Here is a 114,025-nt window from a genome sequence, read left to right as displayed (position 1 = left end):
CAGGGCGGCGTTGATCCGCATCTCCGCGGCCGGGTCGACGGCACTGGTGGCCTCGTCCAGGACGAGCAGGTCGGGGTCGGCGAGCTGGGCCCGCAGCAGTGCGACGAACTGCCGTTCGCCCGCCGACAGGCTCTCGCCGCGCTGGCCGACCCGGGTGGCGGTGCCGGCCGGCAGGCCACGCAGCCAGTCGGCCAGACCGAGCGAGTCGGCGGCGGCGAGCAGGTCGTCCTCGGTGGCGTCGAGGTCGCCGTAGCGCAGGTTGGCGGCGACGGTGTCGTCGAAGAGGAACCCCTCCTGCGGCACCAGCACGACGCTGCGACGCAGGCTCGCGGCACTGATCCGGCGCAGGTCGGTGCCGTCGAGCAGGACGGTGCCGCTGGTCGGGTCGACCAGTCGGGTGAGCAGCTTGGCCAGGGTGGACTTGCCCGAGCCCGTCTCCCCCACCACCGCGAACCGGCGCCCCGCACCGAGCTCGAGGCTCAGGTCGTGCAGCACCGGCGCCCCACCCGGATAGGCGAAGGTGACGTCGCGGAACTCGACCGAGATCGGCCCGCGCGGAAGCCGGACTCCGTCGGGGCCGGGGTCGACCAGGTCGGCCGGGGTGTCGAGCACGCCGATCACGCGCCGCCAGCTGGCGATCGCGTTCTGCGCGTCGGTGAGGATCTGGGTGCCCATCTGGACCGGGTTGACGAACAGGCTGACCAGGAACGCGAAGGCCAGCACCGTGCCGGTGCTCATCGAGCCGCCGCCGAAGCCGGGCAGGTCGGCGTGGTCGGCCAGCCAGATGCCGCCCAGGACGACACCGGCGTTGGCCAGGCCGCCGCTGATCCCGCCGAGGCTGAAGCTGAACACGGTGAACCCCTGGGCGGCCGTCTGTGCCGACATGGTGGCGTCCACGGCGGTGTCGATCCGCTCCTGGGTGCGGTCCTCGACGGCGTACGCCTTGACCACGGCGGCACCGACGACGGGCTCGCTGACCGCCGACAGCATGGTGGCGACCATCTGGCGCACGTGCGTGTAGGCGTCGGACAGTTTGCGCTGGAACCAGCGGATCGAGATGAACAGCGGCGCGAAGCAGACCCAGACGAGGATCGCCAGCGGCCAGGAGTACCAGGCCATCACGATGGTGGCGACCAGCATCTGGCCGATGCTGATGATGAAGAGCAGGCCGCCGAAGACGAGGAACTGGCTGACCTGGTCGACATCGCTGGTCACCCGGGAGACCAGGGCGCCGCGACGCTCGGTGTTCTGGGTGAGCAGCGGCAGGTCGTGGATGTGGCGGAACGCCTTGGTCCGCAGGGTCGCCAGGCCGTGCTCGGAGGCAGTGAAGAGGCGCCGCGTCATCAGGAAGGACGCCACCGCGGTGGCGATGATCGCTACCGCGCTGATCCCGGCCGCGGCCAGGGTGAAGCCGAGGTCAGGGCCGCCGTCGGCGTTGATCCCCTTGTCCAACGTCTGCTGTACGGCGATCGGCACGACGACCTGGCCGAGGCTGGCCAGCACCGCCAGCACGATCGTGACCCCGAGGCCGCGGGTGAGCTCGGGGCTGTGCCGCAGGCCGCGGCGGATGGTCTCCAGGGCCCCCAAGTCGGCGCCTGCGCCGACCGTGTTGCTGTCGGCGCCTGCGCTGACGGTGTTGCTCATGCCTGGGCCTCGTCTCGGTCGTAGGCGTTGACCAGCGCCGCGTAGTCGGCCGAGCGCTCGACGAGCTCAGCGTGGGTGCCGCGGTCGGCGATCCTGCCGCCGTCGAGGTGGACCACCTCGTCGGCCAGGGCGATCGTGGCCTTGCGGTAGGCGACCACGACGACGGTGGCGTCGTAGTCGCGGATCGCGGCCAGGATGCGCTGCTCGACCTCGGGGTCGACGGCGCTGGTGGCGTCGTCGAGGATCAGCAGCCGGGGCCGGCGGACCAGGGCGCGGGCCAGCGAGAGCCGCTGGCGTTGGCCGCCCGAGAGACTGGTGCCGCGCTCGCCGAGGCGGGTGTCGAGGCCGTGCGGCAGCGCGGAGACGAAGCCGTCGGCCTGGGCGGTGCGCAAGGCGGCCCAGACGTCGGCGTCACTCAGGTCGGACCCGAGGGTGACGTTGCCGCGCACGGTGTCGTCGAAGAGGAAGGCCGCCTGCGGTACGACGGCCACCGCGCTGGCCAGCTCGCCGTGGGCGAAGGCGCGCAGGTCGATCCCGTCGACGGTGATCGAGCCCGCGTCGGGGTCGACCAGCCGGGTGAGCAGGGTGGTCAGGGTGCTCTTGCCCGAGGCGGTGGCACCGACGACGGCGGTGGTGTGACCGGGCTCGACGTCGAAGGTGACCCCGGTCAGCACGGCCGAGGCGGGCACGTCGGCGTCGGGCTCGTAGCCGAAGGCCACGTCGTTCACGGCGAGGCGGACGCCGGTGGCCGGGTGGGGCATGGTGGTGTCGCCGTACGTCGTCGAGCCGGTGGCGTCCAGCACCGCGGTGACCCGTCGCCAGCCCACGACGCTGCGCGGGAACTCGCCCAACAGCCAGCCGATCGAGCGGATCGGGAAGCTGACGATGGTGAGCAGGTAGGCGATCGTGACGACGTCACCGGGGGCGGTGGCGCCGCTGCGCACCCGCAGGACGCCGACGACCAGGACGATCAGGACGCCGAGGTTGGGCAGGGCCGCCAGCGCCGGGTCGAAGGCTGCGCGGATCCGGCCCGAGGCGATGTTGACCTCACGCAGCTCGGCGGCCTTGACCCCGAACCGCTCGGTCTCCTCGGCCTCGCGGCCCAGGGTCTTGACCACCAGGGCGCCGTCGAAGGACTCGTGGGCGACCTCGGAGAGCTCAGCACGGAGCTGCTGGGCGCGGGTGATCAGGGGGCTGGAGAGCCGCTGGTAGATCAGGTTCGCCACGATCACGGCTGGGAAGACCAGCAGCCCGACCAGGGCCAAGACCAGGTCGGCGACGAACATCTGGGCGACGGCGATCACCATCATCACGATGGTGCCGACCGCCATCGGGAACGGCGCGATCGGCGCCCAGGCCGCCTCGACGTCGGAGTTGGCGTTGGACAGCAGCTGGCCGGTGGGGTGCTGGTGGTGCCAGGCCAGCGGCAGCTCCAGGTAGCGCCGGGTGACGGCACGCCGGCTGTGCGCCTGCATCCGGTACTGCATGATCCCCGCGCCGAGCCGGCGCGCCACGATCCCGACGGCCCGCAGCAGCGCGACCCCGAGGAAGAGGCCGAGGACCGCCCAGACCAGGCCGGGGCCGATCCCCTCCCCGTCGAAGTACGGCACCAGGACGTGGTCGGTGGACCAGCCGAGCACCCAGGCGTCGGCGACCGTCAGCGCACCGAAGAGCGCACTACCCAGGGTGGAGAGGGTGAAGATCCACGGCTCACGCTTGACCGCGACCCCGAGGACCCGGAGTCCGTCGAGCGTCGTCGCCCCTCTGTTCCGCACACGCTCAGCCCTACTCGCACCCTGTGACACAAGGGGCAAGCCTACGGTGGTGGGAGGGAGGCTCACGCCAGGTCGATCAGACCCCGAGGATGCCCTCCCGATGCGCGTCGATCACCCGCCTCCTCGACGTAGCGGCAGGCGGACACCACACTCACGCGCTCGGCCAACGTCATGATCGGCCGCCGCTTGTAGGCCGCTGATGTCTCATCCCCCACCATGTCGACATACACCCGGTTGGCCCCAGTGCCCGGGGCTACGACGTCCATGACGCCATGATTCCCCAGACTCGAAACTCCCCTGACAAAGTTTCTAACGGCGAGATCCTGCCCACCGAAAATGTCGGCGGCTTCCCATACTGTGATGAGTATGAAGCCGAAGGGCGGAGCGGGAGTGACCAGCAGTGCTGAGGCGCTGTTGGAGGGCTGGCGTGTGGACCAGGTCAAGGCTCGTCGTCGTGAGGTGAAGGCCTTGGACAAGGCAATCCGCTGGCTGAGTCTGGTGGCCGACACGGAGCCTGTGGAGCAGCGGTACGGCCTGGAGATGCCCGTCGGTGGCGATGGTTGTCCACGCATCGGGGAGGAAGCAGTCGCGGAGTTCGCTGCCTTCGCTCAGATGAGTCCCCGCGCTGCACTGTCGTATCTCGCTGATGCGTGGGACCTGGCCTGGCGGTTCCCCGAAACGCTGGCTGCCGTCCGAGAAGGTCGGGTTGAGGTGTGGCGGGCCCGTCAGGTCGCCGCGACACTCCGCAGTGTTCCGGCCGAGGGTGCGCGGTACGTCGACGAGGTGATCGCCCCGATCGCGCACCGGGTCGGGATGGCCCGCCTCCGACGCATGGTCGTCTTCGCCGAGATCCTGAGTGACCCCGACGCAGCTGTGGCCCGAGCAAGGGCAGCAGCCGAGGGCCGGGCGATCAGTGTCTCCGGGACCGGGCAGCCCGACGGCCTGGCGGACGTGTTCGGACGCCTCGACGCCGCTGACGCGGCCGACTTCGAGGCAGCGATCCAAGACGTCGCCGCCCACCTCGCCGAACTCGACGCAACCGCCCCGGACTCTGAGCCCGAGTCTCTGGACGTCCGCCGTGCGAAGGCAGTCGGGGTGATCGCACGCCGCCAGTTGGCTGGATCAGCCGAGGAGACTCCCGATGCCGTGACGCGGGTGGTGCACACCTACGTCCACCTCACCCCCGACTCACCCGTCGCCCACGTCGAATCAGGGAACACCCTGGCCCCGGTCGAACGAGTCGCAGAGTGGTGCCGCACCGCCGGGACCAAGGTCATCATCCGCCCCGTCCTCGACCTCGCCACCCAGCACACGCGTGATGGGTATGTCCCGTCCGAGACCATGCGGGAACAAGCGATCTTGGTCAACCGGACCTGCGTCCACCCCTGGTGCGAGCGCCCAGCCCGGGCTTGCGACCTCGACCACATCACCCCCTACAACCCCAGCGGACCACCCGGCCAGACCACCAGCACCAACCTCGCACCCCTGTGCCGCCACCACCACCGCCTCAAGACCCACAGCGGATGGCAATACCAACACCTCGAACCCGGCCTCTACCTCTGGACCAGCCCCTCCGGCAGGACCTACCTCCGCACGCCCACCGGCACGATCTCACTGCCCGTCTCACCACGGTCAGCGCCGCCGACGTGCTCCCACGCCAGCAGGGCCAGCAACGCCGCCTGATCGGACAGCACCGCGTCGTCAAAGCGGACCTGCGGCGAATGCGCATAGGCACCACCCGGGGCGACGTCGTGCGGGCGGGCACCCAGGATGACGTAGCAGCCGGGCACCTGGTCGAGCACGAAGGCGAAGTCCTCCGACCCCATGAACGGCTCGGGCAGCTCCTCGTAGCGCTCGGCCCCGAACGCCTTGACGACCACGCCCGCGACCCGGGCACTGGCCTCGGCGTCGTTGACGGTGACCGGGTAGTCCCGGGTGAGCTCGAACTCCGCACTCAGTCCGTGCGCCGACGCGATCCCGTGGGCCAGGCGAGCGAGCTCGGTCTCGATCAGATCCAGGGTGGCCGTCGAGAAGGTGCGCAGGGTGCCGCGCAGGCTGGCCTTCTCCGGGATCACGTTCTCGGTCTCCCCCGCGCTCAGCATGGTCACCGACAGCACGGCCGGGTCGTAGGCACCGACCCGACGGGTCATCATCGACTGCATCGCCAGCACCAGCTCGGCCAGCGCCGGCACCGGGTCGAGCGCATTCGCCGGGCTGCTGCCGTGACCGCCCCGCCCGGTCAGCGTCACCCGCACCCGGTTGGAGCTGGCCATCACCGCGCCGGGCCGGGTGCTGAACAGGCCCTGATCCCGGGTGCCGACATGGACGGCGTACGCCGCCACGGGCCGCTCCCCGGCAACGTCGAGGACCCCCTCCTCCAGCATTCGGCTCGCCCCGTTCCAGCCCTCCTCCCCGGGCTGGAACATCAGCACCACGGTCCCGGCGATCTGGTCCCGGTGGGCGGCCAGCAGCCGGGCGGCACCGATCAGTCCGGCGGTGTGCAGGTCGTGACCGCAGGCGTGCATCGCCCCGTTCGTGGAGCGCCACTCCTCCGCGGTGTCCTCGACCACCGGGAGTCCGTCCATGTCGCCCCGGAGCAGCACCGTCGGCCCCGGCGCGGCGCCGCGCAGCACCGCGACCACGGAGGTGAGCGAGGTACCGGTGGTGATCTCCAGGTCCAGTCCGTCCAGGGCGTCGAGGACGGCCCGCTGGGTGCGGGGCAGGTCGAGCCCGACCTCGGGGTGCTGGTGCAGCGTGCGACGCAGCGCCCTCAGCGGAGCGAGCAGGTCCTGCGCCTCGGCGCGGAAATCGGGCGTGGGGGCTGTCGAAGACATGGGCGGTCCTGTTCGTCGTACGAGATCTGCCCCTGAATCCTGGAAGACAGCCTCCCAGAGTGGCTATCGTCGCGACACAGGCGCAGGATTCCTTCACCGATCAGCAGGACACGAGAGGATCTGCCCATGACGGCTCCCCTGGACCACCAGCTGATCGCCGCCTTGCAGCTCCATCCACGGATCTCGTGGACCCGGCTGGGCGAGGTGCTGGCCAGCGACCCGACCACCCTGTCACGGCGCTGGCAGACCCTCGTCGAGGCAGGCCTGGTCTGGTCGACCTGCTTCGAGATGGCACCCACGCCGCGGGACAACCCGGTCCGCGCCGGACTGGTCGAGGTCGGCTGCGTGCCCGGGCGGCGCGAGCAGGTGATCGACGCGCTCTCCCGGGAACGCCTCGTCTACGACATCACCTGCACCACCGGGGACCGCGACCTCGCCGTCCTCGTCTCCGGCCCCAGCCTCGGCGCCGTCGACGACCTGGTCCAGCGCCGGGTCGCCAGCCAGGACGGCGTCACCCGCACCCGGACCTCGCTGCTGCACACCATCTTCCGCGACGGCCCCGGCTGGCGACTGGCAGCGCTGAGCCCCGCCCAGATCGCCGCGATCACCGCCGCGCTCCCCGTCCGCGAGCCGGTCCCCACCCCGACCGCTCTGCACCGCGACCTGATCGCCGCCCTCAACCCCGACCCGCGGATCACCGTCAGCGACCTCGCCGCCCGACTGGGGAGCTCGACCTCGACCGTCTCGCGCGGGCTGGAGGTGCTGCTCACCGCACCCTGGGCACGGTTCCGCACGGACCTGGCCCACACCCGGCTCGGCTGGGAGGCCGAGGTCACCCTCTGGCTGCGCACCGAGAGCGGCACCCTGCCCGAGGTGGTGACCTCGCTGCGCGCGATGGACCACCTCCGGATGTGCGCCTCGATCAGCGGTCCGGCCAACCTGACGGCGGTGTTCTGGCTCCGCCACCTGCACGACCTCGACGCCCTGGAGCATCGGCTGCTGCGCGCCCACCCGTCGGTCCGGATCCTCGACCGCTGGGTCACCACCCGGGTCGCCAAGCGTCTGGGCCACGTCCTCGACGCCGACGGGCTGCACCGCGACTGGGTGCCGATCGGGGTGCCCGCCGGTCCGCTCGTCTGAGAGACGGCAAAGAAACGTCGCTTCTCGATCTACCTGTGAACCCATTCGGCCACGCGGGTGCAGGGCGTCGAGAGATAGTAGGGGCGTGACAACGCGAGCATGGGACCGCGCCGGGGAAGAGGAGCCGCTGGCGCGGTTCGTCGACCTCCTACAGATGGCAGCGGGGGTGGTGGACGCGGGGGGCGCTGTCCACTACGCCAATTCGATCTGGACCACGGTGACCGGGGGCCCCTCCCCCGATCTGCCGTCGCTGGTCGCCCAGCCCGACCGCCCGATGGTGATGCGCCTGGTCGCCCGGCTCAGCGACACCGACCGGCTGCCGCCGGTGGAGGTACGCCTGGCCAACGGCCGCTGGGCCCAGCTCCAGCTCCAGACCCTGGCCGGGGTGCGCGAGGACTGGTGGCTGTGCACTGCCGCCGACATCCACGAGCTGCGCTCCCACCACGACGTCCTGGTGGAGAGCAGCGGGCTCCAGGCGAGCCTGCTCGACGCCTCCCAGGACTGCATCAAGCTGCTCGACCCGAGCGGGCGGATCACCTACATGAACGAGGCCGGCTGCGACGCCCTGGACGTCGACGTGCAGACCGGGTTCGGTCAGTTCTGGGTGGACCTGATGCCGACCGCCGTACAGCCGCTGGCCGAGGCGGCCATCGCTCGGGCCCGCGCCGGTGAGGTGGCCCGCTTCTCCGGACACCTGCCCTCGGCGCACGGGCCAGTGGAGTGGGACAACCTGCTCACCCCCTCACGCGACCACGACGGCAACGTCACCTCCATCCTGTGCGTGGCGCGCAACGTCACCGAGGAGCGCGCCGCACGCAAGGCCCTGGTCGAGAGCCAGGAGCGGCTGGCGATGGCGAGCCTGGTCGGCGGCCTGGGGATCTGGGACTTCGACCTCACCACCGAGGGGCTCTTCTGCGACGCCACCTGGCACGCGATCATGGGGCTGGTGCCGGGCACGGTGACCTCGATGGACCAGTTCCGGCCGCGGATCCACCCCGAGGACCTGGCCCACGCCACCGAGGTGGAGCACACCGCCTCCCACCTGATCCAGACCGGCGAGGACTACACCAACTCCTTCAGGATCGTCAGGCCCACCGGCGAGATCCGATGGGTGAAGTCGGCGGCCTGCCTCATCCTCAACGATGCGGAGGAGGCGGTACGCGCGATCGGGTTCATCCTCGACATCACCGACAGCCTCCGCGGCCAGCGAGCCCTGGAGGAGGAGAACCGGGCCCTGCACGAGGAGCGCGAGATGCTCTCCCAGCAGTCCTCACAGGACGACCTCACCGGGCTGGCCAACCGCCGGATGCTGACCGCCGAGCTGGCCGAGATCGCCGCCGGCCGTGCGACCAGCACGACCACCGCCTGCCTGGTGATGATCGACATCGACCACTTCAAGGCCTACAACGACGTCGACGGCCACCTCGAGGGCGACGCCGCCCTGATCCGGTTCGGCGACTGCCTGCGTCAGGTGATCGGTCCCGGCGACATCGCGGCCCGCTACGGCGGCGACGAGTTCGTGGTGGTGCTGCCCGACACCGAGGACCCCGAGCCGCTGCTGACCGAGCTGTTCACCCTGCTCGCCGCCGCCCAGATCCCGAGCACCACCTCGCGCCTGGGACGGCTCACGGTCAGCTGCGGGTGCGCCGTCTTCGCACCGGGCATCGCCACCGACGCCGAGACCATGCTGCGTGCCGCCGACCAGGCGATGTACGTCGCCAAGGCCCGGGGCCGCAACCGCTTCGTGATCGACTGGGATCCGCTCACCCTCGACACGGCAGCGCCCGGGGAGGCACTCGGCTAGGCACAGCCGACTCCTCCCCGGGCGCCGCTCGGACGAGCGCCTCAGCGCCCGATCAGCTGAGCCTCCTCCAGGGTCTGCCGGGCCAGGGCCGGCATCGGGTCGGTGCTCTGCGGCACCGCGGAGCGCTGCTGGGCCGCGGTCGGGACCGTCGCCGTGGGCGGCGGCACCGGGTCACACTTCTGATCGGCCCGGTTGCCGGCCTTGCGTGCCGGCAGCTTGCCGGTGTCGAGGTACGTCGCCACCGTGTCGTCGGTGCACGCCACCCCCGACAGGGAACCGGCGTGCGTGGTGCCACCGACGCCCTCGATCAGGTACGAGGACTTGAACGCCTTTCGGGTGGCCAGCGCCCCCGAGAACGGCGTCGCGGCGTCGCTGGACTCGCTGATCAGCAGGATCCGGCCCAGGCCGTGGGTGCCGTGTGCCTTGACCGCCTTGCCCGAGGCCGCCGGCCAGGTCAGGCAGGGGGCGTTGAACCAGGTGTTACCCCAGGTCAGGAACGGGTGCTGGGCGTGGAGCCGCCACGAGTCACGTTCGGTCTTCTTCCAGCCCGGCCACGGCGCGTCGGTGCACTGCACGCCGGCGTAGATCGCGAAGCCGTTGTCGTCACCGGGGCCGCTGTAGAGGTCGAGCAGTCCGGTGCCGTCGCCCGTCTTGATGAAGTCGGCGTAGATGTGACCGATGGTGTCCCAGTCGTAGACGTAGTACGCCGCGGACTGGAGGGCGTCGGCGAGCTCGTCAGGGCCGATCTTGCCGCCCGCGGTCGGGTTCTGCTTGAGCCGGGCCAGCGCCTGGTAGTAGCCGGCGCGGATCGCCTTGCCGTCGGTGCCCAGACCGTAGGCGTCGTTGTGCGCAGCGAGCCAGTTGAAGTAGAGGTCGATGTTCTTGTCGAACCAGACGTCCTGGTCGAGGTTGGACTGGTAGAACGCCCGCTTGGCGTCCACCACGCCGTCCCAGACCATCCGGCCGACGTGCTTGGGGTAGTTCGTGGCGTAGACCTGGCCGAGGTAGGTGCCGTAGGAGAAGCCGTAGTAGTTGAGCTTCTTCTGGCCGACGGCGACGCGGAGGGTGTCGAGGTCGGCGGCGACCTGCTCGGTGCGCAGGTACGGGAGCAGCTTCTTGGCGCTGGAGTGGGCGCAGTCCACGGTGTACTGCTTGGCGGTGCGCAGCCACCAGGCCTTGTCGGCGGGGTTGGTCGGCACGTAGTCGGGGCGGTTCCAGCCGCTGCCCGGGTAGTCGGGGTTGCAGCTCAGCGCGGGCTCGCTGCGGCCGACGCCGCGCGGGTCGAAGCCGTACCAGTCGAACTTCGCGCCGACGCCGTTGGGCACCGCGCGGCCGAGGGTGGCCAGGCCCAGACCGGAGCCACCGGGACCGCCGGGGTTGACCGCGATCATGCCCTTGTAGTCGGCATTGGTGTGCAGGATCCGGCTGACCGCGATCTTGATCGTCGGCCCCTTCGGCCGGGCGTGATCGAGCGGGACGGTGAGCATCGCGCACTGCGCTCCGGCTGCCTTGAGGCGCGTGGTGGGGCACGTACCCCAGGTCAGCGGCGGCGGGACGTACTGACCCGTGGCCTTGTGGTGCCCCTGGGTGGCGCGATGGTGCGCCGTTGACGACGTCGCCGCGTCCGCCGCGCTGATGGCACCTGGGGCCAGCAACACCGTGGGAACGACGACTGACGTCAGAATCGTCAGTGCTTTCTTCACGTCGAGATTCCTTCCGAGAATGACCGCAGGGGAACACCCACGGTCACCTCGACCCTCTCTCTCCGACGTCGGCCCCGTCTACCCCCTCGGTTCGGGATTCGCCCCCTGCCTCACTCCGGGGAGTCGAGGAACTCCCGCGTCTTCGCGATCGCGAACCCCCACCCCTGGCTGAGGGTCGGGCGCGGCGGCACGGCGATCTCCTCGGGGTCGGTCACCATGTCGAGCAGCACCGGACCCGGGTGGGCGAACGCCACCCTGACGGCCTCGTCCACCTCGTGCGGATCGGTGACGCGGACGGCGTACAGGCCGATCGCCTCGGCGACGCGGGCGAAGTCGGGGTTGTGCAGCACGGTGCCGTACTCCGGCAGGCCGACCTGCTCCATCTCGAGCTTGACCATGCCCAGGCGGCCGTTGTCGAAGACCACGAACCGGACCGGCAGCTGATGGGTGACGGCGGTGATCAGGTCGCCCAGCAGCATGCTCAGCCCGCCGTCGCCGCAGAACGCGACCACCTCCCGCTCGCGGTCGAGCAGCTGCGCTCCGAGCGCCTGCGGCATCGCGTTCGCCATCGAGCCGAGGTTGTAGGAGCCGATCAGGCGCCGCCCGCCGGTCATCCTGACGAACCGGGAGAGCCAGACCGTCGACATCCCGGTGTCGGAGGTGAAGACGGCGTCGGCCGCGGCGTGCCGGTGGACGGCGTCGGCGACCAGCTCGGGCCGGATCCGCTTCTCCGGGTTGTCCAGCAGCCGGCGCAGCAGGCCGGCCGGCTTGTGGTCGTAGTCGGGGTCGGTCAGGTGCGCCTGCCACTCCTGCCAACGGTGGTAGGTGTGCAGGGCGGCGTCCAGGTGCCCGTCGTCGTCGCGCTGGTCGACCAGCGGCAGCAGTGCCTCCAGGGTGAGGCGGGCGTCACCGGCCAGCCCGTGCGCGACGCGGGTACGCCGACCCAGGTGCCCGGCCTCACGGTCGATCTGGATCACCGTCTTCCCGGTCGGGTAGAAGTTGCGGTACGGGAAGTCGGTGCCGATCATGACGAGCACGTCGCAGGCCTCGAACGCCTTCGCCGTGGCGGGGTTGCCGATCAGACCGGACTGGCCGATCTCGTAGTCGCCGACCTCGTCGAACCCCTCCTTGGCCTTGAGGGTAAGCACCATCGGGGCCCGCAGCCGCTCGGCCAGGGCGACCACCTGCTCGCGGGCACCGCGAGCGCCCTGCCCGACCAGCAGCGTCACCGAGCCGGCCGTGTTGATCGCGGTGGCGGCCGCGGCGATCGCCGCCGGGTCCGCGGCGGCACCGGGGGCGGCGGCGTAGAACCGGGGCGGCTCGGTCCTCTTCGGCAGGTCGAGGGCGCCGACGTCGCCGGGGATGGAGAGCACCGCGACGCCGCGCTGTGCCAGTGCCGCGTTGACCGCGGCCTCGAGCAGCATCGGCAGCTGGGCGGTGTCCATCACGGTCTCGTTGAAGACCGCGACGTCGGCGAAGACGGCGTTGTTGTCGACCTCCTGGAAGAAGTCGCTGCCGATGTCCTCACGCGGCACCTGACCGCAGATCGCGAGCACCGGGGCGTGCGACTTCTTGGCGTCGTAGAGGCCGTTGAGCAGGTGGATCGCGCCGGGCCCGACGGTGCCCATGCAGACCGCGAGGTCGCCGGTCAGCTGGGCCTGGGCGCTGGCGGCGAACGCCCCCGCCTCCTCGTGCCTGACCCCGATCCACTCCACCCGGTCCTCGCGGCGGATGGCGTCGGTCACCGGGTTGAGGGCGTCACCCACGACGCCCCACACGCTGCGTACGCCGTGATCGGCCAGGGCGCTGACGATGAGCTCTGCGACGGTCGTCATGTCGTGCTCCTTCTCAGGGGATGAAACGGTCGGGGTCGGCCAGTGCCCAGTCCGTGGCCCAGTGGCCCTCGGGCGGGGAGGCCAGCAGCTCTCCGGGCTCGAGGTGGTGGAACATCTCGGCGTAGCTACGGATCTCGGTCTGGCTGATCCGGCGACGCAGCATGTGCGGACGCAGCTGCTCGGGGCCACTGACGCCCATCGAGGCCATCACCTGCATCGCTTGGGCGACACAGTCGCGCTGGTAGCGGAAGACCCGCTCGGACTTGTCCGGGACGTCGAGAGCCCGCATCCTGCGGTGGTCCTGGGTGGCGACCCCGACCGGGCAGGTGTTGGTGTGGCACAGCTGGGCCTGGATGCAGCCCACCGCCATCATCATCGAGCGTGCCGAGTTGGTGTAGTCGGCGCCCTGGACCAGGCGCTTGACCACGTCGATCCCGGTCGCGATCTTGCCGCTGGCCGCGACCTTGACCTGATCGCGCAGACCGGCGCCGACCAGGGCGTTGTGCACGATCATCAGCCCCTCGGTCAGCGGGGTGCCGATGTGGTCCTCGTACTCCATCGGCGCTGCACCGGTGCCACCTTCGCCACCGTCGACGACGATGAAGTCCGGGGTGACCTGCTCGGCGACCATCGCCTTGCAGATCGCCAGGAAGTCGACCCGCGAGCCCAGGCAGAGCTTGAAGCCGGTCGGCTTGCCGCCGGCGAGCTCCCTCATCTGGGCGAGGAACAGGACCAGCTCACGCGGAGTGGAGAAGACCCGGTGCCCCGACGGGGAGACGCACTTCTCGCCCACCGGCACGCCCCGGGCCTCGGCGATCTCCTGGGTCACCTTGGCGCCGGGCAGGACCCCGCCGATGCCGGGCTTGGCGCCCTGGCTGAGCTTGAGCGAGACCAGCTTCACCTGGTCGTCGGCGGCGGTGTCACGGAACCGGTTGGGATCGAAGTCGCCGTCCTTGGTCCGTGCCCCGAAGTAGCCGGTGCCGATCTCCCAGATCAGGTCGCCGCCGTTGCGGTGGTAGCGGCTCAGCCCGCCCTCACCGGTGTCGTGGGCGAAGCCGCCGCGGGCGGCACCGCGGTTCAGCGCCTGGATCGCGTTGGCGCTCAACGCCCCGAAGCTCATCGCCGAGACGTTCATCAACGCCATCTCGTAAGGCTGGGAGCAGTCCCGGCCCCCGATCCGCACCCGCGGCGGCGTCGGAGCCACCGGCAGCGGCCGGGTGGAGTGCACCAGGTACTCATAACCCGGCTCGTCGACGTCACGCTCGGTGCCGAAGGCCTGCTCCTGCTTGGTGCCCTTGGCGCGCTCGTAGATCGAGGCCCGGGTGTCGCGGTCGTAGGGCCGCCCGTCCCAGTTGCGCTCGATGAAGTACTGCTGCAGCTCGGGGCGGATGTCCTCGAGCAGGAACCGCAGGTGACCCAGCAGCGGGTAGTTCCGCAGGATCGAGTGCTTGCGTTGCACCAGGTCGTAGATCGCGACCCCGATCAGCACCACGATCAGGGCGGCGAGCACCCACCAGCCGGCGCTGCCGAGCGCGGCAGCGACCACCACGAGAGCACCGAGAACGAGCAGCGACCCCACTACGTAGAAGCGCACCATGACCTCGGTCTACCACCGGGCCGGCGTCACCAAACGGATCGAGGCCCTAAGAATCTCCCGAGATTCGCTGTGCCTGGGTCAGATACGGCTTCGCCGCCTGTACGACGGCCTCGAAGACGCCCCGGGGCACTGCGGCCCCCTCACGGCGGACCTGAGCCGGATCCACCGCGACGATCCGGTTGAGCCGGACCTCCGAGGGACGCCCCTCGCGGTCCCACGAGCCGGTCCCGATGTCCATCCAGAACCGACCCGCGCGGGCCTCCTGGGCAGCGTCGCGGTCGTGGTCCTTCGAGGTCAGGTACAGCCCCCACAGGCCCGACGTCGTCCCGTCGTGCCAGCGCCCGACCAGGAGCACCGGCCGGTCCTTGCCCTGGGTCGGGTCGTCCTCGTAGGGCACCCACGTCCACACCACCTCACCCGGATCGGGGCGACCGTCCGGGTTCGGGGCGTACGCGACGTCGAGCATGGGTCGTGACTCAGCGGACCGGGTGGCCCGCCGCTGCCAGAGCTGCCTTAGCTTCACTGATCCGTACCTTCCCGAAGTGGAAGATGGTCGCTGCCAGCACCGCGTCAGCGCCCGCCTCGACCGCGGGCGCGAAGTGCTCGGCCGTGCCCGCGCCGCCCGAGGCGATCACCGGGAGGGAGACCTCGCGCCGGACCGCCCGGATCAGGCCCAGGTCGAAGCCGTCCTCGGTGCCGTCGGCATCCATCGCGTTGAGCAGGATCTCCCCCGCACCGAGCTCGGCGGCCTTGACCGCCCACTCGACGGCGTCGATCCCCGCCGACTGGCGGCCGCCGTGGGTGGTGACCTCGAACCCCGAGGCGGTGCCCGGCGCACGGCGAGCGTCCACCGAGAGCACCAGCACCTGGTTGCCGAACCGGTCGGCGACCTCGGCGATCAGCTCGGGACGACGGATCGCGGCGGTGTTCATCGCGACCTTGTCGGCCCCGGCCCGCAGCAGCCGGTCGACGTCGGCGACCGAGGAGACGCCGCCACCGACGGTGAGCGGGATGAAGACCTGCTCGGCGGTGCGCGAGACGATCTCCATCGTGGTGGCACGGCCCTCGTGGGAGGCGGAGATGTCGAGGAAGGTCAGCTCGTCGGCGCCCTCGGCGTCGTAGACCTTCGCCAGCTCGACCGGGTCGCCAGCGTCACGCAGGTCCTGGAAGTTGATCCCCTTCACCACCCGACCGCCGTCGACGTCGAGGCACGGGATCACCCGGACAGCCAGGCTCATGCTTGCTCCCCCCGGGTCACGGCCAGCGCCTCGGTCAGCGAGAGCGAGCCGGTGTAGAGCGCGGTGCCAGCGATGGCACCCTCGACGCCCTCGGGCACCAAGGTCATCAGCGCGCGGATGTCGTCGATCGTGGTGATCCCGCCCGAGGCGATCACCGGACGATCCGTCGCCGCACAGACCTGGGAGAGGAGCTCGAGGTTGGGGCCGGCGAGCATCCCGTCCTTGTTCACGTCGGTGACGACGTACCGGGCGCAGCCCTCGGCGTCGAGGCGGGCCAGGGTCTCCCACAGGTCGCCGCCGTCCTTGGTCCAGCCCCGACCCGACAGGGTGGTGCCGCGGACGTCGAGGGCGATCGCGATCCGGTCGCCGTACTCGGCGATGGCGCGGGCGCACCACTCGGGGTTCTCGATCGCGGCGGTGCCGATGTTGACCCGGTGCACGCCGGCGTCCATCGCCGCCGTGAGCGAGGCGTCGTCGCGGATGCCGCCGGTGCGCTCGACCTTGATGTCGACCTCGCGCACGATCTGGGCGATCAGGTCGGTGTTGGCGCCGTGCCCGAAGGCGGCGTCGAGGTCGACCAGGTGCAGCCACTCCGCACCCGCGTCGGCCCAGCGCTGAGCGGCCTCGACCGGGTGCCCGAAGACCTGCTCGGAGCCGTCGACGCCCTGGACGAGCTGGACGGCGTTGCCGTTCTTGATGTCCACGGCGGGGAGCATCTGGAGGTAGGACATCAGAGGGTTCCGATCCAGTTCTTCAGCAGCTGAGCACCGGCGTCGCCGGACTTCTCGGGGTGGAATTGGGTGGCCCACAGCGGACCGTTCTCGACGGCCGCGACAAAGCGGTCGCTCTGCTCAGCCGTGCCGACCTCAGCCCAGGTGACCAGGGGCGCGCGGGTGCGGTCGTTGGTGACCAGCGTCCAGTCGCGAACGCCGTAGGAGTGCACGAAGTAGAACCGCTCGTCCTCGGCCCCGGCGAAGAGCTCGGTGCCCACGGGAGCCTCGACGGTGTTCCAGCCCATGTGTGGGACGACGGGGGCCTGGAGCCGCTCGACGACGCCGGGCCACTCGCCGCAGCCCTCGGCATCCACACCGTGCTCGATGCCGTGCTCGAACAGGATCTGCATGCCCACGCAGATGCCCAGCACCGGACGCCCGCCGGAGAGACGACGGGCGATGATCCGCTCGCCGCGGATCTTGCGCAGCCCCTCCATGCAGGCGGCGAAGGCACCGACGCCAGGCACCAGCAGGCCGTCGGCGTTCATCGCTGCGTCCAGGTCACCGGTCAGCTCGACGGAGGCACCGGCGCGCTCCAGGGCGCGCACGACCGAGCGGACGTTGCCCGAACCGTAGTCCAGGACAACGACCTCGGGTGCGCTCACAGGGCACCCTTCGTGGACGGGATGCCGGACTCGCGCGGGTCGGGCTCGATCGCCTGGCGCAGGGCCCGGGCGAACGCCTTGAACTGGGTCTCGACGATGTGGTGCGGCTCGCGGCCGTCCAGCACCCGCACGTGCAGGGTGAGGTAGGCGTGGTGCGCGATCGACTCGAAGACGTGGCGCGTCAGCGACCCGAGGTAGGGCACGCCGGTGCCGCCGAGCAGCACGTAGGCCTGGCCCTCGGGCTCGCCGGAGTGGACCAGGTACGGGCGACCCGACACGTCGACCACGGCGTGCACCAGGGCGTCGTCCAGGGGCACGGTGGCGTCGCCGTACCGGCGGATGCCCTTCTTGTCCCCCAGTGCCTCGCGGATGGCCTGGCCTAGCACGATCGCGGTGTCCTCGACGGTGTGGTGGGCGTCGATGTGGACGTCGCCGGTGGTGTGCACCGTGAGGTCCATCAGCGAGTGCCGCGCGAGCGCGGTCAGCATGTGGTCGTAGAAGCCGACGCCGGTGGAGATGTCGTGCTTCCCGGAGCCGTCGAGGTTCACCTCGACGAGGACCTTCGACTCCGAGGTGGTGCGCTCGATGCGGGCGGTACGGGCGGTGCTCATGACGTCGTGACCTCAATCAGTGCGGTGCGGAAAGCGTTCATCTCTGCTGGCGTGCCGACCGAGACCCGGAGCCAACCGTCGGGGCCAGTCTCCCGGATCAGGACGCCGTGATCCAACAGCCCCTGCCAGACCGCGTGCCGGTCGGCGAAGGAGCCGAAGAAGACGTAGTTGGCGTCGGAGTCGGCGACGGTGAAGCCCTGCTCCCGGAGCCAGACCACCAGGGCGTCGCGCTCGGTGCGCAGCTCGTCGACCTTGCCGAGCAGCTCCGGGGCGTGCCGCAGCGCGGCCAGCGCGGTGGCCTGGGTGACGGCCGAGAGGTGGTAGGGCAGCCGGACGACGCGGATCGCGTCGGTGATCGCCGGGTGCGCTGCCAGGTAGCCCAGCCGCAGGCCGGCACCGGCGAACGCCTTGCTCATCGTGCGGCTGACCACCAGGTTGGGGTGCTCAGGCAGCTTCTCCAGGGCGCTGGGCACCCCGGTGCGCCGGAACTCGCCGTAGGCCTCGTCGACCACGACGATGCCGCTGTCGCCGACCGCCTCGCACAGCAGGCTGACCGCCTCGGGCGGCAGCGCCGTCCCGGTCGGGTTGTTCGGGCTGGGCAGCAGCACGACCGACGGCTTGATCTCCTCGATCAGGGCGCGGGCGCGCTCCAGGTCCAGGGAGAAGTCGTCCTCGCGCTGACCCGCCACCCAGGTGGTCATGGTGTCGCGGGCGTACTCCGGATACATCGAGTACGTCGGGGCGAAGCTCAGCGCCGTGCGGCCCGGGCCACCGAAGGCCTGCAGCAGCTGGAGCATCACCTCGTTGGAGCCGTTGGCCGCCCACACCATCTCCGGCGTGATCGGGCTCGGGCCGGAGTCACGGGTCAGGTACGCCGCCAGCTGCTCGCGCAGCTCGGTGAACTCCCGGTCCGGGTAGCGGTTCAGGGTCTGGGCCGCCACCGCGACGCTGGTCGCGATGTCGGCGATGCAGGCGGCACTGGGGCCGTAGGGGTTCTCGTTGACATTCAATTGAACCGGGACGTCGAGCTGGGGCGCGCCGTACGGCTCGATCCCCGCCAGCTCCGGCCGGATCGGTGGGACGTACGTCGTCACTGGTCGACCACGTCCGCTGCGAATCGGACCGAGACGGCAGCACCGTGACCGGGCAGGTCCTCGGCGTTGGCCAGACGCACCACGTGGTCGGCGACGCCGGCCAGACCCTCACGGCTGTAGTCGATGACGTGGATCGACTTGGTGAACGCCCGCACCGACAGACCCGAGCTGTGGCAGGCGCAGCCACCGGTGGGCAGCACGTGGTTGGAGCCCGCGCAGTAGTCGCCCAGGCTGACCGGGGCGAAGCCACCGACGAAGATCGCCCCGGCGTTGCTGATCCGCCCGGCCACCGCAGCGGCGTCGCGGGTGTGGATCTCGAGGTGCTCGGCGGCGTACGCGTCGACCACGGCGATGCCCTGCTCCACGTCGGTGACCAGCACGATGCCCGACTGCGAGCCCGACAGGCTGGTGCGGATCCGCTCGACGTGCTTCGTGGCGGCGACCTGCTTGTCCAGCTCGGCCTCGACCTCGTCGGCCAGGGTGAGGGAGTCGGTGACCAGCACCGCGGCGGCCAGCGGGTCGTGCTCGGCCTGGGAGATCAGGTCGGCGGCGACGAACGCCGGGTCGGCGGTCTCGTCGGCCAGGATCGCGATCTCGGTCGGGCCGGCCTCGGAGTCGATCCCGACCTTGCCCTTGACCAGGCGCTTCGCGGTGACGACGTAGATGTTGCCCGGACCGGTGATCAGGTCGACCGGGGCGACCACACCGGGAACGCCGTAGGCGAACATCGCGATCGCCTGGGCGCCGCCGACGGCGTAGACCTCCTCGACGCCGAGGAGGGCGCACGCAGCCATGATGGTGGGGTGCGGCAGGCCGCCGAACTCCTTCTGCGCCGGGCTCGCCAGGGCGATCGAGCGCACCCCGGCCACCTGGGCCGGGACGGCGTTCATCAGCACCGAGGAGACCAGCGGCGCGAGGCCACCGGGGACGTAGAGGCCCACCCGGCCGACCGGGACCTTGCGGTGGGTCACCCGGGCACCCGGCGCGAGGTCGGTGACGGCGTCGGCCTCGAGCTCGTTGCGGCACGTCGTCCGCAGGCGGGAGATGGACTCCTCCAGGCCCGCCCGGATCTCGGGATCGAGGTCGGCCAGGGCGGCGGCGAGGGTCTCGACGGGCACCCGGATCTCGGTGCGCTCGACGCCGTCGAAGCGCTGGTTGAACTCGAGGATGGCCTCCAGGCCACGCTCACGGACGGCGTCGAGGATCGGCTGCACCACGTGCGTGGCATGGTCGATGTCGAACTCCGCCCGCGGCACGGCCGCGCGATAGTCGGTCGACGCAACAGCGTCACGGAGGTCGATTCGGCGGATCATGACTCAATTCTAGGTAGGTTGGTCTGCGATGAGCGATCCGGTTAGCGGTTATGGACGTCAGACGCCCACGACCCGCCTCCCCATGTTCCCGCTGAACGCCGTCCTCTTCCCCGGAGTGCGGCTCTCCCTGCGCGTCTTCGAGGACCGCTACCGGGCCCTGGTGCAGCACCTGCTGAGCATCGAGGAGCCCTCCGAGCGGCTCTTCGGCACCGTCGCGATCCGGGAGGGCTACGAGGTCGGCGAGCACGGCGCCCAGTCGCTGTACCGGGTCGGGATGCGCCTCCAGCTGACCGAGGTCGAGGCCCACCCCGACGGCACGTACGACGTCGCGGTGCTCGGCCGCGACCGGATCCGGCTGGACCGGCTCGACACCTCCGGGGAGTTCCCGGTGGCGACCGTCACCGAGCGCCCCACCCTGCCGGTCGAGGTCGACGACCTCGCCCTGCTCCAGGCACGGGCCATCTTCACGGCGTACCGCGCCGCCGTCAGCCACCTGCGCGGCGATCCGATGACCGGGGCGCTCCCCCGCGACGCCGAGTACCTCTCCTGGAGCCTGGCCGCTGCCGCACCGCTGCCGATGGCCGAGCGCCAGACGCTGCTGGAGGCCGACGACACCGGCGAACGGATCGCGCTCGTGACCGACTACCTGCGCAGCGAGGTGGAGGCGATGAACGTGATCCCCTCGCTGCCGGCCACCGAGGTCGCCCGCACGCAGTGGTCCCCGAACTGAGACGGCCTACTTCACCGTGATCAGCAGGCGGCCGCGCGAGATCGAGCCGTCGAGCCAGCTGCTCAGCCCGGCCGACTGCAGGTGATCGGTGTCGGCCGAGTCGGAGGACGAGCTCGACTCACTCGAGCTGCCGTCGCTGGAGGCCGAGCCCTCGAAGTCGGAGGAACTGGAGAAGAACTGCTGCAGGCCGTGGTGGGAGAGGTACAGCACCCGGCCGGCCTTGTCGGCCTCGGGCACCGCCTGGGTGAAGTCCTTGTCCTTGCCCAGTCCACCGCCACCCTGGGCGACCTGCTGCGTGAACGCAGCGCTGAGGCCGACGGTGACCGAGTCCTTGCCCTGGACCGGCGTCAGCACGTCGTCCAGACCCATCATCGAGAGCATCTCGGCACCGAGCTGCTTCTTCAGCGTCGCCGTCAGCTTCTGCGCGATCGGCATCAGCGTGGCCGGGTCGCCCTTGACCCGCAGCGCGAGCGGCACGCCGTCGGAGGAGTCACCGCCGCCGAACATCGTGTCGAACCTGAAGCCCGAGCCCAGGACGAGCTGGGCCGACTGGCTGGTCAGGGCCTCCAGGTCGGCGGGAGCGTTCAGGCCGGTGGCCCGGGAGATCGACTCGTAGAGCTTGGTCTTCTGCTCCGGGCAGCTCGCGGTGAGGCTATCCATCACCGAGGTCAGGAAGGACTTGCCCATCCCCAGACCGACGGCGAGATCGACCTTGGCCGGCAGGTCGCTGACGCCGGCTGACGGCGTGCCGGCGTCGGCACCGCCCGGGGCGCCGGCCATGACCAGCTCCATGCCACTGCCACCGAACCGCACCGTCGCGGCGGCACCCTTGAAGTCCTTGTAGGCCCCTGAGGCGAGAGCGTCGGCCTGGTCCTTGAGGTCCGTGGTGCTCTGCCCCGGGCACATGCTCGGGACGACCTCGGTGGGGGGCAGGGCGCCGTCGGCGGTGCCGAGGGAGTAGCCGGCCAGGCCCTTGGCCATCGTGCCGATGTAGTTCGCCAGCGCCTCCGGCGCGGCGGGAGCGGCGTACGCCGTCAGGATGCCGGGATCGCCTGTCTCCGAGGTCCACTTCTTGAAGTCGGCGTCGTCGGCCAGCGAGTGCTTGGCCGCCTCGTCCATCACCTGGTGGACGGTGTCGTCGTTCTCGGCGAAGACCATCCAGGAGCCGGAGACCGCGAACGCCACCTGGTCGTGGGCCTTCGAGACACAGTCGGCGAGTGCCTGACCCTCGCTGCTCGCCTTCGCCGCCTCCTTGACCTCCAGGGCCACGACCGGCTTCGGGTCGGTCTTGTCGACCACGGCCAGTGCCACCGTCGAACCGATCCAGGGCTCGACGTCCTTGGCGTAGTCGAGGGAGCAGCTGGTGCCCTTGGTCAGCTCCTCGACCACCTTGCGACGGACGTCGTCGGTGGAGTTCAGACCAAGCTCCTTGCGCAGGCTCGGGAACTTGTTGGCCAGCTTGAGGGCGGCGATCTTCTGCTTGCCGCTCGGGTTGAGGTCGAGGGAGACGTAGGCGACGGTGCTGGCCGGCAGCGCCTCCCCGGCGTCAGGCCCCGAGCTGAAGAACGAGACAGCCGCCCAGGTCGCAGCTCCGGCCCCGACCGCCACCACGGCAGCGCTCGATCCGATGATCCATCCCTTGGCCGACATCTCGGCTCCCTTCGAGGCTGTGCCGGGCCTGTGTGCCGACACTGCCGCGCAGCCTACGTGTTCGGGCGCGTGAAGAGGAGATAGATGAAGCCCAGACACCCCAGAGCCGCCGCCGGGGCCACCGCCAGGGCGGCAATCCCGGGATGGGCCAGGGTGCCGAGGAGGACGGTGCCGTCGGCAGCCTTCTTCGCTGCCGCGGTCGGGTCCGCCGGGGCGGCGTGCACGCCGTAGGCCAGCATCACCGCGGAGAACACGCAGGTGCCGATCAGGACCGCCACCATCGTGGTGATCTCCCGGCCCCGGCCCGCGATGCCCGCCACGATCCCGGTGAACAGACCCAGCGGCAGCGCGATCAGCACGAACCAGCCGGTCGCCTTGAACGCGGCACGGTTGCCCTCGTCCCACGGGCTCGGATACCAGACGTGACTGACCACCTGGCCGGTCGGCGCGTGCCAGCGGGTCATCCAGATCCGGCCCGCGACGTAACCCGCCACCGCGCACCACACCACGATGCCGACGGCCCAGCCGACCGAGCGCGAGAGCGCCGCACGAGAGAGCACCGAGGTCCCCCGCGCGGTCGTGCTCAGCTCAGACATCCCGGCCCGAGCAGCTGCTTGAGGTCGGCGAAGAGTGCCGGGCTCGGGGTCACCCGCAGCCGGTCGTCGAGACGCATCACCCTCGTAGTCTGACGGCTCATCAGACGCAGCCGCACCTCGGTCATGCCGGGATGGGTGCCCAGGACGTCCTTGAGCTGGGCCACCACCGGTGGCGTGCACCGCGTCGAGGGCATGCTGATCACGACCGGACCGCCGACCGCGCCCTCGTTGAGGTCGGGCACGGTCACCTCCATGCCGCGCAGCTGGACCGTCTCCCGCTCCTTGTCGACACCGGCCTTGACCCTGATGATCGCGTCCTGGGCCAGGGCGGAGCTGACCTGGACGTAGACGCTCGGCCACAGCAGCACCTCGACGGCACCTTCGAGGTCCTCCAGGGTGATCGTCGCCCAGGGGTCGCCCTTCTTGGTGATCCGGCGGTTGACGTTGGTGATCAGGCCGGCCACGGTGACGTGGTGGCCGTGGGCCACCGACTCGTCGGTGAGCAGCCGACCGATCGTCATGTCGGTGCCGCTGGCCAGCACGTGCTCCAGGCCGAGCAGCGGGTGGTCGGAGACGTACAGGCCGAGCATGTCGCGCTCGTGGGCGAGCAGCGACATCTTCTCCCACTCGTCGACGTCGGGGATCGTCACCGAGATCCCGAAGCCACCACCCATCGACTCGTCGAGCCCGCCGAAGAGGGAGTCCTGGCCGATCGCCTCGTTCTTCTTGATGTCGACGTACTGGTCGACGGCGGTCTCGTGCACCGAGATCAGCGCACGGCGCTTGTGCTTGAGGTCGTCGAAGGCACCGGCCTTGATCAGGGACTCGATCACCCGCTTGTTGCAGACCACCGCCGGGACCTTGTCCAGGAAGTCGTTGAAGTCGGTGTAGCGCCCCTTCTCCCCCCGGGCCGCGACGATCCCCTCGACCACGTTGAGACCGACGTTGCGCACCGCGGTCAGACCGAAGCGGATGTCGTTGCCGACGGCGGCGAAGTCGACGAGCGACTCGTTGACGTCGGGCGGCAGCACGTTGATCTTCATCCGGCGACACTCGTTGAGGTAGATCGCCATCTTGTCCTTGTCGTTCTTGACCGAGGTCAAGAGCGCAGCCATGTACTCCGTGGGGTAGTTGGCCTTGAGGTACGCGGTCCAGTAGGTGACCACGCCGTACGCCGCCGAGTGCGACTTGTTGAAGGCGTAGTCGGCGAAGGGGACGAGGATCTCCCACAGCGTCTTGACGGCGTCCTTGGAGTAGCCGCGCTCGAGCATGCCGCCCTCGAAGCCGGCGTACTGCTTGTCGAGCTCCTCCTTCTTCTTCTTACCCATCGCGCGCCGCATGTTGTCTGCGGCGCCGAGGGAGAAGCCGGCGAGCACCTGGGCGATCGCCATGACCTGCTCTTGGTAGACGATCAGACCGTAGGTCTCACCCAGCACCGGTTCGAGTGCCTCAGCCAGCTCGGGGTGGATCGGCTCGATCGGCTGGCGGCCGTTCTTGCGGTGGGCGTACTTGTTGTGCGAGTCCGCACCCATCGGCCCCGGCCGGTAGAGCGCGGAGACGGCGGTGATGTCGGCGAACTTGTCGGGGAGCATCGAGCGCAGCAGCGCCCGCATACCGCCACCATCGAGCTGGAAGACGCCCAGCGTGTCACCGCGGCCCATCAGCTCGTAGGTGGCCTGGTCGTCGAACGGGACGTCCTCCAGGACGAGGTCGACGCCCTTGTTGGACTTGATGTTGGCCACCGCGTCGTCGAGCGTGTGGAGGTTGGACAGACCCAGGAAGTCCATCTTGACCAGGCCGAGCGCCTCGCACTTCGGGTACTCGAACTGCGTGATGGTCTGGCCATCCTGCTTCGGGTCCATCAGCGGCACGATGTCGATCAGCGGCTCGCTCGACATGATCACGCCGGCGGCGTGCACACCGGTCTGCCGGATCTGGCCCTCCAGACCGACGGCGGTGTCGTAGATCCGCCGGACCTCGGGGTCGGACTCGTGCATCGAGCGGAACTCGGCGCCCTCGGCGTACCGCTTGGAGGACGGGTCGAAGAGCTCCTTGAGCTTGACGCCCTTGCCCATCACGTCGGGCGGCAGCGCCTTGGTGATCCGGTCGCCGATGGCGAAGCCGTGGTCGAGGATGCGGGCCGCGTCCTTGATCGCAGCCTTGGCCTTGATCCGGCCGAAGGTGGCGATCTGGGCGACCCGCTCGGCACCGTACTTCTCGGTGACGTACTGGATGACCTCACCGCGACGGTGGTCGTCGAAGTCGATGTCGAAGTCAGGCATCGAGGGTCGCTCAGGGTTGAGGAACCGCTCGAAGAAGAGGCCGTGCTCCAGCGGGCACAGGTCGGTGATCTTGAGTGCGTACGCCGCGATCGAGCCGGCACCCGAGCCACGGCCCGGTCCAACCCGGATGCCGTTGTTCTTGGACCACTGGATGAAGTCGGCGACCACCAGGAAGTAGCCCGGGTAGCCCTTCTGCACGACGATGTCGAGCTCGAAGTTGACCCGGTCCTTGACCTCCTGGGTGAGCTTGTCACCGGGATAGCGCATCTCGATCCCGCGCCAGACCTCCTTGCGGAACCAGGACTCCTCGGTCTCGCCGGCGGGGATCTCGGCGCGTGCCATGTAGCCGCCGGTGGACTCGACGAACTCGACGTTGCACCGCTCGGCGATGGCGAGGGTGTTGTCGCAGGCCTCGATCAGGTCCTGACGACCCCAGAGCTCGCGCATCTCCTGGGCGGACTTGATGTAGTAGCCCGAGCCCTCGAAGGCGAACCGCTTGCCGCCCTGGCTGTACGGCGGCTCCGCCATCCGCGAGCCCGACTGCACACACAGCAGGGCCTCGTGGGCCCCGGCGTCCTCGGGGTTGTTGTAGTGCGAGTCGTTGGTCGCGATCGGCTTGATGCCCATCGTCTTGCCGAGCTTGAGCAGGTCGTCGCGGACCCGCTTCTCGATGCTGATGCCGTGGTCCATCAGCTCCAGGAAGACCGACTCACGCCCGAAGATGTCCTGGAGTTCGCCGGCCTCGCGCAGCGCCTCGTCCCACTGCCCTAGCCGGAGCCGGGTCTGGATCGCTCCGGACGGGCAGCCGGTGGAGACGATGATCCCCTTGCTGTGCTCGGACAGGATCTCCTTGTCCATCCGGGGCTTGTAGAAGTAGCCCTCCAGGCTGGCACGTGAGGAGAGCCGGAAGAGGTTGTGCATCCCCTCGGTGGTCTCGGCCCACATCGTCATGTGGGTGTAGGCGCCACCACCGGAGACGTCGTCGCCGCCCTCCTGGGCCGCGTCGCCACGGCCCCACCGGACCCGCTTTCGCTCGCCGCGCGGGGTGCCGGGGGTGATGTAGGCCTCGACCCCGATGATCGGCTTGACGCCGTACTTCTGAGCCTTGGAGTAGAAGTCGTAGGCCCCATGCATGTTGCCGTGGTCGCTCATCGCGATGCTGGACATGCCCAGCTCACTCACACGCGAGAAGAGCCCGTCCAGCAGGCTGGCCCCATCGAGCATCGAGTACTCGGTGTGGACGTGGAGATGCGCGAAGTCCGCGGAAGCACCCGGGGACGACGTCATTTCTGCCCTCCTCAAGGGGAAAAGTCACCGGCGCACGCAGCGCCATGAACAGATCGCGCGGTCACCTGGGGAAGGAACCCCAGACTACGCGACCTCGGAAGCACGTCACATCTTTGACGCGACCACCGACATTTCTGGTACGACCCACGCGGCTCAGGGCCGCGACATCGTCTCCCACGCATTCTCGACCACGGTGACGTCGAGGCCGCACTCGGCCGCGATCCGGTGGGTCAGCGCGTGATGAAACGCATAGTCGACCGTCGGCCAGTCGGCCACCGCGATCTCGTCGAGCACCAGCAGGCCGTTGACAGCCGCCGCGATCGCCGGGGTCAGCATCACCGCACGGCCCGCACCGCGCAGGTCGGCCGCAGCCAGGAAGCGGGTGAAGGACGCCGGTCCCCAGCCGTGCAGGTGGCCCTCGTTGACCAGCCGGTAGTACGCCGCCACGGGCCCCTCCACGTCGAGCACCTCGACGGTCGCGGCGAGCCGCTCGGCGACCTCGGGCAGCGTGGTGATCCGCGCCGTGCGCCACGAGCCGTACGACGACCGCCCGTAGCCCCAGGCAGCGGAGACCGCCACCAGCTCGGCCCAGCGCCCGTCGGCCCGTGCCCGTGCCGCCGCCTCGTCGAGGTCGGCGCGACCCACGCCGAGCCGTTCACGCAGGTGGGCGGGCAGGGAGGCCACCTCGGCCCAGGACGGATGCAGCGCGACCTCGGTCGCCACCTCGCCGCGCCCGGAGCGGCCCAGGTCGTCCAGCGCCCTGGCGTCGAGCGCGCTCGATCGTGCCGCCTCGATCGCGGCACGAACCTCCCGTCCCATCCTGGTGTCGATCACGTCCTGCCTCCCTGCGAGGGAGGGTAGCCGGGGCGGGACGAGGCCACCAGAGCCGAACGGCCGGTGTCCTCGCCCCGGTGCGGCCTCAGACCAGGTCGCGTACGACGTTCAAGGCGCGGTCGAGATCGTCGGGGTAGGGCGAGCTGAACTCGACGTACTCCCCCGTCTCGGGATGGGTGATGCCCAGCCGCACCGCATGCAGCCACTGCCGCTCCAGGCCGACCTTGCGGGCCAGGGTCGGATCAGCGCCGTAGGTCAGGTCCCCCACGCACGGGTGGTGGGTCGCGCTCATGTGCACCCGGATCTGGTGCGTCCGGCCGGTCTCGAGGTGGACCTCGAGCAGGCTGGCGTAGCGGTGCGCCTCCAGCGTCGCGTAGTGCGTGATGGAGTGCCGACCGTCGGCCATCACGGCCATCTTGTAGTCAGCCTTGGGGTGGCGCCCGATCGGAGCGTCGATGGTGCCCTCGTGCGGGTCGGGGTGCCCCTGGACCAGCGCGTGGTAGACCTTCGTCGGCGTACGGTCGCGGAAGGCCTGCTTGAGCACGCTGTAGGCGTGCTCGGACTTCGCGATCACCATCACCCCGGAGGTGCCCACGTCGAGCCGGGAGACGATCCCCTCGCGCTCCTTGGCGCCCGAGGTCGAGATCCGCACGCCGGCGGCCCGGAGGTGGCCCACGACCGTCGGACCGGTCCAGCCGGGACTCGGGTGGACCGCGACCCCGACGGGCTTGTCGATCACCACGATGGCGTCGTCCTCGTAGATGATCCGGATCCCCTCGACGATCTCCTCGTGGATCTCCAGCGGATCGGCCAGGACCGGGATCGTGACGTCGAGCATGGCGCCCGCGCTGACCCGGTCGGACTTGCCGGCCGGACGGCCGTCCAGCAGGACCAGGCCGTCGGCGGCCAGCTCGGCACTACGGGTGCGGGAGAGCCCGAAGAGGCGGGCGATGGCCGAGTCGACCCGCTCCCCCTCCAGACCGTCGGGAACGAAGAGGGTGCGCTGCTCGCTCGCGCTCACCGCGCGACCTCGCGGGTGCCGTCCAGCTTCATCCCGCGGGCCGCCTGCACCACGATCAGCACCGCGGCGACCGTGATGAAGCAGTCGGCGACGTTGAAGATCGGCCAGTGCGGCAGCTCGAGGAAGTCGACCACGTGCCCGTTGAGCGGCGAGGGCTCGCGCACGAGCCGGTCCACGACGTTGCCGAGGATGCCCGCCTCCAGGAAGCCCAGCGCCAGCGCCCAGAGCCAGTCACGCGTCTTGGCGACCACGACCCACGCCACCACCACACCGGCGACGATCGCGATGCACGAGATCACCGCCGTCATGCTGGTGCCCGTGCTGAACGCCGCACCCGGGTTGCGGGTGAGATTCAGCTGGAGCAGCGACCCGATCAGGTGGTGCTGCTCGCCGGGGGTCAGGTGAGCCACCGCCAGCGACTTCGTGACCTGGTCGAGTGCCAGGCCGAGGAGTGCCGCTGCGGCTGCGATCAGCCAGACGCGTGCCTTGCTCAGCGTCGTTCTTCCCGTTGCTTGCATGCCATGCACAGGGTCGCACGCGGGAACGCCATCAGGCGCATCTTGCCGATCGGCTCGCCGTTGGCCTCGCAGATGCCGTAGGTCTCGTCGGCGATCCGGGTCAGGGCGCGCTCGATCTGAGCGAGCTTGTCCTTCTCGGAGTTGACGACGCTGAGCTCCTGGTCACGCTCGAAGCTGGTCGCCCCCATGTCGGCCTGGTCCTGGCCGGCACCGTCGCCGCTGTCCTTCATCAGGCCGGAGAGCTCGGCCTCCTGAGCCTCGAGCAGCGCGAGCGAGTGGGCGCGCTGGTCGTTGAGCTCTGCGATGATCTCGTCGAGTTCTGCCTGGGTCCAGGGCTCCTCGCCTTCCTTGACCACCAGGTTTTCAGGGGCTGGATTGACAGCTGCCTTCTTTGCCACGGGAGAAGTGTGCCCTGTCCGTCGCCGAGACGTGGTGCCGGGGGTCGCCTTGGTGGCGGTGGCCCGCTTCGTCGGGGCCTTCTTCGCCGCGGTGGCGGCGCTGGCACTCTGGGTTGCCGCAGGGGTCCGAGCCATGTCATGCCTCCTAGTAGGCGCCTGGCGAGGGCGCCCGACCGCACCAGGCGGCTCGCGGGCACCATCACAGCGTGCGGGGAGGCTAGCCCAGCCCTGTCCGCCACTCAATGGGGCGCTCCGCACACAGAGGGCAAAAAACTCCCGAAATGCACGATGGCCGGCCCGAGGGCCGGCCATCGCATCGTCAGGAGACGATCAGTTCTCGTCCTCGCCGAGGATGGAACGCAGACGCTTGGGCGCCGACGGAGCGTCGTCGCCCGGGCCCAGAGCCGGCTCGGCGGCCATCGTGCCGAGAGCCTCGAGCTGCTGGGTGAAGTAGCCCTTGAGACGGGAGCGGTACTCGCGCTCGAACGAGCGCAGGTTCGCGACGTCGGTGTCGAGCTTCTCCTTCTCGCGCTCCAGGTCACCGAAGAGCTGCGTACGCCGCTCGGCGGTCTCCTGGTCGAGCATCTGGGCGCGCTGGCGGGCGTCGGCCTCCAGCCGGTCGGCCTTGGCCTTCGACTCGCTCTCCAGGCGCTCGGCCTTCGTGCGGGCCTCGCCGACGATCTTGTCAGCCTCGTCCTTGGCACCGTCGACGAGCTCGTCGGCGTTGCGGGTCGCGATCTCGAGGAGACGCGCTGCGGCGTTGGACGCCTGCGGCACGGTCTCGACCCGAAGGGTCTCCACAGCGGCAGGCGCGGCGGCCGGAGCCGACGCGGCCACGACGGGCTCGGGCTCGGGCTTCTTCTCGACGACCGGCTCAGGCGTGGGAGCGGGGGCGGCGACGGGCGCCGGTGCCTGCTCGCCCGACTGCGCGGATGCGAGCTTGGCCCGAAGGTCGTCGTTCTCCTTGGTCAGGCGAGCAAGCTCGGCCTCGACCTCGTCGAGGAACTGGTCGACCTCGCCCATGTCGTAGCCCTCGCGGAGACGGACGGGCGTGAACCTCTTGTTGCTCACGTCCTCTGGCGTCAACGGCATGACCCCACCTATTCGTTCGTTGCGTGCACTGATTGGGAAGATCAGCCTGTCAGGAGACCTGCCAGGCTGAGGTGTTGCTGTTGGTAATCCTGTGACGACACCATAGCGCGTGTCGAGATGACGGCACCTGAACGCCGGTTCTGCTACAGCAGCCGACCGGCCAGGCTGAGCGCGATGTAGGCCGCCAGCAGCACGATCAGGAAGCTCAGGTCGAGGGCGATCGGACCCAGTCGCAGCGGCGGGATCACCCGGCGCAGCGCCTTGATCGGCGGATCGGTGATCGAGTACACCACCTCGAGCAGGACCAGCAGGATGCCCTTGGGCGTCCAGTGCCGGGCGAAGACCTGCACCCAGTCGACGATGAACCGCACCCAGAGCAGCCCGATGAAGGCCCAGAGGAGGAGCACGATGACGGCCCCGACGCTATGCATGGGCGAAACCTTAGCGGCCTCGCCCCAGCCTGCGCCGTTCGCCCGCCCACCGGCACCGCAGCGGACTCAGGACTGGTTGAAGAACCCGCCCTGAGCGATCCGCGCCTTGGCCTCGGCCGCGACCGTGACGTTGGGCGGGGAGAGCAGGAAGACCTTGCTCGTCACCCGCTCGATGTCCCCACGGGTGGCGAAGATCAGACCGGCGGCGAAGTCGACCAGGCGCTTGGCGTCGGCGTCGACCATCTCGTTGAGGTTCATGATCACCGGGACACCGTCACGGTAGTTCTCGCCGATGGTGCGGGCGTCGTTGTACGTCTTGGGCTGCACCGTGACGATCTTGGACAGCTCGACATCGGGGACCGCCTGCGGACGGCGCCGCTCGGTGATGTCGGCAACCGGTGCCGGACGCACGCGCGGAGGCTGGCGCGAGGGAGCGGGCTCCGTCGGCGGAGCCTGTCGCTTGTCCCACTCGCCGGCGTCGTAGGCCGGGACCTCGTCGGTGTAGTCGTCGTAACGACCGGTGTCCTCGACCAGGCCGAGGTACTCCCCGATCCTGCGCATCGCGCCGCTCATGACATCTGACCTTCCGGTTGTTCTGCTTGGTTTGACATTAAAGGACTCCCGGTCGCGAACCGAGGACCGCCGAGCCGACACGCACATGTGTCGCACCCACGGCGATCGCCTCCTCGAGATCGCCACTCATCCCGGCCGACAACGTCGTCGCCTCCGGGAAGCTCTGCATGAACCGCTGGCGGATCTGCGCCAGCCGTTCGAAGGCGCGCGCCGGCTCCTCGCCGAGCGGCGCGACGGCCATCAGCCCACGCAGTCGCAGCGACTCGGTCGCGCTGACCGCCTCGGCCAGGGCACCGAGGTCGGCCTCGGTGGCGCCGCTGCGCTCGCCGGTGTGGTCCGGCGGATCCAGGCTCACCTGGAGCAGTACGTCGACCCGCCTGCCCTCCTCGGCGGCGCCGCGTGCCAGGGGTGCCACCAACCGCGCCCGGTCGACGGACTCGACCACGTCGGCGTACCGTGCCACGGCGGCGGCCTTGTTGGACTGCAGGCCGCCGATGAAGTGCCAGGCGAGGTCGAGGTCGGCGCAGTCGGCGGCCTTGGCAGCCGCCTCCTGGTGCCGGTTCTCCCCCACGTCGGTGACGCCGAGACCGGCCAGCAGCCGGACGTCGGAGGCGGGGAAGAACTTGGTCACCACGACCAGGCTCACCTCGCCTGGGGCGCGGTCGGCTGCCCGCTCGGCGGCGGCGATCCGCGCCTGGACGCGGGCCAGGTTGGCGGCGAGCTCGTCACGGCGTGCACCGCCGTCGGGGCCACTCACGCGGCACCTCCTGAGAGTCGGATGACGCCGGCCAGGCGCCCGGAGCCCTCGCCGTCGCGTCGATAGGAGAAGAGGGAGGCGTCCTCGCGGGTGCAGCCGGCGCCGTCGAGGTGCACGGTGACACCCTCGCGCTCGAGCTGGGCCCTGACGCCGGCGGCGATGTCGAGAGCCGGGGTGCCCCACGACGTGGTCGCAGCCGTGGCGGGCTCGATCGCGGCCACCTCGGCCTGCATCGCCTCGGGCACCTCGTAGCACCGCCCGCAGATCGAGGGACCGATCCAGGCGTCGATCTGGCCGGCACCGAGGTCACGCATCGCGGCCACGGTGGCCGGGGCGACGCCGGAGACCATCCCGAGTCGGCCGGCGTGGGCGGCTCCGATCACCCGGCCACCACGGTCGGCCAGGAGCACCGGCACACAGTCGGCCGCACGGACCAGCAGCACCACGTCGGCCCGGTCGGTGACCAGAGCGTCGGCCTCGGGGCGCACCCCGGGCTCGGCGACCACGACGCGGGCGCTGTGCACCTGGTAGAGGTCGGCCAGCTCGGCCTGCGGGGCGAAGTCGGCCATCAGGAGCCGGTGGTTCTCGACCTTGGCCGCCTCGTCGTCGGGCCCGGAGACCGCGAGGTTGAGGGAGTCCCACGGCGCGCCACTGACCCCGCCCGACCTGTCCGTGAAGGCCAGGTCGACAGGGCCAGCAGCGCCGCGGAAGAAGTACACCGTGCTCCTCTGCGTGCTCGACCTACTTGAGGAAGTCGGGCACGTCCAGGTCGTCGTCGGAGAAGGTCACCGACGGCGCCGGGGCGGCCGGGGCCTGGGGGGCGACAGGAGCGGCCGGAGCAGCCGGGGCGGCGGCCTGGGCCGGAGCCTCCTGGCGGGCCGAGACGGCGGCCGCGACAGCGGCGCGGGTCTCCTCCTGCGACTGGGTCGGGCGACCGCTCAGCGTGGTGGTGCGGGCCAGCTTCTTCGGCTCGCCACCGTCGAACCCGGCGGCGATGACGGTCACGCGGACCTCGTCACCGAGGGCGTCGTCGATGGTCGCGCCGAAGATGATGTTGGCGTCGGGGTGGACCGCCTCGGCGACCAGGGCCGCGGCCTCGTTGATCTCGAAGAGACCGAGGTCGGAGCCACCGGAGATCGAGAGCAGGACGCCGTGGGCGCCGTCGATACTCTCCTCCAGCAGGGGCGAGGAGACGGCGGCCTGGGCGGCGACCACCGTGCGGTCGTCACCGCGCGCCGAGCCGATGCCCATGATCGCCGAGCCGGCGTTGGACATCACGGACTTCACGTCGGCGAAGTCGAGGTTGATCAGGCCCGGGGTGGTGATCAGGTCGGTAATGCCGGCAACACCCTGAAGGAGCACCTGGTCTGCCTGGCGGAAGGCATCCATCACCGAGACGTTGCGGTCCGAGATCGACAGCAGGCGGTCGTTCGGGATCACGATCAGGGTGTCGACCTCGGCACGCAGAGACGCGATGCCGTCCTCGGCCGAGCCCTGGCGACGCTTGCCCTCGAAGGAGAACGGGCGCGTCACGACACCGATGGTCAGGGCGCCGAGCGAGCGGGCCAGCTTGGCCACGACGGGAGCGCCGCCGGTGCCGGTGCCGCCACCCTCACCCGCGGTGACGAAGACCATGTCGGCCCCCTTGAGGACCTCCTCGATCTCCTCCGCGTGGTCCTCGGCGGCCTGCTTGCCGACCTCGGGGTTCGCGCCGGCACCGAGGCCGCGCGTCAGCTCACGCCCGATGTCGAGCTTGACGTCGGCGTCGCTCATCAGCAGCGCCTGGGCGTCGGTGTTGATGGCGATGAACTCCACGCCCTTCAACCCGACCTCGATCATGCGGTTGACGGCGTTCACGCCGCCTCCACCGATGCCGACGACCTTGATGATCGCCAGGTAGTTCTGTGCTGCTCCCACGGATCCGCCCCGTTCCTGGATTACCTTCAACTATGACCCTCATCCTGAGGGTTATAGTTATGTCAACCTGCTGTTGGTGAAAACATTAGGCAAGGAGAGGGTCTCCCTGCCGCCGACACGCAGGGCGTGTCGGCGATTCGCGTGAGTATTTCCGCGACGCCTCAGCGCGTCGTGGGCTGACCCGGCACCGAGACGTCGTACACCTTGGCGTCGTGGGTCAGCAGGGCGTCGAGGACCTGCGCCTTCTGCGCCGAGTCGGCCGAGCTCCCCCACTGCACCGTGCGGCCCTTGGTCAGCGCCAGCGAGATCTCGTCGATCGTCTTGACCTCGACGTGATCGGTGATCTTGGCCAGGTTCGTCGGCAGCGACGCGACCACCTGTGCCGCCTCACGCAGCGCCTTGGCGTCGGTGCCGGCCGGGGTCACCACGGTCGGCATCCCGGCGGGCGCCTTCTTGTAGGTCTCGAAGACCACGCCGTCCTTGTCCAGGCCGCGCAACTTGCCACCGATGTCGATCACGGCGATCGGGGTGCGCTCGGTGACGGCGATCACGATCTGGTCGGGCCAGCGCCGCGAGACCTTCACCGACTCCACCGGCGCCAGCGCCCCGACCCGGTCGCGCACCTTGCCGGTGTCGACCTTGACCAGGGGCGTGTCCAGGGTGATCGCCGCGGCCGAACGGACCTGCTTCTGGCTCAGCGAGGAGGTCCCGGTGACGACCACCGAGGAGACCGCCAGCACCGAGGAGAACCAGACCAGCCAGATCCCGGTCACCACGACGGCGAGCACCACCACGGTGGCGAGGATCGGCTTGGCCTGCAGCCACCGGCGGCGCCACTGCCGCCGGGCGAAGCGTCGCCGGGTACGCCGGGTGTCGGCGTCGATCGCACCGAGGGAGGCGCTCGTCTCCGTGCCGGCCGACGTCGACTCATCGGCGCTGCTCGCAGCCGTGCGCCGCCGCAGACGCCCCGCCAGGCCCGGCTTCCGCGGGGCGTCGGACGCCTCGGCCGGGTCGGTGTCGCGCGGCCGCTCAGCCACCCAGGCCTCGCAACTGCGCGAGCACCAGCGGACCGACCTGCGTGATCGTGCCGGCGCCGAGGGTGAGGACGAGGTCACCGGGCCGTGCCCGGCGTACCAGCTCCGACGCGGCGGCCTCCAGGCCGACCACCTCGGTGACCTGCTCGCCTGGCAGCGGGACCGCCGACGTGATCAGGGCCGGGGTGACGGCGGGATCGGGCTCCTCGCGAGCCAGGTAGATGTCGAGCACGACGACCTCGTCGGCAGCGCGCAGGGCGGCGCCCATCTCGGCGCCGAAGATCCGGGTGCGCGAGACCATGTGCGGCTGGAAGGCGACCACGACACGGCCCTCGCCGGCCAGCGACCGAGCGGCCTCCAGGTCCCCGGTGATCTCCGAGGGGTGGTGGGCATAGGAGTCGTAGACCCGCACGCCACCGGCCTCGCCCTTGAGCTCCATCCGGCGACGGGTGCCGCCGAAGGACTCCAGGCCGCGCGCCAGCCCGTCGAAGTCGTAGCCCAGCCGCAGGCCGAGGGTCAGCGCCGCCAGGGCGTCCATCACGTAGTGCCGGCCCGGGATCCGCAGCGTGATCCGGCCCAGCTCACGACCACCGTCGATCACCGTGAACGCGGAGGTGGACCCCTCCAGGACGATGTCGACGGCCCTGACCTCGGCCAGCTCGGAGGTGCCGACACCGACGTAGGTGCGGCCCAGGCTCGCAGCCACCGAGCGCAGCGCCGCCGCTCCGTCGTCGTTGACGCAGGCGACCAGGAAGCCGCCCTGGGAGCCCGGGTCGATCCGCTCGACGAACTCGGCGAACGCCTCCCGGTAGGCCGCCTCGGTCCCCCACGAGTCCAGGTGGTCGGCCTCGACGTTGGTCACGATCGCGGCGTGCGGACGGTAGACCAGGAAGGCGCCGTCGGACTCGTCGGCCTCGGCGACGAAGAGGTCTCCGGTGCCGTCGGCGGCGTTGGTGCCCGACGCGGTGAGCTCGCCTCCGATGGCGTACGTCGGGTCCGCGCCGGCGGCCTGCAGGGCGACGGTCAGCATCGAGGTCGTGGTGGTCTTGCCGTGCGTGCCGGCCACGGCCAGCACGCGCTGCCCGTCCATGATCGAGGCCAGACCGGCGCTGCGCGGCCAGACCCGCAGGCCGCGGCGCTGGGCCTCGACCACCTCCGGGTTGTCCTCGCGCACGGCGGTGGAGACGATCAGGGTGTCGGCCTGGGCGACGTGGGCGGCGTCGTGGCCCACGTGCACCGTCGCACCGAGCTCGGCCAGGGTGGCCAGCATCGGCGAGTCGATCCCGTCGGAGCCGGAGACGGTGATCCCCCGCGCCAGCATGATCCGGGCGATCGCCGACAGGCCGGAGCCGCCGATCCCGACGAAGTGCACCCGACCGAGCTGGTCGGCCGGGAGGATGACCTCCGGCACCGGAACGCGCATCAGGCGCCCGCTTCCAGGATGATCCGGGCCAGTCGCTCGTCGGCGTCGCGCGGCACCAGCGCCGAGGCCGCCGCACCCATCTGGGCCAGGCCGGCAGGGTCGCTGACCAGCATCGGGACGGTGCTGGCGATCCACTCCGGGGTCAGCTCGGCGTCGGCGACCAGGAGCGCTCCCCCGGCCTCGACGACCGGGCGGGCGTTGAACTCCTGCTCACCGTTGCCGTGCGGCAGCGGCACGAAGATCGCCGGAACCCCCGACGCGGCCGCCTCGACCACCGAGGAGGCGCCCGAGCGGCAGATCATCAGGTCGGCCGCCGCCAGGGCGAGGTCCATCCGGTCGACGTAGGAGCGCACCACGTACCCGGCACCGGGCGAGGTCAGCTCGTTCTTCGGGCCGATCACGTGCAGCACCTGGATGCCGGCGGCGTCCAGGGTCGGCCAGGCACCGAGGACCGACTCGTTGAGCCGGCGTGCGCCCTGGGAGCCGCCGGTGATGACCAGGGTCGGCTTGGCCGGGTCGAGACCGAACTCGGCCAGGGCCTGCTCCCGCAGCGCGGCGCGGTCGAGGGTGGAGATCATCCGACGGATCGGCAGACCGACGTACTCGGCACCGGGCAGCGGGGTGCTGGGGAAGGAGACCGCGACGTGACCACGCTTGCCGGCCAGCCGGGCGCCGACCTTGTTGGCCAGACCGGGCACGGCGTTCTGCTCGTGGATCACGATCGGCAGCGTGCGCCGGCGGGCGGCGACGTACGCCGGCATCGAGACGTAGCCGCCGTAGCCGACGACCACGTCGGGGGCGAAGGAGTCCATCACCGCACCGGCGGCCTTGACCGCCTTGCGCAGGTTGGACGGGACCCGGAAGAGCTCACCGGAGATCCGGCGCGGCAGCGGCACCGGAGGGATCAGCTCGAGCCGGTAGCCGGCCTCGGGGACCACCCGCGTCTCCAGGCCGCGGGCGGTGCCCAGGCAGGTGACGTCGGTGTCGGGAGCGAGGCGGCGCAGGGCGTCGGCCGTGGCGAGCAGAGGAGAGGTGTGCCCGGCGGTGCCACCGCCGGCGAGAAGAACCTTCATGGTGGGAACGACTTTATCGAGAGACCGAGAGCCCGGCCGAACGCCGCCGCTTGCGTGCCTCCAGGGCACGCGCCGCGTCGGGCTCGCGCCGTGCGAAACCGAGGACGAGACCGAGGGCGACCAGCGACGGCACCAGCGCGGAGCCACCGTAGGAGACCAGCGGCAACGGGATGCCGATGACGGGGAAGACCGCGAGCACCATGCCGATGTTGATGATCATCTGCCCCAGCAGCCACACCATCACGCCGAACGTGAAGTAGCGGACGAACGGGTCGGAGGTCTGACTCGCGATCCGGTACGTCGCGAACGCGATCGCCAGGAAGAGCGCGACGATCAGCAACGTGCCGATCAGGCCCAACTCCTCGCCCAGGACGGCGAAGATGAAGTCGGTGTGCGGCTCGGGCAGCGTGCCCCACTTCTGCTGGGAGGCGCCGATGCCCTCACCGAAGATGTGGCCCGAGCTGAGCGCGTAGAGGCCGTGACCGGCCTGCCAGCCGGCGCCGTGGAAGTCCTTGAACGGGTCGGTGAAGTTGGTCAGTCGGGTGAGCCGGTGGGGAGAGACCACGGCGAGCGCCGCGACGCCGGCCAGCCCGATGCCGGCCAGGACACCGAAGACCCGCATCGGCAGCCCCACCACCCAGAGCAGACCGAAGGTGATCGCCATGAAGACCAGGCCGGTACCGAGGTCGCCCCCGCTGAGCACCAGCAGGAACGCCAGGCCCATCCCGGGCAGGAACGGCACCAGCATGTGGTGCAGCGAGTCGAGCCGGCGCTCCTTGTTGGCGAAGATGTTGGCGGCCCAGATGATCAGGCCGAGCTTGGCGATCTCCGAGGGCTGGATCTGGAACGGCCCGAGCACGAGCCAGTTCTGGTTTCCGTTGACCGAGCGTCCCATGAACACCGTGGCGACCAGGAGCATCAGCGAGACCGCGAACGCCGGGTAGGCCAGGCCGCGGATGACGCGTTGCGGGAGCCGGCAGGCCAGCCAGGCGGTCGGCAGGCCGATCGCCACCCACATCAGCTGGCGCTCCACCACGGCGTAGGAGTTGCCGTAGTTGCGCAGGCTGTAGACGCTCGAGGCACTGAGCACCATGATCAGGCCGATCACCAGCAGCAGCGCGGTGGCGACCAGCAGCAGGTAGTAGTTGGCCAGCGGGCGCTCCAGCGCCTCACCGGCGGCACGCACCCAGGGCAGTCGCTGGAACCAGGCGCCGGGCTTGGAGAGCTTCAGCGCTGGCCGGATCGAGGTCTCGTCTCCGCTGACGGTGGTCACCGATCACTCCTGCCTTCGACCCTGCGAGCTGTCGGCCGGGCCGACGGCAACGGGACCCCTACCCCGCTGCAACGCCCCACCAGTCTCACTGGTCCCACGGGCCAGGACGTGGACCTTCGCCCCGCGTGTCGCGCCGACCCGCGGTGACCGGCTCAGACGTCGTCGCTGAAGTGGTTGATCAGGCCCGTCCGGACCGCGTGCTGCGGTACGCCGACGGAGCGGGCCAGGGCCGCAGCGGCGAGGGCACAGCCCAGCTCGAACGGTGTCGGGTCGTTGAGATCGGCCAGGGTGCAGATCTCCGCGGCGCTGGTGGAGCGTTCCGGGATGAAGGCACGGTCGACCAGGATGTCCTCGACCATGCCGACCATCCCGACGCTCGGCATCCCGAGGGTGAACCCGATCCCCCGCGCACCCTCGGCGACCTCGGCCCGCTCGACCAGCTCGCGCTGGACGGGCTCCTCGACGTTGTAGATGCAGGCGTTGCTGACCCGCTCGTAGGCGCTGCCCTGGTCCAGCACCATCGGGTCCTCGGTGCCGACCCGCGGCGGGAGGAAGACGATCGCGGTGGACTCGGGCGCCATCGAGTGGGTGAAGTGCAGGTCACGGGCGTGCGCGTCGACGATGACCAGGTCGTGCATCGACGGATCCATGATCGTCTCCACCGCCGAGCGCGGCCCCTCGCCGATCACGGCGGCGTAGAGCCCGACGGTGTTCATGATCGAGATCACCAGGTCGACCACGGTGGTGCGGCCGTCCTCGCCGGCGATCACCAGCCACGGGGCGTAGCGCCCCTGGGCACCGGCCTCACGCAGCCGCCAGGCCAGCTCCAGCTCGCTCCACACCGGGATCCCCCGGGCCTCGGCCTGGGCGATCAGCCCCTCGTGCTCGCGCCACTGCGGTCCGGCGACGAGCACGTCGCAGACCTCGGGCAGTTCGGCGGTCGAGCCCGGGCCCAGGGTGATCTTCGCGCCCAGCTCGGTGAGCAGGGTTGCGCGCTCGGCGTCGTAGCCGTGCACCGGCGTCTCCGAGAGCACCGTCACCCGGGCACCGATGAAGAGCAGGTTGTCAGCGGCCGCCGCACCGTGCAGGCCGAAGCCGGCCACCACCGCGTGCACGCCACTCCAGTCGTCGTGGCGACGCAGGGCGTCCAACGGCAGGCCGGTCAATTGCCTGCCACCCACTCGGCGTAGAAGACCCCCACGCCGACGGCCACGCACAGACCGGTGATGATCCAGAAGCGGATCACCACGGTGACCTGCTCCCAGCCGAGCATCTCGAAGTGATGATGGATCGGTGCCATCTTGAAGATCCGCTTGCCCTTGCTGACCTTGAAGAAGCCGACCTGGAGCATCACCGAGAGGGTCTCGATCACGAACAGGCCGCCGAGCAGGATCAGCAGGATCTCGGTGCGCGAGAGCACCGCGAAGCCGGCCAGGGCGGCGCCGAGCGCCAGCGAGCCGGTGTCACCCATGAAGATCTTCGCCGGGGAGGCGTTCCACCACAGGAAGCCGATGCAGGCACCGGTGATGCAGGCAGCGACCACCGCCAGGTCCAGCGGGTCGCGCACCAGGTAGCACTTGGCGTTGATCGTCCGGCCACACGACTGGTTCGACTGCCAGATGCTGATGATCGTGTACGCCGCGAAGACCAGCGCACACGCGCCGGTGGCGAGCCCATCGAGACCGTCAGTGAGGTTCACCGCGTTGCTGAACCCGGTCACCAGGAACCAGATCACCACGATCACGAGGATCGTGGGCAGCGTCGGACCCCAGTCGCGCAGGAACGAGATCTGGTGGCTGGCCGCCTGACGACCGCGGTCGTCGGCGAGTTTGTGCCACAGCGCCAGCACACCGAAGACGACCGCGACGATCGTCTGGCCGATGAACTTCGCCCGCGAGCGCAGACCCAGGTTGCGCTGCCTGAAGATCTTGATGAAGTCGTCGAGGAATCCGACCAGCGCCGTACCGACGAAGAGGAAGAGCAGCAGCAGCGCGCTGGTGCTCGGCTGGATGCCGGTGATCAGCCGGGCCGCGAAGTACGCGATCACCGTCGCCAGCACGATCACCACACCCCCCATCGTGGGCGTGCCGCGCTTGGACAGGTGAGTGGTCGGGCCGTCCTCCCGGATCTCCTGGCCGTAACCCAGCTTGGTGAACTGGGAGATGGCAACACGAGTCCCGAGCAGGGAGATGAGCAGGGCCAAGCCGCCGCCGAGAAGGATCGCTCTCATAGGGAACCCATCTTGTCAGGAACCTGTGGATGTCTCTGGATTCGCCGTGCCGAGTCGCGCACGCAATGCGTCGCGCGCCACAGAACGGTCGTCGAACGGGTGGATCTCACCGTGGATCTCCTGGCCCGTCTCGTGGCCCTTGCCTGCGATCAGCACGATGTCGCCGGCCTGGGCCTGGGCGATCGCGGTGCTGATCGCCTCGTGCCGGTCGCCGATCTCGGTGACCTCGGCCTTGCCCTGCCGGGCCCCGGCCAGCACCTCGGCCCGGATCGTGGCCGGCTCCTCGGTGCGCGGGTTGTCGTCGGTGACGATCACGACGTCGGCCAGCCGGCCGGCGATCTCGCCCATGATCGGGCGCTTGCCCTGGTCCCGGTCCCCGCCGGCGCCGAGCACCACGATCACCCGGGAGTCGGTCAGCGGGCGCAGCGTGCGGATCGCCGCCTCGACCGCGTCGGGCTTGTGCGCGTAGTCCACCACGACGGTGAACTCCTGGCCGGCGTCGACCCGCTCCAGGCGGCCGGGCACCCCGGCGGAGTCGCCGATCCCGTTGGCCACCCGCTGCGGGTCGAAGCCCGCCTCGGCGGCCGCCGCGATCGCAGCGAGGGTGTTGGCCACGTTGAAGTCGCCCGGCAGCGGGCAGCGGGCCTCGATCCGGCGCCCGTCGGGGGCGAAGACGGTGAACGTCGAGCCGTCGGGGCCGAGCACGATCTCGCGGGCCTCCCAGTCGGCGTCACCGTGGGTGGACAGCGTCAGGATCGGGATCGGCGCCTGGGCGGCGAGGCGACGGCCGTGCTCGTCGTCGATGTTGACCAGGCCCTTGCGTGCCCGCCCGGGGGTGAAGAGCGAGGCCTTGGCCAGGTAGTACTCCTCCACGCTGTGGTGGAAGTCGAGGTGGTCGCGGCCGAGGTTGAGGAAGACCGCGACGTCGAAGACGATCCCGTCGACCCGACCCAGCACCAGGGCGTGGCTGGAGACCTCCATCGCGCACGCCGCGACCCGCTTCTCCTTCATCTGGGCGAAGAGGGCGTGCAGGTCGGGTGCCTCGGGGGTGGTCAGACTGGTCTTGACGTCACGACCCGCGATCCGGGTGCCGACGGTGCCGACCACCCCGGCCACGATCCCCGAGCGCTGCAGCCCGGCCTCGAGCAGCCGGGTGGTGGTGGTCTTGCCCTGGGTGCCGGTCACGCCGATGGTGGCGAACGCGCTCGCGGGCTCGCCGTACACCTGGGCGCTGAGCACACCGAGCAGCGAGCGCGGGTCGTCGGCGACGATCACCGGGACACCGGCCAGCATCGGCGAGCCCGGGTTCATCCGGGCGGCGCCGACCTCGTCGGTGAGGACGGCGACGGCACCGGCCTCGACGGCGTCCAGGACGAAGTCGATGCCGTGCACCCGAGCACCGGCCAGGGCGGCGTACAGGTCGCCGGGAAGCAGCCGCTGCGAGCTGAGCGAGACGCCGCTGACCAGCACGTCGCCGTCACCGACGAGCCGCATCCCGGGCGCGAGCAGGGAGCTCAGCGGCGTCCGCGGGGGGCGCTGAGGACGGGTCGCAGCGACCGCCGCACGATCTACAGGAGGCACCGAGGCAGATTATCTGGAATCAGTACTGCAGCGCGCCCTTGCCCCACTGCACCGGCAGGTGCGAGGGCTTGGTGCCGGTGGGCGCGACGCCGTAACGACGGAGGAGGAAGCTCATGATCCGGGAGAAGACCGGGCCGGCGTTGGAGCCACCGCCCTTGTTCGTCTTCGGGTTCTGGATCATCACGTAGACGGTGAAGCGCGGGTTGTCGGCCGGGGCGAAGCCCGCGAAGGAGACGGTGAGGCTGCCGTCGTAGCGGCCGTTGACGGCACGCTGGGCGGTGCCGGTCTTGCCGGCCACCCGGTAGCCGGCGACCTGCGCCTTCGGCGCGGTACCGGTCTTGGGGTCCACGACCCGCTCCATCATCTGCATCATCTGGGTGGCCGCCTCCTGGCTCACCACCCGCTCGGTCGTGGTGTGGTCGGTGCCGACGGTCTGGCCCGAGTCGTTGGTCGCCGTGCCCTTGATCAGGCTCGGGGTGACCTTGACGCCGCCGTTGGCCACCGCGTTGACAGCGGTGGTCATCTGCAGCGCGTTGACCGAGAGCGACTGACCGAAGGAGATCCGGTCCTGCAGCTGGTGGTTCCAGGCCGAGGCGCTGGCCAGGATGCCGGGGGTCTCACCCGAGAGCCCGATGCCGGTCTTCTGGCCCAGGCCGAACTTGACCAGGTAGTCGCGCAGCTGACCGGTGTCGAAGTTGTCCGAGGCGAGCACGGTGCCGATGTTCGAGGACTGCGCCACGACCCCGGCCAGCGTCCACTTCATCGTGGGGTGGTTGAACCAGTCGTGGATCACGCGGTCCTGCCGGGCCAGTGTGTTGGGCACCGTCAGCCGGGTGCGGTCGGTGACCTTGCCGGCATCGATCAGTGCCGAGAGGGTCAGCACCTTCTCCACCGAGCCGGGCTCGTAGGGCTCGGAGAGGGACCGGGTGCCGAGGTCGGCCTTCTTCGACGCCGACGGGTTGTTGGCGTCGTACGTCGGCCAGTCCGACAGCGCCAGGATCTCGCCGGTGCGGGTGTCCATCGCGACGGCGACAGCGGACTCGGCGCCGGAGTTCGAGGCGGCCTCGGCGAGCACCTTGTCGGTGTACCACTGGGCGTCGCGGTCGATCGTGGTGGTGATGTTCTGGCCGTTGACCGGCTCCACCGTCGAGCTCTCCCCCAGCGGGACCCGGGTGCCGCCCGCGGTCACGTAGGTCTCCTCGCCGTCCTTGCCGGCCAGGGTCTTGTCGAAGGAGCGCTCGATCCCGCCGAGCGACTCGTCGGTGCCGACGAAGCCGACGATGTTGGCCGCCAGGTCACCGCCCGGGTAGTCACGGATCGGGTCGCGCTCGGTGGTGAGCCCCTTGTAGCCGAGCTCCTCGGCGGCCTTGACCGCCTCGGTCGCCTGCGTGGCCGGGATCCGGCGAGCGACGTACTCGAAGCGGGAGCCGGCCTTCTTGCCGCGCAGCGCCTTGAGGGTGGTGAAGTAGTCGATGTCGAGCTTGTTCGACAGGAACTTGGCCAGCTGCGGCGCCGTCGCCTTGGTCAGCGACGGGTCGGCGATGATCATCAGGCCGTCGACGGAGTCGGCCAGCGGCTCGCCGTTGCGGTCCAGGATGTTGCCGCGCGTGGCGGGCAGCACCACGCTGGTCAGGTCGGCCTTGCGGGCCGCGTCGGCGTAAGCGTGCGGGTCGATCGCCTGCAGCTGGATCAGCCGCGCTCCGAAGAAGGAGAGGATCACCGCGACCAGGAGGAACCCCGCCCGCAGTCGAAGCTGCGGTGCCCCACGTCCCCTCATCGCCACTGCCTCAGTCTCCTTGACCTGTTCGATGGTTCATCGTTCTGCGACCGCGTGTCGCGCGAACGTCGACTTTCGTAGCGTCGTCTCAGTTGAACGAGGGCTTGCGGACCTTGATCCACAGCGGCGGGGTGTAGCTGCCGTCGGCCGGAGCGGCGTCACCGAGCACCTTGCCGGTGTCGAGCTTGAGCATCGCGACGTTCGCCGGGATGACCATGCCCTGCTTCTCCGCGGCCTGGGCGACGTTCTGCGGGCTGCGCAGCGTCTCGAGCTGCATCTCCAGGGACTGCTGCTGCGCGGCCAGTGTGGTGGCCTGCTTCTGCAGCCGGGTCTGGGTGAAGGAGGCGGCCTGCATCGAGGTGTTGAACATCAGCAGCGCGACCACACCCCCGACGAGCAGGGCCGAGACCAGCAGCACGAACGGCAGCTCGCTGGTGGCGACCCGGCGACGCGGGACCACCCGGAGGCGGGCACGCTCGATCGTTCCCGGCTCGAGCCAGGGAAGGCGGCGGGGAGAGACGGCGGCGTTCGGCATCAGGCACCTCGAGACGGGGAAGAGGAAGTGGAGCGAATTCGTTCGATGGCGCGCAGCCGGACCGAGGCAGCGCGCGGGTTGTGGGCGTTCTCGGCGTCGTCGGCCTGCTCCGCGCCACGGGTGATCAGTCGGAAGGCCGGCTCCATCCCCTCGGGGATGAACGGCATGTCGGGCGGCACGTCCAGACGGGTCGCCTTGGTGAAGACCTGCTTGACCAGCCGGTCCTCCAAGGAGTGGTAGGACTCGACCACCACGCGGCCCCCGACGCCGATCACGTCGAGGGAGGCGGGCATCGCCCGGCGCAGCACGCCGAGCTCGTCGTTGACCTCCATCCGCAGGGCCTGGAAGGTCCGCTTGCCCGGGTGTCCGCCGGTACGACGAGCCGGTGCAGGGATGACGTCGTAGAGCAGCTCCACCAGGGCACCACTGCGGGTCCACGGCTCCCGCTCCCGGCGCTCGATGATCGCCCGGGCGATCTTGGAGGCGAACTTCTCCTCGCCGTACTCGCGCAGGATCCGGGTCAGCTCGGCATGGCTGTAGCTGTTCAGGATGTCGGCCGCGGTCGGGCCGGTGGTGTCGTCCATCCGCATGTCGAGCGGAGCGTCGGCGGCGTACATGAAGCCGCGCTCGCGCACGTCGAGCTGCATCGAGGAGACGCCGAGGTCGAAGAGGACGGCGTCGGCCAGGCCGGCGCGGCCGTGCTCGGCGACGACCTCGGGCAGCTCGTCATAGACGGCGTGGACGCCGACGAAGCGGTCACCGAAGGGCGCCAGCCGGGCGCTGGCCATCGCCAGGGCGGTCGGGTCGCGGTCGATCCCGATCACCCGGGCGGTGGGGATGCGCTGCAGCACCGCCTCGGTGTGGCCGCCCAGGCCGAGGGTGCAGTCGACCATCACCGAGCCGTCGGCGCGCAGGGCCGGCTCGAGCAGCTCGACGCAGCGGTCGAGCAGCACCGGGACGTGACGCGGATCGCCCGCCGTCTCGTCCGGACCCTGCGTAGTGCTCATCTCGACCCTTACCTCGTGCCGGCCTGGTGCCGGTGTGACTGCTGTTACTGGTATTGCTGAAGTTGCTGATGGTGTTACGGAAAATGCAGAGCGGCTCCGTAAATCGGGGACTCATGCCCGCTCCCGGGGAAGTGCCGTCTGGAACCGGGGAAGTGATCCCAGCTGGCGTGGGAGCGGGACTGAGACCTCGCTCTACGGAGCCGTTCTTCAATTGGTGCTGGTTAGGAGGCAGGGTCCTCGTCGAGCTCGGCGAACTTGGCCTGAGCGCCGGAGCTGTACTCAGCCCACCGCTCGGGATCCCAGATCTCGATCCGGTCCATCACGCCGATCACGACGACGTCCTTGTCCAGGCCGGCGTAACTCCGCAACAGCGGCGAGATGCCGATCCGGCCCTGCTTGTCGGGCGTCCCCTGCTCGGCACCGCCGAACAGGACACGGGCATAGTCACGCGCCCCCCGATTGGTCATCGGGGTCTGCTGCGCACGCTGTGCCTCGGCCATGAAGACGTCCTCGGGCCACACGACCAAGCAGTTCTCCTGGCCTTGCGTCACGACGACCCCCTCACTCAGCCGTTCCCTGAACTTCGCCGGGAGGAAGAGGCGTCCCTTGTCGTCGAGCTTCGGGGTGTAGGTGCCCATGAAGAACATCTGCGGGCACCTCCCCTCGGCTCCACCTCAGTGGCCTCGTCCTCCACTTTGCCCCACGCTACCCCACTTTCCTCCACGATCAACCACCACACTCCCCTTTTGCTCCCCTTTTTCCCCCGCCGTCTTTGTCTCCCGATGGGGCGCGCGGCCCGGTAGCGTTCAGGGGGTGACCCAGATCGCAGAACTGACCGATGTCGCCGTCGTCTCCCAGCGGCTGCGGGAGAACATCAGCCGGGTGATCGAGGGCAAGCCCGATGTCGTCGAGGTGGCGCTGATCGTGCTGCTGGCCGAGGGCCACCTGCTGATCGAGGACGTGCCGGGCGTCGGCAAGACCCAGCTGGCCAAGGCACTGGCGCGCTCGATCGACGGCACGGTGCGGCGCATCCAGTTCACCCCGGACCTGCTCCCCTCCGACGTCACCGGGGTCTCGGTCTTCAACCAGGAGACCCGTGAGTTCGAGTTCCGCCCCGGCGGCGTCTTCGCCAACGTGGTGATCGGCGACGAGATCAACCGCGCCTCCCCCAAGACCCAGTCGGCCCTGCTGGAGTGCCTGGAGGAGCGTCAGGTCACCGTCGACGCGTCGACGTACCACCTGGACTCGCCGTTCCTGGTGATCGCGACCCAGAACCCGGTCGAGATGGAGGGCACCTACCCGCTGCCCGAGGCACAGCGCGACCGCTTCATGGCGAAGGTCTCGATCGGCTACCCGACCGAGGCCGCCGAGCTGGCGATGCTGACCCGGCACGCGGCCAGCAACCCGCTGGACTCGCTCAGCCCCGTGACCGACGTCGAGGAGGTACGCCGACTGGTGAGCGCCGTCGCCGACGTGCACGCCTCGGAGGCGGTGCAGCGGTACGTCGTCACGCTCGTGTCGGCGACCCGCTCGCACCCCGACCTCACCCTGGGCGCCTCACCGCGCGCCACCCTCCACCTGCTCCGTGCCGCCAAGGCAGCCGCCGCCCTGGCCGGACGCGACTACGTGCTGCCCGACGACGTCACCGCACTGGCACCCACCGTGCTCACCCACCGCCTGATCTCCACCGCCCAGGCCGCGATGGCCGGACGCACCACCGAGCAGGCCCTGGCCCGGATCCTCGAGCACACCCCCGTCCCGCAGGCCTGACCATGCGACGGCTCCGCGACGCGCTCACCCTGCTCACCCTCCGCGGCTGCGCACTCCTGGCCGCCGGGATCGTGCTGGTGATCGCGGCGATGCTGATCGACCAGCCGCTGCTGCTCAGCGCCGGGGTGCTCGCGGTCGTACTGGTCGTTGTCGCCGCGTCCTCCGCGCGCGTCGCCCCCGGTCAGGTCCGCGTCACCCGACTGGTCCCCTCCCCCGTCGTACCGCTGGGAGCCTCGCTGGCCGTCACCGTCCACCTCCAGGTGGAGGCCAAGGCCGACCTGCGCTGGACCGAGACCCTCAGCCCGTCCCTCGGACCGGCTCCCGAGCTGCTCACCGCCGTGGACGGCTACCACCGGCTCGACTACACCGTCGAGCCGGTGCGCCGGGGACGGATCGACCTCGGCCCGATGGAGGTCCGCCGCAGCGACCCGTTCGGTCTGGCCGAGAAGCACTGGGTGGTCAGCGGCGCAACGCCCGTGATCGTCACCCCCGCCACCGTCCCGCTGGCCACGATCGGGTGGGGCGGATCGAGCTCCACCTCCGGTGACCAGCAGAGCCGGCTCTTCGCCACCGGCAGCGCCGAGGACACCACCGTGCGCGAGTACCGCCGCGGCGACGACCTGCGCCGGGTGCACTGGCGCAGCACCGCGCGCGCCGGAGAGCTGATGGTGCGCGGCGAGGAGCAGCCCTGGCAGGCCCAGGCCACCGTGATGATCGACCACCGCGCCACCGCCCACCGCGGCGAGGGTGCGGGCTCGTCGTTCGAGACCGCCGTCAGTGCTGCCGCCTCGGTCTGCGTGCACCTGCTGGCGCGCGGCTTCAGCGTCAGACTGGTGACGGCCACACTCGCCCTGACCCCGCCACTCACCGTGCCCGGGCCCCTGCTGGAGGCGCTGGCCGACATCGAGCCGACCGACACCGCCGTGGCCGACCCGCACGTGCTGGCCGACACCAGCGCGCTCACCATCGTCGTGCTCGGCGGGGCGGCGCCGCTGCCGACCGAGGCGCTGCGGCGGGCCCGGGTCGGCTCGGGCAGCACCCTCGCACTCGTGGTGGACTCCGAGCGCTGGACCGGCGCCGAGCCGCCGAGCGCCCACCATCACCCCAGTGCCGGCACCGCCGAGGCGGTGCACCGGCTCCGTGACGCGGGCTGGCGGGCCAGCTCGGTGCTGCGCCAGGAGCACGCCGTCTCCCGGGCCTGGATGGGTCTGAGGAGTGCTCGTGGCTAGGCGGACCGCGCTCGCGCTGATGGTCGCGGCCACCCTGCTGGCCGCTCTGACCTCGTGGACCGCCACCGTGTCGTGGCGGGTGCTCACCCTCGACCCGGGCACCTGGCTCGGGCCGTCGGTGGTGCTGGCCGCCGTCGTGGTGGGGATCGGCCTCGTGGGTCGCGCCGTCCGCCTTCCGGTGGCTGTGGTCGCCCTGGGCCAGGCCGTGATCGGGAGCGCCGTCGTCTCCTGGCAGCTGGTCGGCTCACCGGTCCCGGTGGGGACGCGGTGGACGGACCTGAGTGACCAGGTCGTCCACGCCGTACGGCTCTCGAGCCATGTCCGTCCCCCGGCTCCGGTCGAGGGCGGGGTGCTGCCGCTGCTGCTGCTCGGCACCGTGCTCTCGGTGCTCGCCGTCGACCTCGTCGCCGTCGGCCTGCGCCGCGCGATCCTGGTCGGGCCGCTGCTGGTGGCGATCTGGTCGGTGACGTTCTGGAACGGCCCGGTGCGGCTGCCGTGGTGGAGCATCGCCGCACCGTCGGCGGGCTTCTGCGCCCTGCTCCTCCTCGCCCAGGTGCTCGCCCGCTGGGAGGCCACCACCGCGCCCGGCTCGACGGTGCGCGCCGACGCCCGGGCCAGCGTCGCCGTCCTCACCCGAGCCACCGGGATCGCCGCGACCGCGATCGCCGCCGCGATCGTGATCCCGCACGTGGTGTCCACGTCGCGCTTCGACCTGATGCCCAGCGGCGGCAACGGCAGCGACCACGAGCAGCTCCAGGTGACCAACCCGATGGTCTCGCTGCACCACGACCTCGTGCAGGGGCCCGACTACGACCTGCTCACCGTCGTCACCGACGACCCGTCGCCGTCGTACATGCGGATGTCGGTGCTGACCACGTTCCGCGGCAACCAGTGGAGCGCCGGCGAACGGTACGTCCCCTCGGCCAACCGGGTCGGTGGCGACCTGCCGCTGCCGACCGGCATGGACGCCTCGATGGAGGGGGCGAAGCACCACTACGCGGTGACCGCCTCGGACCGGTTCGCCTCGAAGTGGCTGCCCACCCAGGCGCCGCTGACCTCGCTCTTCGTCCGCGGCGACTGGCGCTACGACTCCGGCACCCTCGACGTGATGGCCGCCGACAAGGACCTGACCACCGCCGGGGCGCGCTGGACGATGAACGGGTTCACCCCGAGCTACGACGCCTCCTACCTGCTCGGGCTGAGCTCGACCTCACTGTCGGGTCAGCTCTACACCGATCTGCCCCGCGACTTCCCCGACAGCGTCAGGGCGCTGGCCCGGGAGGTGACCTCGCACGTCACCTCGCCGTTCGCGCAGGCGGTCGCGCTGCAGGACTGGTTCCGCACCGACGGCGGCTTCACCTACGACACCTCCACCGACCTGGGCGACGGCACCGACGACCTGGTCACCTTCCTCGGCACCGGCCCCGACAGCCGGCGCGGCTACTGCCAGCAGTTCGCTGCCGCGATGGCGGTGATGGCCCGCGCCCTGCACATCCCGGCCCGGGTCGCGGTCGGCTTCCTCCAGCCGACCGAGACCGCACCGAACACCTGGGTCTACTCAGCGCACGACCTGCACGCCTGGCCCGAGCTCTACTTCGCGGGCGCCGGCTGGGTGCGCTTCGAGCCGACCCCGTCGATCCGGGCGGCCACCACGCCGACGTACACCGACACCAGCGGCGTCACCGGGCCGACCCAGTCCCCGACCACGGTGCCGACCCGACGGCCCAGCAGCGCGCCGAGCGTCGCCCCGACCCGCAAGCCCTCCACCCAGGCACCCGACACCAGCGCGAGCACCTCCGGCTCGGGTCCCTCGCGCAGCACCGTCACCGCCCTGGTGGCCGGTGCGGCGTTGGTGGTGGTGCTGGTCGCCCTGGCCGCGCCGGCCCTGCTGCGCCGACGCCGCCGCTTGGCCCGGCTGCACCGTGCGACGCCGGAGGACCTGTGGGCCGAGCTGCGCGACACCGCCGTCGACCTCGGGGCCGTCTGGCCCGACCACGCCTCGGTCCGGCGTCAGGCAGCGACGCTGCGCGTCGACGGCGCCCCGGCCGATGCCCTGGCCCGGTTGCGCACCGGCGTCGAGGAGAGCCGGTACGCCGCGGCCGGCACCGCGACCGCCACCGCGCAGGCCCAGCGCGGTGACCTCCGGGAGGTCACCACGGCGCTGCGCGACGCGGCGGGGCCACGGGCGAAGCGACGGGCGCGGGTGCTGCCGGCCTCGCTCTTCCGCCGCAGGACGCCGTGACGTCGGTGCAGCGGGACGGGACGGGCCGCGTCAGAAGTCGCGGCGGCGCTTCTCCCAGCGCATCTCGACACGCTGCATGAACGTGCCGGACTTGCGCGGCTTCGAGCCACGCGTGCGGCCCGAGCGGGAGGAACGACCGCCGTCGAAGACGGTGAACCCGCTGGCGGGGTGGGCGGTCGGCTCGGCCAACGGCTGGCGCACACGCAGTGCCGCCACCCCGAAGGTGACAGCGCCGACCATGACGACGAAGCCGAGCACGCTGATCAGCGGCAGCTGCGTGATGACACCTGTCATCAGGAGCGCCAGTCCGACGACCAGCGCGACACCCGCGAGGATGGCGCGCCGTTGCGCCGCACGTCGGAGGTTCGTGCCACGAAGCGCCGAGGCGAACTTCGGGTCCTCCTCCACGAGGGCGCGCTCCATCTGCTCAAGCAGACGAAGCTCCTCTTCCGAGAGTGGCACCGTTTCCTCCCCACGGTCGCTGCGGATAACACCCCCAGTCTAGGCAGCCGCTCCGAAACCCGGTAGCCGCGGCGACAAATTCTTAGCCGAGCCGTGACCGTCCCCGGACCTCGGTCCCGGATGCGGACGCCGACGGGGGCGGTGTCAGGCCAGGTTCGGGCTGGGGTCGGGTCTCAGTCGCGGGTCGCGAGCACGTGCAGCTGGGCGGCCAGCGGCAGGAAGTCGGGACGGGCCGCGACGGCACGCTCCAGGTCGGCCAGGGCGGCACTCGACCCGGCGTCGGCGTCGAGGATCGAGCCGGGGATCAGGTCGGTGAAGACCCGGTTGCCGTGCACGCTGGCGACGGTGAAGCCGGCCTCGGCGGCCAGGTCGGAGACCTCGGCCACGGTGAAGCGACGACCGGTGCGGCCGGTGGTCTCGGTGGAGTCGAGCAGCGCCAGGGCGTCGGCGAAGTTGCCGGCCATCGCGCGGGCGACGACGGCGGCGTTGCGCTGGGCGACCACCAGGCTGAGGGTGCCGCCGGGGCGCAGCACCTCGTGCAGGGAGCGCAGGGCGGCGGCCGGGTCGGCCACCATCTCGAGCACGCCGTGGCACAGCACCAGGTCGACGCTGCCGGGCGCCACGTCGAGGGCGGTCAGGTCGCCCTGCTGTGAGGCCACCTCGACGCCCACCTCGCGGGCGCGACGGTCCAGGGCGGCCAGCGCATCGGGGCTCGGGTCGATCACGGTGACCCGGTGGCCCTGGGAGGCGACCCGGACGGCGAAGCCCCCGGTGCCACCGCCGATGTCGAGAACATCGAGCGGGTCCTGGCCCAGCAGAGGCTCCAGGGCCTCCCAGACAACGACGGAGCGGGCAGTGCCACGGCTGGCTGACATGTGCCTCAGCCTATCGGCGGCCTCAGCCGGCGTTGCGAATCCGGCCCGTCACCGGCGCGTGCGAGGTGACCCCGAGGGACTCCTCGACCACGCCCAGGAAGCGGTCGGCGGCCTCCAGCAGGGTGTCGGCCTCGGCCGCGGTGACCGCCGAGGCCGACCCGGCCTCGGCCGCCGCACGCTTGCCGGCACCGGCGGAGAAGTAGGTCGCCCAGTCGGCCATCTCGTCGGACGAGGCGGCCAGCAGCACCCAGGCGTTACGGCTGCGGCGCTTGCCCGCGGCGGGCTTGGTGCGCGCGGCCAGCCAGGCTGCAGCGGCCCGCAGCGCGGCGACGTGGGCGTTGGCGAAGCGGACGGCGGGGTCGCTCGAGGCGAGCGCCTCGTCGAGCGACTCGGCCGCACGCACCAGGTAGACGTGCGTCGTGGCCGGCAGGAAGGTCGGCCCGGCGCTGAACGAGGCGAGCTGTCGGTCGTCGGTGGTCATGTGGTGCAGTCAACCCGGCACCACCGACAAAACCGTGCGGCGGCGCTCAGGCCTGACGCTGGCCGGCGTACCGCGGATGCAGGTAGGCGGTCGTCGCGGGGTGCCACAGCGGCACCATCAGCGCCACGAAGAGGACCAGCAGGATCACCGAGAAGACCGAGAACAGGGTCGGCTGGCCCACCCGGAAGCCGGCGATCGCGGCCACCCCGGTGAAGAACAGCAGCACCGTGATCGAGATCCGCGCCCACTCGAAGCCGTTGCGCAGGAACGCCGCCAGGACACCGACCAGACCGGCCAGGACGATGTACTCGGTGATCGCGACCGGGATGAACCGCGGCGGCGTCACCGACCCCTCCTTGACCGCCTCGAGGCCGTGGCTGGCGAGCAGCTCCTTGGCGGCCGGGTTGCCCTTGGCCCAGACGGTGATCAGGTCGTCCTGACGCCAGATCACGAGCAGGACGGTGACCGCACCGACGACGATCATCGCGACGATCAGGCGCAGCGCGAGGGTCAGCGACCACGGTCGCGGGTCGAGGTCGTCGGCGGGGGCGGAGAGGTCGATCTGATTCAGCATGGCGAGAACAGCCTAGTCGGGACACAATCACGACATGCAGGCGCTCGCGCTGACCTTCTCCACCGGCTGGGCCAGTGGCATCAACGCCTACCTGGTCGTGCTGGTCCTCGGGCTCGCCGACCGGGTCGGCTCGTTCAGCCAGATCCCCGACGTGCTCGGCACCTGGCCGGTGCTCGCTGCGGCGGGCGCGTTCTACGCCCTGGAGTTCGTCACCGACAAGATCCCGTACGTCGACTCCACCTGGGACGCGATCTCGACCGTCATCCGACCCACGATCGGTGCCGTGATCGGCGTCCTGATCGCCGGGCAGGCCGACTCCCTCAGCGAGGCCGTCGGTGGCGTCACCGGCGGCACCACCGCCCTGCTGGCGCACCTGTCCAAGGCCAGCAGCCGGCTGGCGATCAACACCTCCCCCGAGCCACTGAGCAACATCACCGCCAGCCTGACCGAGGACGTCGCCGTGCTCGGCGTGGCGACGCTGGCGCTGCACCACCCCCGGATCGCCGCCTCGATCGCCGCGGTGCTGCTGATCGTCGGCCTGGTGGCGGCCTACCTGCTGGCCCGGGTGGTGCGTGCCGGGTGGCGACGGTGGAAGGCCAAGCCGGGTGCGCAGCCCCTCTTCGCCTGGCAGCGTCCGCCCTCCTCCCCGACCCCGTAGAGTCAGCGCCCGTGACACGGGTAGCAGTGGTCGGTGGCGGCTTCGCAGGACTCGCCTCAGCGCTCCGACTGGCCAAGCTCGGCCATCAGGTCACCCTCGTCTCCCCCGACCTGGGCGGTGCGCTGACGCCGTACGAGGCCGACGGCTTCTCCTGGGACCTCGCCTCCCACACCCTGCTCCCGGCCGTCACCCGCGACCTGTTCCGCAAGTCCGGGCGTCCGCTGGAGCGCGAGCTCGACCTCGAGCCGGTCGACGTGATCCGGGAGCACCGCTGGCGCGACGGCACCGTGCTCCGGCTCACCGGTGGATCGCGGGCCTCCCAGCTGGCTGAGCTCGGCCAGGCGTGGGTGGACCACGTGGCGCCGTACGGGGAGATCTGGGAGGCGACCCGCCAGCACCTGTTCGAGAACCGCTCCGCGATGCTCCCCCGCGACCTGGAGCGGACCCTGAACGCCCGCACGTCGCTGCACCGTCGGATCCGGCACGACCTGCGCGACAAGCACCTGCGCGAGGTGGCGCGCTACCCGTTCGAGCTGGCCGGGCACACCCTGCGCGACGTGCCAGCGTGGGCAGGGCTGAGCGCCTACCTGGAGCAGCGCTTCGGCGCCTGGCGACCGGTCGGCGGGATGGGCGCGCTGCGCGAGGCCCTGGTCGGCCGGCTGGCGACCCGGAAGGTCGAGGTGGTCGCCGGCTCGGTCGAGGACGTGGTGGTGCACGACGGGCGCGCCGTCGGCGTCACCGTGGGCGGCGAGAGGATCGAGGCCGACGCCGTCGTGGTCACGATCGACCCGCGCGCGCTGCCGACCCTGGCGCCCCTGGCCCGCGAGACGATGCCATCGATCCCGCCCACGGTGGTCTATCTCGGGCTGAGCGCCGACGTGCCCGAGCTGACCCACGACGTGGTGCTGCACGGCGATCCGCTGGTGACGGTGCGCCCCGGCGGCCGTGCACCCGACGGGGCGGTGGCCTGGACCCTGCTGGTGCGGGGCGCGATCGCCGAGGAGATCGACCTGGTGCTGTGGCGCCACGGGATCAAGATCAAGCCCGAGCAGATCCTCACCCAGCACACCGTCTCCCCGGCCGAGGTCGTCGCCCGGTTCCACGGCTCCCCGCTCGGGGTGACCTGGCGTGGTCGAGCGACGCTGGGCGACCGGGTCGGCCCGCTGACGCCGTACCAGGGTCTGTACGCCGCCGGCGCAGCGAGCATCTCCGGTGACGGGCTGCCCTTCGCCGGGATGTCGGCTGCGCTCGTGGCCGCAGCCATCGGTCAGCCCTGATCGACTTCCGGGTTCACCACCGCCGAGATCCGGGTTTCCCACCGTTGCTGGGGGCGAACCCGGATCTCGGTGTCAGACGGTCAGGTTCAGCTTCGCGAAGATCTCCAGCGTCGCCTTGGACCGGTTCAGCGTGTAGAAGTGCAGGCCCGGGGCGCCGCCCTCGAGGAGCTCCTCACACAGCTCCGCCGCGATCGCGATGCCCTCGGCACGGACCGCCTCGGCGTCGGGCAGCCGGGACTCGATCCGGGCGACGATCTCGGCCGGCACCGAGGTGCCGATCAGCTCGCCCTGACGACGGATCGCGTTCAGGTTCAGGATCGGCATGATGCCGGGCAGGATCGGGATGTCGACCCCGCGGGCGCGGACGCGCTCGACCAGACCGAAGTAGTCGGCGGCCCTGAAGAACATCTGGGTGACGGCGAAGGTCGCACCGGCACGAGCCTTGGCGACCAGCACGTCGGCGTCGGTGTCGAGCGAGGAGGCCGTCGGGTGACCCTCGGGGAAGGCCGCGATCCCGATGTCGAAGCCACCGTGCCCACGGACCAGTTCGACCAGCTCCGAGGCGTAGGTGAAGCCGCCCGGGGTGGTCGTCCACTCCGCTCGCGGCCCGTCGGTCGGGTCGCCACGCAGCGCCATGATGTTGGCGACCCCGGCGGCCTTGTACTCAGCCAGGATCGAGTCGATCTCGGCGGCGGTGTGCCCCACACAGGTCAGGTGCGCCATCGGCACCATCGAGGTCTCCCGGGCGATCCGCTCGGTCACCCTCACGGTCGTGCCGCGGGTCGTGCCGCCGGCGCCGTACGTCACCGACACGAACGAGGGGCGGTAGGGCTCCAGCGCCTCGATGGCCTCCCACAGCCGGGCTTCGCCGGCCTCGTCCTTCGGCGGGAAGAACTCGAACGAGAACGACCGACCGCCCTGACGGATCACTTCGCTGATGGGGGTCGTGCTCGTGCCTGGCATGGCCCCATCCTAGGGTGACCGGGTGACCCAGTGGGATGAGGCGACGTTCCGTGGACAGGTCCAGGACGAGCTGGACGGCTTCCTCGACCGACAGGCCGAGGTGCTGGCCCCGTTGGGCTCCGACGCTCAGCGTCTGCTCGCCCAGGCCCGGGCGAGCGTGGCCGGCGGCAAGCGCTTCCGGGCGGCGTTCTGCTACTGGGGCTACCGTGCCTTCGCCGAGCCCGGCGACGCTTGGACGGCGACCGCCCTGATCCGCGCCTGTGCCGCCCTGGAGCTGCTGCAGGCCTCGGCCCTGATCCACGACGACTACATGGACGGCTCCGACAGCCGCCGCGGACGCCCCGCCACCCACCGCCACTTCGAGGCCCAGCATGCCGAGTTCGGCTGGACCGGCCCGTCGACGACGTACGGCGCCGCCGGGGCGATCCTGCTGGGCGACCTGCTGCTGGCGTGGGCCGACGAGCTGCTGCGGCGTACGGGCTTCGGGTGGGACGTGCTGGGCCCCGCCCTGGAGATCTTCGACCTGTGCAAGACCGAGGTGATCGCGGGCCAGTTCCTCGACGTCTCGGTGCAGGCTCGCGCCGAGGCCGACGTCGCTACCGCGATGACGGTGCTGCGCTACAAGTCGGCGAAGTACTCGATCGAGCGACCGATCCACATCGGGGCGGCCCTGGCCGGGGCCACCCCCGACCAGATCGCCGCGCTCTCCGGCTTCGGCCTCCCGATCGGTGAGGCGTTCCAGCTGCGCGACGACATCCTCGGCGTCTTCGGCGATCCCGCAGCGACCGGAAAGCCCGCCGGCGACGACCTGGTCGAGGGCAAGCGCACCGTCCTGGTCGCCCACGCCCTGGCCGGTGCTCCCGACGCCGACGCCGCTCTGCTGGACCGGTCGCTGGCCACCGCGCTCAGCGACGCCGAGGTCGACCGGCTCCGCGCGATCATCACCGACTCCGGCGCGCTGGACGCGGTGGAGGAGACGATCACGGCCCTGACGGCCACGGCCGACGCAGCGTTGGCCGGGCTGGCGATCGCCGAGCCCGCCCGGGCGGCACTCGCGGCGCTGGGCGACGCCGCGACGCAGCGCAGCGTCTGAGCGACCCCGCCGACGGGGGAAACCCGGAAGTCGGCCGTGGTGAACCCGGAAGTCGACGGTGGTGAACCCGGAAGTCGACGGTGGCGAACCCGGAAGTCGGCGTCAGGGCAGCAGCGGCACGTCGACTGCGGGCCCCTGCCCCACCAGCACGACGCTCAGCGCCGCCTCCTCGGAGCGGTCGGCGAACAGGCCGACCAGGACGGTGAAGGCCCGCGGGTCGGCCAAGGCCAGGTCGGCCCAGCCGCTCCACACCAGCACCGCCGGGTCGTCGAGGTCGCGCAGCACGTCGTAGAGCGCATCGAGGTTGTGGCCGAACTCGTCGCCCGCCCCGAGCACCCGTCCGGCGGTGGTGAGGAAGGCCGACGTGGTGCGGTCCCCGGTCGAGTCGAGGATCAGGGCGGCGGCGCCCTCGGCCTCGGCGCGGGCCAGCACCTCGGCACCCGACACGTCGAGGGCTCGGCTCACCCCGGGCCTCATCGCTTGATCCTGGAGAAGTGGTCGTAGTGGTCCGCGGTCCAGTACAGCTCCCCCGCCGATCCGGCCACGATCCGGCGGGCGCCACGGTTCGAGGCGCCCGGGGTCGGCACGGTGTACTCGTGGTAGTAGCCACGCGACCTCGTCGGCAGCACGCCCTCGAAGTTCCCGAACGTCGACCCGTCCTTGCCCGGGTAGGCGAACGGTCCACCGGCGTCGATGGCACTGAGCACCTCGCGGGCCTGGGTCGGCAGCGAGGACGCCGCGATCCAGGGCAGGCCGCTGACCGGGTCGGTGCCCGACGCCTTCGACGAGCCTGAACCGGCCGACGAGCCTGAGCCGGCCGACGAGGACGAGCCCGTGTGCGTGGCTCCGCCCGTGGCCGACGTACTGGCGGAGGCTGAGGACCTGGCCGAGGTCGACGACCTCGCGGTGTCGCCCGAGGAGTCCGAGCCGTTCTGGGTGAGCAGCCACGCCACCCCGACCACGACGATCAGGGCGAGCGACCCGAGAGTGCGCCAGGTGGCGCGGGACAGCCCGAGCATCCGGGTCAGAAGGCCATCGCCTGGGCGCGACGCTTGGCCTCCGAGCCGCGGTTCTCGCGCAGGGCGTCGATCGGGCGGCCGGGCAGGTCGGCGTCGAGGAAGAGCCAGGCGATCGCCTCACGGTCGTCGTAGCCGCCGTCGTGCAGCACGGTCAGGATGCCGGGCAGGCCCTTGACGATCTCGTGGCCGTCGAGGAAGAGCGCCGGGATCTTCAGCCCCGAGCGCTTGCCGCCGAACTCGGGCACGGCGTGGGCAAGCTCGTGGTCACGCACCATCGTGCGGACCTTGCCCACCGAGACGCCGAGCAGCGCGGCGACCTCGCTCCAGTCCATCCACTCCTCCACGAGGGCGGCGAGATCCTGGTCGGCGAGCGGAAGGTCGTTACTCATGGGGTGAATCCTAGGCGTGCAAGCCTGGGCGCGTCGCACCCGCGACCCTGGGTGGGCTCCGTACGATGGAGCGGTTCCGGTCGACGGTTCTGCCGAGTCGTCCCCTCTTCCCCCCGGTCCACGCTGTTCAGGAGGTCCCCATGCGCGAGCGCCGTGCTGCCCGCGGTGGCGACGCTGCCAGCGACCCGCTGCTCGGCCGGATCCTCGACGGCCGCTATCTGCTGACCGCGCGGATCGCGCGCGGCGGGATGGCCACGGTGTACGAGGCCCATGACCGCCGCCTGGACCGGATCGTCGCGGTCAAGGTGATGCACGCCGGGATGGGCGACGACAAGGCGTACGCCGCCCGGTTCGTGCGCGAGGCCCGGGCCGCCGCACGCCTCGACCATCCCAACGTGGTGCAGGTCTTCGACCAGGGTGACGACGACGGCACCCTGTTCCTGGTGATGGAGCTGGTCCGCGGCACCACCCTGCGCGACCAGATGTCCCACGGCGCCCCGCTGTCCCCGACCCGCGCCCTGGCCCTGACGGTGCCGGTCCTGTCCGCGCTCGCCGCAGCCCACCGCGCCGGCCTGATCCACCGCGACATCAAGCCCGAGAACGTCCTGATCGCCGACGACGGCCGGATCAAGGTCGCCGACTTCGGCCTGGCCCGCGCGGTCACCGCCGAGACCCAGCACACCTCGACCGGGGTGCTGATCGGCACCGTGTCCTACATCGCACCCGAGATCGTCTCGAACGGTCGCGCCGACCAGCGCAGCGACGTCTACTCCGTCGGCGTGATGCTCTACGAGCTCCTCACCGGACGCAAGCCGCACGAGGGCGACTCCCCCATCCAGGTGGCCTACAAGCACGTCCACGAGGACGTGCCGGCCCCGTCCGCCCTGGTCCCCGACATCCCGCCGTACGTCGACGCGCTGGTCGCCCGGGCCACGGCCCGCGACCCCGACCTGCGGCCCGCTGACGCGGCGGTGATGCTGCGCCAGAGCCAGCGTGTCGCCCAGGCCCTGGCCAGCGGGGTGAGCGAGGACATCGAGCTCACCACCGACCTGGCCCTGCCGACCCGGCCCGCGGCCGAGCACACCATCGTCGAGCACCTCGGGGCCGTCGATGCCGAGAACACCGCCGTGCGGCGGCGTACGGCCGAGGTCTCACGACCTGTCCCCGTTCCCGCACCGGCGCCGGAGCCCGCCGCCCGGCGTCGCCGCCGTCGCGGACCCGTCACGGTGCTGCTGGCCGTGCTGCTGGTGGCGGCGGTCGGCGTGGGTGCCTGGTGGTTCGGCTTCGGCCGCTACACCACCGCACCGGGTGTCCTCGGCCTGTCCCAGGCGGCGGCGACCAGCAAGCTCCAGGCAGCCGGCCTCGACGTCACCGTGGGTGACCCCGACTGGTCCGACACCACCGACAAGGGCCTGGTGATGCGGGCCGACCCCGCTGGCGGCAACCGGGTGCTCAACGGCGGCACCGTGACCCTGACCCTGTCCAAGGGGCCGGAGGTCTACGCGCTGCCGAACCTGGTCGGCACCACCGTCGACGCCGCCACCTCCACCCTGGAGGGGATCAAGCTGACCGTCGGCCAGAACCAGCCGACCTGGTCCGAGACCGTGCCCACGGGCCAGATCATCCGTACCGACCCCGTCGCCGGCACCCAGCTGCGCCCCGGCGCCAGCGTCGACCTGTGGGTCTCCAAGGGCCGCCAGCCGATCAAGCTCACCAGCTGGGTCGGCAAGAAGGGCGACGCCGCCCAGAAGGCGCTGACCCAGGCGGGCCTCAAGGTCACCACCACCCAGTCCTTCAGCGACACCGTCGCCAAGGGCGTCGTGATCTCGCAGAACCCGACCAGCGGCACCAAGTACAAGGGCGATGGGGTCGCGCTGGAGGTCTCGAAGGGCCCCGAGCTGATCGCGGTGCCCGGTGGCCTCAAGGCCAGCGGCGTGGCCGCGGCGACCGCGAAGCTCGAGGCGCTCGGCTTCAAGGTCCGCACCGAGCACGCCTCGATCTATCTGGGGCTGGGCTACGTCTACTCCAGCAACCCCGGCAGTGGCACCAAGGTGCCGAAGGGCTCGACGATCACCCTGATCATCGTCTGAGGGCGATCGCGGGATCCCAGACCCACTGCCGGATCTCCTCGCCGTCCTGCAGATGGCTCAGGTTCTCGATGTCGACGAACCCACGACCGGCGAAGAGCCGCTCGGCACGCCGGTTGTCGGTGCGGATCCAGACCGAGAGCCGCGGCCAGCGCGACTGGACCTCCCGGAGCAGCCGGGCGCCCACCCCCGAGCCCCAGACCGCCGGGTCGACGGCGATCATCGAGACGTGCCCGGTGTCAGGGCGTACGTCGCCCACGGGCCCGTCGGCTCCGGCCTCGTTGAACACCTCGGCCAGCACCATCCCCGCGGGCCGCGCCCCGTAGTGCGCGAGCAGCACGACCTCGCCGTCCCCGACCCGCTCCCGGATCCGCTCCAGTCGCTCCGGGCCGGCCGGGCGGGGTCGGGTCCGGTTGGCGGCGGCCCAGATCAGCATCGCCAGATCGAGCTCGGCGGGCGAGCCGACCGAGGTGATCGTGATCCGGGGCATGGGCGTCACCTTAGCGGCGATCCACCGGTGCTCCGCGTCGCGAGCGGCATCCCACAGGGGTCAGGTGCCCACTCACGCCGCCAGGTGCGGGACCTCGACCTCGGGATGACGTCGCGGCCCGAGCTCGGCCAGCAGCATCGCCACCAGCACGATCACGCAGCCCACCGCCATCCGTCCGGTGAAGTGGTCGCCACCGAACGCGACCCCGAAGGTCGCGGCGAAGACCGGCTCCATCGTCATGATGATCGCGGCCCGGGTGGCGGGCAGATGCCCCTGGGCCCAGGTCTGGCCCAGCATGCCGAGCAGACCCGCCACCACCGTCAGGTAGGCGAACGCCGCCCAGTCCACCGGTCGGTCGGGGAACGTGATCCCGTTCGGGGCCGCGCAGACCAGGCAGACCACTCCGATGGAGAGCAGCTGCAGCGTCGAGACGCCGACGGCGTGCTCGGGCCGGGTCCAGAAGCCGAGCGCGACGATGTGGAGCGCGTAGAGCACGGCCGAGGCCACGGTCAGACCTTCGCCGTAGCCGATCGAGAAGCCGTTGAGGGAGAGCACCGCGAGGCCGACGGCGGCCAGGGCGACGGCGACCCAGGTGGAGCGGCCGATCCACTGGCGCAGCAGCAGCCAGGCCAGGACCGGGGTGAGGACGACGTACAGCCCGGTGAGGAACCCCGAGACCGTCGAGGAGGTGTGCGCCAGCCCGAGCGTCTGCAGCATCTGGGCCAGCGCGTAGATCACGCCGACGATCACCGAGCGCACCGCCAGATCGCGCGGGAGACGACGTACGGCGGCGGGGGCGATCAGGATGAGGAGGATCCCGGCCAGGGTGAACCGCAGACCGAGGTAGTCCAGCACCGGCACCCGCGTGATCAGGTCCTTGGTGAGCGGGAAGGTCGATCCCCAGCTCGCGGTGACGATCAGCAAGACGAGGGTGGGGGCGAGGGCGGCGCGCTTCATCCGCGCAGCTGCTTGAGCAGCGCGATGTCAGGGTTGTCGGCGTCGCGCGATCCGGGGGTCTCCAGGATGAACGGCACGCCGGCGGTGGCCGGGTGGGCGAAGAGCTCGGAGAACGCGCCGGTGCCGATGTAGCCCTGGCCGATCTGCTGGTGGCGGTCCTTGAACGCACCGCGGACGTCCATCGAGTCGTTGGCGTGGATCAGCCGGAGCCGGCCCTCGCCGCCGATCTCGACGATCCGGTCGACGGTGGCGCTCGTCCCGCCCTCGTCGTCGAGCGGGGCGCCGGCGGCGAAGACGTGGCAGGTGTCGAGGCAGATCCCCGCCTTGGGGTGCAGGTCCAGGGCGCCCAGGTAGGCGCTCAGGTCCTCGACCCCGGCGCACAGCGACCGGCCCTGGCCCGCGGTGGGCTCCAGCAGCAGCCACGGGGCGTCGTCGCCGTCGAGGGTGTCCAGCACGGGCAGCAGCGCCTCGCGTACCTGGCGCAGCGCGGCGGCGAACCGCTCCTCAGCCTCGGCGTCGTCGGCGGCGGGCGCGACGAAGGAGCCGGTATGGACGACCACGCCCTCGGCCCCGATCTCGGCGGCACGCTTGAGATTGTGGGCGACGACCGCTGCGCTCTTCTCGTACGTCGCCGGGGTCGGCGACCCGAGGTTGACCAGGTACGGCGCGTGGATGAAGGCGCGCATCCCGCGCCGCTCGATCTCGGCGCGGAAGGCCTTGTCCTCGGCGGGCTTGCCGGCGCTCAGGGCCCAGCCACGCGGGTTACCGACGAAGATCTGGATGGTCTCGCAGCCCAGCGCGTCAGCGTTCGCGAGCGCCCCGGCAACGAGCCCCTTGCCGACCTGGACGTGGGTCCCCACAGGTCGGGACTGGGCGTAATCGATGTCGAGCGTCTGTGCCGGGTTCTGCATGATCACACCAGCCTAGGGGTGGGTCTATCCCCCGCCGAATTCCGGTTTCACCACCGCCGAATTCCGGGTTCACCACGGTCGAATTCCGGGTTCACCACGGTCGGGATCCGGGTTCACCACGGTCGAATTCCGGGTTCACCACGGTCGAGATCCGGGTTCACCACGGTCGCACCGGCGTACGGCTACAGCACCGCCAGGATCGACGCCGCCCGGGTGGCGTCCGCTGCCGAGACGTCGAGATGGGTCACCAGCCGCACGGTCTCGGGCCCGACGGCACTGATCAGGACCCCGGCCTCCTTGGCCCGGGCGACGAACCCCGGCGCATCAGGGCGGGAGAAAACCACGATGTTGGTGGCGACGGTCGCGGGGTCGAGACCGACCGCATCGGCCAGCAGCCGGGCGTGCTCGTGGTCGTCGGCAAGACGGTCGATGTGGTGATCGAGGGCGTGCAGTCCGGCCGCGGCCAGGATCCCCACCTGACGCATCCCGCCGCCCATCCGCTTGCGCCATACGCGGGTCTCGGCCATCGCCTCGCGAGACCCGACGACGAGGGACCCGATCGGGGCGCCCAGCCCCTTGGACAGGCAGACCGCCGCAACGTCGGCCACGGCGCCGTACGACGTCAGGGGCACGCCCGTCGCGACGTGGGCGTTCCAGATCCTGGCGCCATCGAGGTGTACGCCGACACCGACCGAGTCCGCCCAGGCTCGCAGTGCCTGGAGGTCCTCGATGGAGGTCACCGCTCCCCCGGCGAAGTTGTGCGTGTTCTCCACCGAGACCGCCGCGGTGGGCACGAAGAACGGACCCATGTCGGGGGCGTAGAGGCGCTGGATCTGCTGCAGGTCGACGCCGCCGGTGGGTGAGGTCCAGGTCCGCATGGTGAGTCCGGTGAAGGCAGCGTGGGCGCCGAGCTCGGCCCGCGCGATGTGGGCCAGGGACTCGCACAGCACCTCCTGACCTACCCCGACGAGGGTCCGCACCGCGAGCACGTTCGCCATCGACCCGGTCGGGGTGAAGACGGCGTCCTCGTGCCCGAACAGCTCTGCGACACGCTCCTCGAGACGGCGTACGGTCGGGTCCTCTCCGTACACGTCGTCGCCCACCTCGGCCGACGCCATCGCCGCCCGCATCGCGTCGGTGGGTCGGGTGACGGTGTCAGAGCGCAGGTCGATCACAACTCGATTGAATCACCGGCGCCGCTGATCGCCGCCGACGGGCCTCGCCGAACGGTGAGTAACCCGGATCTCGGCAGTGAGTAACCCGGAAGTCGACCGTGGCGAATGCGGATCTCGGCGGTGAGTAACCCGGATCTCGGCGCAACGGATGCCACCATGAGGCGATGGACACCAACGATGTCACTCGGGTGGCGCGACGGGCCGGCAACCACGACGCCCTCACCGGTGCCGCCCGGGTCGGGTTCGTGGTCAACGGGCTGCTCCATCTCCTGATCGGCTGGATCGCGCTCCAGGTAGCCTTCGGCGGCCACCGCAGCGGCAACGGCAAGGCCGATCAGTCCGGCGCCCTGTCGACGCTGGCCGACAACACCCTCGGCCACGTGCTGCTCTGGGTCGCGGTAGCCGGCTTCCTCGGGCTGGCGCTGTGGCAGCTGACCGAGACGATCACCGGCGCCGAGCTCGGCGACAAGATCAAGGCCGGCGCGAAGACGGTGGTCTACCTCGCGGTGGGCTGGACCGCGCTGACCTTCGCCCGCGGCGGATCGAGCTCGAGCGGGCGGCAGTCACGGACCTTCACCGCCCGCCTCCTCGACGCACCGATGGGGGTCGTCCTGGTGGTCGTGATCGGGCTGGCGGTCGTGGCCGTCGGCGCCTATCACGTCTACAAGGGCGTCACGACGGGGTTCCTCGACGAGCTGACCGAGCACCCGGGGCTGACCGTCGTACGGCTCGGTCAAGTCGGGTACGTCGCCAAGGGGGTCGCCCTCGCGGTGGTCGGCTGCCTCTTCGTCGGCGCGGCCCTGCGCCATGACCCGCACGAGGCCTCGGGGCTCGACGGTGCGCTGCGAACCCTGCGCGAGGCACCGGCCGGGCAGGCACTGTTGGCGGTGGTGGCGGTGGGGCTGATGGCCTACGGGCTGTTCTCCTTCGCCCGGGCCCGCTACGCCAGGCTCTGACACCCTGCATTCACTCCGTGGCGACCGAGCCACATCTCACCGGTGGCGAACCCGGAACTCGGCGGTGAGTAACCCGGATCTCGGCGGATGCAGAACGCCCGGCCGGACTCCGAGGAGTCCGACCGGGCGCTGTGGATCAGGCTCAGGCCTTGCGCAGCATGTCGGCGACGAGGAACGCCATCTCCAGGGACTGCACCCGGTTCAGGCGCGGGTCGCAGACCGACTCGTACCGGGTGGCCAGGTCGTCGGCACCGAGCTGCTCGCCACCGCCGACGCACTCGGTGACGTTGTCACCGGTGAGCTCGACGTGGAGACCGCCGGGCCAGGTGCCCAGCGAGCGGTGGACGTCGAAGAAGCCCTGGACCTCGTCGAGCACGTCGTCGAAGTTGCGGGTCTTGTAGCCCGAGGTGGCCTCGAACGTGTTGCCGTGCATCGGGTCGGTGATCCAGGCGACCTGGAGGCCCTCCGACTTCACCTTCTCGATGATCGGCGGCAGACCCTCGCGGATCTTGCCGGCACCGAAGCGGGTGATGAAGGTGAGGCGACCGGCCTCGTTGCCCGGGTTGAGCTTCGCGGCCAGCGCGATCGCGTCGTCGGGCGTCGTGGTCGGGCCGAGCTTCACACCGATCGGGTTCTTGATCTTGCTGAGCAGCTCCACGTGGGCGCCGTCGAGCTGGCGGGTGCGCTCGCCGATCCAGACGAAGTGGCCCGAGACGTCGTACGGCTGCTCGGTGCGCGAGTCGATCCGGGTCAGAGCGTGCTCGTACTCCAGCACGAGGGCCTCGTGCGAGGAGTGGAAGTCGGCCCGGTGGAACTCGTCGGCGTCGGCCACACCGATGGCCTGCATGAAGGCCATCGCGCGGTCGATCTCGCCGGCCAGGGCCTCGTAGCGTGAGGCGAACGGCGAGTCCTTGATGAAGTCCTGGTTCCAGGTGTGGACCTGGCGCAGGTCGGCGTACCCACCGGTGACGAAGGCGCGGGCGAGGTTCAGGGTCGACGCGGACGCGTGGTAGACGTCGAGCAGTCGCTGCGGGTTCGGGATCCGGGCCTCGGGGGTGAAGTCGAAGCCGTTGACGGCGTCGCCGCGGTACGCCGGCAGGGTGACGTCCCCGCGGGTCTCGGTGTCCTTCGAGCGCGGCTTGGCGTACTGGCCGGCCAGGCGGCCGATCTTCACCACGGGCACGGAGGAGGCGTAGGTCAGGACGACAGCCATCTGCAGCAGGACGCGCAGCTTGGCGCGGACGTTGTCGGCGGTGGCGCCGGCCAGCGTCTCGGCGCAGTCGCCGCCCTGCAGGATAAAGGCCTCGCCCCGCGTGACGGCAGCGATCTTCTCGCTGAGCTCGTCACACTCGCCCGCAAACACCAACGGCGGGGCCGTACGGAGCTTGTCGACCACGGACGCGAGGGCGGCCTGGTCGGGGTAGGTCGGCTGCTGAGCAGCGCCGAGGGCGTGGAGGTCCTCAAGGGACGGGATGGTGCTCACCGGATCAGGATACGGGTAAGGCGCGCCTTAGTTCGCGGGGACGGGGAATCATGGACACTCCGACGGATGTTGGGACCCACATGAGCCGTACTACGACCGCCGTCCGCGTCCACGAACTCGGTGGCCCCGAGGTGCTCCAGCTGGAGTCCGTGGAGCTGCCGGACCCGGCCTCCGGCGAGGTCCAGATCGACGTACGCGCGATCGGAGTCAACCCCGTCGACCTCAAGATGCGCGAGGGCTTCCCGTGGTCGGACGCCGCCGAGCTGCCGTTCAAGCCGGGCAACGAGGTCGCCGGCGTGGTAGCCGCCGTCGGCCCCGGGGTGGATTCGTTCGCGGTGGGTGACGAGGTCGTCGCGTTCCGCATCTCCGGTGGGTACGCCGAGGCCGTCAACGTCCCGGTCGGCGACGTCTTCGCCAAGCCCGCCTCGCTGACCTGGGAGGAGGCCGCGGGCCTGCTGCTGGTCGGGGTGACCGCCGTCCACGCTCTGACGAAGGTCGGCGTCGGCGAGGGTGACCGGGTGCTGGTCCACGGCGCCTCGGGCTCGGTCGGCCAGCTCCTGATCCAGCTCGCGCTGCTGCGCGGGGCGAGCGTCGTCGGCACCGCAGGGCCGCGCAACCACGACCTGCTGCACAAGCTCGGCGCGACCCCGATCGCCTACGGCGAGGGTCTGCTCGAGCGGGCCACGGCCGCCGGCCCGTACGACGCCGCGATCGACCTGGTCGGCACCCCGGAGGCGTTCGACGTCTCGCTCGCGCTGGTCGAGGACCGCAGCCGGATCACCACGATCATCGGCGGACCGCACGCGGTCGAGGCGGGTGTGCAGAAGATCGGTGGCGGTCCTGGCTCCGAGCTCGGTCTGGAGCTGCGTGCCGCGGCTCGCCCCGAGGTGCTGGCGCTGGCCGGCGCGGGCAAGCTCCACGTCCGGGTGGTGACGACGTTCCCGCTGGCCGAGGTCGCCGAGTCGCACCGCTACGTCGCCGAGGGGCACGCCGCCGGCAAGGTGATCCTGCTCCCCTGACTCGTTTTCGGGTGGGTAACCCGGATCTGGACGGTGGGTAACCCGGATCTCGGTCTAGGGTCGGGGCGTGAGTGTTCTCGCCATCGACGCCGGCACGACCGGGATGACCGCGCTCGTGGTCGCCCCGAACGGGCGGATCGTCGCCCGCGGCTACCAGGAGTTCCCCCAGCACTTCCCCCAGCCCGGCTGGGTGGAGCACTCCCCCGAGGAGATCTGGGCCTCGACGCTGGCCTGCGTCGGTGCCGCGCTGCAGGCGTACGACGCCACCACCCACGGACCGCTGAGCGCGATCGGGATCACCAACCAGCGCGAGACGATCGTGCTGTGGGACCGCGAGACCCTCGGCTCACCGCGACGCGCGATCGTGTGGCAGGACCGGCGTACCACCGCCATCTGCGACAGGCTCAAGGCCGGCGGCCACGAGGAGCGGGTCCGTGAGCTCACCGGGCTGCGCCTGGACCCGTACTTCTCGGCGACCAAGCTGACCTGGATCGCCGAGAACGAGCCGCACACCTGGGCGCTGGTGCAGGCCGGGCGCTACGCGATCGGCACCGTCGACTCGTACCTGATCGCCCGGATGACGCGCGGGCTGCACCACGTCACCGACGTCTCGAACGCCTCGCGCACCCTGCTGTTCGACCTCGACGCCGGGGACTGGTCCGACGAGCTCTGCGCGCTCTTCGGGGTGCCGCGCGATGCTCTGCCCGACCTGATCCCCAACTGGGGCGCCTCGATCACCACCGACGCCCGCACCTTCCTCGGGCTGGCACTGCCCATCACCGGTCTGGCCGGCGACCAGCAGGCAGCACTGTTCGGGCAGACCTGCTTCGAGCCCGGTGAGTCGAAGTGCACCTACGGCACCGGCTCGTTCATCCTGACCAACACCGGCACCGAGATCGTGCGCTCCGACGCCGGGCTGCTCTCGACGGCGGCGTGGCGCTCCCCCGACGGCGAGATGACCTACGCCCTCGAAGGCGCCATCTTCGTCACCGGCGCGGCGATCCAGTGGCTGCGCGACGGCCTCCAGATCATCGGCTCGGCCGCCGAGACCGCCGCCATCGCGGCCTCGGTCCCCGACACCGGCGACGTGATGTTCGTGCCCGCCCTGACCGGGCTCGGGGCGCCGTACTGGGATCCGAACGCCCGCGGCACGATCGTCGGGATCACCCGGGGCACCACCAAGGCCCACCTGGTCCGCGCCACCCTGGAGGCCATCGCCTTCGAGGTCCGCGACGTGGTCGAGACGATGCCCGACGTGGCCTCGCTGCGCGTGGACGGCGGCGCGGCCGCCAACGACCTGCTGTGCCAGATGCAGGCCGACCAGCTCGGTGTCCCGGTCTCGCGGCCGACCCAGGTGGAGACCACCGGACTGGGTGCCGCGTTCCTGGCCGGACTCGGCTCGGGAGTGTGGGGCTCCTTCGAGGAGATCAAGGCCACCTGGGCCCAGGAGGCCACCTTCGGGCCGCACACCTCCCGGGAGGCCGCCGACACGGCGTACGCCCGCTGGCGCAACGCGGTGGAGCGCTCCCGCGACTGGGCCTACTGACGAGTCACCAGATTAGGACCCGAGCGAGCTACCGACGGTGCCGCCAGCCGCCTGCCCCAGACCTTCGATCTTCCCGCACCGTCCGGACAGCTCACGGATGTTCTGCCAGACAACCGCCCGCGGCGCGTCGATCTTCAACGCGCGGACGCAGTCGTCGAGGCGGTGTGGGCGCTCACGGAGGTAGGAGACTGCGCTCGCCAGACTCTGTCCCACCGTCTTGCCGTACGCATCGACTGCCTTGCGAGCACCAGCCTGCAGGGCGATGGCGTCAGGCTTCATCATCGCCAGGTCGATGATGTCGCGACTGAACACCGACGTGTCAGCCCAGCGATCGTCGTTGGCGAGCAGTTTGCTGGCAACCTGGTCAGTTCGTGCCAGGGTGCGCACGCCGCAGATCTCATCCGCCTCGGACGGGGAGTCGAGTTCAATACGGGCCTCGTGGATGATCTCGAACTTGATCGGCACGCCTGCGACAAGCACCGAGGCTCGGATTCCGTAGCCGTCCACGGAGGGGCCCCGCCCGACCTCCAGCTCGCCCCGAGTCAGTGCCTGAAGCCCACCGCCCCTCACCATCTGACGCAGTTGCCGGAAGGCCCCCTGGTCAGAGACCAGGAAGTCGATGTCGACGGACTCGCGGAACTCACCGTTGGCGAGGACGATCGCCGTACCCCCTCCGAACCAGCAGTGGTGTTCAGCCAGGAGCGAGGCGTCCAACTCCAGCAGCACCTCCGCTACCCGTTGGTGGTGGAGCCGCCTAAACAAGGAGTCTCCCGTTGCTATAGGTGTCCGCGAGGTGCTGAATGAACGCCTTCTCGCGATCAGTCAGAGTCTCCTGTTCAAGGTGTCGCCATCCCCGTTCGTAGAGGTTGAGCGCCTCCGTCTCGGTCACAGTGGTGCCAGCGTCGGTTTGCCAAGCAAGCGACCGCAGGCCGGGGTAGTCGCCGACCGTGATCATCGTCGAGGCTGCCCCCGGTACGTCGAGGACCGGGACGCCGAGGTGGAGACCGAGTGCGGCTGCCACGTTGCTGTAGGCACCGATCGTGACCGAAGGGTTTCCCGCCTCGATCCTGTGCAACGTCACGCGCGATACGCCAGCAGCTTCGGCGCAGGCAACGGCCGAGACGCCGAGAGCCTTGCGCCGCTCGCGCAGGCGACCGCCCAGGCGTTCGAGGTCCGCCTGTTGCTCCGGGCTCGTGGAGGGACTCGCTGCTGGCATGTTTCTCATTTTAGACATTTGGAACCAAGTGTCAACAATGAGAAACGTCTCCCTGCGGTTAGAGCCGAGCCAGGGTCTCCCGGACCAGCGCCGCCACCGGCTCGGACTCGACCAGGAAGCCGTCGTGCCCGGCCCCGGAGTCGATCGCGACGAAGTGCGCGCCCGGGATCGCCTCGGCGATGTGGCGCTGCTGCGCGATCGGGTAGAGCCGGTCGGTGGTGATCCCACCGACACCGACGGGGACCGCGATCGTCCCCAGCGCCGCCCGTACGCCGCCACGGCCACGCCCGACGTCGTGACCGTTCATCGCCTCGGTCAAGGCGACGTAGGAGCCGGCGTCGAACCGGCCGACGAGCTTGTCGGCGTGGTGGTCGAGGTACGACACCACCGAGTAGGTCTCACCGTCGGCCTCGCGGGTGCGCCCGAAGCGGTGCTCCAGCTCGTCGGCGCACCGGTAGGTCAGGTGCGCGATCCGACGGGCGATGCCCAGACCGGCGACCGGGCCGGCCCCGCCGTCGACATCGTGGTAGTCGCCGCCGCGCCAGGCGGGGTCGGCGGTGATCGCGGTGATCTGGGTGGACTGGGTGCCGATCTGGTCGGCGCTGGCCTCGGCGCCGACGGCCAGCACTACCCCCGAGGAGACCCGTGCAGGAAGGCCGACCAGCCACTCCAGGGCGCGCATGCCGCCCATCGACCCGCCGACCACGGCGGCGAAGGTGTCGATCCCCAGCGCACTGGCCCAGGCCGCCTCGACGGCGACCTGGTCACGCACCGTGATCGCGGGGAAGCGTGAGCCCCACGGCCGACCGTCACCAGCGACCGAACCCGGGCCGGTGGTGCCCCGGCACCCACCCAGGACGTTGGGGGCCACCACCCACCACCGGGACGTGTCCAGGGCCTTGCCCGGACCGACCAGGTCGCCCCACCAGCCCGGGGTGGGGTGGGCCGGGCCCGCCTCACCGGCGACATGGGAGTCGCCGGTGAGGGCGTGCAGCACCAGGATCGCGTTGACCACCCGGCCGTCCTCGGTCCGGGGCTCGCCCCAGGACTCGTAGGCCACCGTCACCGGCAGTGCGGCACCGGACTCGAGGATCACCTCACCCAGGTCGACGTAGCGACGCTGGTCCTCGGCGTGCGAGCGGGCGGCGGGGTCGTGCGGGGTGGTCAACGGCAACGCTCAGGCTCCTGCGGCGGCGAAGCCCAGCTCGAGGTCGGCCAGGATGTCGGTCAGGTTCTCCAGACCGACGGCGAGACGGACCAGGCCGGGCGTCACACCCGAGGCCAGCTGCTCCTGGGGCGTCAGCTGCGAGTGCGTGGTCGAGGCCGGGTGGATCACCAGCGAGCGGACGTCGCCGATGTTGGCGACGTGGCTGTGCAGCACCAGCGCCTCGACGAACTTCCGGCCGGCCTCGGCCCCACCGGCGATCTCGAAGGCGAGCACGCCGCCCGAGCCCAGCGGCGCGTAGCGCTGCTGGCGGTCGTGCCACGGGCTGGACTCCAGGCCCGCGTAGTTCACCGACTCCACCTGGGCGTGCTTCTCCAGCCACGACGCGACGGCGAGCGCGTTGGCGCTGTGCCGCTCCACGCGCAGGCTCAGCGTCTCGATGCCCTGGGCGAGCAGGAACGCGTTGAACGGGCTGATCGCGGTGCCGAGGTCACGCAGCAGCTGCACCCGGGCCTTGAGGATGTAGGAGAGGTTCGCGCCACCGAAGTTGCCGGCGAACGCCGAGCCGACGCCGAGGTCGGGGGCGTAGCGCAGGCCGTGGTAGCTGGCGTCGGGCTCGTTGAAGTTCGGGTAGCGCGCCGGGTCGACCCCGTAGTCGAACCGACCGCCGTCGACGATGACACCACCGATGGAGGTGCCGTGACCGCCGAGGTACTTCGTCGCGGAGTGCACCACGATGTCGGCGCCGTGCTCGAGCGGGCGCAGCAGGTACGGCGTCGCGATGGTGTTGTCCACCACCAGCGGGACCCCGGCGGCGTGGGCGACCTCGGCGACACCGGCGATGTCGAGCACGTCGATCTTCGGATTCGAGATGGTCTCGGCGAAGAAGGCCTTCGTGTTCGGGCGCACCGCGGCACGCCACTGCTCCAGGTCGTCGGGGTCGGCCACGAAGGTGACCTCGATGCCGAGCTTGGCGAACGTGTGGTGGAGGAGGTTGTAGGTGCCGCCGTACAGCCGCGAGGAGGCGACCAGGTGGGAGCCCGCCTCGGCGAGGTTGAGCAGCGCGAGGGTCGCCGCCGCCTGGCCCGAGGAGACCAGCAGCGCGCCGACACCACCCTCCAGGGAGGCGATCCGGTCCTCGACCGCGGCCTGGGTCGGGTTCTGGATCCGGGTGTAGATGTTCCCGAACTCCTTGAGCGCGAACAGGTCCGCAGCGTGCTCGGCGCTGTCGAACGTGTACGACGTGGTCTGGTAGATCGGCAGCGCCCGCGCGTGCGTGGTCGGGTCGACGCTCTGGCCGGCGTGGATCTGTCGGGTCTCGAAGGACCAGTCGTTGCTCATCGGATACTCCTGGAGAGAGGGGTGGGTAACGACCCGAGAGTGGACGACAAAGTCGTCCGATTCAATAGTCTTTGCGGTTGTCTCGCCTGCTGGGCGCGACGGGGGCCGACTACGCGGCGTTCTTGCCGCGCTTCTTCGCATCCGAGGCGTAGATGTCGACGTACTCCTGCTCGGAGAGCTTGAGGATCTCGTACATGATCTCGTCGGTGATCGCGCGCAGGATGTAGCGGTCGTTCTCCATGCCCTCGTAGCGGGAGAAGTCCAGCGGCTTGCCGAAGCGGACCACCGGGTGCGCGATCTTGCCGAACGCCTTGCCCGGCGGCGCGACGATGTCGGTGCCGATCACGGCGACCGGGATCACCGGGACCTTGGTCTCCAGGGCGAGTCGGGCCACGCCGGTGCGACCGCGGTAGAGCTTGCCGTCGTGGGAGCGGGTGCCCTCGGGGTAGATGCCGAAGAGCTCACCCTCGGCCAGCACCTTCTTGGCAGCCAGCAGGGCGCCCTCGGCCGCCGACGCGCCGGAGCGGTCGATCGGGACGTTGCCGGTGCCGGCGAAGAACGTCTTCTTGAACCAGCCCTTCACCCCCGGCTCGGTGAAGTACTCCGCCTTGGCGACGAAGCGCACCATCCGCGGCAGACCCAGCGGCATGAAGAGCCAGTCGGAGTACGACAGGTGGTTGGAGGCCAGGATCGCAGGACCCTCGGTGGGGATGTTCTCGACGCCCTCCCACTTCGGTCGGAAGACCAGACGCAGCCAGGGACCGATCCCGATCCACTTCAGCGTTCCGTAGAAGAGTCGCTCGAACACACCCTGATCCTTGCAGAATGGTCCTATGTCCTCCACCCCGGCCACCTCCGCCGCCTCGACGACCTCCCCCGTCCGCCCGACCGCTGTCCCGCTGTCCCTGCCCGCCCGACCGGACCAGACCGGCGGCCTCAAGGTCGGCGTGCTCCTCTCCCACGGCTTCACCGGCTCCCCGGGCTCGATGCGGCCCTGGGGTGAGGCGATGGCCGCTCACGGGTACGCCGTCGAGGTGCCGCGCCTGCCCGGGCACGGCACCACCTGGCAGGAGATGAACACCACCACCTGGGACCAGTGGCTGGCCGAGATCACCGCCACCTTCCGCAGGCTCCGCGCCGAGAACGACCACGTCGTGGTCTGCGGCCTGTCGATGGGCGGGGCGCTGGTGCTGCGCGTGGCCGAGCTCTTCCCCGACGAGGTCGACGGGGTCGTGTTGGTCAACCCCGGCGTCGCCACCACCCGCTGGGACGTGAAGCTGCTGCCGGTGCTCAAGCACATCGTCCCGGCCCTCAAGGGCGTCGGCTCCGACATCAAGAAGCAGGGCGTCGTCGAGGACGCCTACCCGCACACCCCGCTCAAGGCGGCCCACTCGATGTTCCGCGGCTGGCGCACCGTGGCCGCCGACCTGGAGCGGGTGACGGCACCGCTGCTCTACTTCCGCTCCACCATCGACCACGTCGTCGACGAGGCCTCCGAGCCGCTGATCCGCGGCCGGGTCTCCTCCACCGACGTCACCTTCACGCCGCTGCGCGACAGCTACCACGTGGCCACGGTCGACAACGACGCCCCGCAGATCTTCGCCGAGTCCGCCGACTTCGTCGCACGGGTCTGCGGCCTGCCCACCTCCGCGTAGGCTGAGCCCGTGCCTTCCCCCGATCCCGACCAGCCCGACGACCGCCACGCCGACGACGACGCGGCCTGGGCGGAGATCGTCGCCAATTACGGCCCGCAGCCGGTGCTGGCCGAGGAGATCGCACCCGAGGTGGAGGTCGCCCACGTCTTCGACGACGACGTGGACGAGGAGCCGGACTGGGGCGACGACGACGACCTGGTGCTGCCCGGCGACTTCGTGCCGCCCGAGCCCGAGGCCCTGGGCTGGCACGGGTGGCGGTCGGTGGCCTGGATCGGCGTACTCGGCTCGCCGGCGCTCGCCCTGATCTGGACGTTCCTGTCCCAGTGGCGCGGCTGGAGCGCACCGACCTTCCTGGCGTACCTGCTGATCGGCGCGTTCCTCGGCGGCTTCGCCTACCTGGTGCTCACCATGCCGAAGGACCGCGACGACCCGTGGGACGACGGCGCGCGGGTCTGACCCGACCGGTCGCCTCCGGAGCCTCCGTCGGCTCCAGGGGTGCCAGGAAGCGGCGCAGCCGCTCACGACGCCGGGCGCGCTTGACCAGCTCGCCACGGCGACGCCTGAAGATCGGGCGCACCGCCTCGGTGCGGGCCATGTCGGCCGCCCCGATCACGCCGGCGTCGTTGAGGAACCGGGCCTTGATCACGTCCGGCACGTCGCGGTGCCCGGCACCCACCAGCGAGTTCGTGAACGCCTCGCGGGCCGGGTCCAGGAGCAGGTCCCCGGCCGCGCTGACGCCGCCACCGACGACCAGCAGCTCGGGGTCGAAGGCGGCCGTCAGGTTGGCCAGGCCGACGCCCAGCCAGCGGCCGATCTCGCCGAAGGCGGCCAGGGCGAGATCGTCGCCGCGCTGGGCGGCCTCGGTGATCATCGGGCCCTTGAGCCGCTCGCCGTCGTGGCCGGCGAGCTCACGCAGCAGCCCGGCCCGCTCGTCCCAGTGGTTCCTGACGTAGCGCACCAGGGCGTTGCCGGAGCAGTACTGCTCCCAGCACCCCGTCCTGCCGCACTCGCACTGCTGCCCGCCGGGCACCACCTGCATGTGGCCGAACTCGCCGGCCATGCCGTTGTGACCACGCATCAGGGTGCCGCCGAGGATGATCCCGCCGCCGATGCCGGTGCCGAGGTTCACCATCACGACGTCGGTGTGGCCGCGGGCGGCGCCGTAGGAGAACTCCGCACGGGCCGCGCAGTTGGCGTCGTTGTCCAACGCCACCGGGACGCCCCAGCGGTTCTCCAGGCGCTCCCGGGCCGGGTCGAGCCGCCAAGGCAGGTGCGGAGCGAACATGACCCGCTCCCCGGCCGCGTCGACGAACCCGGCCGCGGCCAGGCCGACGGCGTCGATCCGTCGGATCCCCGCCACCTCCTGGACCGCCTCGGTCAGGGCGTCCTCGACGACCGTGACCGGCACCGAGCGCCCGGGCGTGGAGCGCCGGGCGACCTTCCCGACGGTCCCGTCCGGCAGCACCTCGGCCGCCAGGACCTTGGTGCCGCCGATGTCGACTCCGATGGTGACCGCCACGATCCGTCCCCCTCTTGTCAGTCGCTCGTGTGTGTCGCTGGGCTCAGCGGTGCCGGGCCAGGTCGGCGGCGCCGATCAGGCCGGCACGGTTGCCGAGTCGGGCCAGCCGCAGCTCGGCCTCGGGCCGGTGCCCGCGACCGCTGAGCTGGGCACGGAAGGCCACCTGGGCCGGGTCGAAGAGCAGCGAGCCGGCCTCGGAGACGCCGCCGCCGATCACGACCACGGCCGGGTCGAGGACGTCGACCAGCGACGCGATCCCCTCCCCGAGCCACTGGCCCAGCTCGGCGAAGACGGCACAGGCGACCGGGTCGCCGTCCTGGGCCGCCTCGGTGACCAGCGGGCCGTTGATCGCCGCGACGTCGCCGCCGGCGCGGGCCAGCAGGTCGGCCGCGTTGCCGGCCACCGCCGCCTCGCGGGCGTAGCGGACCAGGGCGGTGCCCGAGGCGTAGACCTCGAAGCAGCCCTGGTTGCCGCAGCCGCAGAGCAGGCCGCGGGGCTGGACCCGGAGGTGGCCGATCTCGGCGGCGACGCCGAACGCACCACGCTGCAGGGCGCCGTCCAGGACGATGCCGCCGCCGATGCCGGTGCCGACGGTGACCATCAGGGAGCTGTCCACCTCGGCGGCGGCACCGTGGACGAACTCGCCCCAGGCCGCGGCGTTGGCGTCGTTCTCGATCACGGTCGGCAGGCCGGTGGTGGACTCGATCGCGGTCCGCAGGTCGACGTCGCGCCAGGCGATGTTCGGCGCGAACATCACGGTGCTGCGCTCACGGTTGACGTAGCCCGCGGCACCGACGCCGACAGCCTCGATCTCGTGCCGGGTCGCCAACTCGGAGACCAGCCCGACGATCGCCCCGACGATCGCGTCGACGTCAGCCGCGGGTGAGGTCACCCGCACTTCGTCGCGGATCTCGCCGGACTCGTCGAGAACGCCGGCCAGGATCTTCGTCCCGCCGACGTCGACTCCCACTGTGAGACTCATACGTCAGGCCACTCCACTTCGGTGTCGGAATCAGGATGCAACGAGATGTGATCGACGTCGGCCGTACGCCGACGGGTGCCGGAGTCACGGCCTGCGGCCGCTCCGGCTGCGCCGATCAGGCCGGTGAGGGCCTGGATCAGCGAGGCCCCGGCGGCGACCAGGTGGTCGCGGACCTCGGGGCTGACCTCCCGCACGGCGTGCACGGTGCGACAGATCGGGCACACGGTGCACTCGGCCGACCCGGTCGCCAGGTGCTCGTTGGCGGTGCCGACCTGCTCGGACGCCCAGCCCGCGAGCGCACCGACGAGACGGAGTGCCTCCTCGGCAGCGGAGCCGACCGGATCACCGTGCGAGTGATGCGAGTCCGCGTTCACCGCTCCCCTTCCGTGCTGTCAGTGCTGGCCTGCTCCACGAAGAGCACCTGGAGCTCTCCCTGGTGGGCACCGGGCTCGACCCGAGCCCCGGCGACCCGCAACCGGGCCAGCCCGGTCGGCAATGTCAGGAGACGACGATACGAGCCCACCGTGACGACCAGGTCATCGCCGTTGCGGGCCAGGTCGACAGCGCCCGCGTCGACCCCGGGCAGTGCCAGGTGTGCGACGGCCCCGGTCGCCGTACGGGTGACCCGGAACGGGCCCTCGGCGGTGGGGGCGGCGAACGGGTCCGAGCCGGCGAAGACGTCGGTAGCGAGGTCGACCAGCGCCGGTACGCCGACCGGCTCCGCCCTCCGGTAGACCGAGCGCCACACCGGCAGCCCGGCGAAGGAGGCCTCGACCTCGTCGAGCACCGCGTTCTGGGCGGCCACCCAGCCGGCCCGCCACGGGTCAGCGCCGTCGGCGGGGAAGATCCGGTTGGCGATCACACCGTCGACCCGGTAGCCGTAGAGCGAGAGCATCGTCCACGACCGGCGTGCCTCGGCGACGACCACCGACTCCGGGGTGAGCACGATCCGCACGCTGGCGCCGGGGCCGGTGAGCAGGTCACGCACCTCCAGCAGCTCGTCGTGCAGCCGCTGCATCGCGTCGAAGACGCTCTGGCCCGGCATCGGCACCCCGGCGGCACGGCTCAGCACCGGGTTGAGCGCCTTCACCACCCGGCGCTGCATCGGGAAGATCCGCGACATGTACCAGCCCAGCGCCTCCGGCATCGCCAGCAGCCGCAGGGTCTCGGCGGTCGGGGCGCAGTCGATCACGATCACGTCCCACTCCCCCGAGGCGGCCCGCTGGCGCAGCTCCAGCAGGGCCAGCACCTCCTCGGCACCGGGCAGGACCGTCAGCTCCTCGGCGGCGACGGGGTCCATCCCGGCCACGTCGAGCACCGACAGCAGGTAGTGCTGGACGTCGGCCCAGGACTCCTCGAAGCGTCGTTGGGCGTCGATCTGTTCGACGTACAGGCGCGGCGCGACCTCGGTCGGCTCCGAGCCGATCTCGACACCGACGTCGCCGAAGGCGTCGGCCAGCGAGTGCGCGGCGTCGGTGGAGAGCACCAGGGTGCGCTGTCCCTGGGCGGCGGCGAGCGCCGCGGTGGAGGCAGCGAGGGTGGACTTGCCGACCCCACCCTTGCCGGTCAGAAGAATGGTCCGCATGGCGTCACACGCTCACGCGAGCGACTCCACCCGGGTCTTGAGCCCCTTCAGGGCTGTCTCGATCAGCACCTTCTCGCCCTTGCGCTTGAGCATGCCGATGATCGGGATGGAGAGGTCCAGGGTGAGGTCGTAGGTGACCTCGGTCGACCCGTTGCCCAGGTCGCGCAGCCGGTAGGCACCGTCGAGGGAGCGCAGCAGCGTCGCCTCGACCAGGGTCCAGGTGACCTCGAGGTCGCTGTGCCAGACGTAGGCCAGGGTGTAGCTGTCCTTGATCGGCGGTACGTCGAGGGTGAAGCGCGCCTGCTCGGCGCGACCGTCGGCACCGGGGACGACGACCGAGGCCGACTTCATCCCCTTGATCCACGACGGGTAGTGCTCGAAGTCGGCGATCACCGCCATCACTGCGGCCGGCGCAGCGGCAACGACGATGGAGGAGCTGGTCTGGTCGGCCACCTGCGCGACACTACCCGATCGGCCCGACGCCGGAGTGACATGCCGACGCCGAAACCTGAGAGATAGTGTGTTTTCGTTCAGGGTCCGACGATTCGGGCCGTTCGACCTCACTTCACCGCCTAGGGGGGCTTCCGTGCGCGAGTTCTCGTCGCCGCTGACCATCGATCTGCCGGTCTCCGGCAACCTGACGGACGACATCGTGCGCAACGCCGCCGAGGCTCCCTCCGCCGTCGTCTTCTCCCGCCGCGGCGCCGACCGCAGCTGGGGCGACGTCACCTCGGCGGAGTTCCTGGCCGAGGTGATCGCCGTGGCCAAGGGCCTGATCGCGGCCGGCGTCGAGGCCGGCGACCGGGTCAGCCTGTTCTCCAAGACCCGCTACGAGTGGACCCTGATGGACTACGCCATCTGGTTCGCCGGTGCGATCACGGTGCCGATCTACGAGACCTCCTCGGCCGAGCAGGTGCAGTGGATCCTCTCCGACTCGGGCACGAAGGCCGTGATGGCCGAGGGCCCCGACCACCTCGCCCGGATCGCCGAGGTCCGCGACTCGCTGCCCGACCTGGCCCAGGTCTGGTCCTTCGCCGACAACGGCGTCGACGTCCTGGTCGCCCTCGGTGCCGACATCAGCGACGAGGAGGTCGAGAAGCGCCGTGCCGCGGCGACCCCCGACACCATCGCGACCCTGATCTACACCTCGGGCACCACCGGCCGCCCCAAGGGCTGCGAGCTCACCCACGGCAACTTCATGTTCGAGATCCGCGGCGCCCTGGCCGACCTCGAGGACATCTTCCGCAACCCCGACTGCAGTACGCTGCTCTTCCTGCCGCTGGCCCACGTCTTCGCCCGGATCATCCAGATCGGTGCCATCCGGGCCCGCGCCCGGCTCGGCCACGCCCCCGACATCAAGAACCTGGTCAGCGACCTGGGCGAGTTCAAGCCGACCTTCATCCTCGCCGTCCCGCGGGTCTTCGAGAAGGTGTTCAACACTGCCTCGCAGAACGCCCACGCCGACGGCAAGGGCGCCATCTTCGACAAGGCCGTGGAGGTCGCGATCGCGCACAGCCGTGCGATCGACACCCCGCAGAGCCTGCTCGCCGGCCTCAAGACCAAGAGCCTGCACGCGATCTTCGACAAGCTGGTCTACCGCAAGCTCCGTGCCGCCCTGGGCGGCGATTGCACCTACGCGATCTCCGGCGGCGCGCCGCTGGGCGAGCGCCTGGGCCACTTCTACCGGGGCATCGGCCTGATCGTGCTGGAGGGCTACGGCCTGACCGAGACCACCGCCGCCCTGGCGGTGAACAAGCCCGACGCCACCAAGATCGGCACCGTCGGCCAGCCGCTCAACGGCACCGCGGTGCGCGTGGCCGACGACGGCGAGCTGCTGTTCAAGGGCGGCCAGGTCTTCGCCGCCTACTGGAACAACCCGCAGGCCTCGGCCGAGGCGATGGACGGCGAGTGGTTCCGCTCCGGCGACGTCGGCGAGATCGACGACGAGGGCTTCATCAGGATCACCGGGCGCAAGAAGGAGATCATCGTCACCGCCGGCGGCAAGAACGTCGCCCCGGCCGTGCTCGAGGACCGTCTGCGTGCCCACGCGCTGGTCGACCAGTGCATCATCGTGGGCGACGGCGAGCCGTTCATCGCCGCCCTGATCACCCTGGACACCGAGGCGCTGCCGGCCTGGGCGGCCGCGCATGACAAGACCCTCGACCTCGCCACCCTGGTCGAGGACCCCGACGTGATCGCCGAGGTGCAGAAGGCGGTCGACGACGCCAACAAGGCGGTCTCCAAGGCCGAGTCGATCCGCAAGTTCCGCATCCTCCCCGACGCCTGGACCGAGGAGGGTGGCCAGCTCACCGCCTCGATGAAGCTCAAGCGCAACGTCGTACTCAAGGAGTTCCGCGACCAGGTCGAGGCGCTCTACCACTCCTGATCCACCCCGCTGCGTCCACATCCTGGACGGGGTCGGGTGCGACGATCGGACCGACCTGACCCCCCAGGGTGACTACCCGGATGACCCGTTCGGGGGATCCCCCCGGTGGGACAGCCGTGCTGCCGTTCGGCGCCAGTGGGCAAAATCCACAGAACCTCAACGACAGAGCCACATTCGACACCCGTAACCCCATCGCCATCCCTACAGTTCTGGGTGGAGAGCGCATGCTCTCCGACCGTCCGGGCAGCTCGGGGCCCGGCGCAGCTTTGAGGTGAAAGGGTGTCGATGGAGCGACGCAGAATCCTGGTGACCGCCGCAGCACTGGTGGCAGTTCTCGGTGCAGCGCTGGTCTTCCTCTACGTCAGAGGAGCCGATCACCGGGCCGAGAATCGGTACCAGACCACCACGGTGCTGGTCGCGTCCAGCACGATCAACCCGGGCGAGACCGTCGCCGAGGCCACCGCTGCCGGCAAGATCGTCGCCCAACCGGTCACCAACGACTCGCTACTGACGGGTTACCAGCGCGACGAGTCGGGACTGGGCACGATGGTCGCCCTGACCACGATCTACCCCGGCGAGCAGATCATCGCCTCGAAGTTCGGCACCACCAGCGCACCGAGCTCCTCCCTCCAGATCCCCAAGGACAAGGTCGCGGTCTCGGTCAACCTCACCGACCCCGCGCGCGTGGCCGGCTTCGTCAACCCCGGCTCGCAGGTCGGCATCTACATGACCGGGACCAACCCGAAGACGGCCAACGCCTTCGCCCAGATCCTGCTCACCGACGTCACCGTGATCGGCGTCGGCTCCACCACCCCGGTGTCCACCACGACCACCGACCAGTCCACCGGCAACCAGACCACCGAACAGCTGCCGCGCACGCTGCTGACCCTGGCGCTGTCACCGAGCGACGCCCAGAAGGTGCTCTTCGCGCAGACCAACGGCGAGCTCTCGTTCGCGCTGCTCCCCGCCGACGGCAGCACCACCGTCAAGCAGGGCAGTGCCACCACGTTCGACAACGTCTTCAAGTGAGGCCTTCCCATGCCTGTTCTCGTCGAGCCTGACCACGACGCGGTCAACGTCCTGCTCCGTGCCCTCCCTGCCGGGGCCCAGGGTGTCGCCACGATGGACCGTGCCCGAGCCTGGCTCGAGCAGCACCGCGACGAGTACGTCGTCGTGCTCGGCCCCAACGTCGACGGCGCCGAGGCCCTCGCCCTGTGCGACCTGCTGCGCAGCACCCGCCCCACCGTCAGCGTCGTCCTGATCCGCGACGAGCTGACCACCGAGGTGCTCACCGCCGCGATGCAGGCCGGTGCCCGCGACGTCATCCCGAGCGGGTCGCTGGAGGCGGTCAGCGCCGCTGTGGGCCGGGCCAGCCAGCTCAACACCGCGCTGCGCGGTCCCGGCGGCAGCAACCACACCGGCAAGATCATCACGGTCTGGTCGCCCAAGGGCGGCGTCGGCAAGACCACGATGTCGGTCAACCTCGCCCTGGCCCTGACCGAGGGCGGTGCCCGCAAGGTCTGCCTGGTCGACCTCGACCTCGCCTTCGGCGACGTGGCGATCACGATGCAGCTCTTCCCGTCGCACTCGATCGAGCACGCGATCGGCTCCGAGGGCAGCATCGACGCCGAGCTGCTCAACGGCCTGCTCACCCGGCACCAGGACTCGCTGATGATCCTGGCCGCGCCCTCGCACCCCGACGTCCGCGACCGGGTCTCCCCCACCCTGGTCTCCCAGATCATCAGGTCGCTGGCCCAGACCTACGACTACGTCGTGATCGACACCGCCCCGGCCTTCGACGAGCAGACCCTGACCGCCCTGGATGAGACCGACGAGATCGTGATCGTGGCGACCCTGGACGTGCCGACCCTGAAGAACGTCAAGGTCGCCCTGGAGACGCTCGACATGCTCAACATCGCCCCCGACCACCGGCACCTGCTGCTCAACCGCGCCGACGACGAGGTCGGGATCAACCCCGACCGGGTCGAGGGCATCCTCGGGCTGCGTCCGGCCGCCCAGGTGACCACCTCGATCGAGGTCGCCGCCTCCACCAACGCCGGCAACCCGATCGTGGTGAAGAACCCCTACCACCCCTCCAGCACCGCGATCCTGCAGATGGCCTCGCTGCTATCGGGTGAGGAGATCGCCGCGCCGACCTACACCGTCGAGACGGTGCCCGCCGAGCCGTCACGGCTCTTCGGGCGTCGCCGGAAGCGCAGGTAGCCATGTCGCTCGCAGATCGGATCGCCGCCGCCCGGACCGGGGAGGCGGCCGCGCCTGCGCCCACGGTCGCGACCCCATCGTCGGCTCCGGTCGCTGCCGTCGCACCGGGCACGGCGACCTCGGGGACGCCGGGGACGCCGGGGACGCTGGAGCACGGCGCCCCGGCAGTGCCCACCAGCCACACCACCCATGCCGCCCACGCCGCAGCCGCCGGGGTGGAGACACCGCTCGGCCCCGACGAGGTCACCGGCAAGCGCCGCGCCGACGTCACCCCGCCGCCGTACGCCGCCACCGTGAGCACCCCGGCGAGCGCACCGTCGACGCTGGGCCAGGTCCCCGGCACCACCGCGACCGCGGGCCCCGGGGCGAGCCCCGCCCCGGCCGACGCGGCCCTGCGGCGTACCCTCGGCGGACAGCAGTCCGAGAGGCTCGAGGCGATCAAGGCCAGCGTGCACGAGCAGCTCCTGCGCCAGCTCGGCCCGCAGCTCTACGACGCCGACCTGGACGCCCGCGAGCTCGACCAGAAGGTCAGGGCGGTGCTCCAGGAGGTGCTCGCCACCCAGGAGCGGCCGCTGTCCAACGCCGACCGGCAGCGGGTCACCCAGGAGATCAGCGACGACATCCTCGGCCTGGGGCCGATCGAGCCGTACCTGCGCGACCCCGAGGTCTCCGAGGTGATGGTCAACGGGGCCAATGACATCTGGCTGGAGCGCCACGGCCGACTGATCCACGCCGAGGGACGCTTCGCCGACGAGGCCCACCTGCGCCGCACGATCGACAAGATCGTCTCCCGGATCGGTCGCCGGGTCGACGAGTCCAGCCCGATGGTCGACGCCCGGCTGCCCGACGGCTCCCGGGTCAACGCCGTCGTGCCGCCGCTGGCGATGGACGGCTCCGCGCTGACCATCCGGAAGTTCTCCGCCGACGCCCTCACCGCCGAGGACCTGGAGCGCTACGGCTCCTTCTCCCCCGCCGGTCGGCGCCTGCTGGAGGCCTGCGTGCGGGGACGCCTCAACGTGATCGTCTCCGGCGGCACCGGCGCGGGCAAGACCACCACCCTCAACGTGCTCTCCTCCTTCATCCCCGCCGACGAGCGGATCGTCACGATCGATGACGCCGCCGAGCTCCAGCTCAAGCAGGAGCACGTCGTGCGCCTGGAGGCGCGCCCGGCCAACATCGAGGGCCGCGGTGCGATCACGATCCGCGACCTGGTCCGCAACGCGCTGCGGATGCGGCCCGACCGGATCATCGTCGGCGAGGTCCGTGACGCCTCGGCGCTGGACATGCTGCAGGCGATGAACACCGGCCACGACGGCTCGATCTGCACCCTGCACAGCAACGGACCGCGCGACACGCTGGCCCGCCTGGAGACGATGGTGCTGATGGCGGGCATGGACCTGCCGGTGCGCGCGATCCGTGAGCAGGTCGCCTCCGCCGTCGACCTGATCGTGCACCAGACCCGGCTCAAGGACGGCACCCGCCGGATCACGCACATCACCGAGGTCGAGCGGATGGAGGGCGACGTGATCACCCTCCAGGACATCTTCGTCTTCGACAACACCGCCGGCTTCGACGCCGACGGCCGCGCCCTGGGCCGGCTGCGTCCGACCGGGCTGCGCCCGAAGTTCCTCGACAAGCTCGCCGAGAGCAACGTCGTCGTCGACCCGCTGCTCTTCCTGGATCGGTGAGGCCATGCCGTCGTGGAGCATCTACGTCGCGATCGCGGCACTGGCGCTGGGGCTGTTCGGCCTCGTCCTCGCCCTGCTGCCCGGTCCGCGCAAGCCGGTCTCGGTCGCTGACCGCGTCGCCGACTACACCGCCGCCACCCGTCGTACGACGGCCCAGGCGAAGGCCTCACGGGGCGGCGTGGAGAACAGCGAGGTGGCCCTGGCCGCCAAGGACATGGCGACCGATCTGCTCCGGCACAACCAGGGTCTGGAGCAGCGGATCGCCGCCCGTCTCGACGCCGCCGGGAGCGAGCTCAAGGCCGCCGAATGGCTGCTGATCCACGTCGCGATCGTGGTCGCGGCGACCGTCCTCGGCCTGCTCCTGGGGCAGGGCAACGTCGTCCTGGCCCTGCTCGGGCTGCTGATCGGCGTGATCGCGCCCTGGGTCTACCTCGGCAACCGCGCCACCCGGCGCCGCCGGTCCTTCCACCGGGCGCTGCCCGACACCCTCCAGCTGATCTCGGCCTCGCTGTCGGCAGGTCTGTCGCTGCAGCAGTCGCTGGACACCGTGGTCAACGACGGCGCCGACCCGATCGCCGGGGAGTTCCGCCGGATCCTGGTGGAGACCCGGCTCGGCGTCCCGGTCGAGGACGCGATGGAGGGCGTCGCCCGCCGCTACGAGAGCCAGGACTTCGCCTGGGTGGTGATGGCGATCCGGATCCAGCGCCAGGTCGGCGGCAACCTGGCCGAGCTGCTGGACACGGTCGCGGCGACGATGCGCGAGCGCGAGTACCTGCGTCGTCAGGTCTCCTCGCTCTCGGCCGAGGGCCGGCTCTCCGCGGTCGTGCTGGGCGCGCTGCCGCCGCTGTTCCTGCTCTACCTGTGCCTGACCAACTGGGACTACGTGAGCCCGCTGTTCACCGACGTGCGCGGCCTGATCATGCTGATCGGCGGTGCCGCGTGGCTCGGGGTCGGGGTCTTCTGGATGAGCCGCCTGGTGCGGGTGGAGGTCTGAGATGGTCGTCCTCTTCGTGCTCGGTCTGATCCTGGTGGGCAGCGCGATCGCCCTGCTCGCGATCGCGCTGCGGCCCGCCTCGGAGCCGACCTCGGTGAACCGGTCCCTGGCCGTCCTGGAGGCGATGACCAACGCCCCGGCCGAGCTGACCAAGGAGGTCGACCGCTCCTTCGCCGACCGGGTGCTGGCACCGCTCCAGCAGCGGGCGCTGGGCCTGGGCCGCCGGATCAGTGGGGCCGACTCCGCCGAGCGGATCCGCGCCAGGCTCGACCTGGCCGGCAACCCGGCCGGGTGGAGCGTGGACCGGGTGACGGCGGGCCGGGTGCTGTGCGCCGGCCTCGGCCTGGTGATCGGCCTGGCCGTCGCGATGGTGCTCTCCGACGCCTTCACCACCCGGCTGATCCTCACCGTCGCCGGGATCGTGCTTGGCTTCTTCGGCCCCTCGCTCTACCTCTACCAGCTGGGCTACGACCGCTCCCAGCGTCTCCAGCGGGAGCTGCCCGACGCCCTGGACCTGATGACGATCAGCGTCGAGTCCGGGCTCGGCTTCGACGCCGCGGTGCAGCAGGTCTCGCTGCACACCGACGGCCCCCTGGCCGACGAGTTCGCCCGGATGCTGCGCGAGATGCAGCTCGGCATGGGACGCAGCGAGGCCTTGCGCTCCCTGGGCGATCGGACCAATGTGGACGACATCCGCTCCTTCGTCTCGGCGATGGTGCAGGCCGACGCCTTCGGCATCCCTGTCGCCCAGGTGCTGCGTGTGCAGACCTCCGAGATGCGCACCAAACGACGCCAGCGGGCCGAGGAGAAGGCCCAGCAGGTGCCCGTCAAGATCACCATCCCGCTGATCTTCTGCATCCTGCCCGCGCTCTTTGTCGCTGTGATGGGTCCGGCTGTGATCAACGTTCTCGACTCGATGTTCTGATGGCCGCCGATGTCCGTCGACGTCTCTGACCGTCTCCCGTCCCGGATCGCCCTGCTGGGGCGACTGATCGCCCTGCTCGCCCTCGGCGCTCCGGTGCTGTGGGCGCGCGACATGGCGGGGATTTTCACCCTGATCGCGACCTTCGCCGTCTGGGTCGTGATCACGGGCCTGGAGATCCGCGGACGGCTCCCGCTGCTGGCCACGATGTGCATCGACGCCGTCCTGATCGCCCTGATCGCCGGGGTCATCCTCAACACCGCGCCGATCGCGCTCGGGGCGCTGGCCGTGCCACCGTTCACCACCGCGCTGCGCCGCGGGGCGTGGGGCGTCACCGTGGTGCTGGCCTGCGAGGTGGTCACGCTCAGCCTGACGATCGCGCTGTTCACCAGCGACTTCACCGCCCAGGAGGGCTACACCACGTTCAGCTGCCTGGTGGTCGGGCTCGGCCTGGGCATGATCGGCTCCTTCATCCATGCCGTGCTGCATGAGCACCAGACCGAGCTGGCGCCCTACCTCTACGCCCAGGACCTGCTGCACGAGCTGATCGACATCTCCGACGGTCTGGACAGCGGCCTCAACCCGGTAGCGCTGGGCGGGCAGCTGCTGTGGGCGTTGCGCGAGAAGCTTCCCTGTACGGCGACGGCGCTGTTCGTCCACCGCGGCGACGGCCTCACCCCGCTGGTGGCGAAGTCGATGGAGAACGACCTCAGTGACCTCGAGGCCGTCGCGGTGACGGCGTACGAGCGCCGGGCGGTGGTGCGGCGCTTCCCCCGGATCGCGCTGCCGCTGGAGTCCGGCAGCGGGGTGACGGCGATCCTCGCCGCCGAGCTCACCCCGGGGGCCGAGGGTGCCGCCCTCACCACCAACCACCGGCTCGAGGCGCTGCTGCGCGAGCACCGGCCCGCGATCGTGCACCTGGACACCGCGCTGCTGTTCGCCTCCTTCCGTGACCGCGCCAGTGCCGAGGAACGCCGTCGCCTGGCCCGCGAGATGCACGACGGCGTCGCCCAGGACATCGCCTCCCTGGGCTACCTGGTCGACGCCATCGGGGTGGACGCGACTGGTGAGAAGCAGGCCGAGCGGATCGCGATCCTGCGCGACCGGATCAGCGGCATCGTGGCGGAGATCCGGCGCTCGCTGGTCAACCTGCGCACCGACATCGGCGAGTCCGAGAGCCTGGGCGCCGCCATCGCCAGCATCGCGCGCAGCCAGGCCGACGCCTCCGGTGTCGCGATCCACGTCACCACCGACGAGACCACCGGCCGGCTCCGACCCGACGTCGAGGCCGAGCTCTTCCGGATCGTGCAGGAGTCGCTCAACAACGCGCTCAAGCACGCCGGAGCCACCACGATCTCGGTGCACTGCCAGGTGCGGGCACCGGAGGCGACGATCACCGTCACCGACGACGGCCGCGGGATGGGAACACCTCGGGCGGACTCCCACGGCCTCAAGATCATGCGCGAGCGTGCCGCGCTGATCAACGCCACCCTCGACTTCTCCACGACACCGTCCGGTGGCGTGGAGGTCTCGGTGACGATCCGCGATCCAGAGAATCGACCGTCCGAGGTGACCGTGATCGGCTCACCGTTCCACACAGATACGAGAGTCGGGGCATGAACACCGAAGCACCAGTCAACCGCGTCCTCCTGGTCGACGACCACGAGCTGATCCGCGACGGCCTCGCAGGCGTGATCGACCAGCAGCCCGACCTCACGGTGGTGGGCCAGGCCGGCACCGTGGCCGAGGCGCTGACGGCGTACGCCGCCCTCGCACCGACCGTGGTGATCACCGACCTCCAGCTGCCTGACGGCACCGGCCTCGACCTGGTCCGGGCGATCCGCAAGAGCAGCGACGCCACCGGGGTGGTGGTGCTGACCATGCACTCGGGCGACGACCAGATCTTCGCCGCCCTGGAGGCCGGCGCCTCCGGTTTCGTCGGCAAGGACGCCCCCTCGGGTGAGGTGGTGCGGGCCGCACGGCACTCCGCGGTCTCGCCGCGCTCCTTCGTCTGCGCCGGCCTGGCCCAGGCGATGATGCGCCGAGCCACCTCGGACTCGACCCGGCTCTCCGACCGCGAGCACGAGGTCCTGCTGCTGCTGGCCGACGGGCTGGGCGCCAAGGAGATCGGCGAGAAGCTCTATCTGAGCGAGTCGACGGCCAAGTCGCACATCGCGAAGATCTACCAGAAGCTCGGCGCCACCAACCGCGCCCAGGCGCTGGTGACGGCGATGCGGATCGGCCTGCTCTCCAGTCTGCAGCGCCCCTGATCCAGGTCGGTAGGTCACCCTCACCGAGGTGACGTTCTCCCTAGTCACAAATGACTACCCGACTCCGATCACTCTCCCGATTCGCGGACCAAGGGCCCGACGGAAGGATGAACGTATGGGGCATGGGGCTCCGATTCCGGCGGGGCTCAGGCCCTCGGACATCCGACGAATCAGGGAGATTCATCATGGTTGACTACCTCCGCATTCTGCTCAACGCTCGCCTGTCGAAGATGGAGGAGCGGGGTGCCTCGGCCGTGGAGTACGGCCTGCTGATCGCCGGGATCGCTGCTGTGGTGGTCGTGGCCGTGGTGGCGCTGGGTCCGGTGGTTCGCGATGCGTTCAACAAGACGTGCACCGAGATCACCAAGAGCGGCAGCGTCGCCGGCACCTGCTCGAAGTAGACGCCCACTGTGGGGGCGTCGGGCACGCGCCTGACGCCCCCACAGTGTTCCCGGCCCCAGGAGCTCGCCGATATGTCACACGCAAGGCCCTGCTCGTCCGAGCGCGGCGCCTCCGCCGTGGAGTACGGCCTCCTCGCCACCGGGATCGCCGCCGTCGTCGCAGCGGCCGTCTACGCCCTGGGCCAGGTCAGCGGCCACCAGACCTCACAGGCCTGCCACGAGATCACCGGTCAGATCACCACGGCGCTGACCAACGCCGGCAGCACCGGCACCGCCCCCGACTGCGGTCCCTGAGCCCCGCGGGCGGGCACGGCGGCTACCGAGCCCCCGGCAGGGCCTCGAGCCGGGCCCGCCACCGCTGCGTGAGCGTCGCGACGCCGTAGCCCACCTCGCGGCGCAGCGCCGTGTCCAGGCCGGTCCCGGCCCCGACGTCGTCGTAGAGCCGCACCAGGGCCTTCTCCCCCGCGTCGGCGACGATCTGCTCGCAGACCTGCCAAGCCGCCTCGTACTCGGCGCCGAAGTGCTGCGAGGAGGCGTCGAAGTCACTCGCGTCGGGCAGGGCCTTCGGTGCGCCCTCGGAACGCACCAGGGCAGCGATCTGGCCCGCGCTCGTCTTCAGCGGTACGTCGACGTCGCGCAGCGCCACGTAGTCGGCGAACCCCTCGCTCAGCCAGATCGGCCGCGCGGCGGTGAGCACGGCACCGGTGGCGGCATGGGTGGCCTCGTGGCTGATCACGATCTGGGCACTGCGCTCGTCGAGCGCGCCGACCACGGCGGGGTTGACCAAGACGTGCACGGGAGCGTCGGCGCGGGCGCTGCCGTCCATCGCGGCGGTGATCGCGGCGACGTGGGTGTAGGTGCCGGTGGTCGCCCCGAGGGCGTTGTCCAGCTGGGCGGTGGTGGCCGGCACCTCCACGACCAGGGGTCCGTGCCAGGCCGGGACGACCCGGCGTACGACGGTGACGGCCCGCTCCGCCCAGCGCGCGTAGGCGGCGTGGTCGACGCCGGCCCCGGTCGCCACCAGGGTGGTGGCGGTGCGGGTGACGCTCAGCGGCCCGGTCGTCCACAGCGGCACCCGTCCGGGCTGGCTGAGCCCGGTGACGGTGACGGTACCGTCGTGGTCACTGTGCAGGTCGACGGTGACCTCGCTGGTGGCAGCGCTGGCGTCGACCCCGGCGTAGGCCCAGGTCAGCGAGGCCTTGGCCCGCCAGTCGCCGTCGGACTGCATGGCACCGGTCTGGGCGATCACCCGCGAGGAGAGGTCGGCCAGGCGCAGCTGCGCGTTCGAGCCGTCGGTGGCCTTGGCGCTGAGCCACTGCTGGAGTGCGGTGGCGGCCAGGTCGGTGCGGGCCTGCGGGAGGTCCTCGGTGCGGTCCGGAGCGACGTAGGTCCGGGGTCGGGCCAGCAGCGCGACGACGAGGGCCGCCACCACGACGGCGGCTCCGATCCACCAGGAGCGGCGGATCCGCCCAGTTCGCACGGCCGGGCCCGGGTGCTACTGGCTCAGCCGGGACGGACGGCGCCGGAGTACGGCATCGAGTGCAGGGCCGAGATCTTGACGCCCTCGCCCGGGTTGGCCGCGTGCAGGACCATGCCGTTGCCGATGTAGATGCCGACGTGGCTGATCGGTGAGTAGTAGAAGACCAGGTCGCCGGGCTGGAGGTCGCTCTCGGCGACGTGCGGGCCCGAGCTGTACTGAGCGCGCGAGGAGTGCGGCAGCGAGACGCCGGCGGCGGCCCAGGCCATCATGGTCAGGCCGGAGCAGTCGAAGGCGTTGGGGCCGGCGGCGCCCCAGACGTAGGCGTCACCGAGCTGGGCCTTGGCGTAGGCGATCACCGCGGCAGCGCGGCCCGAGGCCGGGATGTCGGTCGGCATCCGCAGGTCGCCACGCGAGAGGATCGCGTCGCGCTCCTTCTGCTGGAGGTCGGCCAGCAGGCTCTTGGCGGTGGTGAGCTTGGCCTCGATGGCCTTCTTGTCATCGGCCAGCTTGGACTTGGTCGCGGCCACCTCGGCGGCGCGGGCCTCGGTCGCCGTGCGGCGCAGGTCGAGGGCCTTGGCAGCCGTCGTGTAGTCGTCGTAGAGGCCGGTCTGGAGGTTGTCGAAGGACGACATCGTGCTCAGCTCGCCGAGGAAGCCCTGCGGGTCGCTGGACAGGACGACCTGGCCGACGGCGGACAGGTTGGAGCCCTCGAGCTGCTGGAGCATCGAGTCGCGGAGCTGGTCCTTGATCGCGCCGAGGGCGGCGTCCTGCCGGTTCTGGTCGGCCTGAAGGCTGCCCAGCTCGGTCTGGAGGCTGGCAAGGCGGAGCTTGGCCTCGTTGTAGTTCTCGGTGGCCTGATCGGCCTGCGCGTAGAGCGCGTCGACCCGGGCCTGCACGTCCTTGACGGTCGGCTTCGCCTCGGCGGGGGCCAGAGAGACTGCACCGAGCGAGGTGGCGAGCGTCAGCCCCGCCACCGCTGCTAGTGCGCGACAGCGAACCTTTGCAACAACCACCCGGGCACCATACCCACCGGCGGTGACGCATCCAAACGCCGACCGGCGCGTGTTGATGCACCATCTGTCACAACTGTCACACAGGTCACACCTGTCCCGTGAGGTACGTCTCGTCAGGCCGATTCGACGGTCGGGCCGCTCTCGGGCCGCACCATCCGCAGCGGTGGCACCAGCCCACCGGCCGCCAGGACGTCGAGCGCACGCCGCTCGTCGTCGTCGAAGGCGAGCTCGGGCGGAGGCCCGAGCAGCACCGTCACCACGCAGTCGTCGCACGACAGCGCCCGCATCACGCAGGAGTCACAGTCGATTCGTGTCGTCATGTCGCTCACCCTGGCAGGGACCACCGACAGTTTCGGAGCGTCCTCACACCGGAGCGAACGCGAGGCTCGTCAGGGTGACGTCCAGCGACCGCCCCGGTGCCGCCTGGAGGACGATCCGGTGCGTGCCCGTCGCGAGCCCCGGCAGGGTGATCGTGCCGTCGGCCGGGACCGGCATCGCACGGCCGTCGACCTGCATCCCGGCCAGCGAGCGACCTGCGACGTCGAGCCTCACGACCACCCGCCCCGGCTGCTCCAGGGCGAAGGCGAGCACCGCGGTGGCACTGCGGGCCCGCAGCTCCAGCCCCCAGCCCTGGGCGAGGAACCCCATCACCTCGGTCTCCGTACGGCCCACCCCGGCCTGGAGCGTCGCCGTGGGCACGGTGCAGGTCTCCAGGGAGCTCAGCACCCAGCGGCGCCACGCGTGGCGCCGTACGACGGCGGCCTGCGGCTCGCAGTTGGTCGGCCTCCGGTCGCCCGAGACCAGGGCCAGGAAGGTCCTCGCCCCCGGCTCGGTGGCACCGCTCGTGTAGGGATGGAGCAGCCCCGAGCGATCGGTCCGGCAGTCGGCGTTGGCGGCCAGGGTGGCGTACGGCAGCGCCCGGCCCTCGGCATCGGTCAGCGGGTTGCAGACCACCAGTGCACGGGCCGGCAGCAGCCCGGCCAGGTCGCGCTTGCTCGCCTGATAGAAGTCACCCGGCGCGATGCTCTGCCAGCCCAGCGCACCGACCAGCGGGTTGGCGTAGGCGTAGGTGAACGGGAACAGGGACGCGGCGTCGATCGTCGGCACCACCACCGCGGCCGTCGCCAGCGCAGCGGCGATCCGGTGACGACGACGCGCGCCGCCCAGCCGTCCGAGCGTCCAGGCGATCCCGACGGCGGCCAGCACCGCGGCCGCCGGGATGATGAAGAGCAGCTGCCGCAGATCGGTGTAGAGGCCCGTGCGGCGCACCATCGAGGCGATCGGCAGCGCGACCAGCTGGACGCCGACGATCGCCAGCCGCACCGTGGACGCATCGGCACGCAGCCGGGCTCGGACCAGGCGCGCCACCGCGACCACCGTGCCGCAGGTCAGTGCGGCGAGCAGGAGCAACGGCATCAGGAGCAGCATCCGCACCGGCACGAAGAGCCGGCTGCCGGCGAAGCCGAGGAAGTTGGCCGACCCCTCGGCCGAGTGCCGCAGCATCGCCGCCGGATGGGTGAAGACCTCCGGATAGAGCAGCGCCAGCCCCACCCAGGCCAGCACCAGCGCCCCACCCAGGTCGAGCCAGCGCGGCGTGTGCTCCCCCGGAGCACGACGCCGCACCAGCGTCAGTACGACGGTCGCGACCAGGCTGCAGGCCAGCGCCACCCACATCCCCGGACGGGTGCCGAGCATCAGCCAGACGCCGGCGGTCAGCACCAGCACGGTCGCGCAGCGCCGCACCGGCCGCTGCGCGCCGCGGCCGGTCCAGGCCACCAGTGCCGCGGTGACCAGGGCGTAGCCGGTCGCCACCGCCGGGTCCTTGACGTTGAACATCGCGTGGCCGAGGAACATCGGCGTCGCCAGCAGGCAGGCGGCCGCGACCAGGCCCCAGCTCCAGCGCCGCAGGATCATCCGGGCCGTCGCCGCCACCGCACCGACCCCGACCAGCGCGATCAGGGCGACCCCGAGGTGGCGCAGGGCGTAGGCATGGGCCGTCACCGCGACACCGTCGTGGGGCTCACCGCCCCACAGCACCGTCCAGTGGTGCAGCAGCCACATCGTCGCCGGTCCGTAGACGTACTGATCGCTCACCCCCGGCAGCGGGACGCCGTCGCGGGACTGGAAGTCGGCGACGTACCAGCCGGTGTGCAGGTAGGAGGTGAACCGCTCGACGTGGATCGGCTCGTCGGTGGTGACGCCGACCGCGATCGCTCCCCAGACCAGCATCACCACGCCCGCGAGGCAGACCCCGGCCGAGGCGATCAGGAGCGACCGGGGAACGCGCGGGGACACGGCCGCTGAGTCTGCCAGCGCAGCGTCGGGGTCGGCATCGTCCGTTCGGTCGACCTGACTAGTCCTGGGCGAGCCGACCAGGTTTTGTCGGTGGGCCGTCCTACGGTCGTCTTCATGAGCACGACCCCGGCGGCACCGCGCACGACTGGGCGCTGGGAGTCGCAACGCGGATTCGACGAGCTGGGTCGCCCACTGCGCGACCTGACCTTCTGCGTGGTCGACCTGGAGACCACCGGCGGGTCGGCTGCGGCCGGCTCGATGATCACCGAGATCGGTGCGGTCAAGGTCCGCGGCGGCGAGATCCTGGGCGAGTTCCAGACCCTGGTCAACCCGCGGACCTCGATCCCGGCGTTCATCGCCGTGCTGACCGGCATCTCCAACCCGATGGTGGCCGACGCGCCCGCGATCGAGGCGGTGCTGCCGGGGTTCCTCGAGTTCGCCGCGGGCTCGATCCTGGTGGCCCACAACGCCCCCTTCGATGTCGGCTTCCTCAAGCACTTCGCCGCCGAGCAGGGCCTGGAGTGGCCCGAGTTCGAGGTGCTCGACACCGCCCGGCTGGCACGCCGCGTGATCACCCGCGACGACGCCCCGAACTGCAAGTTGTCCTCCCTCGCCCAGCTGTTCAGCGCCACCACCACGCCGAACCACCGTGCCCTGGCCGACGCGCGCGCCACCGTCGACGTGCTGCACGGCCTGATGGAGCGGCTCGGTAGCGTCGGCGTGCACACCTTCGAGGAGGTGCAGACCTTCTCCAGCAAGGTCACCACGGCCCAGCGACGCAAGCGGCACCTGGCCGAGGCCCTGCCGCACTCCCCGGGCGTCTATCTGTTCCGCGACGCCGACGAGCGCGTGCTGTACGTCGGCACGTCCCGTGACCTGCGCAGCCGGGTCCGCACCTACTTCACCGCGTCGGAGACCCGCTCGCGGATGGGCGAGATGGTCAACCTCGCCGAGCGGGTGGAGGCGATCACCTGCACCACCACCCTGGAGGCGCAGGTCCGCGAGCTGCGCCTGATCGCCCAGCACAAGCCGCGCTACAACCGGCGCTCGCGCAACCCGGAGAAGGTCACCTACGTCAAGCTGACGGTGGAGCCGTGGCCGCGGCTCTCGCTGGTCAAGAAGGTGCTCGACGACGGCGCCGACTACCTCGGGCCGTTCACGTCGCGGCGCACCGCCGAACGGGTGGTGGAGGCACTGGAGGAGGCGTTCCCGATCCGGCAGTGCCGTGAGCGGCTGCCGCTGGCGCCGTCGCGTTCGGCCTGCGTCCTGGCCGAGATGGGCAAGTGCCTCTCCCCGTGCGACGGGGGCGCCACGGAGGAGGGCTACGCCGCCGTCGTCGACCAGGTCCGCGCCGCGATGCGGTTCGACGCCGATCCGGTGGTGGACCACTTCGCCGCCCGGATGGTGAACCTGGCCGCCGAGGAGCGGTTCGAGGAGGCGGGCCTGCAACGCGACCGTCTGGCCACCTTCGTCCGCAGTGCGGCCAAGGGCCAGCGCCTGGTCTCCTTCACCGCCTGCCCCGAGCTGATCGCCACCCAGCGCAACCCTGCCGGGCAGTGGGAGGTGCACGTCACCCGGTTCGGTCGGCTTGCCGCCGCCGGTGTGATCCCGCGTGGGGCCAACGCCCACGACTTCGTCGACCAACTGCGGGCCGAGGCCGAGTCGGTGACCGCAGGTCTGGGGCCCGCCCCAGCGGCGACGGCCGAGGAGAGCGACCTCATCCTGCGCTGGCTGGAGTCCCCCGGCGTCCGCCTGGTCGACGTCGAGGGCGACTGGGTCTGCCCGGTGCGGGGTGCCGGACGCCATCTGGCGGTGCACGACGCCGTCGAGGAGTCACGCAAGCAGCTCACCCCGTTCGACGATCGCCGGGCGCTCGCCCCGGTCCGGCACGCGCTACGGTGAGGACGTGATCACCGCCATCGTTTTCGTCAAGGCCGACACCGCGCGGATCCCGGAGGTCGCCCAGGCGATCGCCGACCTCGACGGCGTCAGCGAGGTCTACTCCACCACCGGCCAGACGGACCTGATCGTCATGGTCCGGGTGCGCCAGCACGACGAGATCGCCGACGTCGTCGCCGACCGGATCAACAAGGTGCCCGGCATCGTCGACACCGAGACCCACATCGCCTACCGCGCCTACTCCAAGCACGACCTGGAGTCGGCGTTCTCCCTCGGCCTCGACTGACGTCGAGCCCGAGGGCTCGCACCCCCGAGGGGCCCCACCTCAGCGGGTGGCGGCCACCCAGCGGTCGAGCACCGCTGCCGCGGCACCGGAGTCGATCGCCTCGGCAGCACGCTCGATGCCGCGCGCCAGCGCCGCCTCGATGTCGCCGCCCTCCGCAGCGTGCACGGCCAAGCCGGCACCCGCGTTGAGCACGACCGCGTCCCGCACCGGGCCGACCTTGCCGGCCAGCAGCTCACGGACGACCTGAGCGTTCTCCTCGGCCTCGCCGCCGCGCAGGTCCTCGGCGGTCGCCAGTGCGATCCCGAAGACGCGCGGGTCCAGGGTGTGCTCGGTGACGACCCCGTCGTGCACCGCCCAGATCTGCGACGACCCGGTGGTGGTGAGCTCGTCGAGGCCGTCCTCGCCCCGGAAGACCCAGGCGTCGGAGCCGCGCTCGGCGAAGACGCCAGCCATCACCGGAGCCGCCGACGGGTCGGCACAGCCGATCGCGCTGGCGGCCGGGCGGGCCGGGTTGGTCAGCGGCCCGAGCAGGTTGAACGAGGTGCCGACGCCGAGCTCGCGGCGCGGCACTGCCGCATGCCGCATCGCCGGGTGGAAGGCGGCCGAGAACAGGAACGTGATGCCGACCTGGTCGGCCATCGCGGCGACCTGGTCGATGGGCAGGTCGAGCCGGATGCCGAGCGCCTCCAGGACGTCGGCCGAGCCCGACTTCGAGGACGCGGAGCGGTTGCCGTGCTTGACCACCTTGACCCCGGCCCCGGCGGCGACGAGCGCCGACATGGTCGAGATGTTGACCGACATCGAGCGGTCCCCGCCGGTGCCGACGATGTCGAGGGAGCGCCCGTCGACGGAGATCGGGTTGGCCTGGGCGAGCATCGCCGCGGCGAGCCCACCGAGCTCGGCGACGGTCTCGCCCTTGGCGCGCAGCGCGACGGCGAAGCCGGCGATCTGGGCGGGAGTGGCGGCGCCGGCGAGGATCTCCGACATCGCCCACTCGGCCTGTGCGGCGGAGAGGTCACGGCGTGCGACGAGGGGCCCGAGGACGTCGGGCCAGGTGAGGGCGGCGCTCATGCGTTCGCGGGCGTCTGCGACTGCAGCAGGTCGACGACGGTGCGGGCCAGCAGCAGCGGGTCCAGGGGCTGCGGCACGGCGGCCTCCGCACGCGACCAGCTCGCCAGCCAGGAGTCCTGCGGCCGACCGGTGATGACCACGATCGGCGGGCACGGGGCCAGCTCGTCCTTGAGCTGCTTGGCGATCCCGATGCCACCGGCGGGGACGGCCTCGCCGTCCAGGATCATCAGGTCGACACCGGCGTCGGCGTGCTGGAGCAGGACGGGCTCCGTCGCCACCTCGACGTACTCCAGCTCCGGGAGGCTCGGGTGCGGACGCTTCCCGAGCGCACGGATCACCTGGGCGCGAGTGTCGATGTCGTCGCTGTAGACCAGGACCTTCAACGATTGCGATGCGGTCACGGGGCGACTCTACTCCGCTGCGGCGCGCTCGTTGGCCGAGCGTTCTCGTGCCTCGAGCAGATCCAGACGCCGGTCCTCTCGGGCCGCTTCCTTGAGCGACTGACGCACCCACTGGGTGAAGAGCACCCCGAAGAAGACGAGTCCGACGAAGTCGCCGGCACCCCACAGGATGCCGCCGGCGAGCTGCTGGTCCGCCATCGGATCGGGCAACCACGAGCCCATCGGACCGTTGTGCAGGTCGGGATACCAGGAGCCGGCCAGCAGGGTGGAGCGGCTCATGATCGCGATCCCGAGGAACGCGTGGAAGGGCAGCGTCAGCACCGTGAGCAGGATCCGCCCCGGGTAGCTGACCCGGCCGGGGATCGGGTCGATCCCCATCAGCGGCCAGAAGAAGAGCGAGCCGACCAGCACGAGGTGGAGGTGCATCATCTCGTGCACGTAGTCGGAGTGGAGCGAGGCGGCGTACCAGCCGGAGAAATAGAGAGCCCACGGCGAGACCACGTAGAGCAGGAAGGTCAGCGGCGGGAAGCTGAGCACCTTGACGATCCGCGAGTGCAGCACCGCCAGCAGCCACGTGCGCGGCGTTCGGGGCAGGGTGCGCAGCGCCAGCGTCACGGGTGCCCCGAGGGCGAGCGAGAGCGGCACCAGCATCGACAGGATCATGTGCTGACCCATGTGCACCGACAGCAGGGTGGTGTCGTACGCCGCCCACCCCGAGCAGGTCGCCAGGTAGAACGACCCCATCCCGACGACCACGAACGCGATCGTGCGGCCCACGGGCCAGCGGTCGCCCCGCTTGTGGAGCACCCGCACGCCCCACAGATAGAGGCCGGCGACCCAGATCGTGATCACGAACGGGATCGGCGCCAGACCCCATTGCGAGAGGAACGTCGACCACCCGAACGGGGGCAGGTCGAGCGTCACAGAGCCGGCGGTCGTCACCGCAGAGATCACCACCCCCGCAACTTTATGACCCCCTTCCTGACATGTTTCGGGGGGTCGGGGTGCCGTCCAGATCGACTACCGACATAATGAGCCCGTGGCGACTGCAGCTTCAGCACTTCCGGCATCCCGTCTGCACGGGCAGCACGACCGACCTAGCATGGTTCAGGTCGGCACCATCATCTGGCTCTCCAGCGAGCTGATGTTCTTCGCAGCCCTCTTCGCGGCGTACTTCACCATCCGTTCGGTGAGCCCCGAGTTGTGGCCGCAGAACACCCAGCACCTGAACGTGCCGTTCGCACTGACGAACACGATCATCCTCGTGCTCTCGTCGGTGACGTGCCAGATGGGTGTCTTCAAGGCGGAGAACGGCAAGGTCGGTCGATCCGGCTCTGTCTTCAACCCCGCTACCTGGGGCCTGCGTGAGTGGTTCATCCTCACGTACATCATGGGCGCGATCTTCATCGCCGGTCAGGCGACCGAGTACGCGACCCTGATCCAGGAGGGCATCACGATCCCGTCCTCGGCGTACGGGACGATGTTCTACCTGACCACGGGCTTCCACGGTATCCACGTGACCGGTGGTCTGATCGCCTTCCTCCTCGTTCTCGGTCGCACCTATGTCGCTCGCCGCTTCACCTACGAGCAGGCGGTGAGCGCGATCGTCGTCTCCTACTACTGGCACTTCGTCGACGTGGTGTGGATCGGGCTGTTCGCCTCGATCTACATCATCAAGTGACCGGTCCGGCAGCGAAGAAGTAAGGATTCCTACGTTGCACCTCCTCAAGCGCAGTCTGAACCGCTCAGCCGGTCGACTCTCCCGTCACCGCCGCGGTCGCATGGCCGGCGCGGTGCTCCTCCTCGGAGCACTGCTGCTCTCCGGTGGCGCCTACGCCGCCTTCTCCCCGTCCTCGTCGGCTGACAGCAGCGCGAGTTCGGACCAGGCCGCGAAGGGCAAGGAGCTCTTCCTGGTCGGTTGCGCGTTCTGCCACGGCCAGAACGGCGAGGGCCAGAACGACATCAGCGGCAAGCTCCTCGGCCCGAGCCTCGCCGGTGTCGGCGCGGCCTCCGTGGACTTCCAGATGGGCACCGGCCGGATGCCGCTGGCCGCCCCCGGCCAGCAGGCCCCGGCCAAGCAGAAGGCCTACACCGACGAGGAGATCGCCGACATCGCGGCGTACGTCGCCTCGCTCGCCCCCGGCCCGTCGATCCCGACGGCCAAGGACTACTCCACCGAGGGTCTGACCGATGAGGAGAAGCAGGCCGCGATCGTTCGCGGTGGCCAGATCTTCCTCACCAACTGCACCGCCTGCCACAACTTCAACGGCAACGGCGGCGCCATGCCCCGCGGTGGCTACGCGCCCCAGATCATCAACACCTCCGAGAAGCACATCTACGAGGCGATGCTGACGGGTCCGCAGTCGATGGACACCTTCTCCAACGGCAACCTCTCCCCCGAGGAGAAGCGTGACGTCATCGCGTACGTCAAGTCGATGAAGGACGAGCCCAACTACGGCGGCTTCGGCCTCGGTGGTCTCGGCCCGGTGAGCGAGGGTCTCTTCGCCTGGATCCTCGGCCTCGGCGTCATGGTCGCCTTCGCCGTGTGGATCGCGGCGCACACCACCCGTACCAACAAGAAGAAGAAGGGCGCTGCAGCGTGAGCACGGATCAGCCCACCCACTCCGACCCGGGGTCACACTCCGAGTCGCACGCGGAGATCAACGCTTCCACGGATGCGCTTCTGCCGGACCCCGGTCTGCACGAGCACACCTGGCGTCCGACCGACGTCGACCCCAAGGCCGAGCGTCGCGCTGAGCGCCAGGTCGCGACCCTGTTCGGTCTGTCCGCGGTCGCCACGGTCCTCTTCGTGGTCTGCTACTTCTCGGTCAAGAACGGCGTCGGTGGTCACACCTTCATCGGTCTGGGCGCCTCGAACGTCTCCCTCGGCGTGACGCTCGGTCTGGCTCTCCTCTTCATCGGCATCGGCGTCATCCAGTGGGCCCGCAAGCTCATGGCCGACGTCGAGATCAGCGAGGAGCGCCACCCGGCCGCCTCGTCGGCCGACGACCGCGCCGCCACCCTCGCCGCCCTCCAGGCGGGTCTCGAGGAGTCCGGCATGGGCCGTCGCCCGCTGCTGCGCAACTCCCTGATCGGCGCCGTCGGCCTGCTGGCCGCCCCGGCCGTCGTGATGCTGCGCGACCTCGGTCCGCTCCCGAACCAGGTCGTCGGCGAGTACCAGGGCGCCGGCCTCAAGCACACCGTGTGGAAGAAGGGGATGCGCGTCGTCCGCGACGTCGTCGGCACCCCGATCCACCTCTCCGACGTCGAGATCGGCGACCTGTTCAACGCCGAGCCCGAGGCGATCTTCCCCACCGCGGAGAACGGACAGCCCGACCTCCACGGGGCTGAGCTGCAGATCGCCAAGTCCAAGGCCGCGATCGTGATGCTGCGGATGGACCCGAACGACATCGTCAGCGAGGCGACCCGCAACTGGGCCGTCGACGGCGTCGTCGCGTACTCCAAGATCTGCACCCACGTCGGTTGCCCGATCTCCCTGAACGAGCGCACCACGCACCACCTGCTGTGCCCGTGCCACCAGTCCACGTTCGACCTGGCCGACTCCGGCAAGGTCGTCTTCGGTCCGGCTGGCCGTCACCTTCCGCAGCTGCCGCTCGGCGTCGACGACGAGGGCTACCTGATCGCGCTCAGCGACTTCGCCGAGCCGGTCGGCCCCAGCTACTGGGAGCGCGACTCGCAGTCCCCCGATGAGGTCCAGAAGAAGGCGGACATCTGATGAGCACGACATCTGCCCCCACCACCAAGGTGGGCAAGGCTGCCGAGTGGGCGGACGAGCGCCTCGGCCTCGCCGCCATGGGCAAGAAGAACCTCCGCAAGATCTTCCCCGACCACTGGTCGTTCATGCTGGGCGAGATCGCGCTGTGGAGCTTCGTCGTCCTGCTCCTGTCGGGTATCTTCCTGACGCTCTGGTTCCAGCCCTCGATGGCTGAGGTCACCTACCAGGGCTCGTACAACCAGCTCCGCGGCATCGAGATGTCGCAGGCCTACGCTTCGTCGCTGCACATCAGCTTCGACGTCCGCGGTGGTCTGCTCATGCGCCAGATGCACCACTGGTCCGCGATGCTCTTCATCGCCTCGATGATGATCCACCTCCTGCGGGTCTTCTTCACGGGCGCGCACCGCAAGCCGCGTGAGCTCAACTGGGTGATCGGCTCGCTGCTGCTGCTCCTCGGCACGCTCGAGGGCTTCACCGGCTACTCGCTCCCCGACGACCTGCTCTCGGGCACCGGTATCCGCGCGGCGGACGGCTTCATGAAGGCCATCCCGCTGGTCGGCACCTACATCTCGTTCTTCCTCTTCGGTGGCGAGTTCCCCGGTGAGTCGATCATCCCCCGGCTCTACACGATCCACGTGCTGCTGATCCCGGGCCTGATCCTGGGCCTGATCGCCGCCCACATGCTGTTGCTCGTCTACCACAAGCACACGCAGTGGCCTGGCCCCGGTCGCACCGAGAACAACGTCGTCGGCTACCCGATGCTCCCCGTGTACGCCGCCAAGGCCGGTGGCTTCTTCTTCATCGTCTTCGGTGTCACCGCGATCATGGGTGGCCTGATGTCGATCAACCCGGTCTGGAAGTTCGGACCGTACGACCCGACCAAGGTCACCGCCGGATCGCAGCCTGACTGGTACATGGGCTGGCCCGACGGCCTGCTGCGCATCATGCCCGGCTGGGAGTCGCACTTCTGGGGTCACACCTGGTCCTGGAACGTCTTCGTCCCGGTCATCCTGACCCCGGGCATCTTCTTCACGATCCTGCTGCTCCTGCCCTTCGTGGAGTCCTGGATCACCGGCGACAAGCGTGAGCACCACCTGCTCCAGCGCCCGCGGAACGCTCCGACGCGGACGGCCTTCATGGTCTCCCTGATGACGTTCTACGGTCTGGCCTGGGCCGCTGGCGGTAACGACCTGATCGCGATCAAGCTGCACGCCTCGATCAACCAGATCACGTACTACCTCCGGGTGCTGGTCTTCGTCGGTCCGGCGATCGCCTTCTTCGTCACCCGCCGGATCTGCATCTCGCTGCAGCGTCACGACAACGAGATGCTGCTCCACGGCTACGAGTCGGGTGTCCTGATGCGGACGGCCGAGGGTGAGTACTACGAGAAGCACCTCCCGCTGCCGGAGGGTGAGGCGTTCGCCATCACCAACCGCGACGACAGCGCCACGGCGCTGGCCAGCGAGGACGCCGAGGGTCTGCGCGGCAAGCTGCGCACCGTGTACTACGCCGACGACGTCGACAAGCCGACGATCGAGGAGTACACCGAGGCGGCCGAGCACCTGGCCCACGGCCACGGTGACGACCACGCCGAGATCGAAGGCAAGGGAGAGAGCCACTGAGTGCGCCCGCGCACTCATGTGGTGAACGACCGCAGCCAGCATCGCCGAAGGTGATGCCGGGTGGCGACAGCCACCACTGATCGACATCGCTCACGACAGAGCCCGCCGGAATCTTCCGGCGGGCTCTGTCGTTATCCCGCTATGGCTGACGTGAATGTTCAAGACCTGACCTTCGGGCTCGACACCTTCGGGAGCATCCCAACCGACGCGGAGGGCCATCCCCTCCCCCACGACCAGGTGATCCGCGACATCGTCGCCGAGGGTCGCCTCGCCGACCAGGTGGGCATCGACGCGTTCAACGTCGGCGAGCACCACCGTCGCGAGTTCGCCATCAGCGCCCCGTCCCTGATCCAGGCGGCCCTGGCCACCACCACCGAGCAGATCAAGCTCGGCACCGCCGTCACGGTGCTCTCCTCCGACGACCCGATCCGGGTCTGGGAGCAGACCTCAACGGTCAACGCCCTCTCCGCCGGGCGCGCCGAGGTGACGCTGGGGCGCGGCTCCTTCACCGAGTCCTTCCCGCTCTTCGGGTACGACCTGGCCGACTACGAGCGCCTCTTCGAGGAGAAGCTCGAGCTCTTCGCCGCGATCCGCGACGCCGGCCCCGAGGGCCGCGTGCAGTGGGACGGCACCGTGCGGCCGTCCGTGGACGCCGTCCTCTATCCCCCGGCCGCCACCCCCTTCACCTCCTGGGTGGCCGTGGGTGGCTCCCCGGAGAGCGTCGTACGGGCTGCGCACCATCGCTTCGGACTGATGCTGGCGATCATCGGCGGCGACCCGCTGCGGTTCGCGCCCTTCGTCGACCTGTATCACCGCGCCCTGCGCGAGCTGCACCCCGACGAGCAGCTGACGCTGCCGGTAGGCACGCACTCGCACGGCTTCATCTGGGAGGACGACGAGGAGGCGATCAGCCTGGTCACGCCGGCAGCGGTGCGCGGACGCAACGCGATCGGCCGTGAGCGGGGCTGGGGCACGGCGACCGCCGACCACATCCGCGAGGAGATCACCCACGGCGCGATGTACGTCGGCTCCCCCGAGACGGTCGCGCAGAAGATCGCCAGGACGATCCGCGGCATGGGCGTGCAGCGCTTCGTGCTCAAGTACGACACCGGGCTCTCCCACGAGCAAACGATGCACTCGATCGAGCTCTACGGCACCCAGGTGATCCCGCGGGTGCGCGAGCTGCTGGCCTGATCCAGGGCCCGACCTCCGTCAGCGCACCGTCAGCATCACGAGCCGCTGGGTGGGGCGGGTCTGGGCGACGTACAGGTCGCGCAGGCCCGCCTCCCCCGCCGCAGCGATCCCCTCCGGATCGACGATCACCACGGTGTCGAACTCGAGGCCGCGGGCGTCCGGCGCCGCGACCAGGACGGTGCCACCGACCTCACCGACCCACGCCAGCGAGCGACAGCGGTCTGCCGCAGCGATCACCCCGATCAGCTCACCGGGATGGGCGACGGTGACCTCCGTGAGCAGCTCACGCAGACGGCCCGCCAGCCCGGCCTCCGCGGTCTCCACCGACGACGGCGCCTCACCGTGGCGGATCGAGGTCGACACCGCCTGCTCCGGGGCGATCTGAGCCAGCAGCGCCACCGTCGCCTCCAGGATCTCCGCCGTGGTGCGGTAGTTCACCGTCAGACGGTGATGGGCGAACCGCTCCCCCACGAAGGGGCTCAGCGCCTCGGCCCAGGAACGAACGGTGGACACCGGTCCGGCCTGGGCGAGGTCGCCCACAACGGTCAGGGAGCGGCTGGCGCAGCGGCGGAACACGGCCCGCCACTGCATCTCGGTGAGCTGCTGGGCCTCGTCGACGACGACGTGGCCGACACCGACCTCGGGAGGCCCGTCGATCAGCACCCGCGCCTCGTCGAGCAGCGGTAGGTCAGCCAGCGTCCATCCATCGCCCGCCGAGGCGAGCCGGGCTCGGTCCTGCGCGGCGATGTCCGGAAGCAGCGCGGCCAGCGCGGCCTGGTCACCGAGGAGGTCGCGCACCGCGGCCTCGGCGTCCAGCCGCGGCCAGACCCGGGTCACGGCACGGTCCAGCGCCGGATGATCGAGCAGGTCGGCGCGGATGCTCTCCCAGTCGATCCCCAGCCCTGGCTGAGCCCCGCACCGTGGCCGTAGCCGGTTTCCTGGTCGAGGTCGATGCCGAGGGTCGCCTCCACCTCCGCCTCGAACTCGGCGTCTTCCTGGGAGGTGAGGCGTTCCAGCTCGATGACGAGGTCGTCGGCCAGGTACTCCCGGAACAGATCACGGGCACGGTTGTGGCCCACGCCGCCCTGCAGAGCCCGGTGTCGGGCGGCATCGACGACCGCCGGGCCGAGACGGACCCGCTCCCCGGTGACGACGACCTCGACCTCGACCCCGACCCGTCGGTGTCCCTGCACCCAGCGACCCAGCGCCTCACCGACGACGCTGCTTCCCTTGATCCGGGCGAGGGCGTCGGGCTCCGTCCTGGTCGGCTCCACCCCGACGATCTGCGTCATCGTCGCCAGCCGGACGTCGTTCTCCCCTAGCGAGGGCAGCACCTCGGAGATGTAGTCCAGGAACCGCTGGTTCGGGCCGAAGATCAGCACACCGCCCTGGGCCGCGGCCTCGAAGGCATAGAGGACGTACGCCGCCCGGTGCAGCGCCACAATCGTCTTGCCGGTCCCGGGGCCGCCGTCGACCACGACGATGCCACGGTCCGCTGAACGCACGATCGCGTCCTGCTCGGCCTGCAGCGTCGCAGCCGCCTCCTGCATCCGCCCGGTCCTGGCCACGCTCAACGCCTCGGCGAGCGGGCCGTCGCCCACCACGTCGGCACCGGTCGGGGCCGAGCCGTCCAGGATCTCGTCGGTGACGCCGAGGACCTGCCGGCCCCGCAGTCGAAGGTGCCGTCGACGGCGTACGCCCATCGGGGTGGCCGACGTCGCGGCGTAGAAGCCGCCGGCGGCCTCGGCCCGCCAGTCGACCAGCAGCGCCTCTCCCGTCGCGGTGCGCAGACCGATCCGGCCGATGTAGAGCGGCTGGCTCGCCCCTGCGCCATCGAGGCGGCCGAAGCACAGGCCGTGCTCGGCCTGGCGGAACCGGGCGATCCTGTCGGACAGACGCGCGACCTCCAGGTCCCGCACCCGCCGATCACCGGCACCGTCCACCGGCTGCGCGATCGCCGCCGCCAGTGCCTCCTCAGCGACCCCGATCTCGGCGTCGAGCTGCGCGTACATCGCGTCGAGGGTGCGTTGCTCCGCCCGCACCTGTCCCACCGCTGCGGTGTTCTCCTGAGCCTCGCCCTGACCTGACATGCGCCACCTTCCCCCGAGTGAGGTGGAGAACGTACAGAGTCAGGCGGCCGAAGACAACGTTGCGCCACCCCAAGAACTGTGGCCCCGCAATGCACAGCACCCCCAGCCATGGCTGGGGGTGCTGTGCGTGCAACTGGAAGGCGGAGGGCCGAAGCCGGCCTTCAAGCGCGGCGGCCGGCGAGGGCCGGCAACGCACCAGCGGTGCGTGCCAGCGCCGCCAGGCGCTCAGTGAGCGTGCTCGCCGCGGTAATACTCGTAGATCCAGCCGGAGACGGCCAGGGCACCGAGCACACCGCCGATGATGAGCAGCCAGTAGGCAGCCATCGCGGTGGCGAACGTGATCACGCCGAGGGTCATCGCGGCCCACAGCGGCCACCAGGAGTACGGCGGGAAGAAGCCGAGCTCGCCGGCGCCGTCCGCGATCTCCGCGTCCTCAAGGTCCTCCGGACGAGCCGGGTCCTTGATCGCGTGGAATCCCAGGTAGAAGGAGATCATCGCGACCAGCAGGGTGCACATGGTGAGGGCCGACGTACCGGTCCAGTCACCGCCGTGGTCGGAGCCCGACGTCACGAACCAGTAGGTGGGCGTCACCAGCACGAGGAAGATCGTGCAGGCGATGAAGATCCAGGTCTCACCCTTCATCGACTTCATCAGTGGGCGTCCTTCCCGCTCAGCTTGGCCAGGTCACCGGCATTGTCCTCGAGTTCGAGGGCGGCGATCTCCGGGTGGTGGAGGTCGAAGGCCGGGGACTCCGAACGGATCCGCGGCAGCGTGGCGAAGTTGTGACGCGGCGGCGGGCAGGAGGTGGCCCACTCCAGGGAGCGGCCCCAACCCCACGGGTCGTCGACCTCGACCTTGGGCGACTTGCGCGTGATCCAGAGGTTCCAGAACCACGGCACCATCGACAGGCTCAGCAGGAAGGCACCGACGGTGGAGACCTGGTTGAGGGTGGTGAAACCGTCGCCAGGCAGGTAGTCGGCGTAACGACGCGGCATGCCCTCGACACCCAGCCAGTGCTGGACCAGGAAGGTGGTGTGGAAGCCGATGAAGAGCAGCCAGAACTGGATCTTGCCCAGACGCTCGTTGAGCATCTTGCCGGTGAGCTTGGGCCACCAGAAGAAGAAGCCCGCGAACATCGCGAAGACGACGGTTCCGAAGACCACGTAGTGGAAGTGCGCCACCACGAAGTAGGAGTCCGAGACGTGGAAGTCGAGCGGCGGGCTCGCCAGGATGACACCGGTCAGACCACCGAAGAGGAAGGTGACCAGGAAGCCGATCGTGTAGAGCATGGCGCAGTCGAACGAGATCGATCCGCCCCACATCGTGCCGATCCAGTTGAAGAACTTCACACCTGTCGGCACAGCGATCAGGAACGTCATGCCGGAGAAGAACGGCAGGTCGACGGCACCGGTGACGAACATGTGGTGGGCCCACACGGCGACCGACAGGATCGCGATACCGAGCGTGGCGCCGACGAGGCCGACGTAGCCGAAGATCGGCTTACGGGCGAAGACGGGGATGATCTCGGAGACGATGCCGAAGAACGGCAGCGCGATGATGTACACCTCAGGGTGACCGAAGAACCAGAACAGGTGCTGCCACAGGACCGAGCCACCATGAGCGGCATCGAAGACATGGGCACCGAGCTGTCGATCGGCTTCCAAGGAGAGCAGAGCACCGGCCAGGACCGGGAACGCGATCAGGACGAGCAGCGACGTGATCAGGGTGTTCCAGGTGAAGATCGGCATCCGGAACATGGTCATGCCGGGAGCACGCATGCAGATGATCGTGGTGATGAAGTTGACCGCACCGAGAATGGTGCCCAGACCGGCCATCCACAGACCCATGATCCACAGGTCACCACCCACGCCCGGCGAACGCACGGCGTCCGAGAGCGGGGTGTAGGCGAACCAGCCGAAGTCGGCGGCACCGAGCGGGGTCAGGAAGCCCGACGCGGCGATCAGACCACCGAAGAGGTACAGCCAGTAGCTGAACATGTTGAGTCGCGGGAACGCGACGTCGGGGGCACCGATCTGGAGCGGCATGATCGCGTTACCGAATGCGAAGAACAGCGGTGTCGCGAACAGCAGCAGCATGATCGTGCCGTGCATGGTGAACAGCTGGTTGTACAGCTCGTCGTTGACGATCTGCGAGCCCGGGAAGGCCAGCTCGGCGCGGATGATCAGCGCCATGATGCCGCCGAGGATGAACCACGCGAACGCGGTCACGAAGTACATCTTGCCGATCAGCTTGTGATCGGTCGTGGTGAGCAGGCGGAACGCCTGCTGCCCAAGCGGCTTACGCGCCTTCACCGGGGCAGACGCCTGGGGCGTGGTGGCAGTCACTTTGATTCTCCCTCCAGGCCAGCCTGGGTGGTCGCTTCGGAGCCGCCGAGAAGCGGGGCGTCGTGGACGCCGCTCTGGGCCTTGAGCTCCTCGAGGTAGGCGTCGTAGTCAGCCTGGCTAACCACCTTGACGTTGAAGAGCATGCGGGAGTGGGACACACCGCAGAGCTCGTAGCACTTGCCCGCGTACGTGCCGATCTTGGTCGGGGTCACCGCGTAGTGGTTCACGCGGCCCGGCACGACGTCCATGCGCATGTGGAACGCCGGCACACCGAAGTCGTGGATCACGTCGGGGCTGTGCAGGTTGAAACGGGTGGTCACGTTGACCGGCAGGTAGATCGTCGGGATGAACGACGCGGTGCCAGCGAGGGACACGTACTGCGAGTACGGGAAGGCCTTCTGTGACGTGGTGAAGTCGTCGGCGGCGGCGTCACGCTCGCCCAGGCCGTAGTTGAAGGTCCACGACCACTGCTGGCCGGTGACCTCGATCGTGTTGGTCACGTTCGACTCGTCCAGGAGCGCGTTCTCCGCCTTCACCGTGTGCGTGAAGAAGACGATGCACATCAGGACCGGCGCGATCGTGTAGAAGATCTCGAGCGGCAGGTTGTACCGCGTCTGGACCGGGATCTCCTTGTCGTCGCGGCGGCGGAAACGCCACGCCGCATACAGGATGAGGGCCCAGGTGATGGCGCCGGTCACCAGCGCCGCGATCCAGGCTCCCTGCCACAGCGCGAGGTTGTGCTCACCCTCGGTCGTGACACTTTCAGGCATGGCAAGGCGCTTCCACTCACCGCTTGTCTCGGACGAACATCCAGACAGCGTGAGCACGGCAAGGCCCAGCAGAGATGCCCCTGCCAACCAACGTCGCGACCCATGTCGCACAGCAGACGATTCCACGACTCGCACCTTAGCGGAACCTGAGCCACAGCGGCGTACCGGGTGGGCGTTTACGGCAGTTCGAGGCACTCGCAGGCGTGGCCGCCACTCCCGGGGCCCGCACGGGAGGTGAGCGGCTCAACCGTGGGGCGCGTCCTCACTTAGGCTTGCCGCGTGGCCAGCCCCCTCGCGTACCTCGATTCGGCCTCGTCGGAGCCGCTCCACCCCGCTGCACGCGACGTCCTACTGGCCGCCTACGAGCGGGGGTACGCCGACCCGCGGCGGCTGCACGGCCCCGGCCGCGACGCGCGCCTGCTGCTGGACAACGCGCGCGAGGTGGTGGCGGCCACCCTCGGGGTGCGGCGCGACGAGGTCACCTTCACCTCCTCGGGCACCGAAGCGGTGCACCGTGGCCTGCTCGGCCTGGCCGCCGCCCGCACCCGCCACGGCCGGATGATCGTGCACACCGCGGTGGAGCATCAGTCCGTCTTCCACGCCGCGCACTGGTGGGGCGAGCCGTCGGTGGTCGCCGTCGACCACCAGGGCGTCGTCACCCCTGAGCGACTGCGACGCCGTCTCGACGGCGCCGCGGTGGCGGCGGTGCAGTCGGCCAACCACGAGGTCGGCACCTGCCAGCCGGTCGACGACCTCGACCTCGACGGGGTGCCGCTCTTCGTCGACGCCTGCGCTTCGATGGGGCGACTGCCGCTGCCGCAACAGTGGTCAGCCCTGGCCGGCTCGGCGCACAAGTGGGGCGGCCCCGCCGGGATCGGCGTCCTGCTGGTCCGCAAGGGCGCCTCCTGGGAGAGCCCGTTCCCCGGCGACGACCGGATCGACGAGCGCTCCAGCGGCTTCGAGAACGTGCCGGCCGCCCTGGCCGCGGCGGCCGCCCTCCAGGCGGTGGTCGCCGACCAGGCCGAGACCGTACGCCGGCAGCGGGACCTGATCGACACCATCCGCTCCACCGTGGGGACCTGGGAGGGCGTCGAGGTGCTCGGCGACCCCATCGACCGCCTCCCCCACCTGGTGACGCTCGCCTTCGAACGGCTCGACGGCGAGCCGATCGTGACGGCCCTGGACCGTGAGGGGCTGGGCGTGGCCAGCGGCTCGGCCTGCGCCGCCTCCACCCTGGAGCCCTCGCAGGTGGTGAGCGCCCTCGGCGCCCTCGACGCCCTGACCCACGGCAACCTGCGGCTGTCCCTCACCCGGGACACGACCGCGGCCGACGTCGACCGGCTGCTGGCGGCGCTGCCCCGGATCGTTGCCGACCTCCGGGGTTCGGTGGCCTCGCAGTAGGCTTCCCTCCCGTGCCCGCACCTCTGCTGATCGCCGGATCCGTCGCCACCGACCACCTGATGACCTTCACCGGCGGCAACTTCGCCGACTCGATCGTCGCCGACAAGCTCGACAAGATCTCGCTGAGCTTCTTGGTCGACGACCTGGAGATCCGTCGCGGCGGCGTCGCGGCCAACATCGCCTTCGGCCTGGGTCAGCTCGGCCTCTCCCCGGTGCTGGTCGCCGCGGTGGGTGCCGACTTCACCGAGTACCGCTCCTGGCTGGTGCGTCACGGCGTGAACTGCGAGCACGTGCACGTCTCGGAGACGAAGCACACCGCCCGCTTCGTGTGCACCACTGACCCGACGATGGCGCAGATCGCCAGCTTCTACCCGGGCGCGATGAGCGAGGCCCGCCAGATCGAGCTCGAGCCGATCGTGGCTGCCGTCGGCGCACCGGCGTACATCCTGATCGGCGCCGACGACCCCGAGGGCATGCTGCGCCATACCGAGGAGTGCCGCCAGCGCGGCTACCGCTTCATCGCCGACCCGAGCCAGCAGCTGGCCTTCGGCGACGGTGACCTGATCCGCCAGCTGGTCGACGGCGCGGCGATCCTGTTCAGCAACGAGTACGAGGCAGGACTGATCGAGTCCAAGACCGGCTGGAGCGCCGAGGAGGTGCTGTCCAAGGTCGGCATCCAGATCACCACGATGGGCGCCGACGGCGTCCGCATCATGCAGGCCGGCCAGGAGCCGATCACGCTGCCCGCCTGCCAGGATGTCAAGGCGATCGAGCCGACCGGTGTCGGTGACGCGTTCCGTTCGGCCTACCTGGCCGCGACCGTCTGGGGTCTGCCGCCGGTGCGTGCCGCGCAGGTGGGCTGCACGCTGGCGGCGTACGTCGTGGAGACGGTCGGCACCCAGGAGTACCACTTCACCGCCGAGTCCTTCCTGGCCCGTCTGGCCGGCTCGTACGGCGCCGAGGCAGCAGCCGACGTGCAGCCGTTCCTCTCCTGACCGGGGAGGCTCCTCTCCCCCGCTGAGGGGAATTTGGTTACCCGTCAGTGTTACTTCCCGGTATCGGTGTCCTTACCGGGAAGTAATACGTAGCGTCGGTCTCATGACGACCACGACGTATGCCACGCGCACCGCCTGGGAGGACATGTCCACCCCGGCCGAGTTCACGGCCGACTGCCGTGCCGCGGAGGCACGTCTGGCCGCGCCCTCCCCGCGTACCCCTCTGTCACCGACGACCCCGGAGCACCGCTTCGAGGACCTGTCGTCCCTCGCGGCTGACGTCGCCTACGAACTGGACTGACCCCTCCCTCCCAACAGTCCAGAAATGCGAAAACCCCGGCCCTCACGGGCCGGGGTTTTCTGTGTCTGAGCCAGGCTCAGTGGAAGCTGTCACCGCACGCGCACGAACCCGTGGCGTTGGGGTTGTCGATCGTGAAGCCCTGCTTCTCGATGGTGTCGACGAAGTCGATCACGGCACCGTTGAGGTAGGGGACGCTCATCCGGTCGACGACGACGGACACGCCGTCGAAGTCGGTGACGACGTCACCGTCGAGAGTGCGCTCGTCGAAGAAGAGCTGGTAGCGCAGACCTGAGCAGCCGCCGGGCTGCACCGAGATCCGCAGGGCGAGGTCGTCGCGACCCTCCTGTGCCAGCAGGCTGCTGACCTTCTCGGCGGCGACGGGGCTCAGGTTGATCTGGTCCTCACGGCGATCGATGGCCACCGGCGCCGCAACGGTCGTCGTCGCGCCGGGCGCGTCGTGGCTGTGGCCGCCTCCGCAGCAGCTGTCGCTCATGCTCACTCCAGGTGTCTCAGGCTCGGGGTTCTCCGGGCATCCGCCCGGTGATGGTCAATCTCCTCAATCCTCGCACAGGGTTGGTTATTCCCCGCACCCCGCGATCAGCTCCGTTCGTGGTCCGGCCAGACCAGGACCGGCTTGACGACGACTCCGCTCTTCGAGTCGGCCACGGCGTCGGCCATCCGGTCGAAGGGGTAGGTCGCGACAAGGTGGTCGACGTCGAACCTGCCTGCCTCACGCAGCGCGATCAGCTCGGGGATGGTCGTGAGCGGGTCGGACTCACCCTCGACCGAGGAGCGCACGACCTTGCCCGACTGCAGGAGGTCGATGGCGTCGATGTTGTATTCCGCCGCGCCCAACCCCAGCGCGACCAGCATCCCGCGCGATCGCAGCGCGCGCTGGGCCTGGAGCACGACGGGCGCGAGGGCGGTGGTGTCGATCGCGTAGGCCGCTCCCCCGCCGGTGAGTGCCTTGACCCGCTCCTCGACCGGGCCGGCTGACTCGTCCGCGGGATCGAGCGCGGTGGCTCCATAGCCTTCGGCGACCGTACGACGAGCAGCGACCGGGTCCACGACCACGACCGTCTCCACCCCCCGTCCACGCGCCGCAGCCACCGCGGCGAGGCCCACCGCACCGGCGCCG

111 protein-coding genes (1 of these 111 cut by a window edge) are annotated in these 114,025 nt (G+C 70.5%); 36 read left to right on the top strand and 75 right to left on the bottom strand.

Annotated features, from left to right (window positions below; all coding sequences use genetic code 11):
- From Q1V88_RS01330 to Q1V88_RS01320, 3 genes are all read right to left on the bottom strand, one after another.
- On the bottom strand, positions 1 to 1,644 hold the 5' portion of the coding sequence (locus Q1V88_RS01330) for an ABC transporter ATP-binding protein (protein ID WP_300676864.1). Its footprint begins 189 nt before the window's first position; 1,644 of the gene's 1,833 nt are visible here — the first part of the coding sequence; the start codon lies at positions 1,642 to 1,644; its stop codon lies beyond the left edge, outside the window.
- Positions 1,641 to 3,419: an ABC transporter ATP-binding protein gene (locus tag Q1V88_RS01325; RefSeq protein WP_300676862.1), complete on the bottom strand. Its 1,779-nt coding sequence runs from the start codon at positions 3,417 to 3,419 to the stop codon at positions 1,641 to 1,643. The genes Q1V88_RS01330 and Q1V88_RS01325 overlap by 4 nt, the downstream gene beginning before the upstream one ends.
- 62 nt (positions 3,420 to 3,481) lie before the next feature.
- Positions 3,482 to 3,685, bottom strand: a complete 204-nt coding sequence (locus Q1V88_RS01320; protein ID WP_300676859.1) for a hypothetical protein — start codon at positions 3,683 to 3,685, stop codon at positions 3,482 to 3,484.
- Between the two features lie 94 nt (positions 3,686 to 3,779).
- Between Q1V88_RS01320 and Q1V88_RS01315 the strand changes: the two genes are divergently transcribed.
- Positions 3,780 to 5,102, top strand: a complete 1,323-nt coding sequence (locus tag Q1V88_RS01315; protein WP_300676856.1) for an HNH endonuclease signature motif containing protein — start codon at positions 3,780 to 3,782, stop codon at positions 5,100 to 5,102.
- Here the strand turns inward: Q1V88_RS01315 and Q1V88_RS01310 are convergent.
- Entirely contained in the window at positions 5,003 to 6,253 is a 1,251-nt protein-coding gene (locus tag Q1V88_RS01310; protein ID WP_300676853.1) for a M20 family metallopeptidase, read from the bottom strand. The genes Q1V88_RS01315 and Q1V88_RS01310 overlap by 100 nt on opposite strands.
- Before the next feature lie 126 nt (positions 6,254 to 6,379).
- Between Q1V88_RS01310 and Q1V88_RS01305 the strand changes: the two genes are divergently transcribed.
- A complete protein-coding gene (locus Q1V88_RS01305; RefSeq protein WP_300676851.1) occupies positions 6,380 to 7,393 on the top strand; it encodes an Lrp/AsnC family transcriptional regulator in 1,014 nt (337 codons plus the stop codon).
- An 85-nt stretch (positions 7,394 to 7,478) separates the two neighbouring features.
- Positions 7,479 to 9,197 carry a diguanylate cyclase gene (locus Q1V88_RS01300; RefSeq protein ID WP_300676848.1) on the top strand — a complete coding sequence of 573 codons (1,719 nt, stop codon included), beginning with the start codon at positions 7,479 to 7,481 and terminating at the stop codon, positions 9,195 to 9,197.
- 41 nt (positions 9,198 to 9,238) lie between these two features.
- Here Q1V88_RS01300 and Q1V88_RS01295 read toward each other — a convergent pair whose 3' ends face one another.
- The 10 genes from Q1V88_RS01295 to hisD all read right to left on the bottom strand — a co-directional run bounded on the left by Q1V88_RS01295 (position 9,239) and on the right by hisD (position 19,966).
- A complete protein-coding gene (locus Q1V88_RS01295; protein WP_300676845.1) occupies positions 9,239 to 10,900 on the bottom strand; it encodes an alpha/beta fold hydrolase in 1,662 nt (553 codons plus the stop codon).
- Between the two features lie 110 nt (positions 10,901 to 11,010).
- Positions 11,011 to 12,735 (bottom strand): thiamine pyrophosphate-dependent enzyme, encoded by a 1,725-nt coding sequence (locus Q1V88_RS01290; RefSeq protein WP_300676842.1) that lies wholly within the window; start codon positions 12,733 to 12,735, stop codon positions 11,011 to 11,013.
- A gap of 13 nt (positions 12,736 to 12,748) precedes the next feature.
- Positions 12,749 to 14,332: an FMN-binding glutamate synthase family protein gene (locus tag Q1V88_RS01285; protein ID WP_300676839.1), complete on the bottom strand. Its 1,584-nt coding sequence runs from the start codon at positions 14,330 to 14,332 to the stop codon at positions 12,749 to 12,751.
- A gap of 46 nt (positions 14,333 to 14,378) precedes the next feature.
- On the bottom strand, positions 14,379 to 14,798 hold the full coding sequence (locus Q1V88_RS01280; protein ID WP_300676836.1) for a type II toxin-antitoxin system PemK/MazF family toxin: 420 nt from the start codon (positions 14,796 to 14,798) through the stop codon (positions 14,379 to 14,381).
- A 10-nt stretch (positions 14,799 to 14,808) separates the two neighbouring features.
- The gene (hisF, locus tag Q1V88_RS01275) at positions 14,809 to 15,570 is read right to left on the bottom strand and encodes an imidazole glycerol phosphate synthase subunit HisF (protein ID WP_300676834.1); all 762 of its coding nucleotides are present in this window, start codon (positions 15,568 to 15,570) and stop codon (positions 14,809 to 14,811) included.
- Complete coding sequence (priA, locus tag Q1V88_RS01270; protein WP_300676831.1) at positions 15,567 to 16,301, bottom strand: bifunctional 1-(5-phosphoribosyl)-5-((5-phosphoribosylamino)methylideneamino)imidazole-4-carboxamide isomerase/phosphoribosylanthranilate isomerase PriA; 735 nt, start codon at positions 16,299 to 16,301, stop codon at positions 15,567 to 15,569. The genes hisF and priA overlap by 4 nt, the downstream gene beginning before the upstream one ends.
- Positions 16,301 to 16,948 carry an imidazole glycerol phosphate synthase subunit HisH gene (gene hisH / locus Q1V88_RS01265; protein WP_300676829.1) on the bottom strand — a complete coding sequence of 216 codons (648 nt, stop codon included), beginning with the start codon at positions 16,946 to 16,948 and terminating at the stop codon, positions 16,301 to 16,303. The genes priA and hisH overlap by 1 nt, the downstream gene beginning before the upstream one ends.
- A complete protein-coding gene (hisB, locus tag Q1V88_RS01260; RefSeq protein WP_300676826.1) occupies positions 16,945 to 17,559 on the bottom strand; it encodes an imidazoleglycerol-phosphate dehydratase HisB in 615 nt (204 codons plus the stop codon). Before hisB ends, hisH begins: the two co-directional genes overlap by 4 nt.
- Positions 17,556 to 18,653: a histidinol-phosphate transaminase gene (locus tag Q1V88_RS01255; protein ID WP_300676823.1), complete on the bottom strand. Its 1,098-nt coding sequence runs from the start codon at positions 18,651 to 18,653 to the stop codon at positions 17,556 to 17,558. The genes hisB and Q1V88_RS01255 overlap by 4 nt, the downstream gene beginning before the upstream one ends.
- Complete coding sequence (gene hisD, locus Q1V88_RS01250) at positions 18,650 to 19,966, bottom strand: histidinol dehydrogenase (RefSeq protein WP_300676820.1); 1,317 nt, start codon at positions 19,964 to 19,966, stop codon at positions 18,650 to 18,652. The genes Q1V88_RS01255 and hisD overlap by 4 nt, the downstream gene beginning before the upstream one ends.
- A gap of 82 nt (positions 19,967 to 20,048) precedes the next feature.
- Between hisD and Q1V88_RS01245 the strand changes: the two genes are divergently transcribed.
- Positions 20,049 to 20,696 carry an LON peptidase substrate-binding domain-containing protein gene (locus tag Q1V88_RS01245; RefSeq protein ID WP_300676817.1) on the top strand — a complete coding sequence of 216 codons (648 nt, stop codon included), beginning with the start codon at positions 20,049 to 20,051 and terminating at the stop codon, positions 20,694 to 20,696.
- Positions 20,697 to 20,702: 6 nt separating this feature from the next.
- Here Q1V88_RS01245 and Q1V88_RS01240 read toward each other — a convergent pair whose 3' ends face one another.
- The 24 genes from Q1V88_RS01240 to mraZ form a co-directional block, all read right to left on the bottom strand.
- On the bottom strand, positions 20,703 to 22,346 hold the full coding sequence (locus Q1V88_RS01240) for a DUF3352 domain-containing protein (RefSeq protein WP_300676814.1): 1,644 nt from the start codon (positions 22,344 to 22,346) through the stop codon (positions 20,703 to 20,705).
- A gap of 53 nt (positions 22,347 to 22,399) precedes the next feature.
- Positions 22,400 to 22,942, bottom strand: a complete 543-nt coding sequence (locus tag Q1V88_RS01235) for a hypothetical protein (protein ID WP_300676812.1) — start codon at positions 22,940 to 22,942, stop codon at positions 22,400 to 22,402.
- Positions 22,930 to 26,511: a DNA polymerase III subunit alpha gene (dnaE, locus tag Q1V88_RS01230; protein WP_300676810.1), complete on the bottom strand. Its 3,582-nt coding sequence runs from the start codon at positions 26,509 to 26,511 to the stop codon at positions 22,930 to 22,932. The genes Q1V88_RS01235 and dnaE overlap by 13 nt, the downstream gene beginning before the upstream one ends.
- Positions 26,512 to 26,664: 153 nt before the next feature.
- Positions 26,665 to 27,345, bottom strand: coding sequence for a hypothetical protein (locus tag Q1V88_RS01225; protein WP_300676808.1), 681 nt, complete (start codon positions 27,343 to 27,345; stop codon positions 26,665 to 26,667).
- Between the two features lie 85 nt (positions 27,346 to 27,430).
- The gene (locus tag Q1V88_RS01220) at positions 27,431 to 28,366 is read right to left on the bottom strand and encodes an RluA family pseudouridine synthase (protein WP_300676805.1); all 936 of its coding nucleotides are present in this window, start codon (positions 28,364 to 28,366) and stop codon (positions 27,431 to 27,433) included.
- On the bottom strand, positions 28,363 to 28,884 hold the full coding sequence (gene lspA, locus Q1V88_RS01215) for a signal peptidase II (protein ID WP_300676802.1): 522 nt from the start codon (positions 28,882 to 28,884) through the stop codon (positions 28,363 to 28,365). The genes Q1V88_RS01220 and lspA overlap by 4 nt, the downstream gene beginning before the upstream one ends.
- Entirely contained in the window at positions 28,857 to 29,282 is a 426-nt protein-coding gene (locus tag Q1V88_RS01210) for a TraR/DksA C4-type zinc finger protein (protein ID WP_300676799.1), read from the bottom strand. The genes lspA and Q1V88_RS01210 overlap by 28 nt, the downstream gene beginning before the upstream one ends.
- 330 nt (positions 29,283 to 29,612) lie before the next feature.
- Positions 29,613 to 30,374: a DivIVA domain-containing protein gene (locus Q1V88_RS01205; protein ID WP_300676796.1), complete on the bottom strand. Its 762-nt coding sequence runs from the start codon at positions 30,372 to 30,374 to the stop codon at positions 29,613 to 29,615.
- Between the two features lie 143 nt (positions 30,375 to 30,517).
- Positions 30,518 to 30,805 (bottom strand): YggT family protein, encoded by a 288-nt coding sequence (locus Q1V88_RS01200; protein ID WP_300676794.1) that lies wholly within the window; start codon positions 30,803 to 30,805, stop codon positions 30,518 to 30,520.
- 66 nt (positions 30,806 to 30,871) lie between these two features.
- Positions 30,872 to 31,378 (bottom strand): cell division protein SepF, encoded by a 507-nt coding sequence (gene sepF / locus Q1V88_RS01195; protein ID WP_300676793.1) that lies wholly within the window; start codon positions 31,376 to 31,378, stop codon positions 30,872 to 30,874.
- 37 nt (positions 31,379 to 31,415) lie between these two features.
- Complete coding sequence (locus Q1V88_RS01190) at positions 31,416 to 32,135, bottom strand: YggS family pyridoxal phosphate-dependent enzyme (RefSeq protein WP_300676790.1); 720 nt, start codon at positions 32,133 to 32,135, stop codon at positions 31,416 to 31,418.
- Positions 32,132 to 32,854, bottom strand: a complete 723-nt coding sequence (gene pgeF / locus Q1V88_RS01185; protein ID WP_300676787.1) for a peptidoglycan editing factor PgeF — start codon at positions 32,852 to 32,854, stop codon at positions 32,132 to 32,134. Before pgeF ends, Q1V88_RS01190 begins: the two co-directional genes overlap by 4 nt.
- Before the next feature lie 22 nt (positions 32,855 to 32,876).
- Entirely contained in the window at positions 32,877 to 34,052 is a 1,176-nt protein-coding gene (gene ftsZ, locus Q1V88_RS01180; protein WP_300676784.1) for a cell division protein FtsZ, read from the bottom strand.
- 161 nt (positions 34,053 to 34,213) lie between these two features.
- The gene (locus tag Q1V88_RS01175) at positions 34,214 to 35,089 is read right to left on the bottom strand and encodes an FtsQ-type POTRA domain-containing protein (protein ID WP_300676782.1); all 876 of its coding nucleotides are present in this window, start codon (positions 35,087 to 35,089) and stop codon (positions 34,214 to 34,216) included.
- Positions 35,082 to 36,509 (bottom strand): UDP-N-acetylmuramate--L-alanine ligase, encoded by a 1,428-nt coding sequence (gene murC, locus Q1V88_RS01170; RefSeq protein ID WP_300676779.1) that lies wholly within the window; start codon positions 36,507 to 36,509, stop codon positions 35,082 to 35,084. Before murC ends, Q1V88_RS01175 begins: the two co-directional genes overlap by 8 nt.
- Positions 36,509 to 37,582 (bottom strand): undecaprenyldiphospho-muramoylpentapeptide beta-N-acetylglucosaminyltransferase, encoded by a 1,074-nt coding sequence (gene murG, locus Q1V88_RS01165; RefSeq protein ID WP_300676778.1) that lies wholly within the window; start codon positions 37,580 to 37,582, stop codon positions 36,509 to 36,511. The genes murC and murG overlap by 1 nt, the downstream gene beginning before the upstream one ends.
- A gap of 13 nt (positions 37,583 to 37,595) precedes the next feature.
- The gene (gene ftsW / locus Q1V88_RS01160) at positions 37,596 to 38,855 is read right to left on the bottom strand and encodes a putative lipid II flippase FtsW (protein ID WP_300676776.1); all 1,260 of its coding nucleotides are present in this window, start codon (positions 38,853 to 38,855) and stop codon (positions 37,596 to 37,598) included.
- Positions 38,856 to 39,007: 152 nt separating this feature from the next.
- Positions 39,008 to 40,036, bottom strand: a complete 1,029-nt coding sequence (locus Q1V88_RS01155) for a hypothetical protein (RefSeq protein ID WP_300676773.1) — start codon at positions 40,034 to 40,036, stop codon at positions 39,008 to 39,010.
- Complete coding sequence (gene mraY / locus Q1V88_RS01150; protein WP_300676771.1) at positions 40,018 to 41,085, bottom strand: phospho-N-acetylmuramoyl-pentapeptide-transferase; 1,068 nt, start codon at positions 41,083 to 41,085, stop codon at positions 40,018 to 40,020. Before mraY ends, Q1V88_RS01155 begins: the two co-directional genes overlap by 19 nt.
- 15 nt (positions 41,086 to 41,100) lie before the next feature.
- Positions 41,101 to 42,666, bottom strand: coding sequence for a UDP-N-acetylmuramoyl-L-alanyl-D-glutamate--2,6-diaminopimelate ligase (locus tag Q1V88_RS01145; protein WP_300676768.1), 1,566 nt, complete (start codon positions 42,664 to 42,666; stop codon positions 41,101 to 41,103).
- 19 nt (positions 42,667 to 42,685) lie between these two features.
- Positions 42,686 to 44,443 carry a penicillin-binding protein 2 gene (locus Q1V88_RS01140; protein WP_300676766.1) on the bottom strand — a complete coding sequence of 586 codons (1,758 nt, stop codon included), beginning with the start codon at positions 44,441 to 44,443 and terminating at the stop codon, positions 42,686 to 42,688.
- An 88-nt stretch (positions 44,444 to 44,531) separates the two neighbouring features.
- Positions 44,532 to 44,978 (bottom strand): hypothetical protein, encoded by a 447-nt coding sequence (locus tag Q1V88_RS01135; protein ID WP_300676756.1) that lies wholly within the window; start codon positions 44,976 to 44,978, stop codon positions 44,532 to 44,534.
- Positions 44,978 to 45,985, bottom strand: coding sequence for a 16S rRNA (cytosine(1402)-N(4))-methyltransferase RsmH (gene rsmH / locus Q1V88_RS01130; protein WP_300676743.1), 1,008 nt, complete (start codon positions 45,983 to 45,985; stop codon positions 44,978 to 44,980). The genes Q1V88_RS01135 and rsmH overlap by 1 nt, the downstream gene beginning before the upstream one ends.
- 221 nt (positions 45,986 to 46,206) lie before the next feature.
- The gene (gene mraZ / locus Q1V88_RS01125; protein WP_300676728.1) at positions 46,207 to 46,632 is read right to left on the bottom strand and encodes a division/cell wall cluster transcriptional repressor MraZ; all 426 of its coding nucleotides are present in this window, start codon (positions 46,630 to 46,632) and stop codon (positions 46,207 to 46,209) included.
- 175 nt (positions 46,633 to 46,807) lie between these two features.
- On the opposite strand from mraZ, the gene Q1V88_RS01120 reads away from it, so the two are divergent.
- Genes Q1V88_RS01120 through Q1V88_RS01110 form a run of 3 tightly spaced genes read left to right on the top strand, consistent with a single transcriptional unit; the run spans position 46,808 to position 51,226 of the window.
- Complete coding sequence (locus tag Q1V88_RS01120) at positions 46,808 to 47,755, top strand: MoxR family ATPase (RefSeq protein WP_300676984.1); 948 nt, start codon at positions 46,808 to 46,810, stop codon at positions 47,753 to 47,755.
- 2 nt (positions 47,756 to 47,757) lie between these two features.
- Entirely contained in the window at positions 47,758 to 48,984 is a 1,227-nt protein-coding gene (locus Q1V88_RS01115) for a DUF58 domain-containing protein (protein WP_300676702.1), read from the top strand.
- On the top strand, positions 48,977 to 51,226 hold the full coding sequence (locus Q1V88_RS01110; RefSeq protein ID WP_300676689.1) for a transglutaminaseTgpA domain-containing protein: 2,250 nt from the start codon (positions 48,977 to 48,979) through the stop codon (positions 51,224 to 51,226). The genes Q1V88_RS01115 and Q1V88_RS01110 overlap by 8 nt, the downstream gene beginning before the upstream one ends.
- A 30-nt stretch (positions 51,227 to 51,256) precedes the next feature.
- Here Q1V88_RS01110 and Q1V88_RS01105 read toward each other — a convergent pair whose 3' ends face one another.
- The 4 genes from Q1V88_RS01105 to Q1V88_RS01090 form a co-directional block, all read right to left on the bottom strand.
- A complete protein-coding gene (locus Q1V88_RS01105) occupies positions 51,257 to 51,688 on the bottom strand; it encodes a DUF3040 domain-containing protein (RefSeq protein WP_300676660.1) in 432 nt (143 codons plus the stop codon).
- A gap of 173 nt (positions 51,689 to 51,861) precedes the next feature.
- Complete coding sequence (locus tag Q1V88_RS01100) at positions 51,862 to 52,563, bottom strand: methyltransferase domain-containing protein (protein ID WP_300676653.1); 702 nt, start codon at positions 52,561 to 52,563, stop codon at positions 51,862 to 51,864.
- A gap of 22 nt (positions 52,564 to 52,585) precedes the next feature.
- On the bottom strand, positions 52,586 to 53,044 hold the full coding sequence (locus tag Q1V88_RS01095) for an SAV_6107 family HEPN domain-containing protein (RefSeq protein WP_300676641.1): 459 nt from the start codon (positions 53,042 to 53,044) through the stop codon (positions 52,586 to 52,588).
- 46 nt (positions 53,045 to 53,090) lie between these two features.
- Entirely contained in the window at positions 53,091 to 53,618 is a 528-nt protein-coding gene (locus Q1V88_RS01090) for a hypothetical protein (protein WP_300676629.1), read from the bottom strand.
- Positions 53,619 to 53,652: 34 nt separating this feature from the next.
- Between Q1V88_RS01090 and Q1V88_RS01085 the strand changes: the two genes are divergently transcribed.
- A complete protein-coding gene (locus Q1V88_RS01085) occupies positions 53,653 to 54,276 on the top strand; it encodes a DUF4126 domain-containing protein (protein ID WP_300676619.1) in 624 nt (207 codons plus the stop codon).
- Positions 54,277 to 54,287: 11 nt separating this feature from the next.
- Positions 54,288 to 55,553: an NAD(P)/FAD-dependent oxidoreductase gene (locus Q1V88_RS01080; RefSeq protein ID WP_300676606.1), complete on the top strand. Its 1,266-nt coding sequence runs from the start codon at positions 54,288 to 54,290 to the stop codon at positions 55,551 to 55,553.
- Positions 55,554 to 55,625: 72 nt separating this feature from the next.
- On the opposite strand, the gene metF is transcribed toward Q1V88_RS01080, so the two are convergent.
- Positions 55,626 to 56,516: a methylenetetrahydrofolate reductase [NAD(P)H] gene (gene metF, locus Q1V88_RS01075; protein WP_300676593.1), complete on the bottom strand. Its 891-nt coding sequence runs from the start codon at positions 56,514 to 56,516 to the stop codon at positions 55,626 to 55,628.
- A gap of 22 nt (positions 56,517 to 56,538) precedes the next feature.
- On the opposite strand from metF, the gene Q1V88_RS01070 reads away from it, so the two are divergent.
- On the top strand, positions 56,539 to 57,609 hold the full coding sequence (locus tag Q1V88_RS01070; RefSeq protein WP_300676581.1) for a polyprenyl synthetase family protein: 1,071 nt from the start codon (positions 56,539 to 56,541) through the stop codon (positions 57,607 to 57,609).
- Between the two features lie 102 nt (positions 57,610 to 57,711).
- Here the strand turns inward: Q1V88_RS01070 and Q1V88_RS01065 are convergent, their stop codons facing one another.
- The 3 genes from Q1V88_RS01065 to Q1V88_RS01055 are packed head-to-tail and all read right to left on the bottom strand — an operon-like array spanning position 57,712 to position 59,017.
- Positions 57,712 to 58,086, bottom strand: coding sequence for a barstar family protein (locus tag Q1V88_RS01065; RefSeq protein ID WP_300676572.1), 375 nt, complete (start codon positions 58,084 to 58,086; stop codon positions 57,712 to 57,714).
- Positions 58,083 to 58,628: a ribonuclease domain-containing protein gene (locus Q1V88_RS01060; protein WP_300676570.1), complete on the bottom strand. Its 546-nt coding sequence runs from the start codon at positions 58,626 to 58,628 to the stop codon at positions 58,083 to 58,085. Before Q1V88_RS01060 ends, Q1V88_RS01065 begins: the two co-directional genes overlap by 4 nt.
- A gap of 5 nt (positions 58,629 to 58,633) precedes the next feature.
- Positions 58,634 to 59,017: an Rv2175c family DNA-binding protein gene (locus Q1V88_RS01055; RefSeq protein ID WP_300676567.1), complete on the bottom strand. Its 384-nt coding sequence runs from the start codon at positions 59,015 to 59,017 to the stop codon at positions 58,634 to 58,636.
- A gap of 140 nt (positions 59,018 to 59,157) precedes the next feature.
- Here Q1V88_RS01055 and pknB point away from each other — a divergent pair, with 140 nt between their 5' ends.
- The gene (gene pknB / locus Q1V88_RS01050) at positions 59,158 to 61,107 is read left to right on the top strand and encodes a Stk1 family PASTA domain-containing Ser/Thr kinase (protein WP_300676556.1); all 1,950 of its coding nucleotides are present in this window, start codon (positions 59,158 to 59,160) and stop codon (positions 61,105 to 61,107) included.
- On the opposite strand, the gene Q1V88_RS01045 is transcribed toward pknB, so the two are convergent.
- From Q1V88_RS01045 to Q1V88_RS01030, 4 genes are all read right to left on the bottom strand, one after another.
- On the bottom strand, positions 61,097 to 61,594 hold the full coding sequence (locus Q1V88_RS01045; protein WP_300676546.1) for a GNAT family N-acetyltransferase: 498 nt from the start codon (positions 61,592 to 61,594) through the stop codon (positions 61,097 to 61,099). The genes pknB and Q1V88_RS01045 overlap by 11 nt on opposite strands.
- Before the next feature lie 72 nt (positions 61,595 to 61,666).
- On the bottom strand, positions 61,667 to 62,551 hold the full coding sequence (locus Q1V88_RS01040; RefSeq protein ID WP_300676533.1) for a DMT family transporter: 885 nt from the start codon (positions 62,549 to 62,551) through the stop codon (positions 61,667 to 61,669).
- Positions 62,548 to 63,462 carry a deoxyribonuclease IV gene (locus Q1V88_RS01035; RefSeq protein WP_300676522.1) on the bottom strand — a complete coding sequence of 305 codons (915 nt, stop codon included), beginning with the start codon at positions 63,460 to 63,462 and terminating at the stop codon, positions 62,548 to 62,550. Before Q1V88_RS01035 ends, Q1V88_RS01040 begins: the two co-directional genes overlap by 4 nt.
- A gap of 182 nt (positions 63,463 to 63,644) precedes the next feature.
- Positions 63,645 to 64,637 (bottom strand): GntG family PLP-dependent aldolase, encoded by a 993-nt coding sequence (locus Q1V88_RS01030; RefSeq protein WP_300676511.1) that lies wholly within the window; start codon positions 64,635 to 64,637, stop codon positions 63,645 to 63,647.
- Positions 64,638 to 64,801: 164 nt separating this feature from the next.
- Between Q1V88_RS01030 and Q1V88_RS01025 the strand changes: the two genes are divergently transcribed.
- Entirely contained in the window at positions 64,802 to 65,593 is a 792-nt protein-coding gene (locus Q1V88_RS01025) for a DUF1206 domain-containing protein (protein ID WP_300676484.1), read from the top strand.
- A gap of 142 nt (positions 65,594 to 65,735) precedes the next feature.
- Here the strand turns inward: Q1V88_RS01025 and Q1V88_RS01020 are convergent, their stop codons facing one another.
- Positions 65,736 to 67,076: a class II 3-deoxy-7-phosphoheptulonate synthase gene (locus Q1V88_RS01020; RefSeq protein ID WP_300676471.1), complete on the bottom strand. Its 1,341-nt coding sequence runs from the start codon at positions 67,074 to 67,076 to the stop codon at positions 65,736 to 65,738.
- An 80-nt stretch (positions 67,077 to 67,156) separates the two neighbouring features.
- Between Q1V88_RS01020 and Q1V88_RS01015 the strand changes: the two genes are divergently transcribed.
- A complete protein-coding gene (locus tag Q1V88_RS01015) occupies positions 67,157 to 68,095 on the top strand; it encodes an NADP-dependent oxidoreductase (RefSeq protein ID WP_300676464.1) in 939 nt (312 codons plus the stop codon).
- A gap of 67 nt (positions 68,096 to 68,162) precedes the next feature.
- Positions 68,163 to 69,641: a glycerol kinase GlpK gene (glpK, locus tag Q1V88_RS01010; protein ID WP_300676453.1), complete on the top strand. Its 1,479-nt coding sequence runs from the start codon at positions 68,163 to 68,165 to the stop codon at positions 69,639 to 69,641.
- A 12-nt stretch (positions 69,642 to 69,653) separates the two neighbouring features.
- Here the strand turns inward: glpK and Q1V88_RS01005 are convergent, their stop codons facing one another.
- The 5 genes from Q1V88_RS01005 to Q1V88_RS00985 form a co-directional block, all read right to left on the bottom strand.
- Positions 69,654 to 70,367, bottom strand: a complete 714-nt coding sequence (locus Q1V88_RS01005) for a nucleotidyl transferase AbiEii/AbiGii toxin family protein (RefSeq protein WP_300676430.1) — start codon at positions 70,365 to 70,367, stop codon at positions 69,654 to 69,656.
- A 28-nt stretch (positions 70,368 to 70,395) separates the two neighbouring features.
- Positions 70,396 to 70,857 (bottom strand): helix-turn-helix domain-containing protein, encoded by a 462-nt coding sequence (locus tag Q1V88_RS01000; protein ID WP_300676419.1) that lies wholly within the window; start codon positions 70,855 to 70,857, stop codon positions 70,396 to 70,398.
- A gap of 58 nt (positions 70,858 to 70,915) precedes the next feature.
- A complete protein-coding gene (locus Q1V88_RS00995; RefSeq protein ID WP_300676410.1) occupies positions 70,916 to 72,031 on the bottom strand; it encodes a homoserine O-acetyltransferase in 1,116 nt (371 codons plus the stop codon).
- Positions 72,032 to 72,034: 3 nt separating this feature from the next.
- A complete protein-coding gene (locus Q1V88_RS00990) occupies positions 72,035 to 73,363 on the bottom strand; it encodes a bifunctional o-acetylhomoserine/o-acetylserine sulfhydrylase (protein ID WP_300676403.1) in 1,329 nt (442 codons plus the stop codon).
- Between the two features lie 109 nt (positions 73,364 to 73,472).
- Positions 73,473 to 74,171, bottom strand: a complete 699-nt coding sequence (locus tag Q1V88_RS00985; RefSeq protein ID WP_300676398.1) for a lysophospholipid acyltransferase family protein — start codon at positions 74,169 to 74,171, stop codon at positions 73,473 to 73,475.
- A 25-nt stretch (positions 74,172 to 74,196) separates the two neighbouring features.
- Between Q1V88_RS00985 and Q1V88_RS00980 the strand changes: the two genes are divergently transcribed.
- Positions 74,197 to 75,018, top strand: a complete 822-nt coding sequence (locus Q1V88_RS00980) for an alpha/beta fold hydrolase (protein WP_300676392.1) — start codon at positions 74,197 to 74,199, stop codon at positions 75,016 to 75,018.
- Between the two features lie 9 nt (positions 75,019 to 75,027).
- Entirely contained in the window at positions 75,028 to 75,474 is a 447-nt protein-coding gene (locus Q1V88_RS00975) for a hypothetical protein (protein WP_300676388.1), read from the top strand.
- On the opposite strand, the gene Q1V88_RS00970 is transcribed toward Q1V88_RS00975, so the two are convergent.
- Genes Q1V88_RS00970 through Q1V88_RS00950 form a run of 5 tightly spaced genes read right to left on the bottom strand, consistent with a single transcriptional unit; the run spans position 75,422 to position 79,557 of the window.
- Positions 75,422 to 76,537 (bottom strand): ROK family glucokinase, encoded by a 1,116-nt coding sequence (locus Q1V88_RS00970; protein ID WP_300676384.1) that lies wholly within the window; start codon positions 76,535 to 76,537, stop codon positions 75,422 to 75,424. The two genes, Q1V88_RS00975 and Q1V88_RS00970, sit on opposite strands and share 53 nt — an antisense overlap.
- Positions 76,538 to 76,580: 43 nt before the next feature.
- A complete protein-coding gene (locus Q1V88_RS00965) occupies positions 76,581 to 77,519 on the bottom strand; it encodes an ROK family glucokinase (RefSeq protein ID WP_300676380.1) in 939 nt (312 codons plus the stop codon).
- A complete protein-coding gene (locus Q1V88_RS00960; protein WP_300676378.1) occupies positions 77,516 to 77,893 on the bottom strand; it encodes a DUF5304 family protein in 378 nt (125 codons plus the stop codon). Before Q1V88_RS00960 ends, Q1V88_RS00965 begins: the two co-directional genes overlap by 4 nt.
- Positions 77,890 to 79,104, bottom strand: a complete 1,215-nt coding sequence (locus tag Q1V88_RS00955; RefSeq protein WP_300676377.1) for an ArsA family ATPase — start codon at positions 79,102 to 79,104, stop codon at positions 77,890 to 77,892. Before Q1V88_RS00955 ends, Q1V88_RS00960 begins: the two co-directional genes overlap by 4 nt.
- Before the next feature lie 12 nt (positions 79,105 to 79,116).
- The gene (locus Q1V88_RS00950; protein WP_300676374.1) at positions 79,117 to 79,557 is read right to left on the bottom strand and encodes an SRPBCC family protein; all 441 of its coding nucleotides are present in this window, start codon (positions 79,555 to 79,557) and stop codon (positions 79,117 to 79,119) included.
- Between the two features lie 133 nt (positions 79,558 to 79,690).
- Between Q1V88_RS00950 and Q1V88_RS00945 the strand changes: the two genes are divergently transcribed.
- The 10 genes from Q1V88_RS00945 (at position 79,691) to Q1V88_RS00900 (ending at position 90,282) form a co-directional block, all read left to right on the top strand.
- Positions 79,691 to 81,490 carry a long-chain fatty acid--CoA ligase gene (locus tag Q1V88_RS00945; RefSeq protein ID WP_300676372.1) on the top strand — a complete coding sequence of 600 codons (1,800 nt, stop codon included), beginning with the start codon at positions 79,691 to 79,693 and terminating at the stop codon, positions 81,488 to 81,490.
- 285 nt (positions 81,491 to 81,775) lie between these two features.
- Entirely contained in the window at positions 81,776 to 82,519 is a 744-nt protein-coding gene (cpaB, locus tag Q1V88_RS00940) for a Flp pilus assembly protein CpaB (RefSeq protein ID WP_300676370.1), read from the top strand.
- Positions 82,520 to 82,528: 9 nt separating this feature from the next.
- Positions 82,529 to 83,713 (top strand): AAA family ATPase, encoded by a 1,185-nt coding sequence (locus Q1V88_RS00935; RefSeq protein WP_300676367.1) that lies wholly within the window; start codon positions 82,529 to 82,531, stop codon positions 83,711 to 83,713.
- Positions 83,714 to 83,715: 2 nt separating this feature from the next.
- Positions 83,716 to 85,401 carry an ATPase, T2SS/T4P/T4SS family gene (locus tag Q1V88_RS00930; RefSeq protein WP_300676364.1) on the top strand — a complete coding sequence of 562 codons (1,686 nt, stop codon included), beginning with the start codon at positions 83,716 to 83,718 and terminating at the stop codon, positions 85,399 to 85,401.
- Positions 85,402 to 85,405: 4 nt separating this feature from the next.
- Complete coding sequence (locus Q1V88_RS00925) at positions 85,406 to 86,395, top strand: type II secretion system F family protein (protein WP_300676361.1); 990 nt, start codon at positions 85,406 to 85,408, stop codon at positions 86,393 to 86,395.
- Position 86,396: 1 nt separating this feature from the next.
- Complete coding sequence (locus Q1V88_RS00920; RefSeq protein ID WP_300676359.1) at positions 86,397 to 87,320, top strand: type II secretion system F family protein; 924 nt, start codon at positions 86,397 to 86,399, stop codon at positions 87,318 to 87,320.
- A gap of 9 nt (positions 87,321 to 87,329) precedes the next feature.
- Entirely contained in the window at positions 87,330 to 88,937 is a 1,608-nt protein-coding gene (locus tag Q1V88_RS00915; protein WP_300676358.1) for a sensor histidine kinase, read from the top strand.
- Complete coding sequence (locus Q1V88_RS00910; protein WP_300676356.1) at positions 88,934 to 89,587, top strand: response regulator transcription factor; 654 nt, start codon at positions 88,934 to 88,936, stop codon at positions 89,585 to 89,587. Before Q1V88_RS00915 ends, Q1V88_RS00910 begins: the two co-directional genes overlap by 4 nt.
- Before the next feature lie 185 nt (positions 89,588 to 89,772).
- Positions 89,773 to 89,988 (top strand): Flp family type IVb pilin, encoded by a 216-nt coding sequence (locus tag Q1V88_RS00905; protein ID WP_300676354.1) that lies wholly within the window; start codon positions 89,773 to 89,775, stop codon positions 89,986 to 89,988.
- Positions 89,989 to 90,060: 72 nt separating this feature from the next.
- Complete coding sequence (locus Q1V88_RS00900; protein ID WP_300676352.1) at positions 90,061 to 90,282, top strand: Flp family type IVb pilin; 222 nt, start codon at positions 90,061 to 90,063, stop codon at positions 90,280 to 90,282.
- 22 nt (positions 90,283 to 90,304) lie between these two features.
- Here the strand turns inward: Q1V88_RS00900 and Q1V88_RS00895 are convergent, their stop codons facing one another.
- From Q1V88_RS00895 to Q1V88_RS00880, 4 genes are all read right to left on the bottom strand, one after another.
- The gene (locus tag Q1V88_RS00895; RefSeq protein ID WP_300676349.1) at positions 90,305 to 91,468 is read right to left on the bottom strand and encodes a hypothetical protein; all 1,164 of its coding nucleotides are present in this window, start codon (positions 91,466 to 91,468) and stop codon (positions 90,305 to 90,307) included.
- 23 nt (positions 91,469 to 91,491) lie between these two features.
- Complete coding sequence (locus Q1V88_RS00890; RefSeq protein ID WP_300676347.1) at positions 91,492 to 92,442, bottom strand: C40 family peptidase; 951 nt, start codon at positions 92,440 to 92,442, stop codon at positions 91,492 to 91,494.
- A 152-nt stretch (positions 92,443 to 92,594) separates the two neighbouring features.
- Positions 92,595 to 92,801 (bottom strand): hypothetical protein, encoded by a 207-nt coding sequence (locus tag Q1V88_RS00885; protein ID WP_300676343.1) that lies wholly within the window; start codon positions 92,799 to 92,801, stop codon positions 92,595 to 92,597.
- Positions 92,802 to 92,844: 43 nt separating this feature from the next.
- Entirely contained in the window at positions 92,845 to 94,776 is a 1,932-nt protein-coding gene (locus Q1V88_RS00880; RefSeq protein ID WP_300676342.1) for a hypothetical protein, read from the bottom strand.
- 114 nt (positions 94,777 to 94,890) lie between these two features.
- Between Q1V88_RS00880 and Q1V88_RS00875 the strand changes: the two genes are divergently transcribed.
- Together Q1V88_RS00875 and Q1V88_RS00870 are read left to right on the top strand one after the other, a co-directional pair.
- Positions 94,891 to 96,678 (top strand): DEDD exonuclease domain-containing protein, encoded by a 1,788-nt coding sequence (locus Q1V88_RS00875; RefSeq protein ID WP_300676340.1) that lies wholly within the window; start codon positions 94,891 to 94,893, stop codon positions 96,676 to 96,678.
- A 4-nt stretch (positions 96,679 to 96,682) separates the two neighbouring features.
- Complete coding sequence (locus Q1V88_RS00870) at positions 96,683 to 96,961, top strand: Lrp/AsnC ligand binding domain-containing protein (protein ID WP_300676339.1); 279 nt, start codon at positions 96,683 to 96,685, stop codon at positions 96,959 to 96,961.
- Between the two features lie 39 nt (positions 96,962 to 97,000).
- On the opposite strand, the gene trpD is transcribed toward Q1V88_RS00870, so the two are convergent.
- The 3 genes from trpD to Q1V88_RS00855 are packed head-to-tail and all read right to left on the bottom strand — an operon-like array spanning position 97,001 to position 99,390.
- Positions 97,001 to 98,032 (bottom strand): anthranilate phosphoribosyltransferase, encoded by a 1,032-nt coding sequence (gene trpD / locus Q1V88_RS00865; RefSeq protein WP_300676337.1) that lies wholly within the window; start codon positions 98,030 to 98,032, stop codon positions 97,001 to 97,003.
- Positions 98,029 to 98,433 (bottom strand): hypothetical protein, encoded by a 405-nt coding sequence (locus Q1V88_RS00860; protein WP_300676336.1) that lies wholly within the window; start codon positions 98,431 to 98,433, stop codon positions 98,029 to 98,031. The genes trpD and Q1V88_RS00860 overlap by 4 nt, the downstream gene beginning before the upstream one ends.
- Before the next feature lie 9 nt (positions 98,434 to 98,442).
- Positions 98,443 to 99,390, bottom strand: coding sequence for a cytochrome c oxidase assembly protein (locus Q1V88_RS00855; RefSeq protein ID WP_300676335.1), 948 nt, complete (start codon positions 99,388 to 99,390; stop codon positions 98,443 to 98,445).
- 118 nt (positions 99,391 to 99,508) lie between these two features.
- Here Q1V88_RS00855 and Q1V88_RS00850 point away from each other — a divergent pair, with 118 nt between their 5' ends.
- From Q1V88_RS00850 to Q1V88_RS00830, 5 genes are all read left to right on the top strand, one after another.
- Positions 99,509 to 100,114, top strand: a complete 606-nt coding sequence (locus tag Q1V88_RS00850) for a heme-copper oxidase subunit III (protein ID WP_300676981.1) — start codon at positions 99,509 to 99,511, stop codon at positions 100,112 to 100,114.
- Positions 100,115 to 100,214: 100 nt separating this feature from the next.
- A complete protein-coding gene (locus Q1V88_RS00845; protein WP_300676980.1) occupies positions 100,215 to 101,036 on the top strand; it encodes a cytochrome c in 822 nt (273 codons plus the stop codon).
- Positions 101,033 to 102,169: a Rieske 2Fe-2S domain-containing protein gene (locus Q1V88_RS00840; protein ID WP_300676333.1), complete on the top strand. Its 1,137-nt coding sequence runs from the start codon at positions 101,033 to 101,035 to the stop codon at positions 102,167 to 102,169. The genes Q1V88_RS00845 and Q1V88_RS00840 overlap by 4 nt, the downstream gene beginning before the upstream one ends.
- Positions 102,169 to 103,791, top strand: a complete 1,623-nt coding sequence (locus Q1V88_RS00835) for a ubiquinol-cytochrome c reductase cytochrome b subunit (RefSeq protein WP_300676331.1) — start codon at positions 102,169 to 102,171, stop codon at positions 103,789 to 103,791. Before Q1V88_RS00840 ends, Q1V88_RS00835 begins: the two co-directional genes overlap by 1 nt.
- A gap of 141 nt (positions 103,792 to 103,932) precedes the next feature.
- Positions 103,933 to 104,985, top strand: coding sequence for an LLM class flavin-dependent oxidoreductase (locus Q1V88_RS00830; RefSeq protein ID WP_300676329.1), 1,053 nt, complete (start codon positions 103,933 to 103,935; stop codon positions 104,983 to 104,985).
- 18 nt (positions 104,986 to 105,003) lie between these two features.
- On the opposite strand, the gene Q1V88_RS00825 is transcribed toward Q1V88_RS00830, so the two are convergent.
- The 5 genes from Q1V88_RS00825 to coxB form a co-directional block, all read right to left on the bottom strand.
- Positions 105,004 to 105,822: a hypothetical protein gene (locus Q1V88_RS00825; RefSeq protein WP_300676328.1), complete on the bottom strand. Its 819-nt coding sequence runs from the start codon at positions 105,820 to 105,822 to the stop codon at positions 105,004 to 105,006.
- A complete protein-coding gene (locus Q1V88_RS00820; protein ID WP_300676327.1) occupies positions 105,819 to 107,075 on the bottom strand; it encodes an AAA family ATPase in 1,257 nt (418 codons plus the stop codon). The genes Q1V88_RS00825 and Q1V88_RS00820 overlap by 4 nt, the downstream gene beginning before the upstream one ends.
- A gap of 225 nt (positions 107,076 to 107,300) precedes the next feature.
- Positions 107,301 to 107,726: a cytochrome c oxidase subunit 4 gene (locus Q1V88_RS00815; RefSeq protein ID WP_366914051.1), complete on the bottom strand. Its 426-nt coding sequence runs from the start codon at positions 107,724 to 107,726 to the stop codon at positions 107,301 to 107,303.
- Positions 107,726 to 109,387, bottom strand: coding sequence for a cytochrome c oxidase subunit I (gene ctaD / locus Q1V88_RS00810; RefSeq protein WP_300676975.1), 1,662 nt, complete (start codon positions 109,385 to 109,387; stop codon positions 107,726 to 107,728). Before ctaD ends, Q1V88_RS00815 begins: the two co-directional genes overlap by 1 nt.
- A 29-nt stretch (positions 109,388 to 109,416) precedes the next feature.
- Complete coding sequence (gene coxB, locus Q1V88_RS00805) at positions 109,417 to 110,190, bottom strand: cytochrome c oxidase subunit II (protein ID WP_300676325.1); 774 nt, start codon at positions 110,188 to 110,190, stop codon at positions 109,417 to 109,419.
- Positions 110,191 to 110,469: 279 nt separating this feature from the next.
- On the opposite strand from coxB, the gene Q1V88_RS00800 reads away from it, so the two are divergent.
- From Q1V88_RS00800 to Q1V88_RS00790, 3 genes are all read left to right on the top strand, one after another.
- Positions 110,470 to 111,591, top strand: coding sequence for an aminotransferase class V-fold PLP-dependent enzyme (locus tag Q1V88_RS00800; protein WP_300676323.1), 1,122 nt, complete (start codon positions 110,470 to 110,472; stop codon positions 111,589 to 111,591).
- An 11-nt stretch (positions 111,592 to 111,602) separates the two neighbouring features.
- Positions 111,603 to 112,586, top strand: coding sequence for a carbohydrate kinase family protein (locus Q1V88_RS00795; RefSeq protein WP_300676321.1), 984 nt, complete (start codon positions 111,603 to 111,605; stop codon positions 112,584 to 112,586).
- Positions 112,587 to 112,689: 103 nt separating this feature from the next.
- Positions 112,690 to 112,887, top strand: coding sequence for a hypothetical protein (locus Q1V88_RS00790; protein WP_300676318.1), 198 nt, complete (start codon positions 112,690 to 112,692; stop codon positions 112,885 to 112,887).
- 76 nt (positions 112,888 to 112,963) lie between these two features.
- On the opposite strand, the gene Q1V88_RS00785 is transcribed toward Q1V88_RS00790, so the two are convergent.
- Both Q1V88_RS00785 and Q1V88_RS00780 read right to left on the bottom strand, forming a co-directional pair.
- A complete protein-coding gene (locus tag Q1V88_RS00785; protein ID WP_300676315.1) occupies positions 112,964 to 113,380 on the bottom strand; it encodes an iron-sulfur cluster assembly accessory protein in 417 nt (138 codons plus the stop codon).
- Positions 113,381 to 113,484: 104 nt separating this feature from the next.
- Positions 113,485 to 114,025: zinc-binding dehydrogenase (locus tag Q1V88_RS00780; protein WP_300676312.1), on the bottom strand; the 541-nt coding region annotated here is incomplete at its 5' end.

This window comes from Nocardioides sp. (assembly GCF_030150155.1).
Classification (GTDB): Bacteria; Actinomycetota; Actinomycetes; order Propionibacteriales; family Nocardioidaceae; genus Nocardioides.
This window is presented reverse-complemented; position numbering and strand designations above follow the sequence as displayed.

Coding starts and splice junctions, on each gene's coding strand:
- mraZ (WP_300676728.1), bottom strand. CDS start 46,632: ATGTTCTTCATGGGCACCTACACCCCGAAGCTCGACGACAAGGGACGC.
- hisF (WP_300676834.1), bottom strand. CDS start 15,570: ATGAGCCTGGCTGTCCGGGTGATCCCGTGCCTCGACGTCGACGGCGGT.
- Q1V88_RS01245 (WP_300676817.1), top strand. CDS start 20,049: ATGTTCCCGCTGAACGCCGTCCTCTTCCCCGGAGTGCGGCTCTCCCTG.
- mraY (WP_300676771.1), bottom strand. CDS start 41,085: ATGAGAGCGATCCTTCTCGGCGGCGGCTTGGCCCTGCTCATCTCCCTG.
- Q1V88_RS01285 (WP_300676839.1), bottom strand. CDS start 14,332: ATGGTGCGCTTCTACGTAGTGGGGTCGCTGCTCGTTCTCGGTGCTCTC.
- Q1V88_RS01000 (WP_300676419.1), bottom strand. CDS start 70,857: ATGCCAGCAGCGAGTCCCTCCACGAGCCCGGAGCAACAGGCGGACCTC.
- hisB (WP_300676826.1), bottom strand. CDS start 17,559: ATGAGCACCGCCCGTACCGCCCGCATCGAGCGCACCACCTCGGAGTCG.
- Q1V88_RS00925 (WP_300676361.1), top strand. CDS start 85,406: ATGCCGTCGTGGAGCATCTACGTCGCGATCGCGGCACTGGCGCTGGGG.
- Q1V88_RS01320 (WP_300676859.1), bottom strand. CDS start 3,685: ATGGACGTCGTAGCCCCGGGCACTGGGGCCAACCGGGTGTATGTCGAC.
- Q1V88_RS01065 (WP_300676572.1), bottom strand. CDS start 58,086: ATGAGGCCCGGGGTGAGCCGAGCCCTCGACGTGTCGGGTGCCGAGGTG.
- Q1V88_RS01090 (WP_300676629.1), bottom strand. CDS start 53,618: ATGCTGAATCAGATCGACCTCTCCGCCCCCGCCGACGACCTCGACCCG.
- Q1V88_RS00915 (WP_300676358.1), top strand. CDS start 87,330: ATGTCCGTCGACGTCTCTGACCGTCTCCCGTCCCGGATCGCCCTGCTG.
- Q1V88_RS00820 (WP_300676327.1), bottom strand. CDS start 107,075: ATGTCAGGTCAGGGCGAGGCTCAGGAGAACACCGCAGCGGTGGGACAG.
- Q1V88_RS00955 (WP_300676377.1), bottom strand. CDS start 79,104: ATGCGGACCATTCTTCTGACCGGCAAGGGTGGGGTCGGCAAGTCCACC.
- Q1V88_RS01085 (WP_300676619.1), top strand. CDS start 53,653: ATGCAGGCGCTCGCGCTGACCTTCTCCACCGGCTGGGCCAGTGGCATC.
- Q1V88_RS00875 (WP_300676340.1), top strand. CDS start 94,891: ATGAGCACGACCCCGGCGGCACCGCGCACGACTGGGCGCTGGGAGTCG.
- Q1V88_RS00980 (WP_300676392.1), top strand. CDS start 74,197: ATGTCCTCCACCCCGGCCACCTCCGCCGCCTCGACGACCTCCCCCGTC.
- murG (WP_300676778.1), bottom strand. CDS start 37,582: ATGAAGGTTCTTCTCGCCGGCGGTGGCACCGCCGGGCACACCTCTCCT.
- Q1V88_RS01135 (WP_300676756.1), bottom strand. CDS start 44,978: ATGCCGAACGCCGCCGTCTCTCCCCGCCGCCTTCCCTGGCTCGAGCCG.
- trpD (WP_300676337.1), bottom strand. CDS start 98,032: ATGAGCGCCGCCCTCACCTGGCCCGACGTCCTCGGGCCCCTCGTCGCA.
- metF (WP_300676593.1), bottom strand. CDS start 56,516: ATGCCAGGCACGAGCACGACCCCCATCAGCGAAGTGATCCGTCAGGGC.
- Q1V88_RS00930 (WP_300676364.1), top strand. CDS start 83,716: ATGTCGCTCGCAGATCGGATCGCCGCCGCCCGGACCGGGGAGGCGGCC.
- Q1V88_RS01205 (WP_300676796.1), bottom strand. CDS start 30,374: ATGCCGTTGACGCCAGAGGACGTGAGCAACAAGAGGTTCACGCCCGTC.
- lspA (WP_300676802.1), bottom strand. CDS start 28,884: ATGCAAGCAACGGGAAGAACGACGCTGAGCAAGGCACGCGTCTGGCTG.
- Q1V88_RS01100 (WP_300676653.1), bottom strand. CDS start 52,563: ATGTCAGCCAGCCGTGGCACTGCCCGCTCCGTCGTTGTCTGGGAGGCC.
- Q1V88_RS00905 (WP_300676354.1), top strand. CDS start 89,773: ATGGTTGACTACCTCCGCATTCTGCTCAACGCTCGCCTGTCGAAGATG.
- Q1V88_RS00830 (WP_300676329.1), top strand. CDS start 103,933: ATGGCTGACGTGAATGTTCAAGACCTGACCTTCGGGCTCGACACCTTC.
- Q1V88_RS01025 (WP_300676484.1), top strand. CDS start 64,802: ATGGACACCAACGATGTCACTCGGGTGGCGCGACGGGCCGGCAACCAC.
- Q1V88_RS01305 (WP_300676851.1), top strand. CDS start 6,380: ATGACGGCTCCCCTGGACCACCAGCTGATCGCCGCCTTGCAGCTCCAT.
- Q1V88_RS00920 (WP_300676359.1), top strand. CDS start 86,397: ATGGTCGTCCTCTTCGTGCTCGGTCTGATCCTGGTGGGCAGCGCGATC.
- Q1V88_RS01240 (WP_300676814.1), bottom strand. CDS start 22,346: ATGTCGGCCAAGGGATGGATCATCGGATCGAGCGCTGCCGTGGTGGCG.
- Q1V88_RS01315 (WP_300676856.1), top strand. CDS start 3,780: ATGAGTATGAAGCCGAAGGGCGGAGCGGGAGTGACCAGCAGTGCTGAG.
- Q1V88_RS00910 (WP_300676356.1), top strand. CDS start 88,934: ATGAACACCGAAGCACCAGTCAACCGCGTCCTCCTGGTCGACGACCAC.
- Q1V88_RS00790 (WP_300676318.1), top strand. CDS start 112,690: ATGACGACCACGACGTATGCCACGCGCACCGCCTGGGAGGACATGTCC.
- Q1V88_RS01035 (WP_300676522.1), bottom strand. CDS start 63,462: ATGCAGAACCCGGCACAGACGCTCGACATCGATTACGCCCAGTCCCGA.
- Q1V88_RS01095 (WP_300676641.1), bottom strand. CDS start 53,044: ATGACCACCGACGACCGACAGCTCGCCTCGTTCAGCGCCGGGCCGACC.
- sepF (WP_300676793.1), bottom strand. CDS start 31,378: ATGAGCGGCGCGATGCGCAGGATCGGGGAGTACCTCGGCCTGGTCGAG.
- Q1V88_RS00835 (WP_300676331.1), top strand. CDS start 102,169: ATGAGCACGACATCTGCCCCCACCACCAAGGTGGGCAAGGCTGCCGAG.
- Q1V88_RS00815 (WP_366914051.1), bottom strand. CDS start 107,726: ATGAAGTCGATGAAGGGTGAGACCTGGATCTTCATCGCCTGCACGATC.
- rsmH (WP_300676743.1), bottom strand. CDS start 45,985: ATGAGCACTACGCAGGGTCCGGACGAGACGGCGGGCGATCCGCGTCAC.
- Q1V88_RS01290 (WP_300676842.1), bottom strand. CDS start 12,735: ATGACGACCGTCGCAGAGCTCATCGTCAGCGCCCTGGCCGATCACGGC.
- pknB (WP_300676556.1), top strand. CDS start 59,158: ATGCGCGAGCGCCGTGCTGCCCGCGGTGGCGACGCTGCCAGCGACCCG.
- Q1V88_RS00935 (WP_300676367.1), top strand. CDS start 82,529: ATGCCTGTTCTCGTCGAGCCTGACCACGACGCGGTCAACGTCCTGCTC.
- dnaE (WP_300676810.1), bottom strand. CDS start 26,511: ATGACGTCGTCCCCGGGTGCTTCCGCGGACTTCGCGCATCTCCACGTC.
- murC (WP_300676779.1), bottom strand. CDS start 36,509: ATGCGCGTTCCGGTGCCGGAGGTCATCCTCCCGGCCGACCAGCTCGGT.
- Q1V88_RS01060 (WP_300676570.1), bottom strand. CDS start 58,628: ATGCTCGGGCTGTCCCGCGCCACCTGGCGCACTCTCGGGTCGCTCGCC.
- priA (WP_300676831.1), bottom strand. CDS start 16,301: ATGTCCTACCTCCAGATGCTCCCCGCCGTGGACATCAAGAACGGCAAC.
- Q1V88_RS00990 (WP_300676403.1), bottom strand. CDS start 73,363: ATGAGCAACGACTGGTCCTTCGAGACCCGACAGATCCACGCCGGCCAG.
- Q1V88_RS00965 (WP_300676380.1), bottom strand. CDS start 77,519: ATGAGTCTCACAGTGGGAGTCGACGTCGGCGGGACGAAGATCCTGGCC.
- Q1V88_RS01235 (WP_300676812.1), bottom strand. CDS start 22,942: ATGTCTGAGCTGAGCACGACCGCGCGGGGGACCTCGGTGCTCTCTCGT.
- Q1V88_RS00785 (WP_300676315.1), bottom strand. CDS start 113,380: ATGAGCGACAGCTGCTGCGGAGGCGGCCACAGCCACGACGCGCCCGGC.
- Q1V88_RS00845 (WP_300676980.1), top strand. CDS start 100,215: ATGGCCGGCGCGGTGCTCCTCCTCGGAGCACTGCTGCTCTCCGGTGGC.
- Q1V88_RS01040 (WP_300676533.1), bottom strand. CDS start 62,551: ATGAAGCGCGCCGCCCTCGCCCCCACCCTCGTCTTGCTGATCGTCACC.
- Q1V88_RS01140 (WP_300676766.1), bottom strand. CDS start 44,443: ATGAGGGGACGTGGGGCACCGCAGCTTCGACTGCGGGCGGGGTTCCTC.
- Q1V88_RS01115 (WP_300676702.1), top strand. CDS start 47,758: ATGCGACGGCTCCGCGACGCGCTCACCCTGCTCACCCTCCGCGGCTGC.
- Q1V88_RS01200 (WP_300676794.1), bottom strand. CDS start 30,805: ATGCATAGCGTCGGGGCCGTCATCGTGCTCCTCCTCTGGGCCTTCATC.
- Q1V88_RS01055 (WP_300676567.1), bottom strand. CDS start 59,017: ATGAGTAACGACCTTCCGCTCGCCGACCAGGATCTCGCCGCCCTCGTG.
- Q1V88_RS01280 (WP_300676836.1), bottom strand. CDS start 14,798: ATGCTCGACGTCGCGTACGCCCCGAACCCGGACGGTCGCCCCGATCCG.
- cpaB (WP_300676370.1), top strand. CDS start 81,776: ATGGAGCGACGCAGAATCCTGGTGACCGCCGCAGCACTGGTGGCAGTT.
- coxB (WP_300676325.1), bottom strand. CDS start 110,190: ATGCCTGAAAGTGTCACGACCGAGGGTGAGCACAACCTCGCGCTGTGG.
- Q1V88_RS00900 (WP_300676352.1), top strand. CDS start 90,061: ATGTCACACGCAAGGCCCTGCTCGTCCGAGCGCGGCGCCTCCGCCGTG.
- Q1V88_RS01045 (WP_300676546.1), bottom strand. CDS start 61,594: ATGCCCCGGATCACGATCACCTCGGTCGGCTCGCCCGCCGAGCTCGAT.
- Q1V88_RS00885 (WP_300676343.1), bottom strand. CDS start 92,801: ATGACGACACGAATCGACTGTGACTCCTGCGTGATGCGGGCGCTGTCG.
- Q1V88_RS01310 (WP_300676853.1), bottom strand. CDS start 6,253: ATGTCTTCGACAGCCCCCACGCCCGATTTCCGCGCCGAGGCGCAGGAC.
- Q1V88_RS01015 (WP_300676464.1), top strand. CDS start 67,157: ATGAGCCGTACTACGACCGCCGTCCGCGTCCACGAACTCGGTGGCCCC.
- hisD (WP_300676820.1), bottom strand. CDS start 19,966: ATGATCCGCCGAATCGACCTCCGTGACGCTGTTGCGTCGACCGACTAT.